We start from the raw sequence: 113871 nt of genomic DNA, 5'->3' as shown, positions 1-113871 counted from the left end.
CTCCTTGAGCTGGTAGGCGACGCTGGACGGGGAGACCAGGCCGACCGCCTCGCCGATCTCGCGCACGCTCGGCGGGTAGCCGTGGCGCTCCACCCAGGTGCGGATGAACTCCAGGATCCGGCGCTGCCGGGCCGTCAGGTCGACCGTGGTGGGATCCGGGAAGCTGCTGACCACCGGCGTGACCGGGCGTACGGCGGGCTGGGCCGCCCGGCTGCGCGCGGTGCGGGGTCGACGGGTCGCCGGCGGACCCGCCCCGTCGATCGGCTGCGGGTTCTTCTGCCGGCTGGCCCGGTCCTCGGTCACGTCCGTCCTCCCTGGTCGGCGCTGGGGTGCCTCGTCGGCTCGTGGTGCGTGCTCAGGTGGTGCTGTCGACCGCTCCGACGCGACACGCCGCATCCGGTCGTTGTTGACCGTATAGGTGAGATCGGCCATTTTCAAACATCTGTACGACGTGTTGTCGGCGTGTCGCGGCAAAATCCTGGATTTCCGAACGCCTGTTCTGATAAATGGTACGTCGCCCTCGTACGGATGTTCTATCGGCGTGTCGCGTGACCGCCGGACGGACCGCCCGTTGGGTGAGTGATGCTGACGACTCGCCGGACACGCCGTTGAACTTGACCGCGCTAGTGGGACGGCATACGGTCAACCCCTAGATGTAGTAGTCACACGGGCGTAAGTCGCCCACAGGTTGGGTTCAACTACCGAACGCACTCCCGTACCCGTCCAGCCGGCGTCAGTCATCGAGGGATGGCTCCGTCGCGGTGACGTGTGCCCGGGAGCCGGTCGGTGTGCCCGCGGTCGATGAAGGAGGAAAGGCGATGCGGTGTCCGTACTGCCGGCACGCCGACTCCCGGGTGGTCGACTCGCGGGAGGCCGACGACGGCCAGCTCATCCGGCGGCGGCGGTCCTGCCCGGAGTGCGGCAAGCGGTTCACCACCGTCGAGGAGGCGGTGCTCGCGGTGGTCAAGCGCAGCGGGGTCACCGAGCCGTTCAGCCGTACGAAGATCATCGGCGGGGTGCGCAAGGCGTGCCAGGGCCGGCCGGTCGACGACGACTCGATCGCGCTGCTGGCGCAGAAGGTCGAGGAGACCGTACGCGCCAAGGGGGCCGCCGAGATCCCCAGCCACGAGGTCGGGCTGGCCATCCTCGGGCCGCTGCGCGACCTGGACGAGGTGGCCTACCTGCGCTTCGCCAGCGTCTACCGGTCCTTCGACTCGCTCGCCGACTTCGAGCGCGAGATCGAGACGCTGCGGGCCGCCGCACGCGCCCGGGAGGGCGCCGGCGCCGAGGCGGCCGAGGTCGCCGGCGCGACCAGTTGAGTTTTTCAGATTTCTGACAGTTGACGAGGCGCGGTGGGTGACCGCGCCGACGAGGGGGGCGAGGGCGTGACGACCAGCAAGTCACGGAACAAGGCCGGGGCGGGGCTGAAGATCGAGCGCGTCTGGACGACCGAGGGGGTGCATCCCTACGACGAGGTCACCTGGGAGCGCCGCGACGTCGTGATGACGAACTGGCGGGACGGCTCGATCAACTTCGAGCAGCGCGGGGTGGAGTTCCCCGAGTCCTGGTCCGTCAACGCGGCCAACATCGTGACCACCAAGTACTTCCGGGGCGCGGTGGGGACCCCGCAGCGGGAGTGGTCGCTCAAGCAGCTCATCGACCGGGTGGTCGACACCTACCGCACCGCCGGTGAGGAGTACGGCTACTTCGCGTCCCCGGCCGACGCCGAGGTGTTCGCGCACGAGCTGACCTGGATGCTGCTGCACCAGGTGTTCAGCTTCAACTCGCCGGTCTGGTTCAACGTCGGCACGCCGTCGCCGCAGCAGGTCAGCGCCTGCTTCATCCTGTCCGTCGACGACTCGATGGACTCCATCCTCGACTGGTACAAGGAGGAGGGGCGGATCTTCCAGGGCGGCTCGGGCGCCGGCGTCAACCTCTCCCGCATCCGCTCCTCGAAGGAGCTGCTCTCCTCCGGCGGCACCGCCTCCGGCCCGGTGAGCTTCATGCGCGGCGCGGACGCCTCGGCCGGCACCATCAAGTCCGGTGGCGCCACCCGGCGGGCGGCCAAGATGGTCATCCTCGACGTCGACCACCCGGACATCGAGGAGTTCGTGGCGACGAAGGCGCGCGAGGAGGACAAGATCCGCGCGCTGCGGGACGCCGGCTTCGACATGGACCTGGGCGGCGCCGACATCGTCAGCGTGCAGTACCAGAACGCCAACAACTCGGTCCGGGTCTCCGACGAGTTCATGACCGCGGTGGAGAACGGCGGCGGTTTCGACCTGCGCGGCCGGCTCGACGGGCAGACCATCGAGACGATCGACGCGAAGAAGCTGTTCCGCACCATCGCTCAGGCGGCCTGGGAGTGCGCCGACCCCGGCCTGCAGTACGACGACACCATCAACGACTGGCACACCTGCCCGGAGACCGGGCGGATCACCGCGTCGAACCCGTGCTCGGAGTACCTGCACCTGGACAACTCCTCGTGCAACCTGGCCTCGCTGAACCTGATGAAGTTCATGCGCGCCGACGGCACCTTCGAGGTGGAGAAGTTCGTCAAGTCGGTCGAGTTCGTCATCACCGCGATGGACATCTCGATCTGCTTCGCCGACTTCCCGACCGAGAAGATCGGTGCGACCACCCGCGCCTACCGGCAGCTCGGCATCGGGTACGCCAACCTCGGCGCGCTGCTGATGGCCTCCGGCCTGCCGTACGACTCGGAGCAGGGGCGGGAGGTCGCCGCGGCGATCACCTCGCTGATGACCGGCACGGCGTACCGCCGCTCGGCCGAGCTGGCCGGCATCGTCGGCGCGTACGACGGCTACGCCCGCAACGCCGAGGCGCACAAGCGGGTCATGCGGAAGCACGCCGCCGCCAACGACGCCATCAAGCCGACCGGCACCGTGGCCACCGCCGTCCAGCGCGAGGCGACGAAGCAGTGGACCCTGGGCAACAAGGTCGGTGACAAGAACGGCTGGCGGAACTCGCAGGCCAGCGTGCTGGCCCCGACCGGCACCATCGGCCTGATGATGGACTGCGACACCACCGGTGTCGAGCCGGACCTGGCCCTGGTCAAGTTCAAGAAGCTGGTCGGCGGCGGCTCGATGCAGATCGTCAACCAGACCGTGCCGCGCGCCCTGCGCAGCCTCGGTTACCCCGAGGAGCAGGTCGAGGCGATCGTCGAGCACATCGCCGACCACGGCCACGTGGTGGACGCCCCCGGCCTGAAGCCGGAGCACTATCCGGTCTTCGACTGCGCCATGGGCGAGCGGTCGATCGCGCCGATGGGTCACGTGCGGATGATGGCGGCCGTCCAGCCGTTCATCTCCGGCGCCATCTCCAAGACGGTGAACATGCCGGAGCAGGCGACCGTCGAGGACGTCGAGAAGATCTACTTCGAGGGCTGGAAGCTCGGCCTGAAGGCGCTGGCGATCTACCGGGACAACTGCAAGGTGGGCCAGCCCCTGTCGGCCGCCAAGAAGAACAAGGCCGCGGAGCCGGCGCCGGCCGCCGAGGTCGAGAAGGTCGTGGAGAAGGTCGTCGAGTACCGGCCGGTGCGCAAGCGGCTGCCGAAGAAGCGGCCGTCGCAGACCATCTCCTTCTCGGTCGGCGGCGCCGAGGGCTACCTCACCGCCTCGTCGTACCCGGACGACGGCCTGGGCGAGGTCTTCCTCAAGATGTCGAAGCAGGGCTCGACCCTGGCCGGCGTGATGGACGCCTTCTCGGTGGCCATCTCCATCGGTCTCCAGTACGGCGTCCCGCTGGAGACGTACGTCAGCAAGTTCACCAACATGCGCTTCGAGCCGGCCGGCATGACCGACGACCCGGACGTGCGGATGGCGGCCTCGGTGATGGACTACATCTTCCGTCGCCTGGCCCTGGACTTCCTGCCGTACGAGCGCCGCGCGGAGCTGGGCATCTTCACCGCCAAGGAGCGGGCCGCCCAGCTCCAGGCCGAGGCGGAGGCGGAGGCGAACGGTGCGGACCTCACCGCGATGGCCGCCTCCGCCCCGGTCGAGACGCCGGCGGAGCCGAAGGCCGCGGTCGCCCAGCCGGCGCAGGAGATGGCCGACGTGGCCGCCGTGAAGCCGGCGCCGTCGGTCGGCTCCAGCACCGAGCTGCTGGAGGCCGTGATCGGCAAGGCCGCCGACGCGCCGCTCTGCTTCACCTGCGGTACGAAGATGCGGCCCGCCGGCAGCTGCTACGTCTGCGAGGGCTGCGGCTCCACCAGCGGCTGCAGCTGACGCTGGTCCGTTCCGTGAGCGCGGCAGGGGATCCCCTGCCGCGCTCGCGGCGTTCATGCCTCCGGTTCGCCGAGGTGGCGGTATCCCCGTGCCCTCGACACCGCCATTTCGGCGAACCGGCGACGGCCCGGCCCGCCGCACGCCGGCACGCTGGCGGGAGGGTGGGGTGTTTCGCCGCCTGTCGAGCTGACGTCAGAAACGACTCAGGCGTCCCCGGTACGGGATCAGCCGACGCGGTACGCAGAGGCTACGAACTTGATGTCGTGAACGACTCAGCCGCCCGTGCCGGTCAGCGTTGCCCTCGACCTTGCGGGCGGGTGAACACGCTTACCTGGACTGTTCAGCAAACCTCGTGAGAAATGCCTGCCAGTGCTGGCGTCCGAAGCGGAGAACCGGTCCTTCCGGATCTTTGCTGTCGCGGATCAGGACGCCCTCGTTCACAGTGGCCATCTCGACGCACGCGCCGCCGTTATTGTCGCTGCGGCTGGACTTACGCCAGACCAGGCGATCCGAGGTCTCCATGACCACCCCCAGGTCTGTCACCGCTTCATGTCGTCCGCCATCCGCTGGATGAGCTTGCGCGACTCTACCGGCCCCAGAGCGGCTGCCCGAAGTCGGTCCCACAGCCGAGTGTAGGCCCGCACCGCGTCCGGCCGGTCAAGATAATCGGCGTCGGTGAACGTCTCGACGTAGATGACGTCGGAGGCTGCGTCGTCGCCGAACCGCAGGATGATGAAGTTGAAGGACGCCGTCTCGTAGGTCTGGGCGTCGAATGGGAAGACCTGGATGGTGACGTTCGGCTGCCTGCCGATCTCAGCAAGGTGCACCAGTTGGCCGCGCATGGTCGCTGCGTCGCCGATGTTTCGTCGCAGCGCCGATTCGCTGAGGATGAAGCTCAAGTCCGGCCCGCCGTCCTGTTGCAGGATCGCTTGCCGTTCCAGGCGGACGGCAACCTGTCGGTCCACGTCCTCGGCGGTGGGCCGGGGATGCGCAGTGGTGTTCATCGCGCGGATGTATGGCTCGATCTGGAGGATGCCGGGGATCACCTCCGGCTGGTACCAACGGATCTCGGACGCATCGCCCTCCAGGTCGAGGTACTGGCGGAACCAGTCGGGCACCGCATTGCGGTACGTGCTCCATCGGCCGCGTTGCCGTCCGGCGCGGGCGAGTTCGCGCAGCGGTTCCGCCTCTTCGCCCCTGACGCCGTACAGATCGAGTAGCAGATTCAGGTCGGTCAGCTTGATCCCCGACTGTCCCAGCTCAAGACGGCTGATCTTGCTAGCTGCGGCATCGATGACGGCGGCGGCTTCGTCCTGGGTCTTGCCGGCGCTCTCGCGGGCGCGCTTGAGAGCGAGCCCGAGTCGCCGTCGCTGGATCGTCGGGTTGACCATCGGCTGATTATGGCCCGGTCGTCCGGTAATGCCGCGACACGCCGCAGTGAGGTTCCCAAAACAGGAGTCCAACTTTTACTCTGATTGGGCTTCCAAAATAGGAGTCCAAATTTGGGGAGGCGGCGTGGGCCGGCGCGTGTCGTACGACGACTACCTGCTGGCGGTCGCGCTGACACTGGCCCGCCGGCACCGTCCGGTGTGGTCGTGGCGGCGCTGGCGGCGGACCTGCCGGTGTGGCGCTGAGCTGCCCTGCCGCGCCCGGCACCGCATCCCGATCCGACGTGGCCACTGGCCGGGGGAGGAGCAGCAGCCGTGACCGAGCACCAGGTCCAGCAGATCCTGTCCGTGCACCTGCCCGGCGTCGACGGCCTCTGCGCCGGCTGCCGGTGGTGGTGGGCGCGGCTGGCTCCGTACCCCTGCTCTCAGGCGGAATGGGCCTCCCGCTGGCATGCTCGCGTCGCCACCCGGCGCTTCCTGGACGGCCTGCCGTGACGACGCACGGCCCGGTCCTGCCGCTGTGGAGTTGCGGCGGATGTGGCGGCCCGTGGCCGTGCGCGACCCGGCGGGCGGAGTTGCGGGCGGAGTTCGAGGGCGCGCCGGTCTCGCTGGCCCTCTACATGGGGTCCTACCTCGTGTGGGCGGCCGAGGACCTGACCTGGGTGCCCGCCGGGCTGCTGCACCACCGGTTCCTGGGGTGGGTCCGGTGAGCGCCGGCAGCACCAGCGCCAGCGCCAGCACCTGGAGGCGATCTCCCGTTGCCGGAAGCCGCGGCGGAGTTCATAGACTGCTGACGTGTCACTGCCGGTCGTCGACGAGTTCGCCAGGGACGTCGGTGCACTCGGCTGGGTCACCGATCTGCTGGTCGCGGGGTCGTTGGCCACCGGCGACCACATCCCCGGCGTCAGCGACCTCGACCTGGTCGCGCTGACCGACGGCCCGGTCGACGCCGCCCGGCAGGCCACCCTCGCCACCCTGCACCGTCGCCTCGACGACGGGGTCGGCTCCGGCGCCAGCCTTGGCTGCGTCTACGTGGACGCCGCGACCGTTCCCGACGTCCAGGTGCGGCATCCGACCTGGACCCACGGGCAGCTCGTCCGGCGCATCCTCTCCGGGGTCACCCGGGCCGAGCTGGTCCGGCACGGGTACGCGATCTTCGGCCGGGCGCCGCGCGACGTCCTGCCACCGATGGACGACGACGACATCCGGGCGGCGGCCCGTGCCGAACTCACCGGCTACTGGGCGTGGGCGGCTCGGCGTCCGTGGCTGTGGCTGGACCCGGCGCTGGCCGATCTGGGGCTCACCTCGATGGCCCGGGGCCGCCACGCGCTCGGCACCGGCGCGCTGCTCACCAAGACCGCAGCCGTCCGGGAGGCCGCCGCCCCCGCCTGGCTGATCGACCAGTTGAGCGCGCGGCGGCGGGGGGAACGGGTCGCCTCGCCCCGGCTACGGACCGCCCTGATCGCATGGCGGGACGCCCGCCGGACCGTGGCCCGCGCGCGACAGCTCAACCCAGGAAACGGAGCGGCTGAACGATGACCACCGCGGACAGGTACGCCCGGTTCGCCACCCGTGAGGCGCGCGGCGTGTCGCCCGCGTACGAGCGCCTGGCGCTGGCGGTGTCCCGCGACGACGAGCTGCTCGCCCTGCTCGACGCGCTGCCGCCGGCCAGGCGGCAGCCGAACCTGCTCTTCGCCGTGGTCCGCCTGCTCGGCGGTCCGGTCGAGGACCCGGCCGCCTTCCACGAGTACACGATGGCGAACTGGCCGGCGATCCGGATGGAGATCCTCACCCGGGCGACCCAGACGAACGAGGCGGGACGGTGCGCCGTACTCCTGCCGGTGCTGGCGTCGCTGCCCCAGCCGCTCGCGCTGCTGGAGGTGGGCGCCTCCGCCGGCCTCTGCCTCTACCCCGACCGGTACGCCTACCGCTACGGGGACCGCCGGCTCGGCACGGGCACGCCGGTCCTCGACTGCGAGATCACCGGTACCGCACCCCCGGATCGCCGGCCCGAGGTGGTGTGGCGGGCCGGCCTCGACCTGAACCCGCTCGACGTGACCGACCCGGCCGACGTCGCGTGGCTGGACGCCCTCATCTGGCCGGAGCACGCGCACCGCCGGGACCGGCTGCGGGCGGCGGTGCGGGTCGCCGCCGCCGACCCGCCGCTGCTGGTCCGGGGCGACCTGGTGGACGACCTGCCGGCGCTGGCCGCCCGGGCACCGGCCGGCGCGACCCTGGTGGTCTTCCACACCTCGGTGCTCTACCTGGTGCCGGAGCCCCGGCGGCACGCGTTCGCCGAGGTCGTCCGCGCACTGCCCGGGTACTGGATCGCGAACGAGGCACCGGACGTGCTGGGCTACGACGACCTGTCGAGCCCGCCGAGCGACGCCCATCACAACGTGCTCGCGCTGGACGGGACGCCGCTGGCCTGGACCAGGGGCCACGGTCAGGCGATCACCTGGTTCGGTCCGACCCCGCCCGGTCGACCGTGACGTCGTCGTTCCGGTGGGCGGGGCCGACGTCCGCGAGGCGGCCGGTGAGGAAGGCCCGTTCGGCGTCGTTGTCCACCAGGGCGAGCGCCTCCCGGTACGCCTGCGCCGCCTCCGCCCGCCGGTCGAGCCGGCGGAGCAGGTCGGCGCGGATCGCCGGTAGGTAGTGGTACCCGGCCAGCCGCGGATCGCCGGCCAGGGCGTCCAGCTCCGCGAGCGCCGCGGCCGGGCCGTCGACCATGGACATCGCCACGGCGCGGTTCAGCGCGACCACCGGGGACGGCCAGCGCTTCAGCAGTTCGTCGTAGAGGCGGACGATCTGCGGCCAGTCGGTCGCGGCGTAGCTGGGCGCGACGGCGTGCAGCGAGGCGATGGCGGCCTGGAGCGCGTACCGGCCGACCCGGCCGGTGCGGAACGCGCCCAGCACCAGGTCGTTGCCCTCGGCGATGGCCGTCCGGTCCCACGCCGAGCGGTCCTGCTGCTCCAGGGTGAGCAGCCGGCCCGAGCCGTCGGTGCGGGTGGCCCGGCGGGCGTCGGTGAGCAGCAGCAGCGCGAGCAGGCCGCGTACCTCCGGTTCGTCGGGCATCAGCGCCAGCAGCATCCGGGTCAGGTGCACGGCCCGGGCCACCAGGTCGGCGCGGACCAGGTCGGCGCCGGTCGGCGCGGTGTGCCCGGTGGTGAAGAGCAGGTGGATCACGGTCAGCACCGCGTCCAGTCGCTCCGGCAGTTCGGCGGCCTCCGGCACCCGGTACGGGATCCGCGCCGCGGCGATCTTCTTCTTGGCCCGGGTGACCCGGGCGGCCATCGTGGTCTCGGACACCAGGAAGGCCCGGGCGATGTCGCCGGTGCTCACCCCGCAGACCAGGCGCAGGGTGAGCGCCACCTGGGCCTCCCGGGCCAGCGCCGGGTGGCAGCAGGTGAACACCAGTCGTAGTCGGTCGTCGGGCACCGCGTCCTCCCCGGGTTCCACCGGCTCCTCGGCCTCCGCCGGCTCCACCAGCAGCGGCATCTTCGACCGGAACACCTTGTCCCGGCGCAGCACGTCGAGGGCCTTCCGCTTCGCGGTGGCGGTCAGCCACGCGCCGGGCTTGTCGGGTACGCCGTCCCGCGCCCACGCCGCCAGCGCGGCCAGGTAGGCGTCCTGCACGCATTCCTCGGCCACGTCGAGGTCACCGGCGACGCGCGCCGTCGCGGCGAGCACGAAGGCCCACTCGCGACGGTGCGCGTCCGCCACGGCGCGTTCCGCCGCGGCCGTACCGGCGTCGCTCACTCGGCCGGGGGCGTGAAGAGCGGCCGGACCTCGACCCCGCCGTCGATGGTGGCCGGGTTCAGCTTGGCGATCTTCAGGGCGACGTCCAGGTCGGGGGCCTCCAGGATGAAGAAGCCGGCCACGACCTCCTTCGCCTCGATGAACGGGCCGTCGGTCACCAGGTCGCCCCGGATCGCCGTGGCCGTCGTGCTGGGCTGCAGCGCGAACCCGGTGACGATCTTCCCGCCCAGCTCCTCGACCTGGGCCGGGTACCGGTCGAGCAGCGCCAGGTAGTCGGGCGTGATCTCCATCGGGTCGGCCGGCGCGGGGGAGTAGATCAGGACTGCGTACTGGGCCATCGGAATCTCCTCTGTTCGGTGTTTCACCGTCTTGCCATCCCGACGGGCGGGGCCGGCCGGATTCGACAACGGTCCCGGAAAATTCTTCCCGAGACCGGATGAAGATCTCGGGACGGCGGCCGGTGGTGTCGACCTGTCATCATGCCGGCATGGCGTGGCCACCGAAGCTGCCGTGGAGAACGAACCCCTTGGCGGCGTTGGTGGTCGGCGTGCTGGTCGGCTGGATCCTGCTCGCCGTCCTGATGAGCGGCGCGTCGCTCGACCGGGCCGACAAGGCGGCCAGCGTGGTCGGCATGCTGGTCGGGCTGGGGGCCCTGGTGGTGACCCTCATGGAGATGGCCCGACGCAGATCGCCGGGGGACGCGGCGGAGCCGGCACACCCGCAGCCGGCGCTGCTCAAGCGACCCAGCGTGCTGGCCGCCGCCGCGACGGTGGGTGTCGGGCTGCTCGTCGTGATCCTGGTCGGGCTGGCCGGAGGCGGCGAACCCGAGGCCGGTGGCCCCACCCCCGGCCCCACCGCCAGTGCCCCGGACAGCCCCACCCCCGGGGCCGTTCCCGAGTCCACCGGCACGGCGTCCGCACTGCTCGAGCGCTGTGCGTCGCCGGCTGTCGCGGGCGCGTCGCCGACCGTCAGCGCCACCACCGAGATGGTCCGCCACGACGGCCTCCTGATCCTGTCCCGGGGCTACTACGCTGACCTCGACTCGCTCTGCCCGGACTGGGACGTGGCCGAGTTGCTCGGCTCGACCGGCGGGGACATCGGCAACGACGGGGAGGGTCTGGTCCGCAACCCCACGGCCGGGGTCCAGATCGCCGCGGTGCAGAAGGACGCTCCCGCCACGTTCGCGATGTGCGCGGCGAACACCGACTACATCAGCGAGACCCTGGCGTACCAGGCCCTTGCTGTCGGGGACCGGTACTGCGTGCTGACGGACGACGGGCGGCGCAGCCTGCTCACCGTGCGACGGAAGCTCCGCGACGGGGACCGGGTCAGCCTCCAGGTGCAGGTCCGTACCTGGGTGGAGAAGCGGGACGTCGAGAAGACGGACTACGTGCCGTGGATCGTCGGCGGGATCATCCTCCTGGTGTTGCTCGGTGGCGGGGCCACGAAGGCCGCCTCGGGCGACGGCACGTCCGCCGACTGACCCGACCGATGGGCCAGCTTCTCCGCACCACCCGTGATGACGGGACCACGCAGAGGTGACGTGCGGCCTAATGTGGACATTCTCCGAGACGACGGGAGATCGCTTATCCGGTTCCTCGCCCGACCGTGCCCAGCGCCCTCGCTCTGCTGCTCCCGCCGGCCTGGGGGCTGGTCGCCGGGTGGTGCACCCCGCGTGGCCCGGGCACCGTCGGCACGGCGCTCGCCTCGATCGGGATCAGCCTCGCCGTCGGGCTCGCGGCCGGCCGGCTGAGCCGCTCCCGGTGGGCGATGCTCGCCGCGCCGGTGCTCTTCGCCGTCGCGGTGGAGCTGGTCCGGCTGCGGCTGCGCGGGCCGACCGTCGACCGGCCGCACCTGACGCCCTTCGGCATGGTGGCCCTGCTCGCCGGGCGCGGGGTGCACGGGCTGTTCTCGCTGCTGCCGCTGCTGGTGGGCGCGGCGTACGGGGCGGGGCTGGCCCGCCGGGCCGCCGGCGTCGCGCCGCGCCGGCCGGTGCCGCGCTGGCTCGGCCGGGGCGTCGTCGGGCTGCTCGCCGCCCTGCTGGCCCTGGTCACCGTCGGCGCGGCGGTGCCGGCCCGGACGGCCGCGATCCCGGGCGGGATCGCCGAGTTCGACACGGTCGCCTCGGCCGGCCGGGACCTCGGGCTGCTGATCCGGGGCACCGACCGGGGTGCGCCGCTGCTGCTGGTGGTGCCGGGTCCGCCCGGCGGCTCGGAGACCGGCTCGGTCCGCCGGCACCTGGCCGGCCTGGAACGGCGCTTCGTGGTGGTCACCTGGGACCGTGCCGCGGGGCCCCGGTCCTGGTCGGGATTCCGGTCCCCGGCGCACTGGACCCTCGCGGACGAGGTGGCCGACCTGCTGGCGGTGGCCCGGCACCTGCGGCAGCGGTTCGGCCGCGAGCGGATCCACCTGCTCGCCCACTCCGGCGGCACCATCCCCGGCCTGCTCGCCGTCCAGCGCCACCCGGAGCTGTTCGCCGCGTACGTGGGGGTCGGGCAGGTGGTGAGCCCGCGCGAGGCCGACCGCAGCGAGTACGCGGACATGCTCGCCTGGGCCCGGCGGACCGGCCGGACCGACCTCGCCGAACGGCTGGCCGTCCAGGGGCCGCCGCCGTACCGGGACATCTGGGCGTACGAGCCGCTGCTGGCCAACGAGCCGGGCGCGTTCGCGTTCGACCGCACCGGCGCGGCCGAGGACGAGACCGGCGTGGTGGGCAACCTGGGGGTGCCGGAATACAGCCTGCTGGAGAAGGCGCACCTGTTCGGCTTCCTCGACGGCTGGGACGTGCTGTATCCCCGGCTTCAGGACCTCGACTTCCGGCGGGACGTGCGGGAGCTGCGGGTGCCGGCGTGGTTCGTGGACGGTGCGCAGGAGGTGCCGGGCCGGCTGCGCCTCTTCGACGAGTGGTACGCGCAGCTCCAGGCCCCGAGCAAGGACCACCTGGTCATCCCGCGCGCCGGGCACCGGTCGCTGTTCGAGCGGCCGGAGCCGTTCGTCGCGTACCTGGACCGGGTGCGGGGCGCGGCGGGGGCGACCGGCGACTAGGGTCGACGTTCATGATCGAACCGGCCTGGCTGACCGAGACCCGCGCCGCCTACGACACCGTGGCGGTGGACTACGCCCGACTGATCCCCGAGGTGCTGGAGGGCCCCCTCGACCGGGGCATGCTGGCCGCCTTCGCCGAGCTGGTCGGGCCCGGCCGGCCGGTGCTGGAGGTGGGCTGCGGCACCGGCCGGATCACCGCGCACCTGCACGGGCTCGGGCTGGACATCGCCGGCGTGGACCTGTCGCCGGGGATGATCGAGGTGGCCCGCCGGTCGTACCCGGAGCTGCGCTTCGAGATCGGGTCGATGACCGACCTGGCGGCGCCGGACGGCGCCCTCGCCGGGCTGGTCGCCTGGTATTCGATCATCCACCTGCCGCCCGCGCTGCTGCCCGGGGTGTTCGCCGGGTTCCACCGGGTGCTCGCGCCCGGCGGCCACCTGCTGGTCGCCGTGAAGGCCGGCGACCAGCGGATCCGGCTGCGGGAGGCGTACGGCCACCGGGTCGAGTACGACGTGTACTGGCTGCCGCCGGAGCAGCTCGCCGTGCAGCTCACCGCCGCCGGGTTCACCGTGCACGCCACGCTGGTCCGGCAAGCGGAGGTCCTCGACCGGGGGCCGCAGGCGTTCCTGCTGGCCACCCGGCCGGCCGACGCGGGGGAGCAGCGGTGAGCGTCGCCCTGTTCACCCTCGGCGGCACCATCGCCATGGCCGGCGCCAGCGGGGGAGTGGTCAGCCGGCTCACCGGCGCCGACCTCACCGCCGCCGTACCCGGGCTCGCCGAGATCCCGCTCGACGTCCGGGACGTCGAGGCGGTGCCCAGCGCCGCCCTGACGTACGGACAGATCCTGGACCTGGTCGACGCGGCAGGCGCGGCGGTGGCCGGCGGGGCGACCGGCGTGGTGGTCACCCAGGGCACCGACACCCTGGAGGAGACCGCCTACCTGGCCGACCTGGTCTGGCCGCACCCGGCGCCGCTGGTGCTCACCGGCGCCATGCGCAACCCCACCCTGGCCGGGCCGGACGGCCCGGCGAACCTGCTCGCCGCCGCCCGGGTCGCCGCCGCGCCGGCCGCGCGTGACCTGGGTGTCCTGGTCGCGTTCAACGACGAGATCCACGCCGCCCGGTTCGTCCGCAAGACCCACAGCACCAGTACGGCCACCTTCGCCTCGCCCAACGCGGGCCCGCTCGGCCACGTGATCGAGGGAGAGGTACGCCTGCTCACCCGGCCGCCCCGACACGCCGCGCTGCCGCCGGTGGACGCCGGCCGGCTGGCCGCCACCCGGGTGGCCCTGCACACCGTCACCCTCGACGACGATCCGGAGCTGCTGTCCCGGCTCGCCGGTGACCGTGACGGACTTGTCGTGGCCGGCTTCGGGGTCGGGCACGTGCCGCCGGCGTTCGCCCCGGTGCTGGAGGCCCTCGCCGCGCGGATGCCGGTGGTGCTGACCTCGCGGACCGGGTCCGGCTCGGTGCTGCGGCACACGTACGGGGCGGTCGGCTCGGAGACCGACCTGCGGCGGCGCGGGGTGATCTGGGGCGGGCTGCTCGACCCGTACAAGGCGAAGGTGCTGCTGCGGCTCCTGCTGGCCGCCGGCGCGGGCCCGACCGAGGTCGCCGAGGCGTTCGCCCGGCACGGCTGAGCCGGGCCTGCCGGGGTGTTAGGAGGGGGCCCCTGCTATGCAGGAGACGTTAATAAGGGGCCCTTCCTTACACTCGCCGGGTGACCGAGCGACCCCTGGCGGACCGGCCGTTGACCGAGCCGCACCCGTCGCGGCTGTCGCCCGACCACCCCGACCGGGCGCGGGTCCTGGCCGCCCACGCCGCCGCGCTGGCCGCCGGGGAGGCCGGGTACCTGGATCCGGCGACCGGTCTCTTCGTGCTCAGCGCCGGCTTCCTGGCCCGCCGCGGCACCTGCTGCGGCCGCGGCTGCCGTCACTGCCCGTACGTGACCGACTGAGCGCCGCAACTCGCCGTGTCCGGGGGCGAGGAGGCCGCGACCTGCCGCAATCCGGGTCGATCCAGGCGGGCCCGGTGGCGGGGGCGGCCCGGGGCTTTCGCGGGGGCGGGGTTGCCCGTACGGTGTCCGACGGACATCCGGCGGGCACCCCGCCGACGACCGCGGAGGTTTCCACGTGCGCGCCCGGATCTGGCTGCTCGCATCGGCCGTACTGCTGACCGCCGGCTGCGCGGCGGAGCGGCCGCCGGTGGCGGTGCCGGCGGCGGAACCGGTGCCGGTGCCGCCGGCCGCGGCCTCCTCGGGCGGGGCGTGCCGGCTGCTCGACTTCGCGGTGATCGCCAAACACACCGGTGGGAAGTTCGACGTGGCCGCCGCGGTGGACAAGGGCGACACGCACACCTGCGTGGTCCGGGCCGAGCAGGCGCTGCTGCCGGAGCTGACCCTCACCGTCACGGACACGTCGATCGACACGTCCGACTTCAGGCTGGACGTCCAGCCCCGGGGAGCCAAGAAGATCAGCAAGCTGGGGAAGATCGCCTACCGGCGTACGGTGCCGAAGAGCGGCAAGGCCGGCCCGGGGGCCGAGGTGGGCTGGCTGGCCAGCGAGGGCCGGCTGGCCACCCTCCGCTGGACCTGCCCGCCGGGCACCGCGACGGCGGCGGCGGACAAGCTGGCCACGAAACTGGTCGACCTGGCGAAGACCGTGGACACCCGCAAGCTCTGACCGGCGGGACCAGCGGAGCGGGACCCGCGGGCCGCGACGACCGGCGGGTCAGTGGGCCGCGACGAACACCCGGGAGGCGACCTCGCGGGGCAGCCGGATCCGGTCGCCGGAGCGGTCGATCGACACGCCGTCGCGCTCCTGCGCCACGGTCACGGTCGCACCCGGGTCGACGCCCGCCGCGTGCAGCTGCCGCAGCACGTCCGCGTCGGTCTGCACGCTCTCGCAGATCCGGCGCACCACGACCTGACCGGAGAGTCCGGGGAAGGCCAGGTTGCGTTCACCCTCCTCCGGGGCGGTCTCGCCCGCGCCGGGCTCGCCCAGCTCCTCCAGCCCCGGGATCGGGTTGCCGTACGGCGAGCGGGTCGGGCGGTTGAGCAGGTCGTAGACCCGCTTCTCCACCGCGTCGCTCATCACGTGCTCCCACCGGCAGGCCTCCTCGTGGGCCTCCTCGTAGGGCATCCCGATCACGTTGACCAGCAGCAGCTCGGCGAGCCGGTGCTTGCGCATGACCGAAACGGCGGTGTTGCGGCCCAGCTGGGTGAGCGACAGGTGGCGGTCGCCCTCGACGGTGAGCAGGCCGTCCCGCTCCATCCGGGCGACGGTCTGGCTGACGGTGGGACCGCTCTGCTTGAGCCGCTCCGCGATCCGGGCGCGCAGCGGCGGCACCCCCTCCTCCTCCAGCTCGAGGATGGTGCGCAGGTACATCTCGGTCGTATCGACCAGGTCATGCTTCACGTCAGCGGCCTCCCGGTGGTCGATGCTACCCCGGACCCCCGACGATCGACGGACGGCGAACCGCGGGGTCGCTGCCAGGATGGTGTTGACTGGACCGCATGTCCGGAACCGATGACCTGCTCGTCGAGCCCGAACGGCTCGCCGCCGAGCTCGACCGCGCCGACCCGCCCACCCTGCTCGACGTCCGCTGGCGGCTGGTCGGGCCACCCGGCCGGGACGACTACGCCGCCGGCCACCTGCCGGGCGCCGTCTTCGTCGACCTGGACACGGAACTGTGCGGCCGCCCCGGCGCCGCCGGCCGGCACCCGCTGCCGGACCCGGGCGCGCTCCAGGCCGCGCTGCGCGCCGCCGGGGTCCGCGCGGGTCACCCCGTCGTGGTGTACGACGGCGGGGACGGCATGTCCGCCGCCCGGGCCTGGTGGACGCTGCGCTGGGCCGGCCACCGGCCGGTCCGGGTGCTGCACGGCGGCTACCCGGCCTGGTGCGCCGCCGGCCTGCCCGTCTCCACCGAGGCCCCCGACCCCGTACCGGGGGACGTCACGGTCGCACCGGGCGCGCTGCCGGTGCTCGACGCCGCCGACGCCGCGCGGCTGGCCGCCGCCGACGCCGGGGTGCTGCTCGACGTGCGGGCCGCGCCCCGCTACCGGGGTGAGACCGAGCCGATCGACCCGGTCGCCGGGCACCTGCCGGGCGCGGTCAACCTGCCCGCCCCCGAGTACGTCGCCGACGGCCGCTTCCCGGCCGCCGAGGCGCTGCGCGAGCGGTTCGCCGCCGCCGGCGTGGCCGAGGGCGCGCCGGTCGGGGCGTACTGCGGCTCCGGGGTGACCGCCGCGCAGGCGGTGCTGGCCCTGCACCTCGCCGGCCGGCCGGACGCCGCCCTCTACGTCGGCTCGTGGAGCAACTGGGTCGCCGACCCGGACCGGCCGGTGGCCACCGGCGGGACACCCGGGCGCTGAACAGGGCGTGCGGTGGGTCCGGGCCGGCGTACGTGCGACGATGGCCCCATGGCCGACGACACGGTGGTGGTGTGGGACGAGGCCCTGCTCGCCTACGACATGGGTGACCATCCCCTCGACCCGGTCCGGGTGGAGCTGACCATGGCGCTCGCCCGCGAACTGGGGGTGCTGGACCGGCCCGGGGTGCGGCTGGTCAAGCCGGAGCCGGCCGACGACGCGCTGCTGACCCGGGTGCACGACCCGCGCTACCTGGACGCGGTGCGGGCCGCGCCCCGGGATCCGCTCTTCGCCGGCTTCGGGCTGGGCACCTCGGACAACCCGGTCTTCGACGGCATGCACGAGTCGAGCGCGCTGATCGCCGGGGCGAGCGTGGCCGCCGCCGAGGCGGTGTGGCGCGGCGAGGCCCGGCGGGCGGTCAACGTGGCCGGCGGCCTGCACCACGCCATGCCGGCCCGGGCCTCCGGCTTCTGCGTCTACAACGACCCGGCGGTGGCCATCGCCCGCCTGCTCGACCTCGGCGCGGAGCGGATCGCGTACGTGGACGTGGACGTGCACCACGGCGACGGCGTGCAGGAGATCTTCTACCGCGACCCGCGGGTGCTCACGGTCAGCCTGCACGAGACCCCGCTGGCGCTCTTTCCCGGCACCGGGTTCCCGGACGAGACCGGCGGGCCGGGCGCCGAGGGGAGCGCGGTCAACATTCCGCTGCCCCCGGGCGTCGGTGACGCCGGCTGGCAGCGCGCCTTCCACGCGATCGTGCCGTCGGTGCTGCGCGCGTTCCGGCCGCAGCTCCTGGTGACCCAGTGCGGGGCGGACGGCCACAAGAGCGATCCGCTCGCCGACCTGCACCTCTCGGTGGACGGGCAGCGGGCCACCTACGTCGCGCTGCGGGCGCTCGCCGACGAGCTGTGCGACGGCCGCTGGGTGGCCACCGGCGGCGGCGGGTACGCGCTGGTCGAGGTGGTGCCGAGGGCGTGGACGCACCTGCTGGCGGTGGCCACCGGGGAGCCGGTCGAGCCGGCGACGCTCACCCCGCCCGGCTGGCGCGAGCTGGCCGCCACCCGTCGGCCGGGCCACGACGTGCCGCTGCGGATGACCGACGACGTGGACCCGACGTACCAGCCGTGGCAGCCGACCGGCGAGCCGACCGCGGTGGACCGGGCCATCGCGGCCACCCGCAAGGCGGTGTTCCCGTTGCTCGGGCTCGATCCGCACGACCCGCGCGACTGAGCCGGCGGTAGGGGAGGACCGACCGGTGACAACCGTCGAGCAACCGGTGGACGTGCTGCTCAGCGACGGCACGACCGTCCAGCTGCGACAGATCCGTCCGGACGACGCTACGGCCATCGTGGCGATGCACTCGCGTTTCTCCGAGCGCACCCGCTATCTGCGCTACTTCTCGCCGTACCCGCGCATCCCGGAGCGGGACCTGCACCGGTTCGTCAACGTCGACCACCGCGACCGGGAGGCGTTCGTGGTGCTGGCCGGCGACCGGATCGTCGCCGTGGGCCGGTACGAGCGGCTCGGCCCCGCCTCGCCGGAGGCCGAGGTGGCCTTCGTGGTGGAGGACGCCTACCAGGGCCGGGGGATCGGCTCGGTGCTGCTGGAGCACCTGGCCGACACGGCCCGCCGGTACGGCATCGTGCACTTCGTCGCCGAGGTGCTCCCGGCCAACGGGGCGATGCTGCGGGTCTTCTCCGACTTCGGTTACCAGATCGCGCGCCAGTACGCCGACGGCGTGGTGCACCTGAGCTTCCCGATCGCCCCCACCGAGGCGACCCTGGAGGTGCAGCGCGGCCGGGAGCACCGCACCGAGGCCCGGTCGATCGCCCGGCTGCTCGCCCCACGCGGCATCGCCGTGTACGGGGCCAGCACCACCGGCCAGGGCGTCGGCGCGGCCCTGCTCGGGCACCTGCGCGACGGCGGCTTCACCGGCACGCTCGTCCCGGTGCACCCGACCGCGGCGACCGTGGCGGGACTGCCCGCGTACCCGTCGGCGGCCGACGCCGGGGCCGAGATCGACCTCGCCGTGGTGGCGGTCGCCCCGGAGGCGGCCACGGACGTGGTCGCCGACGCCGCGAAGGCGGGCGCGCACGGCCTGGTGGTCATCTCCGCCGGGTTCGCCGAGTCTGGCCCGGCCGGGGCGGCCGCCCAGCGCGCCCTGGTCCGGGCCGCCCACCGGGCCGGCATGCGGGTGGTCGGGCCGAACTGCCTCGGCGTCGCCAACACCGATGAGAAGGTACGCCTCAACGCCACCCTCGCCCCGGCGCTGCCCGCCGCCGGCCGGGTCGGCGTGTTCAGCCAGTCCGGGGCGTTCGGGGTGGCCCTGCTCGCCGAGGCGTCGCGGCGCGGCCTGGGCCTGTCCAGCTTCGTCTCCGCCGGCAACCGGGCCGACGTCTCCGGCAACGACCTGCTCCAGTACTGGCAGGACGACCCGGGCACCGACGTCATCACGCTCTACCTGGAGACCTTCGGCAACCCGCGCAAGTTCGCCCGGCTGGCGAGGCGGATCGGCCGGAGCAAGCCCATCGTGGCGCTCGCCTCGCTGGCCCGCCCGCCGGGCGTCGGCGACGGGAGCCCGGCCCTGGACACCTCCGCGGTCAGCGCGCTCTTCGCCCAGTCCGGGGTGATCCGGGTGGACACCGTCGCCGAACTGCTCGACGTCGGCGTGCTGCTGGCGCACCAGCCGTTGCCGGCGGGCCGCCGGGTCGCCGTGGTCGGCAACTCCTCGGCGCTGACCGGGCTGGCCGCCACCGCCTGCGCCGCCCAGGGGCTCACCGTGGCCGACGGCTACCCGCACGACGTCGGACCCCGGGCCGGCGCCGCCGAGTACGCCGCCGCGCTCGCCGCCGCCACCGCCGACGAGCGGGTGGACGCCGTGGTGGCCGTCTTCGCCCCGCCGCTGCCCGGCCAGCTCACCGACCCGGAGGCGGACTTCACCGCCGCGCTGCCCGACGCGCGGGCCACCGGCAAGCCGGTGGTGGCGACCTTCCTCGCCGGCCGGGTGCCCGCCGGGGTGCCGGCGTACCCGAGCGTGGAGGAGGCGGTCCGGGCCCTCGCGCGGGTCGCCAGGTACGCGGACTGGCTGCGCCGCCCGCCCGGGGTGCTGCCCGAGCTGGACGGGGTGGACCGGCTGGCCGGGCACGCGGCGCTGCGCGCCGACGGCGCGGACCCGGCGGCGCTGCTCGGGGCGTACGGGATCGAGGTGGTCGGATCGGCGCACGCGTCCTCGGCGGACGCGGCGATCGCGGCGGCCGAGCGGCTCGGCTGGCCGGTCGCCCTCAAGGCGGCCGCGCCGGGCCTGCGGCACCGGCTCGACCTCGGCGCGGTCCGGCTCGACGTGGCCGACCCCGCGGCGCTGCGCCGCGCGTACGCCGAGATGGCCCCGGTCTTCGGTGCGGACGTCCTGGTCCAGCCGATGGTCGCGCCCGGCGTGGCCTGCGTGGTGGAGCTGGTGGAGGACCCGGCGTTCGGCCCGGTGGTCGGCTTCGGGCTGGGCGGCGTCGCCACCGAGCTGCTCGGCGACCGGGCCTGGCGGGCGGTGCCGCTGACCGACCGGGACGCCGCCGAGCTGGTCGACGAGCCACGCGCGGCGCCGCTGCTGCGCGGCCACCGGGGCGCCGCGCCGGTGGACCTGGCGGCCCTGGTCGACCTGCTGCTGCGGGTCGGGCGGCTGGCCGACGAGCAGCCCCGGGTCCGCTCGCTCACCCTCAACCCGGTGCTGGCCCGCCCGGACGGCATCTCGGTGCTGCACGCCACGGTCCGCACCGGCACGGAGGCGCCCCGCCCCGACACCGGCCCCCGCCGGCTGTAAGGAAGGGCCCCCTGTTAACGCCTGCGGTAGAGAAAGGGCCCCCTTCTAACGCCTCAGGCCCCGGCGAACCGCCGGGGCCTTCGGTGTGCGGGCTTAGCAGGCGTACGCCTCCAGGCGGTTCGCCCGCTCCGGGTCGCGCAGCTTCAGCAGGGTGACCTTCTCGATCTGCCGGATCCGCTCCCGGGACAGGCCGAACTCCCGGCCCACCTCGTCCAGGGTGCGCTGGCGGCCGTCGTCCAGGCCGAACCGCAGCCGGATCACCGCCTGCTCGCGCTGGGAGAGGGTGGCCAGCACGATCCGGACCTCGTTGCGCAGCTCGCCGTTGGCGGCGGCGTCGCCCGGCTCCTCGCGCGGGTCGACCGCGGCGACGAAGTCGCCGAGCGCGCTCTCGCCGTCCTCGCCGACCGCCTGGTCCAGGCTGACCGGCTCCCGGTCGTAGGAGATCAGCTCGATCACCTGGAACTCCGGGATCTCCAGCGCCCGGGCCACCTCGGCGACGGTCGGCTCGCGGCCCAGCGTGACCGACAGCTCCCGGCGGACCCGGACCATCCGGTTGACCTGCTCGACCATGTGCACCGGGATGCGGATCGTGCGGGCCTGGTCGGCCATGGCGCGGGTGATGGCCTGGCGGATCCACCAGGTGGCGTAGGTGGAGAACTTGTAGCCCTTGGTGTAGTCGAACTTCTCGACCGCGCGGATCAGGCCGAGGTTGCCCTCCTGGATCAGGTCGAGGAAGGCCATCCCGCGGCCGGTGTAGCGCTTCGCGATGCTGACCACCAGGCGCAGGTTCGCCTCCAGCAGGTGGTCCTTGGCGGCGCGGCCCTCGACCACGATCAGCTCCAGGTCGGCCCGGAGCTCCGGCGAGACCGGGGTGCAGGCGGAGAGCTTCTCCTCGGCGAAGAGACCGGCCTCGATCCGCTTGCTGAGCTCCACCTCCTGCGCGGCGGTGAGAAGCTTGGTACGGCCGATGCCGTTCAGGTATGCCCGGACCAGGTCGGTGGAGACGCCCCGCTCGTCGGTGGCGTCCAGGTCGGTCAGGGTGTCGATACCGGCCTCGGCGTCGATGGTGGCAGCCGGGCGGGTCTGGTGCTCGATCATCTGCAGGGCCATCTCTGTCTCTCCCCGTGTCCTTCGTGCCGCGTACCGGTTTCCGTGCCGCGTGCCGGCGCGGTGGTGCCGGTGATGAACAACAGCTTGGCGTGCGGGGCGTGAAACGGGAGTGAGGCGATCGGGGAACCGACAGCAATCCCGGCGGAAAGTCGGGTCTCGCTTGCCCGACCCGGTTACCGTGCCAGCGGCCGGCCACCGGGGCGCGGCAGCACAGGCGATCGGAGGACGTGGTGGTCTTCAAGCGGCTCATGCAGGCGATGGGGGTGGGTGGTCCGTCGGTGGAGACGGTGCTGGCCAACCCGAACTGCCGCCCGGGCGGTCACCTGGAGGGCCGGATCCAGGTGCTCGGCGGGGACCACCCGGTGGACGTCTCGTACGTGGCGCTGGGCCTGGTCACCCGGGTCGAGGTGGAGAGCGGCGACTCCGAGTACGACACCACCCAGGAGTTCGGCCGCCGGCAGGTGACCGGCGCGTTCCGGCTGGAGCCGGGGCAGCGGTACGACGTGCCGTTCCGCTTCGACGTGCCCTGGGAGACCCCGCTGACCGACCTGTACGGCCAGCACCTGCACGGGATGACGATGGGGCTGCGGACCGAACTGGAGGTGGCCCGGGCGGTCGACAAGGGTGACCTGGACCCGGTGGCGGTGCACCCGCTGCCCGCCCAGGAGCGGCTGCTGGAGGCGCTGCTGCGGCTGGGCTTCCGGTTCGCCCGGGCGGATGTCGAGCGGGGCCACATCTATGGCGTGCACCAGACGCTGCCGTTCTACCAGGAGATCGAGTTCCACCCGGCGCCGCAGTACGCCCGCGCGATGAACCAGCTGGAGCTCACCTTCGTGACCGACCCGCACCGCATGCAGGTGGTGCTGGAGCTGGACAAGCGCGGCGGCCTCTTCACCGAGGGTCACGATGCCTTCGGCCGGTTCACGGTCGACCACGCCACGGCCGACCGCACCGACTGGGCCGCCCAGCTCGACGGCTGGCTCCGCCAGTCCCTCTCCCGCCGCGGCCTCTTCTTCTGACGGTCGCGAACATCAGGTCGATCATGAGGTTGGCGGCACTCGTGGAGATCCACATCGCCGCCAACCTCATGATCGCGGGGGCGGGCCGGTCAGAGGTCGAGGAGGATGGTGCGGGGGCCGACGTTGATCGACTCGACGAGCATGTGGGCGCGGAAGCGGCCGGTCTCGACCTTCGCGCCGCGGGCGCGCAGCTCCTCGACGACCGCGGTGACCAGGGGCTCGGCCAGCTCGGCGGGGGCCGCCTGGGTCCAGCTCGGGCGGCGGCCCTTGCGGGCGTCGCCGTAGAGGGTGAACTGGCTGACCACCAGGATCGGCGCGCCCGTGTCGGCGGCGCTGCGCTCGTCGTCCAGGATCCGCAGCTCGTGGATCTTGCGGGCCATGGTCGCCGCCACCTGGCCCGTGTCCGCGTGCGTCACGCCGAGCAGCACCAGCAGGCCGTCGGCGATCTCGCCGACCACCTCGCCGTCGACGGTCACGCTCGCCCGGCCGACCGTCTGCACCACCGCCCGCATCAGCCCGCCACCGGCTCGATGATGCCCCGCTCGACCAGGTGCGCCACGATCGGCCCGGCCGCCTCGGCCAGCTCGTCCGGCGTGACGTCGTGCGCCGCGGCGAGCAGGGCGAGCTGGTCGCGCAGCGGCAACCGGCCGTCCGCCCCGCCGACCAGGGCGAGGACGAGCGGATCGATCTCCTCCGACCAGCGCAGCCCGCGCGGCACGGCGAGCACCTGCCGGTCCACCGCCCAGCCCTCGTCGCCCATGGTGGCCTCCTGGCGCAGTTGGAGCCCCTCGGCGGCCCGGTAGCGCGCGGCCAGCAGCCCGTCCGTGTCCCGGTCGCGCAGCCAGTCCTGCCGCCCGAACCACTCGGCGATCCGGTCGCCCATCGGCGGCTCCACCCGCTGCCGCAGGTCCTCGACCCGGACGACCGGCTCGTCGTGTCCGGCGCGGCGCAGCGAGACGATGCCGAAACCGATCGCCTCCACCTTGTGCGCGTCGAACCAGTCCAGCCAGGCCGCCATCCGCTGCGGGTCGGCCGTCTCCCCGACGTCGGTGAGCCAGAGATTGACGTACGCCATCGGATCGGCCACCTCGCGCTGGATGACCCAGGCGTCCAGCCCGGTGCCGGCGAACCAGCCGGTCACCCGCTCGGCCCAGTCCTCGCCGGTGACGTGCACCCAGTTGGCCAGGTACTGCATCATGCCGCCCTCGGTGAGCAGGTGCGGGGCGGCGGCGGCCAGTTCGGCTCCGATCGCGTCGCCGACCCGTCCCGAGTCCCGGTAGACGTGCGTGGTGGTGCCGGGGCCGACCACGAAGGGCGGGTTGCTGACCACCAGGTCGAACCGGCGGCCGGCCACCGGGGCGACCATGTCCCCGCGCAGCAGTTCCCAGTCCTGGCCGTTGAGGGCGGCGGTGGTGGCGGCGAAGCGCAGCGCCCGTTCCGATACGTCGGTGGCGGTCACCCGGTCGGCGTGGGTGGACAGGTGCAGGGCCTGGACGCCGGAGCCGGTGCCCAGGTCCAGGGCGGTCCGCACGGGGCGGCGCACGGTCGCGCCGATCAGCGTCTGGGTGGCCCCGCCGATGCCCAGCACGTGCTCGGCGTGCAGCGGCCGGCCCGGTCGGGCGCTGGCCGGCACGTCGGCGACGACCCACCAGTCGTCCCCGTACGGTTCGAGGTCGACGCCGGCGCGCAGGCCGTCGCCGTGCCGCTCGACGATCCCGCCGGCCAGTGCCTCCTCGACGGTCAGCGGGGCGAGCGCGGCGGCGACCGCCGGCTCCGGTTCGGTCTGGTCGCAGATGAAGACCCGGATCAGCGTCGCGAGGGGGTCGCCGTCCGCGGTCGCGCGCAGCGCGGCGCGGAAGTCGTTGCGGGCGACCCCGCCGGTGGCCTGCGGGCCGAGCCGGTCGGCGATGCCGTTCGAGGTGAAGCGCGCCCGGGTCAGCGCGGTCCGTAGCGCGGCCACGCCGGTGGGGGAGAGCAGCATGTCATGACGGTCCACGTCGCCATCCTGCCTCGCCGGGCCCGCCGCCCGGCCGCCACCCGCGAGATCCATACCGCGGGCCGTATCAACAGGCAACTATCTCTTTCATATCAATCGATGTCTGGCTAGCATTCGCACCAATGTTCGTCGATGGGTGTGCCGGCGGCCACGAGCGCCGGCCTGCCCGGTAGGGAGCCAGACGATGTCTGACGTGTCCGTTCCCCGGCGTCGCGCACTGCGCACGCTCGCCGTCACGGCCGCCGCCGCGGCCCTCGCCGCCGCCGCCTCCACCCCCGCCCTCGCCGCTCCGACCGGCCAGATCCGCTACGCCGGCGCTCCCGACGCCATCAGCGGCAGCTACCTGGTGGTGCTCAAGACCGACACGGTCGGCGCCGCGAACAGCCTCGCCGCCCGCAGCGCGGTGCCGAACCGGGCCGCCGGCCTCGCCGCCCGCTACGGCGGCACGGTCGGCACGGTGTGGAGCGCCGCGCTGACCGGCTACAGCGCGAAGATGAGCCCCGCCCAGGCCCGCCGGCTCGCCGCCGACCCGTCGGTCGCGTACGTCGAGCAGGACCGGGTGGTCACCACCCAGGGCACCCAGACCGGCGCGACCTGGGGCCTGGACCGGATCGACCAGCGCAGCCTGCCGCTGAACAGCACCTACACCTACCCGAACACGGCCAGCAACGTGCGGGCGTACATCATCGACACCGGCATCCGGATCACCCACAGCGACTTCGGCGGCCGGGCGACCTGGGGCACGAACACCGTCGACACCAACAACACCGACTGCAACGGCCACGGCACCCACGTCGCCGGCACGGTCGGCGGCGCGACGTACGGCGTGGCCAAGGGCGTGCGGCTGGTCGCGGTGAAGGTGCTCAACTGCTCCGGCAGCGGCAGCACCGCCGGCGTGGTCAGCGGCGTCAACTGGGTCACCTCCAACGCGGTGAAGCCGGCGGTGGCCAACATGAGCCTCGGCGGCGGTGCCAGCAGCACGCTGGACAACGCGGTGGCCAACTCCATCAGCTCCGGCGTCACGTACGGCATCGCGGCCGGCAACTCCAGCGCCAACGCCTGCAACTACTCGCCGGCCCGGGTCGCCTCGGCGATCACCGTCGGCGCCACCACCAGCAGCGACGCCCGCGCCTCGTACTCGAACTACGGCTCCTGCCTGGACATCTTCGCGCCCGGCTCGTCGATCACGTCGGACTGGAGCACCGGCGACACCGCGACCAACACGATCAGCGGCACGTCGATGGCCACCCCGCACGTGGTCGGCGCGGCCGCCCTGGTGCTCGGTGCCAACCCGTCCTACGCCCCGGCGCAGGTGGCCAGCTACCTGACCAGCAACGCCACCACCGGCAAGGTGACCAGCCCCGGCTCCGGCTCGCCGAACCGGCTGCTCTTCGTCGTCAACTGACCGACCCCGCCGCCCCGGCCCGGTGGACACCACCCCTGTCCGCCGGGCCGGGTCGTGTCCTACGGGGAGTCGGGCACCGTCGACGGTGGCCGACCGGCAGGATGGGGACATGACGCTCTCCCTGCCCATCGACCCGGAGGCCAACGCGCTGCTCGGGCGCAGCCCGCTGGCGCTGCTGCTCGGCATGGTGCTCGACCAGCAGGTGCCGATGGAGAAGGCCTTCTCCTCCCCGTACGTACTGGCCCAGCGGCTCGGCCACGAGCCGGACGCCCGGGAGTTGGCCGGGTACGCCCCGGAGGCCCTCGTCGCCCTCTTCGCCCAGCCGCCCGCCCTGCACCGGTTCCCCAAGGCGATGGCGGCCCGGGCGCAGGAGGTGTGCCAGGTGCTGGTCGACCGGTACGACGGCGACCCGGCCCGGCTCTGGTCCGAGGCGACCGACGGGCCCGACCTGCTGCGCCGGGTCGGTGAGCTGCCCGGCTTCGGCCGGCAGAAGGCGCAGATCTTCGTCGCCCTGCTCGGCAAGCGGTTCGGGGTCACCCCGGAAGGCTGGCGGGAGGCGGCCGGCGGCTACGGCGACCCGGACGCGTACCGCTCGGTGGCCGACGTGACCGACCCCGAGTCGCTGCGCCGGGTCCGCGAGTACAAGCAGCGGATGAAGGCCGAGGCGAAGGCCGCGAAGGGCTGACCCGGGACGCAACTCGTGCGGGCGCCGTCTCGTTGGGTGGCAGGACGGCGGCGGACGGGGACGGCGATGGCGGCGGAACGCGGTGCGGCCCTGCTGCGGAGGCGGAGCAGCTCCGCGCGGACCACCTTCCTGGAGCTCTTCTTCGACCTGGTCTTCGTGTTCGCGCTGACCCGCGTCTCGCAGCGGCTGCTCGACGACCTGCCGGCCACCGGTTGGGCGCTGGTCGGCGCGACCGGCCGTACCCTGCTGCTCTTCCTGGCGCTCTGGCTGATCTGGATGATCACCACCTGGGTGACCAGCCGGTACGAGCCACAGCGCGGGGTGATCCAGCTGGTCGTGATCGGCTCGATGTTCGGCAGCCTGATGTTGGGGGTGGCGCTGCCGAAGGCCCTGGAGGAGCGGGCGGTTCCGTTCGCGGTCGCCTACGTGGCGGTGATGCTGGGCCGGCCGCTGATCGTGGCGGCGGCGCTGGGCGGTCATCCCCGGCGGCTGGTCCCGCTGCGGCTGGCGGCCTGGGCGGCGGTGAGCGCGGTGCCCTGGCTGGCCGGCGCGCTGGGCCCGGATCCGCTGCGGGTGCCACTCTGGGTGCTCGCGCTGACCGTCGACTACGTCGGCCTCTTCACCGGCTGGCCGGTGCCGCGGTTCGGAGCCGCCCCGGCACGGGGGTGGTTGATCACCGGGGAGCACCTGGCGGAGCGCTACCAGCAGATCTTCCTCATCGCGCTTGGCGAGTCGATCCTGGTGATCGGGATCACGTACAGCGGCGAGGACTTCTCGGGCCGGGGTGCGGGGGCGTTCACCGTCTCCTTCGTCACCATCGCGCTGCTCTGGCGGATCTACTTCCACCGCGCCGGCGACCTGCTCGCCGTGGCGTTACGCGTGGCCCGGTCCCCGGGGCGGCTCGGCGCGTCGGCGGCGGTGACGCACCTGTTCATCGTGCTCGGGGTGCTCACCGCGGCGGTCGGCTACGAACTCGTCATCGCGCACCCGTACGGCCGGGGGGAGCTGGGCTGGCTGCTGTTCGTGGTCGGCGGGCCGGCGCTCTTCCTGGCGGCCCGGGCCCGCTTCGAGTACGAGATCTTCGCCCGGGTCTCGGTCTCCCGCGTGCTCGGCGTGCTGCTGCTGGTCCTGCTCGCTCCGTTGCTGGCCCGGGGCGCACCGGTGCTCGCCCTGTCCGGGGTGGCCGGGGTGCTGGCGCTGGTGGCGCTGCTGGACGCGCTGCGCAGCCGGGGCCGACCGGCCGAGCAGCCGGCCTCGCCGTTGGGGCGGGAACGCCGCCCGGGGGACGTGGAGTGACCGCTCAGGCGGCGGTGGGGCGGGACAGCGCGGCGAGGGCCCGGCGCACGTCGGCGAGGGAGACCGTGGCGGACTCGTCCAGGTCGGCCAGGCCGGCCTCGATCCACTGGCGCATCAGCGTGGTCACCCCGATGCCGCGCGCCTCGGCGGCCGCCCGGACCCGTTCGTAGGTCTCCAGCGGCAGGCGTACCGAGCGGCTGACCATCGGCACGTCGGTGTCGGGCGTCGGCAGTTCCGTCGCCGGCGTCTCGTCGATCAGGTCGGCGAGCGCGTCGCCGCCGTCGTGGAACCGCTTGGTCGCCTCGTTACGGTGCATCGTGACCGCCTCCTCGTCGGCGCGATCTCCGCACGGCCTCGTCGTAGCGCTTCGCCTCGACGTCGCTCAGTTCGCGGGCGGAGAGGATGTCCCAGTCGTTGTCGGTGCCGTCGGCCTCGGCCAGCAGCACGGCGAGGCGCCGCCCCCGGTGGTCGGTCGCGTAGACCACCATGACGTCGTCCCCGAGGTGCCGGATGACCCGTCGGGTGCTGTGCAGGGCCTCCCAGACTTCCCCGGGCGTGACGTCGTAGACCCGTAGGTTCGCCAGCGCCTCGTCCGTGAAGCTGAACCGGTTGCCCACGGGCAGAGCGTACCACGCACGTAACACGCTCCGCCTTGTCACGATTTTCGCCGATCAACCGTCCCGGGTGACAGGATGGGGCGTAATCCCCTCGAGGAGGTCCATGGTGAAGCGTCAGGCGTACCAGCCGATCCTGATCACCGACGCCTCACGCAGCCAGGACGACCAGCTCAACAGCCGGCAGAAGCGGTACGTGCTGATGATGGGCATCCGGGTCGCGTGCCTGGTGGTCGGAGCGATCCTGGTCGGCGTGAAGGCCCCGCTGCTGTGGCTCTGGCTGCCGCTCCTCGGCCTCGGGATGGTGCTCATCCCGTGGCTGGCGGTGCTGCTGGCCAACGACCGGCCGCCCAAGGAGGAGCATCGGCTGGCCAACAAGCTGCACCCGCGCCACCGCGACGACACCCCGCCGATGGCGCTCGCCGCCGAGGAGCCCCCGCACAAGGTCATCGACGCGGAGCCCTGACCGGTCCGGGCCGGCCCGACGCCGGGCCCGGACCGGGCCGGCTCAGGAGGCCGGCCGGGCGCCCACCGACGAGACCGCGAGCGCGCCGAGGTCGCCGGCCCGGGACAGCGCCGCCCGCGAGTCCGCGCCGGCGAGCCAGGCGGTGAGCAGGCCGGCCGCGAAGGCGTCGCCCGCCCCGGTGACGTCGACCACCGGCACCCCGCGCGCCGGGGCCGTCTCGACCGTCCCGTTCCGGTCCACCCAGACCGCGCCGGCCGCGCCCCGCTTGACCACCACCCGGCGGGCCGCCGCGGTCAACGCCCGCGCCTGCGCCGCCGGGTCCAGGCCGCCGGCCAGCACCGTCGCCTCGTCCGTGTTGACCAGCAGCAGGTCGACGTCGCGTACCCAGGACAGGAAGGCCGCCGCGCCGACCCGCCGCAGCGGGGCCGCGGAGGCCGCGTCGACGCTGGTGGTCAGCCCGCGCTCGCGCGCCACGGCCAGCGCGCGCTGGCCCGCGCCGCGCGACCCGGCGTCCAGCAGGGTGTACGCGGACAGGTGCAGGTGCCCGGCGTCGGGCGCCGCCGCCAGGGCCCGGTCGACCTGAGCGGCGGTCAGCCGCAGGTTCGCCCCGCGCTGGCTGATCATCGTCCGCTCGCCGCCGTGAGCGAGCACGATCACGGTGCCGGTCGGGTAGCCCTCGTGCCGCTCCACCGCGCAGGTCACCCCGACCCGCTCCAGCTCGGCGACCCGCTCGCGACCCGTCTCGTCGTCGCCGATTGCGGCGACCAGGGTGACCTCCGCGCCCTGGGCGGCGAGCCAGGCCGCCGTGTTGGCCGCCTGGCCGCCGCCGCTGAACCGGATCCCGGCGGCGGTGTCCGAGCCGGTGGCCAGCGGCCCGGACAGCATCGCGACCACGTCGGTGATCACGTCGCCGACCACCACGATCCCGGAACTCATGCCGTCACCTCGCTTCGCTCGGCGCGGGCCCGGGGCACCCCGACGTCGCACCGCTGACGCTCGCTCATGCCGCGGTACGCCGGGTCGCCGCGGCGACCGCGATCCGCGCGGCCAGGTCGGCGTTGCGCAGGATGATCCGGACGTTCACCGCCAGGCTGGCACCCTCGGTGGCCGAGTGGAAGTGGGCCAGCAGGAACGGGGTGACCGCCTTGCCGGTGACCCCGTCCCGGGCCAGCAGGGCCAGCCCGTCGGCCAGGGTGCGGTCGTGCAGCGCCGGGTCGAGCTGTTCGTCGGCCGGCAGCGGGTTGGCCACGATCAGGCCGCCGTGGTGCACGCCCTGCGCCTCGCGGGCCAGCAGAACGTCGGCGACCTGCTCCGGCGACTCCACCGACCAGTCCAGGTCGAACCCGGCGTCGGTCAGGTAGAAGCCGGGGAAGCGGCGGGTGCGGTAGCCGACCACGCTCACCCCGAGGGTCTCCAGCCGTTCCAGGGTGGCGCCCACGTCGAGGATCGACTTGACCCCGGCGCAGACCACCGCGATCGGGGTCCGGGCCAGGGTGACCAGGTCGGCCGACTCGTCGAAGGTCTGCGCCGCCTCCCGGTGCACCCCGCCCAGCCCGCCGGTGGCGAAGACGCCGATCCCGGCCGCCGCGGCCACCGCGCTGGTCGCCGCCACCGTGGTGGCGCCGTCCGCGCCGGTCGCCGCCGCCACCGCGAGATCGCGTACGGAGAGCTTGCTCACCCCGTCGACGGTGGCCAGCCGGGTCAGCTGGGCGTCGTCCAGCCCCACGATCAGCTCGCCGGCGACCATGCCGATGGTGGCCGGGACCGCGCCCGCGTCCCGGACCGCCTGCTCGATCTGCCGCGCGACCAGCAGATTGTCCGGTCGCGGAAGGCCGTGCGAGACGATGGTGCTCTCCAGGGCCACGACGGGACGCCCGTCACGCAGGGCGTCGGCCACCTCGGTGCCGTAACTGATGTGAAAGTTGGTCACTTCCGTTACGGTACGGGCCGCCCACCGGCCGACCTGCGGTGGACCACCCCGGATCGACCTGCCAAACTGTTCAGTTGGAGGTGTAGACGTGAGCACAGAGGTTCTCGAGCGTCCGGAGCTGAAGGACGCCGACACCGGCCCCGAGATGTTCCACTACGTCCGCAAGGAGAAGATCGCCGAGAGTGCCGTCATGGGCACCTTCGTGGTGGCGCTCTGCGGCGAGACGTTCCCGGTGACCAAGGCGGCCAAGCCGGGTTCGCCGGTCTGCCCGAAGTGCAAGGAGATCTACGACTCGTACGCCGAGTGATCCTGGGCGGCCGCGCCGGGCGCCCACGTAGCCTGCGGCGGTGACCACCTCCACCGCCCTGCTCTTCGCCGACCTCACCGGCGTCGCGGTCTTCGCCGCCTCCGGTGCCTCCGCGGCGGTGGCGAAACGGCTCGACCTGTTCGGGGTGATCTTCGTCGGCGTCGTCGCCGCCCTCGGCGGCGGCATCTTCCGGGACCTGGTCATCGACGAGGTCCCCCCACTGGCCTTCGCCGACTGGCGGTACGCGGTGACCGCGGCGGTCACCGCCGCCGCCGTCTTCTGGCTGCACCCCCAGCTCGCCCGGTTGCGCACCACCGTGCTGGTGCTCGACGCGGCCGGCCTCGCCCTGTTCACCGTCACCGGCACGCTCAAGGCGCTCGACGCGCACGTGCCGGCCGTCGGGGCCTGCATGATCGGCATGCTCACCGCGATCGGCGGCGGCCTGGGGCGGGACCTGCTCACCGGCGAGATCCCGGTGGTGCTGCGCCGGGAGATCTACGCCCTGGCCGCGCTCGCCGGGTCGGTCGTGGTGGCCCTGCTCTCGGCGTACGGGCAGGCGAAGGCGGCGCCGTTGACCTGCGCCGCGGTCTTCGTCTTCGCGCTGCGCCTGGTGTCGCTGCGCCGCCGGTGGTCGGCCCCGGTCGCCGCGCTGCGCCCACCGCGCACCGGCACCCGGGGCCCGCAGGGCTGACCCCGCGCCGGGCCGCGCGGATGTGACCAGCGTGGCGTCGAGTGGGGAGAAGTGCCCCCGCTGGTTATGCTGAGTCGGCCTTCGCGGCACCGGATGCGCGAGGGCGTTTTCATGGGCGGCGACACCCGTGGCCCCCGGCTGCGCGGGGCTCGCCGTGTGGAGCGGAGAGGAGCTACCCGTGGCACCGCGGTTGCCGGCGCTCGACACGTTCCCGCCCCTGCGGGCCTGGCAACGCAAGGCGATGGTGGAGTACCTGCGTCGCCGTACCGAGGACTTCACGGCGGTCGCCACGCCCGGCGCCGGTAAGACCACCTTCGCCCTGCGGATCGCCGCCGAGCTGTTGAACGACGGCACCGTCGAGGCGGTCACCGTGGTCGCCCCGACCGAGCACCTGAAGACCCAGTGGGCGGAGTCCGCGGCCCGGGTCGGCATCCAGCTCGACGCCGCGTTCCGCAACGCCGACCTGCACTCGGCCGCCGACTTCCACGGCGCCGTCGTCACGTACGCGCAGGTCGGCATGGCTCCGCAGGTGCACCGGCGGCGCACCATGACCCGGCGGACCCTGGTCATCCTCGACGAGATCCACCACGCCGGCGACTCGCGTACCTGGGGCGACGGCGTGAAGGCGGCCTTCGAGCCGGCGGTGCGCCGGCTGATGCTCACCGGCACGCCGTTCCGCTCCGACGACAACCCGATCCCGTTCGTCAGCTACGAGCGGGGCGGGGACGGGCTGCTCCGCTCCCGCGCCGACTCCGTCTACGGCTACTCCGACGCGCTGCGCGAGGGCGTAGTCCGGCCGGTGCTCTTCCTGGCGTACTCGGGGGAGACCCGGTGGCGCACCAACGCGGGGGAGGAGCTGGCGGCGCGGCTCGGCGAGCCGATGACCCAGGACCTGATCGCGCAGGCCTGGCGTACCGCGCTGGACCCGGCCGGCGACTGGATGCCGCAGGTGCTGCGGGCCGCCGACGCCCGGCTGACCGTGCTGCGCGGCAACGGCATGCCCGACGCCGGCGGCCTGGTGATCGCCAGCGACCAGCAGGTCGCCCGCGCGTACGCGAAGCTGCTCGAGCAGGTGACCGGCGAGAAGGCCGCCGTGGTGCTCTCCGACGACCAGGGCGCCTCCGCGCGGATCGCGACGTTCGCGGCGTCCGAGCAGCGCTGGCTGGTCGCGGTGCGGATGGTGTCCGAGGGCGTCGACATCCCCCGCCTGGCCGTCGGGGTGTACGCGACCAGCGCCAGCACCCCGCTCTACTTCGCCCAGGCCATCGGGCGGTTCGTCCGGGCCCGGCGCCCCGGGGAGACCGCCTCGGTCTTCCTACCCAGCGTGCCGCACCTGCTCGGGCTGGCCAGCGAGATGGAGGCCGAGCGGGACCACGTGCTCGGCAAGCCGAAGGACTCCGACGGCTTCGACGACGACCTGTTGGAGCGCGCCCAGCGGGGCGACCAGGCCAGCGGGGAGCTGGAGAAGCGCTTCGCCGCGCTCTCCGCGACCGCCGAGCTGGATCAGGTGATCTTCGACGGCGCGTCCTTCGGCACCGCCGCCCAGGCCGGCACCCCGGAGGAGGAGGAATACCTGGGGCTGCCCGGGCTGCTCACCGCCGACCAGGTCTCGCTGCTGCTCACCAAGCGGCAGGCCGAGCAACTCGCCGCGCAGAAGCGCCGGGCCGCCCAGCGGGCCGCTGAGCCGGCCGCTGAGCCCTCGGCGGCGGCGCCCCCACCGATGAGTGCCGCCCAGCGCCGGGTGGCCCTGCGGCGGCAGCTGAACGCCCTGGTGGCCGCCCGACACCACCGGACCGGCCAGCCGCACGGCAAGATCCACGCCGAGCTGCGCCGCCTCTGCGGCGGCCCCCCCAGCGCCCAGGCCACCATCGAGCAACTCGAAGAACGCATCGCCACCGTCCAAACCCTCTGACCACCCACCCCCCCACCCACCCACCCACCCACCCCGCCGTCGCCGGTGATCATGAAGTTGGCGGCGATGTCGATCTCGAAAAGTGCCGCTAACTTCATGATCGACAGAGATAGGCGGGTGGGGGAATGCGAAAGCCGGCCGGAGGTCCCCGTGGGGGCCTCCGGCCGGCTTTGTCGCAGTTATCTGGTTACCGGCTCAATTCGCCATCAGATCGGCGCCACGCCAGCTGAACTCCGGGTCCGACGCGTAGCGCACGGTGATCTTCACGAGATCCTCCGCGTACTTGTTCGCGTGGTGCCCACAGAACACCAGCTCGCTCCCACCCGCCAGAGTGATCCGGAGCTTGCCGGCAGCATTGCAGCGGTCGCACCGTTCATCGGCGGCCGGGGGGCTCACCGTCTCGGGCGGCGGCGTGAGGGTCGGGGTCATCGCCTTCCTCCTCTGGTCGTCACCGATGAACACTCTCTTCGGTTGCTCACCTATCGTGCAACACCCTTCTCGGGCACTGCCTTCCCTGTGTGCCCGTCGGGGACGGAGGTCACACCTGGCGTGGAGGACAGTGTGCCGTGCACCAAGGGTGCCACGTCAACGATCACAAACGGGCAACCGTCAGGTCACCGGTGAGTGTTCTACGGCTGGTGATCAAACCGACACGTCTGGTTGACGGGTACGGCTCAGTCCAGGTAGTCGCGAAGCACCTGGGAACGCGAGGGGTGCCGCAACTTGGACATGGTCTTCGACTCGATCTGACGGATGCGCTCCCGGGTCACGCCGTACACCTGGCCGATCTCGTCCAGAGTGCGCGGCTGGCCGTCGGTGAGGCCGAAACGCAGGCGCACCACGCCCGCCTCACGCTCGGACAGCGTCTGGAGGACCTGCTGGAGCTGGTCCTGCAGCAGCGAGAACGACACCGCGTCGACGGCGACGACCGCCTCGGAGTCCTCGATGAAGTCGCCGAGCTGGCTGTCACCCTCGTCGCCGATGGTCTGGTCGAGCGAGATGGGCTCCCGGGCGTACTGCTGGATCTCCAGCACCTTCTCCGGTGTGATGTCCATCTCCTTGGCCAGCTCCTCCGGGGTGGGCTCGCGGCCCAGGTCCTGGAGCAGTTCGCGCTGGATCCGGCCAAGCTTGTTGATCACCTCGACCATGTGCACCGGGATGCGGATGGTGCGGGCCTGGTCGGCCATGGCGCGGGTGATGGCCTGGCGGATCCACCAGGTGGCGTAGGTGGAGAACTTGTAGCCCTTGGTGTAGTCGAACTTCTCGACGGCGCGGATCAGGCCGAGGTTGCCCTCCTGGATGAGGTCGAGGAAGGCCATCCCGCGACCCGTGTAGCGCTTCGCCAGCGACACGACCAGCCGGAGGTTGGCCTCCAGCAGGTGGTTCTTGGCCCGCTCGCCGTCCCGGGAGATCCACAGCAGGTCGCGCTGCATGTCGCGGGTGAGCTTCTCCTCGCCCTCATCGGCGGCGCGCAGCCGCTCGGCGGCGTAGAGGCCGGCCTCGATCCGCTTGGCGAGCTCGACCTCCTGCTCGGCGTTGAGCAGCGGCACCTTGCCGATCTGCTTCAGGTACGCCCGGACGGAGTCGGCGGAGGCGGTCAGCTCGGCGTCCCGGCGCGCCTGCTTGAGCGCCTCGGACTCCTCGTCGTCCCACTCGAAGTCGTTGTCGGTGGCGGAGCTGGCCGCGTCGGCCTCGGCGGCCTGGGTCAGCTCGGCCGGCTCCTCGACCACCACGTCCTCGATCTCGGCGGCGAGTTCCTCGGGGTCGATCTCGCCCTCGGCGCCCTCGCCCTTCGGGGCGTCCTTGCCCGGCTTCGCGGCCGCCGTCTTGGCGGCCACGGTGGCCTTGGTGGCCCGGGTCGCCTTGGTGGCCTTCGCCGGGGCGGCGGCCTTGGCGGCCACCTCGGCGGTGGTGCCGGCGGCCTTGCGGGCCGTCGCCTTCCGCGGGGCGGGGGCCGGGGCCTCCTCGGCGGCCGGCGCCTGCTTCGGCGCGGGCGCGGCGGCCTTCTTGGTGGTCTTGGCCGTGGTGGCCCGGGAGGCCGGGGTGGCGGACCGGGCGGCGGCGACCCGGCGGCGGGTGCTGGCGGAGCCGTCCACCACCACCGTGACCCCCGCCTCGGAGAGCGCACGGAGGATCTTCTTGGCCTGGGCCGGGGTCACCTCGGCGGACTCGACGGTGCGCGCGAGCTGGGCCGACGTGAGCTGGCCGCCGGCGCTCTGCGCGTGGGCGATCAGGGTGTCGGTGAGCGAGCGAACGTCGGCGCCGGTCTGGCGTGGTTCTGTCACGAATGACCTTCCGGAGGCGAAGAGCGAGCACGGCCGGGTCGTCCGGCGCAGCACGGGACGCCGTGCCGGGCGATGTCGTTGAGGGACCCCCGTGTCCCGGGCCGACCGGTCGCTGGCGGTCCGTGGCGCGTGGGGCAGGGTGAATTGTAACGCCGTCTGCGGCGATCATCCTGCGCCGCACGGCGGACGGGCCGTACGGACCACTGATTAGGCACAGTTGTGGACTTTGTAAGGATGATACCCGCGCACGAACCGGCCGGTCCGGATCGTGCCGGAAGGGGACGAACATGATCGCCTCGGCGCCCACGCCGCAGGAACTGCTCACGATCGCCGTCGAGGTGGCGCGGGACGCCGCGGCCACCGCACACCGGATGCGGGCCGAGGGAGTCTCGGTCGCCGCGACCAAGAGCACCGCCACGGACGTGGTCACCGCGGCCGACCGGGCGGTCGAGCGGCAGGTGCTGGGGGCGTTGCGGGCGCGCCGCCCGGGCGACGCGGTGCTGGGCGAGGAGTACGGCGCGGGGAAGACCGGCCCGGCCGCCGAGGACGGGGTGCGCTGGATCGTCGACCCGATCGACGGCACCGTCAACTACCTCTACGGGCTGCCGTATTGCGCGGTTTCCCTGGCGGCGGAGGTGGGCGGCGAGGTCGTCGCCGGCGTGGTGCGCAACGTGGTCACCGGCGAGGAGTGGACCGCCACGGCGGGCGGCGGCGCCTGGCGGGACGGGGAGCGGCTGCGCTGCTCCACCGAGACCGACCTGGGGCAGGCGCTGGTCGCCACCGGGTTCGGCTACGACGCCGGTCGGCGGGCGCACCAGGCCCGGGTGGTCGCCGAGTTGATCCCGCACGTGCGGGACATCCGCCGGATGGGCGCCGCCGCGCTGGATCTCTGCCTGGCCGCCGAGGGTCGGGTGGACGCCTACTACGAGAAGGGGTTGGCCGCCTGGGACCTCGCCGCGGGCGGGCTGGTCGCCCGCGAGGCGGGACTGCTGGTGACCGGGCTGTCCGGCCGGCCGCCCGGCCCGGACCTGGTGATCGCCGCGCCGCCGGCCCTCTTCGAGCCGCTGCACACCCGGCTCGCCGCTCTGGACGCCTCCGGCGGTCCCTGACCCGCCGTCAAGGGCGGGTCCGCGCGGTCCGCCGCCTCCGGCGGTCCCTGACCCGCCGTCCGGGCGGGTCCGCGCGCCGGCGGTCCCTGACCCGCCGTCCGGGGCGGGTCCGCGCGGTCCGCTCACCGCCGGTCGACGCGGCGGCCACCACGTCCAGAGCCCCGCCGATACGCGAAAAGAGTGGCCTCCGCGGCGGAGCGGCCACTCTTTTCGGCAATTCGGATGGATCACGGCTGGCCGGACGGCCGACCACGGGTCATTTGTCCACCGGGGCCGGGCAGGTGCCGGGCGGGGCGACCGGCGAGCCGAGGTCGCCGAGCGACTGGTTGACCTCGGTGGTGGTGGCCAACTGCTGGAAGCTGTTGCCGAGGATCACGTCGACCGTGTCGTCCTTGCGCTTGATGTCGAACTGCGGATCGGCGTTGTCGAGGAAATAGGCCCGCAGCAGATGCGCGGAGCCGACGCCCTTCGGTCCGAAGCGCAGCACGGCGACGTCGTCCACCTGCTTGGGGGCGTTGCCTTCCTTCTTGACCTGGAACTTGCGGTTGCGGAAGTCGTCCGCGACGCTGCCCGCCAGGCCCGCCTCGTCGGTGCCGTTGTAGACGTTGATCTTGACGTCCTTGGGCTCGCGCAGCGTGACGTCGGCCAGCGGCCAACTCTTGGGGCAGCCCTCGGCGGTGCCCGCGTTGCTCTGGGTGTCCCGCACCAGTGCGATGACGACGAAGACCAGGGCGAAGACCGCCAACAGGCCGACGACAACGAGTGCCCGCACTCGCGCAAAACTCATCTGGGCGCTCCCCGGACAGTGATTGGGTGGCGGCGGCCGCCGGCGGTCGGGCCGTCGAGTACGCCGCTGAGGTTAACGGTTGTCCGGCCGTCGCGTGGAAACAGTCCGACATGCCGGCGCGCCACCGGGGGAACGGGTAGTACTACCCCTATCTTCGTGTCGCCTGAGTCACATTGGGAACAACTTCGGGCGCAGGGGCGTACATCTCTGCCACGAGGGCGGTATACATGCCTCGCCCAAAGGGGGGGTAAGGTTCCGCGCTCGCCGGGGGAGTTCCTCTGGCGACTCGGCCCACCGGTCGTTGCGTCGGGTGACCGACACATTTGGTGGCCGGCCAGTGGAACCGAAACAGCGTCGTCCGGCGTTACACCCGGAAGCGACCATATCGATATGGGAGAGTGAAACCGATGGCCACCGACTACGACGCCCCGCGTCGCGACGAGGTCGACCTCGGCGAGGACAGCCTGGAAGAGCTCAAGGCACGGCGGGTCGACTCACAGTCGGGCGCCGTGGACGTCGACGAGGCCGAGGTGGCGGAGAGCTTCGAGCTCCCCGGCGCCGACCTGGCCGACGAAGAGCTCACGGTCAAGGTGCTACCGATGCAGCAGGACGAGTTCCGGTGCGGCCGCTGCTTCCTGGTCCACCACCGCAGCCAGCTCGCCGTCGAGCGGAACGGCGAACTGATCTGCCGCGAGTGCGTCTGACCCCGACTCGTGTCACCGGCGGCGGCCTCCTCGACGGGGCCGCCGCTGTTCGAGCCGCCGTGCGCCGGTGGCGGGAAGCTGCTTGACTCGTACCGGCGGCTGCCACGCCGCCCGGAGCACGGGAGGGCGGAGAGTGAGCGAGCGCAGCGAGCGAACCATCTGGCTCAGTAGCGTGGCGCCTCGCGTCGCCGTGGAGCGGAGCGAGGCGGCGGCGTGAGCGAGCGCAGCGAGCGGGCCGGGGGGCCGAGCGCCGACGAGCCCGGCGTCGACCCCTCGACCGGGAACGGTGACGCGCCGGCCGGCGACGCCGACCAGCTCGGCGCAACCGTCGCCGCCCTCACCGCCGACGACATCGCGCCCGCCCGGCGTCGGCAGCTGCTCACCCGGCTGGTCGGTCAGGCGCGGGCCCGTGGGCTCACCGACCTGTTCAAGCCGAAGGCCGCGGTCCGCTGGATGGCGGACACCGTCGCCGAGGTCGCCCCGCACGTGCCGATCCGGGATCTGGCCACGCTGCGCCGGCACTTCCCCGGCCTGGATGACGACGAGCTGGCCGAGCGCCTGATCCGCAACGCCGCCCGGGCCACCGCCGGGGTCGGCGCGGCCGGTGGCGGGGTCGCCGCGGTGGAATGGGCGGTCACCCCGACGCTGCTCTCCGCGCCGGTGCTGCTGGCCGCCGAGACGGTCGCGGTGGTCGCCATCGAGCTGAAGCTGATCGGCGAGCTGCACGAGATCCACCGGGTCCCGCTGCCCCCCGGCGGCACGCCGCGCGCGGTCGCCCTGGTGCAGTCCTGGGCCAGCCAACGGGGGATCAACCCGATGATGCCCGGGGTCGGGGTGAGCGCGGTACTCGGCACCGCCGCCCGCCGCGAGCTGCGGGACAGCCTGCTGCGCCGGTTCGGCCGGAACCTGACCACGCTGGGCCCGTTCCTGACCGGCGCCGCCGTGGCCGGCTACCTCAACCGCCGGGCCACCCGTACCCTGGCCGACCAGCTCCGCAAGGACCTGCGCCGGCAGGCTCGTGACCTGCCCGGTGGCTCCCGCCCTGCCCTCCCCTGAGCCCGGTTCGCGCCCGCTCCCGGCCCGACGCCAGTAGAGCAGCGTCGCGCCGTCCCGGCCCGATGCCACTAAAGCAGGGAAACAGTGGCCACCGGCCGGCGGATGGGCACTCTTTCCCGGAAACAGCGCGCAACAGCAGCGGCGGGCGGCGGGGCGCCGCCGGCCACGGTGGCGCGGCGAGAGGCACGGTGGCGCGGTGAGAGGGTGCGGCGAGCGGGCTCGGTCAGGCGGCGTCGCGGGCGGCGAGGACGGCGGCGGCCAGCTCCACCGGGTGCCGGGTGCTCACCACCCAGAACGGGGTGGGGTCGGCGGGGTCGTCCAGCACCACCTGCACCGCGCCGCCGACCCAGGGCCGCTGCACCACGAAGGCGAGCGGGTCGGCGCCGACGCCGAGCGCCTCGCGCCGGCCGGCCGCGTCGAGCGGGACCACGTCGGCGACGTACCGGACCGGGAGGCGGGCGTCGTCCACCCGCAGCTCGCCGTCGCGGACCGCGACCCGGATCCGACCCAGCCAGGCCAGTCCGGCCACGGCCGCCGGGATCAGCACCGCGAAGGGCAGCCAGGCACGGACGCCGCTCGCGCCCATCCACAGCTCGGCGGCGAGCAGCCCGGCCAGGGCCAGCCCGGCCGGCCAGGCCCACCAGGGCAGGGTGAGCCGCTCCGCGTACTCCGCGGCGGGGGTCACCCGGGACGTCGGGGCGGACGGGAACGACGACTGGCGCACAGTCCGAGGGTACGGCGCACGGCCGGCCCGCCAACCGGCAGGATGGCAGGGTTACCCCCGCAAGGACCGGACGGAAGAGGAAGACCGTGACAGACGTCGTACCCGTGCCGGTACGGCAGCTCGACCCCGAGCTGCCGCTGCCGGCGTACGCCCATCCCGGCGACGCCGGCGCGGACCTGGTGGCCGCCGCGGACGTGGAGCTGCCGCCCGGCGGGCGGGCCCTGGTGCCCACCGGCGTGGCCATCGCGCTGCCCGAGGGGTACGTCGGGCTGGTGCACCCCCGATCGGGGCTGGCGGCCAGGCTCGGCGTGACGGTGCTCAACGCGCCCGGTACGGTCGACGCCGGCTACCGGGGTGAGATCCTGGTCAACCTGATCAACCATGATCAGGACACCCCGGCGAAGATCAGCCGGGGCGACCGGATCGCGCAGCTCGTCGTCCAGCGGGTCGCGCGGGCCGAGTTCCAGCCGGTGGCGGAACTGCCCGCCTCCCGGCGGGGCGCCGGCGGGCACGGGTCCACCGGCGGGCACGCCGGGCTGGTTCCGGCTCCGGCGGGCGGGCAGACGGAAGAGGTGGCAGGGTGAGTGCGAACAGCGGAGGGTGGGCGCAGTGATCTTCTCTCGTAAGCGGGCCGAGGGCGCGCGGCACGCGCGTGACGAGCGGAACCCCGGGGTCCTCGACGACGAGGAGACTCCGACGCCGCCGGCCCGGGGCCCGTACGACGTCGCCGAGGCGCCGGACGCGCCGCGACTGGACCTGGGCAGCCTCCAGATCCCGGCGGTGCCGGAGGTCGAGGTGCGGGTGCAGGCCGACCCGCAGGGCGTGATCCAGCAGGTCGTGCTGGTGCACGGGCAGAACGCCCTGCAGCTCGGCGTCTTCGCCGCGCCCCGCTCCGAGGGCATCTGGGACGAGGTGCGCGAGGAGATCCGGCAGTCGCTGTTCAACGACGGCGCCGCCGCCCAGGAGGTCGAGGGCGAGTACGGCACCGAGCTGCGCGCCCGGGTGCGTACCCCGGACGGCCTGACCGACCTGCGCTTCGTCGGCATCGACGGGCCGCGCTGGATGGTCCGCGGCGTCTACCAGGGCGAGGCGGCCACGAATCCGGTCGCCGCCGGCCCGCTGGCGGCCTGCCTCGACGGCCTGGTCGTCGACCGGGGCCAGGAGGCCAAGCCGGTCCGGGAGCCGCTGCCGCTGCGGCTGCCCCGCGAGGTGGCGGAGCAGCAGGCGGCCGGGCAGCAGCCCGCGCCGGAGCAGCGCGAGGCCTGAGACGTACCGCGCCGGGCCCGGTGCCCGTCGGCTCCCGCCGGCGGCGCCGGGCCCGCCGCGCGTCGGCCCCCGGACGGGGGTACGCCCGGACGGACGCCGGCTCGGCCGGCGGGGCGTCTCGGCGTACGCTGGCGGGACGGCCCCGGCGCTCCGCCGGGCCGAGTCAGCGCCGGGCGGACCGGGTGGAGAAGGGTGACGCGGAGGTCATGACGACCGACGAGAGCCGGGTGTCGCTCCGGCGGCTCCTGCATCGGCTCACCGCGAGCGAGTCCGAGATCGAGGCGCAGGAGCTGCGCCGGGAGAGCGCCCAGTCCGGCGGCATGCCGGCCCACCAGTGCAGCCGCGGCCAGGTGGTGTCGGTCGCCGGCCGGCTCCGCACGGTGGTCTACACGCCCCGGACGAACCTGCCGACCCTGGAGGCCGACCTCTACGACGGCAACGACGTGGTCACCCTGGTCTGGTTGGGCCGGCGGCACATCGCCGGGATCGAGCCGGGCCGGCACCTGACCGCCCGCGGCCGGGTGGCCGTCCGGGACGACCGCAAGGTGATCTACAACCCGTACTACGAGCTGGAGTCGCCGAAGTGACGACCGGACAGCACACCGATCCGGAGACCGGGCCGGCGGACGACGACCGGCTGCCCAGCATGGCCGAGCAGATGGCCGACCAGCTCGGCGGCTGGCGGGGCCTGGTCGAGTCGAGCATCCCCGTGGTGGTCTTCGTGATCGCCAACGTGCTGGGCGAGCTGCGCCCCGCGGTGATCGCCTCGGTGGCCGTGGCGCTGCTCATCGCAGGCCTGCGGCTGGTCCAGCGGCGGCCGGTCCGGCACGCCGTCAACGGCCTGGTCGGCATCGCCATCGGCGCGGCCATCGCCTGGCGGACCGGCGACGAGCGGGACTTCTACCTCCCCGGCATCCTCTACGGCATCGGCTACGGCCTGGCCCTGCTGCTGTCGGCGGCGATCCGGCAGCCCCTGGTGGGCTGGATCTGGTCGGTGCTGGTGGCCAAGGGCCGCTCGGAATGGCGGGACAATCCCCGGCTGGTCCGCACCTTCACCCAGCTCACCGTGCTCTGGGGCGTGGTGTGGCTGGCCAAGGTGGGCGTGCAGGCCGGTCTCTACCTGGCCCACCAGGACACCGCGCTGGGCGTGGCCCGGCTCGCCCTGGGCTACCCGCCGTACGCGCTGCTGCTGCTGATCACCGTCTGGACGGTGCGCCGGGTCACCCGGGAGACCGCCCCGTCGACGCCGCTGCCGGGCGCCTGAGCGCCGCACCGGCCCAGAGCCGGTGCGGCCGGCCGGGCGACCGGACCTGCGCTCAGGCCCGGTCGCGGGTGCGTTCGACGCTGTCCGGGCCGAGGATCACCCCGCGGACCTCGTCCTCCACCGCCGCCGTGCACACGAAGATCAGCTCGTCGCCGGCCTCGATCGGATCGTCCGGCGTGGGCACCAGCACCCGCTTGCCGCGCAGGATCGCCACCAGGGCGGCGTCCCGGGGGATCGGCACCGCGTGGATCGGCTGGCCCACGTACGGGGCGGTCGGCGGCAGGGTGATCTCGACCAGGTTCGCCTCGCCCTGGCGGAAGGTCATCAGCCGGACCAGGTCGCCGACCGTGACCGCCTCCTCGACCAGGGCGGCCATCACCCGCGGCTTGCTCACCGCCACGTCGACGCCCCACTGCTCGGTGAAGAGCCACTCGTTCTCCGCCCGGTTGACCCGGGCGACCACGCGGGGCACCGCGAACTCGGTCTTGGCCAGCAGGGACACCACCAGGTTGACCTTGTCGTCGCCGGTGGCGGCCACCACCACGTCGCAGCCGGAGAGGTTGGCCTCCTCCAGGCTGGCCAGCTCGCACGCGTCGGCGAGCACCCACTCGGCGGCCGGCACCCGGTCGGGCCGCAGCATCTTGGGCTGCCGCTCGATCAGCATCACCTGGTGCCCGTTGTCGATCAGCTCCTGGGCGATCGACCGGCCCACGTTGCCGGCGCCCGCGATGGCGATCCGCATCGCTCAGTGCCCTCCTTCCGGCGGCGCCGCCGCCACCGAGGTGACCGACCCGATGATGTCGTCGGTCACCAGCATGAAGACCTGGTCGCCCTCCTGCACCACGCTGGAGGCGGTGGGCAGGGTGCCGATCCCGAACCGGATGAGGTACGCCACCCGGGCACCCGCGGCGTCCTCGAGTTGCCGCAGCGACCGGCCGATCCAGTCCTTGTGCACCGGCACCTCGATGATCGACACGGTGCTGGTCGGGTCCCGGAAGATCTCCACGTTGCCCTCGGGGACCAGGTGCCGCAGCATCCGGTCGGCGGTCCACCGGACGGTGGCCACGGTGGGGATGCCGAGGCGCTCGTAGACCTGCGCGCGGCGCTGGTCGTAGATCCGGGCGGCCACCCGGGAGACGCCGAAGGTCTCCCGCGCCAGCCGGGCCGAGATGATGTTGGAGTTGTCGCCGCTGGAGACCGCCGCGAAGGCGTCGGCACGCTCGATGCCGGCCTGGCGCAGCACCTCGCCGTCGAAGCCGGCGCCGGTGACGGTGATGCCGGCGAAGTCCGGGCCGAGACGGCGGAACGCGTCCGCGTCCTGGTCGATCACCGCCACCGAGTGCCCCCGGGACTCCAGGCTGTGCGCCAGGGTCGACCCGACCCGGCCGCAGCCCATGATCACGACATGCACGGTCCGCTCCTCCCACGGTGCCGCCTGCTGGCCCGTCGTCTGCGAGCCTGCCACGTCCCCACCGCCGGCGGGGGATCGACCGTACCGCGCGGGCAGACCCGAGGGTGATCAGGCACCCCCGGCGTCCGGCCCGTGGTGGTCGTACTCTTGGCGGTTGTGGCCCGACCCACCTCGCTGCTGAAGCGACTCCTCCTCGGTCGACCGTTCCGGTCCGACCGTCTCCAGCACACCCTCCTGCCGAAGCGCATCGCGCTGCCGGTCTTCGCCTCCGACGCCCTCTCCAGCGTGGCGTACGCCCCGGACGAGATCCTGCTGACGCTCTCCATCGCGGGCGCGTCGGCGTTCCTCTTGTCCCCGTGGATCGCCCTCGCGGTGGTCGTGGTGATGCTCACGGTGGTGGCGAGCTACCGGCAGAACGTGCACGCCTACCCCTCGGGCGGCGGCGACTACGAGGTGGCCACGGTCAACCTCGGGCCCCGCGCCGGCCTCGCCGTGGCCAGCGCGCTGCTGGTCGACTACGTGCTCACCGTCGCCGTCTCGGTCTCCTCGGGGGTGGCGAACCTCGGCTCGGTGGTGCCCTTCGTGGCCACCCACAAGGTGCTCATCGCGGTCAGCGCGGTGGTGCTGCTCACCGCGATGAACCTGCGCGGCCTGCGCGAGTCGGGCACCGCCTTCGCCGTCCCCACCTACGGCTTCGTGATCGTCATCGGCGGCATGCTGCTCACCGGCGTGGTCCGGATCTTCGTGCTCGGCCACGACCTGCACGCCCCGAGCGCCGGGTTGGAGATCAGGGCCGAGCACAGCGTCACCGGTTTCGCGCTGGTCTTCCTGCTGCTGCGGACCTTCTCCTCCGGCTGTGCCGCGCTCACCGGGGTGGAGGCGATCTCCAACGGCGTACCGGCGTTCAAGACGCCGAAGTCGAAGAACGCGGCGACCACCCTGCTGCTGCTCGGCACCATCGCGGTGAGCATGCTGGTCGGCATCATCCTGCTGGCGCGGCGGACCGGCCTCCAGTTCGTCGAGAGTCCGTCCCAGATCATCTCCGGGCCGCCGGGGTACGTGCAGAAGACCGTCACCGCGCAGCTCGGCGAGACCGTCTTCGGCAACGGCTCGGTGCTGCTCTACGTGGTGGCCGCCATGACGGCGCTGATCCTCTTCCTGGCCGCCAACACCGCCTTCAACGGCTTCCCGGTGCTCGGCTCGATCCTGGCCCAGGACCGTTACCTGCCCCGCCAGCTGCACACCCGGGGCGACCGGCTGGCCTTCTCCAACGGCATCGTCTTCCTCGCCGTCGCCGCCGTGGTGCTGATCGTCGGCTTCCAGGCCGAGGTCACCCGGCTGATCCAGCTCTACATCGTCGGGGTGTTCGTCTCGTTCACCCTGTCGCAGGCCGGCATGATCCGGCACTGGAACCGGCACCTGCGTACCGAGCGGGATCCGGAGGCGCGGCGGCGGATGATCCGCTCGCGGGCGATCAACACGTTCGGCATGGCGATGACCGGGGTGGTGCTGGTCATCGTCCTGATCACCAAGTTCCTGCTCGGCGCGTGGATCGCGATCGCCGCGATGGCGCTGATCTACGTGCTCATGCTGGCCATCCGCCGGCACTACGACCGGGTCGCCGCCGAGCTGGAGCCGACCGAGCAGCGGGCCGTGCTGCCCGCCCGCAACCACGCCATCGTGCTGGTCAGCAAGCTGCACCAGCCGACCCTGCGGGCCGTCGCGTACGCCCGGGCGACCCGGCCGGACACCCTGACCGCGGTCACCGTGAACGTCGACGACAAGGACACCCGGGACCTCCAGGCCGACTGGGAGCGGCGCGAGCTGCCGGTGCCGCTCACCGTGATCGACTCCCCGTACCGGGAGATCACCCGGCCGATCCTCAACTTCGTCGCCTCGGTCCGCCGGGAGTCGCCCCGCGACGTGGTCACCGTCTTCATCCCCGAGTACGTGGTGGGCCGCTGGTGGGAGAACCTGCTGCACAACCAGAGCGCGCTGCGGCTCAAGGGCCGGCTGCTGTTCGAGCCGGGCGTGATGGTGACCAGCGTCCCGTGGCAGCTCGCCTCGACCGCCAGCAAGAACCTGGACCGGCTGGACGCCACGCTCAGCCGGGGACCGGCGCGCGGGCCCCGGGTGGCCCCGCGCAGCACCCTGCCGCCGGCCGTGCCGCCGGTGGTCTCCGCCCCGCCCGGCGAGAGCGGCCCGACCACCGGGGACCGGACGTGACCGCGCCCGCCGACGCCCGGCGCGGGCTGGAGGAGGCGGAGCGGGTCGAGCTGACCGTGGACGCGGTCGCCCCCGGCGGGCACTGCGTGGCCCGGGTGGACGGCCAGGTGGTCTTCGTCCGGCACGCGCTGCCCAGCGAGCGGGTGGTCGCCGAGGTGACCGAGCTGCACCGGGGGTTCGCCCGGGCCGACGCGGTGGAGATCCTCACCGCCTCCCCGGACCGGGTCGAGCCGCCCTGCCCGTACGCGCGGCCGGGCCGCTGCGGCGGCTGCGACCTGCAGCACGTCGCCCCCGAGGCGCAGCTGCGCTGGAAGGCGGCCGTGGTGCGCGAGCAGCTCACCCGGCTCGGCGGATTCACCGACGCCCAGGTGGACGCGCTGGGCGTCCGGGTCGAGGCGCTGCCCGGCGGGTCGCTGGGCTGGCGCTCCCGGGTCCGGTACGCCGTCGACGGCGCCGGCCGGGCAGGCCTGCTCAAGCACCGCTCGCACGAGGTGGTGCCGGTGGACCGCTGCCTGATCGCCCACCCGGCCCTGCAGGAACTGCCGGTGCTCGCCCCCGGTGGGGCGCGCTGGCCGGACGCCGACGCCGTCGAGACGGTCGCCTCATCGGGCGGGGACGTCAGCGTGACCGCGTACGCCGACGGGGTGCCCGCCCCGGTCAGCGGCCCGCAGCGGGTCCGCGAGGTGGCCGCCGGCCGGGACTGGACGCTGCCCGCGTCCGGCTTCTGGCAGGTCCACCCGGCCGCGGCGGACACCCTGGTCGGCGCGGTCCTCGACCTGCTCGACCCGCGGCCCGGCGAGACCGCCTGGGACCTGTACGGCGGCGCGGGACTGTTCGCCGCGGCGCTCGCCGGCCGGGTCGGCGACGCCCGGGTCACCCTGGTCGAGTCGGCGCCCGAGGGCGTGGCGGCGGCCCGGGAGAACCTGTCGGACCTGCCCCGGGTGGAGGTGGTGGCGGCCCGGGTGGAGGCCGCCCTGGCCCGCCGCCGGGTCACCGGCCCGGTCGACCTTGTGGTGCTCGACCCGCCCCGCTCCGGCGCGGGCGCGGCGGTGGTCCGGCAGATCGCCGCCGCCGGTCCGCGGGCGGTGGCGTACGTGGCCTGCGACCCGGCCGCCTTCGCCCGGGACGTGCACACCTTCACCGGGCTGGGCTGGCGGCTGACCGCGCTGCGTGGCTTCGACCTGTTCCCGATGACCCAGCACGTCGAGCTGGTCGGTCTGTTCCTCCCGCCCGTGGCCGGGTGTTAGGAAGGGGCCCTTCCTCTACCGCAGGCGTTAAGAAGGGGCCCTTCCTTGCGAATCGTCGGGCTGATGTCGGGCACCTCGTACGACGGGGTGGACGTGGTGGCGGCCGAGTTCACCCGGGACGGGGAGACGCTGCGGCTGCGCCCGCTCGGGCACCGCGGCCTCGACTACGACGACGCGCTGCGCGCCGCGATCGGGGCGCTGCTGCCCCCGGCGGCCACCACCATCGAGGCGGTCTGCCGGCTCGACAACCGGCTCGGCGAGGTCTTCGCCGAGGCGGCGGCGACCGGCGTCGAGCTGGCCGGCGGCGCGGTCGACGCGGTGGTGTCGCCGGGGCAGACCGTCTTCCACTGGGTCGAGGCGGGCCGGGCCCGGGGCACCCTCCAGCTCGGCGCGCCGGCCCGGGTGGCGGCGCGGGTCGGCGTACCGGTGCTGCACGACCTGCGCTCGGCGGACGTCGCGGCCGGCGGCCAGGGCGCGCCGCTGGTGCCGGCCTTCGACGCGCTGCTGCTCGACCCGGCCACCGCCTCGCGCGCCGCGCGAGGCTCGGGCGGCACCGCCCCGCGTGCCGCACTCAATCTCGGCGGGGTCGCCAACCTCACCGTGGTCGCCCCCGGCGCGCCCGTCCTCGGGTACGACGTGGGGCCGGCCAACGCCCTGCTGGACGCCGCCGCCCGGCGCCTCCTCGGCCGCCCCTGTGACCTCGACGGGGCCCGCGCGGCGGCCGGCCGGGTGCACCCGGGGCTGCTGGCGTCGCTGCTCGCCGAGCCGTACTACGCCGCGCCGCCGCCCAAGTCCACCGGCAAGGAGCTGTTCCACGCCGGCTACCTGGACGACCGGCTGGCCGCCCTGGGCGAGCCGGTGGACGCCGACGATGTGCTCGCCACCCTCACCGAGCTGACCGCCCGGACGGTCGCGGACGCCTGCGACCGGCATGGCGTGACCGAGGTGGTCGCGGCCGGCGGCGGGGTGCGTAATCCCACTCTGCGCGGCCGGCTGGCGGCGCTGGGGGAGGGGCGCTGGCGGCTGCGCACCACCGACGAGCTGGGGGTGCCGGCGCAGGCCAAGGAGGCGTACGCGTTCGCCCTGCTGGGCTGGCTCTCCTGGCACGGGCTGCCGGGGGCGATCCCGTCGGTGACCGGCGCCACCCGGGCGGCCGTGCTGGGCTCCTGGACGCCGGCCGGCCCGGCCCGGGCGGCGGCCCCGCCGGCCCCGCCGCGCCGGCTGGTGATCGACTCCTGATCCGGGTCGGGCTGCGGGCTGTGGGACGGCCGATAGACTCTCTCGTCATGAGTGTTGAAGAGGGCACGGCCAACCACGGCCGGCTGCTGGGCACCGTCCGCGGTCCGCAGGACGTGAAGCGGATGACGGCCGAGCAACTGGACATCCTCGCCGCCGAGATCCGTGACTTCCTGATCGCCAAGGTCTCCCGCACCGGCGGGCACATCGGCCCCAACCTGGGCGTCGTCGAGCTGACCCTGGCGATGCACCGGGTCTTCGACTCGCCGCGCGACCGGCTCCTGTTCGACACCGGCCACCAGGCCTACGTACACAAGATCATCACCGGCCGGCAGGAGGGCTTCGACAAGCTCCGCCAGCGCGGTGGCCTCTCCGGCTACCCCAACCAGGCGGAGAGCGAGCACGACCTGATTGAGAATTCGCACGCCTCCACCGCCCTGTCCTACGCCGACGGGCTGGCCAAGGCGTACGCGCTGCGCGGCGAGAAGCGGGCCGTGGTGGCTGTGGTCGGCGACGGCGCGCTGACCGGCGGCATGTGCTGGGAGGCGCTGAACAACATCGCCACCGCCGGCAACCCCCTCGTCATCGTGGTCAACGACAACGGCCGGTCCTACTCGCCGACCATCGGCGGCCTCGCCGACCACCTGTCGTCGCTGCGGCTCAACCCCGGCTACGAGAAGGTGCTCGACACCGTCAAGGACGCGCTCGGCAACACCCCGTTCGTCGGCAAGCCGATGTACGAGGTGCTGCACGCGGTCAAGAAGGGCATCAAGGACGCGGTCGCCCCGCAGGCCATGTTCGAGGACCTCGGCATCAAGTACGTCGGCCCGGTCGACGGCCACGACGTCGCCGCGGTGGAGTCGGCGCTGCGCGCCGCGAAGAACTTCGGCGGCCCGGTGATAGTGCACGCGGTCACCCGCAAGGGCTACGGCTACCGCCCGGCCGAGGAGGACGAGGCGGACTGCCTGCACGGCCCCGGCGCCTTCGACGTCGAGACCGGTCAGCTGGTCGCCGCGCCGTCGGTGAAGTGGACCCACGTCTTCGCCGACGAGCTGGTCAAGATCGCCGACGAGCGGCCGGACGTGGTCGGCATCACGGCCGCGATGGCCGAGCCCACCGGCATCGCCACCCTGGCCCGCAAGTACCCGGAGCGGGTGTACGACGTGGGCATCGCCGAGCAGCACGCGGCCACCTCGGCGGCCGGCCTCGCGATGGGCGGCCTGCACCCGGTGGTCGCCGTCTACGCCACCTTCCTCAACCGCGCCTTCGACCAGGTCCTGCTGGACGTGGCGATGCACAAGCTGCCGGTCACCTTCGTGCTGGACCGGGCCGGCATCACCGGCCCGGACGGGCCGAGCCACTACGGCATCTGGGACATGTCGGTCTTCGGCGTGGTGCCCGGGCTCCGGATCGCCGCGCCCCGCGACTCCGCCAGCCTCCGCGAGGAGCTGCGCGAGGCGCTGGCCGTGGACGACGGCCCGACCATCCTGCGCTTCCCGACCGGCACGGTCGCCGCCGACCTGCCGGCCGTCCGCCGGGTCGGCGCGGTCGACGTGCTGGCCGAGACGGCGCGTACCGACGTGCTGCTGGTCGCGGTGGGCTCGTTCGCCGGGCTCGGCATGGAGGTCGCCGCCCGGGTCGCCGAGCAGGGCTACGGCGTCACCGTGGTCGACCCGCGCTGGGTCCGCCCGGTCCCGGCCGAGCTGGTCGAGCTGGCCGCCGCGCACCGGCTCGTGGTCACCGTCGAGGACGGGGTCCGGGTCGGCGGCGTGGGCGACGCGCTCGGCCAGGCCATGCGGGACGCCGACGTCCGGGTGCCGCTGAAGGACCTGGGCGTGCCGGCCGACTGGCACCCGCACGGCACCCGCGCCCAGATCCTCGCCGACCTGGGGCTCACCGCGCAGGACGTGGCCCGCGACGTCACCGGCTGGATCTCCGGCCTGGACGCCGCGCCGGTCGACCCGCACCAGGCCGACGAGGCCGCCGCCAAGAACTGACGCTCATCCGGCACGGGCGGCCTCGCACCAGCGGGGCCGCCCGTCCCGTTCGGGTGTGGCGGACACGCGTTTTTCCTCGACGGAGGACCTGCGGTGCATGCATAATGAATGCATGGTTGCCCTGCAAATCCGTGACGTACCGGAAGAGGTTCGGGACGCTCTGGCCGCCCAGGCCAAGGCGCGTGGCCAGTCGCTGCAGGCATATCTACTGGAACTGGTCGAGACGCAGGCCCGACGTTTGCGCAACACCGCACTGCTCGATCGCTTCGCCGGCAGGTCCGACGGCGCGCGCTCCCTCCCCGGAGAGAGTGCCGCCGAGCTTGCAGACGATCGGGAGCGGCGCGGTACCTGGGGAGACGCGGCGTGATCGTCGTTGACGCGTCGGTACTCGCCGACGCCTTGGTCGACGACGGTCCGGTCGGGGATGCGGCGCGGGCCGAGTTGACCAAGGATCCGCACTGGGCCGCGCCTGGTCACCTCCTGGTCGAGGTCATGTCCGTCATCCGGGGCAAGACCCTCGGGGGGAAGCTCCACCTCTCCCGGGCTCAGGAGGCGGTCGAGACGCTGCCGTCGTTGGTCATCGACGAGGTCAACGCCGCGCTGCTGCTCGACCGGATGTGGCAGCTACGCGGCAACGTCACGGCGTACGACGCGGCGTACGTCGCGGCAGCGGAAATGCTGGCCTGTCCGCTCGTGACCGGTGATGGCCGGCTCGCGAAGGTGAACGGTGTCCGCTGCGAGATACGGCTGGTCGGCGCCGCCTGACACCGCGCCCGGCCCAGCCTCGGTTGGAGCCCGTTCCGGCGGTCGGTCGTCGAGCTGCCGGAATGAGCAGGTGCTCGGCCACCAGGTCGGGGAGGTGGCGGGGTCGTGGTCAGGTGGATGCCGCCACCTCGCCGAGCTGGCGACCAACATTGGGTCAGCGCCCACCCACCGACCGGTACCAGGTCTTCTCCGTGCCGGCGAGGCTGAAGGTCTGCTTGCGGTCGGGCTGGGGGACCACCACGAGGCCCGGGCGCTCCACCAGCCGCTGGGTGCCCGGTGGGGCGGCGAACGAGGCGTCCCGGTTGTTCCGCCAGCTCAGCACCGCGACGGGCTGCCCGGGCACCGGCAGGTAGTACGCCTGGAGGGTGGTGGACCGGTCGGCGGGGGAGAGCACCGGGGCCGCGCCGTCGGCCGGGCGGTAGACCACGGCGGTCATCGTGCCGGTGGCACTCTCCCAGGTCAGCTGCTCCAGGTCACCCGGCTCGCCGCCGCCCAGCGTGACCTCGCCCAGCGACCGCACGGCGATCTTCGCCATCGGCCAGGACTCCGGCACGGACCGGGGCGCGTTCCGGTCGCCGATCCGGCGCGGCACGCTGCCGAACGGCCCCTGCGGGCCGGCGAGCTGGCAGGTGTCCAGGCCGGTCAGCGCCCGCTTGCCGGAGCCCGTCTCGTCGCGTACCAGGGGGTAGCGGGGGTCGGCGGTGGCCGTACCCAGGTCGAGGACGCGGTCCGCGGCCCGGCCGCGCGGCAGCGACCGGGTGGCCCGCAGCGTCGCGGTCAGCTCCACCGCCCGGCAGGGCGGCACGGCGACCGGCTCGGTGACGCCGTCGGTGGTGGCCAGCGTCCGCCCGTCCGGGCCGAGCAGCCGCTGCACCCGGGCTGAGGTGAGGTAGCGGCGGCCCTCCGCCGTCCGGACCGGCAGCACGTCGGAGTAGACCAGGTAGCCGGGGTCGGTGTACTCGGCGGCGTGGTCGACCCGCCAGCGGTCCCCGTCGCGGCCGAGTTGCAGCAGCCAGGAGGCGCTCTCGCCGGGCACGTCGGCGGCGACCAGGGCCAGCGGGGCGCCGGCGACCTCGCCGGCGAAGAGGATGCCCGAGGACGGCAGGTGCGCCCGGTCGTCGACCGGTGAGCGCCAGCTCCGGACGGCCGAGGCGATCCCGGCGGTCGCGGCCCCGTCCGCGGCCAGGCCGCCGCGCGCCGGCCAGACGGTGAGCGGCCCGTCCAGGCTGTCGTAGCCGACCCGCAGGTCCGCGGACTGCCGTCCGGCGACCGGCCCGCAGCCGGTCGTGGCCAGCAGCAGGATGAGCAGCGCGGTGGCCGTCGTGCCGCGGTGGCGGACTGAAACCACCTGTACGCCCCCGATCCGGTCGTTTTCGCGAAGCCACATGGTACGAGACGCGCGGCGCTCCGCCCGCAACCGCCTCACCCTTCCGGAAGCGACCACAGAGGACAGCGGTGCGCCTTTCGTGGCCATTTTTCGGCTCCGGTAGACTCCGCCGACTGTGACGCCTGCCGAGCCCCGTGGCGACTCGCCGCCGGACACCGACGCCCCGACGGGCTCCGCCTCCGTCACCACCGTCGCCCCGACCGCCCCCGGGCCGCCCGCCGTCCCGGCGCCCACCACCGCGCCCGAACCGGCCCCGACCGACACCACCGCACTCGGCGGGGCCGACGCCGCCGCACCTGGCAAAACCGACGCCGCACCGGTCAGGTCCGCCGGCCGCCCGGTGGTCCGGCGGCGCCGGCGCTGGACCCTGCGCCGGATCGACCTCGCGGTGCACGCCGTCTTCCTGCTCGCCGCGCTCTGGGTGACCAGCGGGATGTGGGTCGACCCCGCCGGCCGGGTGGCGGCCCTCTACAGCAGCGATCCGGCGCAGGTGCAGTTCTTCCTCGCCCACTCGGTCCGCGTGGTGCTGCACGGCGAGTTCCCGTTCTACACCGACCAGTTCAACTATCCGGACGGGGTCAACCTGATGGCGAACACGGCCATCCTGGCCCTCGGCATCCCGATGGTGCCGGTCACCCTCCTGTTCGGACCGGCGGTCTCCTTCGTCACCCTGGTCACGCTGGGCCTGGCCGGCACGGCCGCGGCCTGGTACCGGGTGCTCTCCCGGCACGTGGTCCGGCTCCGGCTGGCCGCCGCGGTCGGCGCCTGGTTCTGCGGGTTCTCGCCGGCGATGCTCTCGCACGCCAACTGGCACCCCAACATCATCTCCCAGTTCCTACTGCCGTTCATCGTCTGGCGGGTGCTGGTGCTGACCCGCTCCACCCGCCCGGTCCGCGACGGCGCGCTGCTCGCCCTGCTGGTCACCGGGCAGGCGTTCATCAACGAGGAGATCCTGCTCTTCACCGCGCTGGCCTGCGGCGTGTTCCTGCTCGCCGTGCTCGTCCAGCGGCGCGACCTCTGGGCCGCCGCGTGGCGTCCCCTCGGCACCGGACTGGCGGTCTGCGCGGTGCTCGCCGGGGCGCTGCTGGCGTACCCGCTCCAGGTGCAGTTCGCCGGGCCGATGGCGTACCACGGGCTCAGCGACACCGTGCGCGACTACGGCAACGACATCGCCGCGTTCTTCGCGCCCGGCTCGACCACCCTGGGCGGCAACGAGCGGGCCAACGTCAACCTGGCCCCGAACTACTCCGAGGAGAACGCCTTCTTCGGCTGGAGCCTGTCCCTGCTCACCGTCGGCATCGTGGTCTGGTTGCACCGGGAGGTGCTGGTCCGGGCACTCGCCGTGACCGGGGCGCTCTTCGCGGTGCTCTCGCTCGGCGAGCGGGTGTCCTGGTGGGACCGGGACCTGTTCACCGGGCCGTGGGAGCTGCTGGTCCACCTGCCGCTGCTGGACGCGGTGGTGCCCACCCGGTTCGGCCTGATCACCGGCGTGGTCATCGGCGTGCTGTTGGCGTTCGCCGTCGAGCGGGCCGCCGCGCTGCGGGTGCCCGACCGGCGGACCATCCGGATCGTGACCGTCGCCGGCCTGGTGCTCGCGCTGCTGCCGATCGCGCCGATGCCGTTGCAGGTCACCAGCCGTCCGCCGGTACCGAAGTTCATCACCGCCGACCGCTGGCGGCAGTACGTCGGGCCGGATCAGACCCTGGTGTCGGTGCCGGTGCCGAGCATGGGCAACACCGACCCGATGCGCTGGGCGGCCAGCACCGACCTGGCCTTCAAGATCCCCGGTGGCTACTTCCTCGCCCCGCGCAACGGCGTCACCGGCGACCCGGGCCGGTTCGGCGGGCGCCCGAGCGGCATCGGCGACCTGCTGGAGGAGGTCGCGGCCACCGGGCGTACGCCGAAGCTGGACGACCGGCAGCGCCGCCGCTTCCTCGACGAGCTGCGCCACTGGCGGGCCGCCATCGTCGTGCTGCCGCTGAACGAGCCGAACGCCGAGCCGCTGCGCCGGAGCGTCGAGCAGCTGCTCGGCCCGGCCCGGCAGGAGCTGGACGTGTGGTTGTGGGACGTCCGGACACTGACCAGCCAGTCGGCCTGAGCCCGGCCGCCCCGTCGGGCCTCGTGCCGGCGGCCGACGACGGCCCGGGACGGCGCGACCGCCGGCGATGGCCGCGCCCGGTCGACGCGCTGGTCGTCGCCGGCTACCTCGGCCTGGCCGCCGCGCTCACCGCCGGCCAGTGGGGCCGCCCCGACCGGCTGTTCCACCAGGCCGGTGACCAGATCCTCTTCGAATGGATGCTGGCCCACGCGGCCCGGGCGGTGACCGGCGGGGAGAACCTGCTCTACAGCACCGCCCTGAACGCCCCGGACGGGGTCAACCTGATGGCCAACACGTCGGTGCTCGGACTGGGTGTGCCGCTCGCCCCGGTCACCCTGCTCGGCGGCCCCCAGGCGGCCTTCATCGTCGCCGTGGTGGCCTGCCTGGCCGGCACCGCCACCGCCTGGTACGCGCTGCTGGCCCGCCGCCTGGTCCGGTCCCGGCCCGCCGCGGCGGTCGGCGGCCTGTTCTGCGGGTTCGCCCCCGGCATGGTGGCCCAGGCGGGGGCGCACCTGCACATGGCCGCCCAGTTCCTGGTGCCGGTGATCCTCGCGCTGGTGTTCCGGCCGCGCACCGACCGGATCCGGCGGGACGGGGTGCTGCTCGGGCTGGCCGTCGCGTACCAGGTCTTCCTCGGCGAGGAGGTGCTGGTCCTGCTCACCCTCGCCGCCGGGGTGTTCGCCGGGACGTACGCGCTGGCCGACCGGGCCGGGGCGCGCCGACTGGCGCCCGCAGTGGCCCGCCGGCTCGGCGTCGGGGCGCTGGTCGCCGGGGTGCTGCTGGCGTACCCGCTGTGGTTCCAGTTCCACGGCCCGGGCCACTACAGCGGGATGCCGTTCCACACCCGAAGCTTCCGGCTCGACGCGGCCTCGTTCACCGCCGCCGCCCGGCAGAGCGTCGCCGGGGACGGCTACCGGGCGGGGCTGCTGTCGCCGAATCCGACCGAGCAGAATTCCTACTTCGGGCCGTTCCTGCCGCTGCTGGCCGTGCTGGTGGTGGTCCGGCTGGGGCGGCGGCCCCTGGTCCGTGCCCTGGCCGCCTGCGGGGTGCTCTTCGCGCTGCTCTCGCTCGGCACCACGATCGTGGTGAACCGGCACGACACCGGGCTGCCCGGGCCGTACCGGCTGCTCGCCGGGGTGCCGCTGCTCGACCTGGTGGTGCCGGCCCGGTTCGCGCTGGTCTGCGTACCGGTGCTCGGGGTGCTGCTGGCCCTCGCCCTGGACCGGGTCCGTCTGCGCGTCGTCCGGACCTGGGCGCCATGGGCCGGCGCGGTCGCCGCCGCGCTGCTGCCGCTGGCCCCGACGCCGATCCGGACCGTGCCGGCCGCGCCGGTGCCGGCCTTCGTCGCCGGCGGCGACTGGCGGGGGTACGTCCCACCCGGACGGACACTGGTGCCCGTGCCCCCGGTGACCGGGGCCGCGGTGAGCCCGGGCACCCTCTGGTCGGCCCGCACCCTGCTGGCCTTCGACGCGCCCGGCGGCTACTTCATCGGCCCGCGGGGAGTGGACGACCCGACCGCCCGCTGGGGCGCCCCGGACCGCCCCACCTCGGTGCTGCTGCGCCGGGCCGCCGAGACCGGCCAGGTGCCGCCGGTCGGCGAGGTGGAACGCCGCCAGGCGGTCGAGGATCTGCGGCACTGGCGGGCGGCGGTGCTGGTGCAGGCCGCGTCGTCCCCCGGCGACCCGGTCCGGGCCACGGTGGACGCCCTGGTCGGCCCCGGCCGGGACGTGCCCGGCGCACACATCTGGGACGTCCGCCCCCTCCTCGGCTGAACGGCGAGGCGCGGTGGCGTGTGTTAGCAGGGGGCCCCTGCTCTACCGGAGGCGTTAAGAAGGGGCCCTTCCTTACACGCGGTCGTGGACGTTCCAGAGCCAGACGTCGTCGACGCGCTGGGGCGGGCCGAGCAGGGCGGTCATCAGCTCGCGGAGCACGCCCTCGCTCGGGTTCGCCCCGAGCACCACCACGGACGCCTTCCAGAAGCGCAGGTCCTCGAGCGCCTGGCGGCGGTTCTCGTCGGTGATCTCCGGCACCTTGCCGGCGTCCATGGTGGAGTAGATGAGCGTGCTGGTCGGCCGGTTCGGCGCGCCGAAGACGCCCTCGCCGTTCTCGTTCGGGCCGATGAAGTAGCCGGCCGGGATGGGGAACTCCAGCCCGGTCAGCGCGCTCCAGCGCAGCGTGGGCAGGCCGTGCACGTTGCTCGGGATCGGCACCGGCACGAGGGTCCGGCCCGCCGGCACGTACGGCCGCCAGCCGCCGGCGGTGATGAAGTGCGGCGGCGGATCGATCTGCTGGGCCGGCAGCGGGCGGGGCAGGAGCGGCAGCAGGGCGGCCACGATCGCGGCGTACCCGAGACCGCGCAGCCAGCGTCGGCGCGGCCCGGCGGCGGGCGACGGCGCCGGCGGAGCCTCGACGGCGGCACGCGGGGCCGGCACCGGCGGGCGGCCGCCCCCGGCGAGGGCGTTCCAGGCCAGCGCGAGCAGCACGCCGACCGCGCCGGCGACCACCAGGGTCAGCCTGGTCGGCATCATCATCTCGACCAGCGGCAGGTTGTCCGGCACGTACGCCCAGGGGCCGTCGACGGTGGTCTCCACCCCGTCGAAGCGCAGCTTGGGGCCGAGCGCGGCGACGGTGAAGAGGACCACCAGCACGGCGACGATCCGGGCCGGCAGCGAGCGGCGCACCAGCAGCACCAGGGCGACCAGCGCGACCAGCACCAGCGGCCAGCCGAACCAGCTGTTCTGCTCGGTCAGCCCGATGGTCTTCTCCACCGCCTCGTCGCCGGCCACGGTGTCCCGGGCGAAGGTGACGAAGGCCATCAGGTCCTCGCCCCAGCTGTGGAAGATGCCGCCCTGCAGCCCCCGGTAGGACTGCGGCCCGTTGAACTGGTACCAGATCGGGTACGCGGTGAGCAGCAGGGCCACCCCCGCGCCGACGCCGCCGGCGGCCAGGAAGGTGCCCGCCTGACGCCAGGCCGCGCGCGGCCGCTGCACCACGTACGCGAGCACCACGACCAGGCAGGCCAGCGCGGTGAGCAGCAACATCTCCTCGTTGATGAAGATCTGGTAGGACACCAGCAGGCCCAGCGCGATCCCGTTGCGCAGCCGGCGGCCCGGCTCGCCGAGCCGCAGCACCCGGACCACGATCAGCGGGAGCAGGAAGTTGGAGACGAAGTTCGGCTGCCCGTTGGCGTGGTGCACGATGCCGGGGGCGAAGCCGAGGAACGCGCCGCCGACGAAGGCCGCCGCGCGGGACCGGACCAGATGCCGGGAGAGCATCCAGTACGACGTGGCCGCGGTGGCCGACAGCGCCGCGCCGAGGTAGAGCGCGTACATCACCTGCGGGCCGAGGAGCAGGGTGAGCGGCGCCAGCGGCAGGGTCACCCCGAGCAGCGAGGTGTTCGCCATCATGTTCACCCCGTCCGGGGCGTTCTGCCGGGCGGTGAAGAGCGGGTTCTCCAGGTGGCGGACCGAGTAGGCGCCGTGCGCGAAGAGCCACTCGAACCAGCTGTGGTCGGTCGGCAGGTGCGAGGAGACCCGGTGCTGCACATCGCCCCAGTAGTTGAGGCAGACGAGAACACCGAGCACCGCATAGGCTGCGAGCGCCAGCACGTCGGCGCGGGCGGGCCGGCGTCGGGGCCGGTGCGGCGGGTCCACCACGACCGGCTCGGTAGCGACGGGCGAGGAGTTCAGCGAAGGGTCTACCACCGGCACGGCCACGACGGGCCATCGTACAGGCGGCACGCCGTCGACCCGGCCAGCCGGTGGCGCGGTGGGTCCCGCCGTGGGCGGCGGCGCGGAGAGGGGTGGCCGTGACCATCATCGATCTGGGTGAGCTCCGTGACGACGTCACGCCGGATCCGCCGGCCCGGCGGCGGCCGGCCGGCGGCCGCCCGTACCGGTTGCTCGCCGTGCTGGCGGTGGCGTTGCTCACCCTCGCCGCCGCGACGCCCGTGGCCGCGCGGGTCGCGGCCACCGTGCCGGGCGGTCCGGCCGCCGCGGCGTTCGTGGCCGGCGACCGGGTGTACGTGGTGGAGCCGCGTGACCCGGGCCGTGGGGTGGGCCGGCAGCTCGTCGCGTACCGGGTGGACCAGGGCCCGCCGCGGCTGCTCTGGCGGACCCTGCTGCCGGTCGACGGGGCGGCCGTCGCGGTGTGGGAGCAGGATGGGATGGTCCTGCTCGTCGGGCGGACCGCCGCCGACGTCGGGTGGGAGACGGTGGGCGTCGAGGCCGGTACCGGGCGGATCGGGTGGCGGGAGTCCGGCGTGGCCTACCCGGCCGGCGACGGCCTGCTGGTGCAGGCGGTCGACGAGCGCGGTGACCAGCCGCCCCGGCGGGTCGAGGTGACCACCGGTCGGACACTGTGGACGGTCCCGCCACTGTCCGGAGACCTGCTGCTCAGTTTCGGCCCGGCCGGGGTCGATCGGTTGGTGCACCTGCCCGCCTCCGGCGTGACCGAGGTGTACGACGCCGGCACGGGTGCCCGGCTGGTCGCCCGCGACCTGCGCCCCGGCGAGCTGCCCGCCCGGCCGCGGGTCCTGATCGCCGGCGGCCTGCTGCTGGTGGCCCGGGACTCGGCCGGCACCGTCAGCGCCTACGACCTGGACACCCTGGACCGCCGCTGGACCGTCGCCATCCCGCTGGTCGGCTACGCGCAGGACTGCGGCCACCTGCTCTGCCTGAGCCGGCAGACCGGCGGCATGTGGGCGCTCGACCCGGCGACCGGGGCGATCCGGTGGAGCGACGACCGGTTCACGGGCGCGCTGGCAGCGGCCGGCGGCCGGCTGCTGGTCGCCGTGGAGGGCGGGGCCGGCACCACGCTGGCCGTGCTGGAGGAGGGCACCGGCCGGGTGGTCGCCGACCTCGGCGACTGGAGCCTGGTCCCGCAGGACGAGGCCGACGGCCGGGTGCTCGGTGTCCGCCTCGCTGGTGACGGTCGACTACGGGTGGCGCAGCTCGATCCGGCCACCGGCCGTGCCGTGGTCCGCGACGCCGTGGCCGGCCTGCTCAGCAGCTGCCGGGCCGGCGGGGTGCTGCTCGTCTGCCGGCAGGGCGACGGGGGCTTCGGGGTGTGGCGGATCGGATGAGCCGGTTGATCGAGCTGGGGGAGATGCCGCACGGCGACGAGGCCGACCCGCCGGCCGGACCGCGCCGGCCCCCTGCCCCCGCCGTCCGGGTGGTGGCGCTCGGTCTCGTCGCGCTGCTCACCCTGGCCGGCGCGGTGCCGGCGCCGCGCCAGCCACCGGGTGCCCCGGTGCCCGCACCGCCGGGCGCCACTTTCCTGATCGTGGCCGGCCGGCTGGTGGTGGCCGACGGACCGGGCACGGTGGGCGGCTCGGGCCGGGTGGTCACCGGGCACCGGCTGCCCGACGGGCAGCAGCGGTGGCGCTTCCTCCTCCCGGCCGGCGACCACGTGCTCGGCCTGGGCACGCTGGCCGGGCTGCTGCTGGTCACCAGCAGCCCGGCCGGAGCCGGGGACACCGTCACCGTCGTGCTGGACCCGGAGTCCGGGGCGGAGCGCTGGCGGCAGTCCGGCTACCCGGCGCAGACCCAGGCCGGCGGGCTCCTCTTCGAGACGCCCCGGGCCGACGGCTCGGGCACGATCCGGTCGGTCGACCCGGCGACCGGCCGGGCCCGCTGGTCCCTGCCGCTGCCCGGCAACGGGGTGGCGTACCGGGACGGCGACCACGGCGTGACGGAGATCGTGCTGGTCTCCGCCGACGGCCGGGTGGCGGTGTACGACGCGGGGTCCGGCGCGCTGCGCCGCACCGGCCGGGTGCCGCCGGCCATCGACCGGGTGTCGTACCGGTTCACCCAGGTGGTGGCGGACCTGCTGCTGGTCGACGGCGCCGACGACGCCGGCCCGGCGAGTCCGCCGCCGAGCCGCGAGCTGAACCCGGTCACCGCGTACGGGCTGGACCGGTTGGAGCGGCGCTGGACCGTGCCGGTGCCGGCGCGGGTCCCCGCCTGGTTCGCCGACTGCGCGGGCGTGGTGTGCCTGCAGGGCCAGCTGCCCGGGCTGCGCGTGTACGACCCGGTGACCGGCCGGCAGCTCTGGTCGGACGAGCACTGGCTCGGCGCGACGCCGGTCGGTGACCGGCTGCTCGCCGCCGCCCCGGCGGTCGGGCTGGAGGTCGAGCTGGCGGCCCTGGACCCGGTCACCGGCCGCGTCCTCGCCCGGTTCGGCCGGTGGCGGCTGGCCGGCGACCGGTCGGCGTCCCGGCAGCTCGGGCTCCGCCGGCTCCCCGGCGACCGCACGCTCGTCGCGACCCTGGACGTCCCGGCCGGTCAGGTCCGGATCCGGGCGGTGCTGCCCGGCTCCTGGGACGAGTGCGCGGACGCCGGCACGGCGCTGGTCTGCCTGCGGCCGGCCGGCGGGCTGGTGGTGTGGCCGGTGGACCGGTGAGTCACCAGTTGGGTTGCGCGGGCGGCGGGGGCAGCGGGACCGGCTCCGGCCGGATCACGTACGCGACACCCCCGCTGCCGCCCTGCCAGGCCGCCTCGAACGGCCCCCGGGGCACGGTCCGGCGGACCGCCTCGTCGTCCGGCGCGTACGGGTCGTTGAGCACCGGGTCGCCGTCGGCGGTGAAGCCGACCAGCACCATCAGGTGCCCCCGGGTGTCGTAGTCCAGCCCCGGCACCTGGCCCTTCGCGAAGGCCGCCGACACGATCAGCGGGATGCCCGCCGCGACGAACCGCTCCGCCTCGGCCAGGCCGCGCAGCCGGGTGACGAAGGCGTCCACCCCGTGCCGGCCCGCGTACGCGGTGTTGAACGGCCAGTTCCCGGCCCCCGCGTACGCGTGGTCGTAGCAGTGCCGGGCGGCGTGCACCACGACCGGCCGGTGGCCGGGCGGCGCCACCCAGGCGTAGCGGTCGGGGGTGGGGCCGGCGCCCCAGAAGTCCAGCACCATCGAGACGCAGGTGGGGCTGCACCAGGAGTCCCCGCCGCCGCCCCACCGGGTCTCCCCGCCGGCGTGCAGCCGCTGCGAGTACCGGGGCACGTCGAGCACCCGTCCCCGGGCCTGCCCCGCGCTCCCGGGCGGGCCGGCCGGCCCGGCGTCGGCGCTGCCGGCCGGTTCCGGGAGCGTCGCCGTGGCCACCGCGCCGACGGTACGCAGCACCGGGCTCACCGCCTGGCCGGTCCGCCGGTGGAGGGTGACCCGGAGCTGCCAGCCGGTGACCGCCGAGCGCAGCGGGCCGAAGGTGTCCACCTTCGCCCACGCCTCGTCCCGCGTCTGCCCGGGCACCGAGCTGCGGTGGATCGTGGTCTCGTCGGCGGCCCAGTGCCCCAGGTCGTACCAGTCGGTGGTCGGCTTCCCCGCGTCGTGGCCGCGCAGCTCCACCCGCAGCCAGCAGCCCACCGGGGTGTCCCCGGTCCAGGACGGCACCACCTCGGCGACCGGGAAGCCCGCCTCGACCACCGGCGAGGTCCAGGTCGCCAACTCGTAGTCGGCGGTGACCCCCGAGTGCGGATCGGTGTGCGCGATCCGGCCGGCCGGCGCGCCGATGACCAGGCCGCCCGCCCCGGCGGTCACCCCGTCGGCCGTGCCGAGCGCCAGGTCCGCCGGGAACCGGAAGCGCCGGTAGGTGATGTCCCGCCCGGGGTCGACCGCGGTCACGGCGTGCTCCCTCCGCTCGGTGCCCGGCACGGCGGCCGGGCGGATGTCAACGGATGCCGCGAAGCATCGCGTACCTGAAGGATCTTTGCAACGACGGCGAGGGACGCTGGTTTGGTGGCCGGCACTAGGTTGTCGGGAGGTCACGAGGTGGGAGGCCGGGATGCGGGTACTGGTGGTCGAGGACGAGCGGAACCTCGCCGACGCGATCGCGCGCGGGCTGCGCAAGCGCGGCATGGCCGTGGACGTCGCCTACGACGGCGACGCCGGGCACGAGGCGGCCTTCGTCACCCGGTACGACGTGGTGATCCTCGACCGGGACCTGCCCGGGGTGCACGGCGATCGGATCTGCGCCGACCTGGCCGCCTCCGGGGCGCTGACCCGGGTGCTGATGCTGACCGCCAGCGGCACGGTCGCCGACCGGGTCGAGGGCCTCCAGCTCGGCGCCGACGACTACCTGCCCAAGCCGTTCGCCTTCGACGAGCTGGTGGCCCGGGTGCAGGCGCTCGGCAGGCGGGCCACCCCGGCCGCCCCGCCGGTGTTCGAGGTCGCCGACCTGGTGCTCGACCCGGCCCGCCGGGTGGTCACCCGGGGCGGGACACCGGTCGACCTGACCAACAAGGAGTTCGGCGTGCTGGCCGAGCTGCTCAAGGCGCGCGGCGCGGTGGTCTCCAGCGAGGAGCTGCTGGAACGGGTCTGGGACGCGAACACCGACCCGTTCACCACCATCGTCCGGGTCACCGTGATGACGTTGCGCAAGAAGCTGGGCGACCCGCCGCTGATCGAGACGGTGGTCGGGGCCGGCTACCGGATGCTGGCCCAGGTGGCACGGTGAGCGGTCGGCGCTGGCCTCGGCCCACCCTGCGGCTGCGGCTCACCCTGCTCAACGGGGTGCTGCTGGTCGGCGCCGGGGCGATCCTGGTGCTGCTGGCCTGGCTGCTGGTACGCGACGCGTTGCGGCCCACCGACGAGCTGCTGCCCGGCACCACGGTGGTGCTGGCCGACGGCCGCACCCTGGACGCCGGGCAGTGGCAGCGGCAGCTCGTCGACGGCGCCTCCCGGGAGCTGCTGGTCAAGGGCCTGGCGGCGCTGCTGGCGATCAGCGTGGTCGGGGTGGCCGGCGCGTACGCGGTGGCCGGCCGGGCGCTGCGCCCGCTGCACCAGGTCACCGCCACCGCCCGGCGACTCGGCGAGGCCACCCTCGACCAGCGGATCGGCTGGTCCGGTGCGGACGACGAGGTGGCCGAGCTGGCCGAGACCTTCGACGCCATGCTGGACCGGATCGCCGCCGCGTTCGAGGCGCAGAAACGTTTCGTCGCCAACGCCTCGCACGAGCTGCGTACCCCGCTCGCGGTGATGCGGACCGAGATCGACGTGACCCTCAGCGACGACGAGGCGGACATCGGCGAGTACCGCCGGATGGCGACCGTGGTCCGGGAGGCCTCGGAGCGGGCCAACGGCCTGGTCGACGCGCTGCTGGTGCTGGCCCGCAGCGAGGCCCAGACCGGCCGCCGGCTGGCCCGCCGGGCCGAGTGCGACCTCGCGGTGGGCACCGCCAACGCGCTGTCGGCGATGTCCCGGGAGGTGGAGCGGATCGGCCTGCGGGTGCACACCTCGCTGCGCCCGGCGCCAGTGGTCGGCGACCCGGGCCTGCTCGACCGGCTGGCCGGCAACCTGGTGGAGAACGCGGTCCGCTACAACCACCTGCAGGGCCGGCTCTGGGTGCGGACCGGCACCGACGGCCGGCGCTCCTGGCTGGTGGTCGGCAACACCGGCTTCGAGGTCGCCCAGGCCGACGTGCCAGGGCTGTTCGAGCCGTTCCGCCGGGGTGGCCAGGAGCGGACCGGGGCGCGCGGGTCGGGTCTCGGTCTCTCCATCGTCCGCGCGGTCTGCGACGCGCACGGCGGCACGGTGAAGGTGGTCGCCCAGCCGGGCGGCGGCCTGGAGGTGACCGTCACGCTGCCGTCGGCGGACACCCCGGCCGCCACCTGAAGCGGCCGGCCTTGCGCCCGGGGCCGGCCGGCTGACATGATCAGCCGGTCAGCCCGAGCCGCAGGAGGGGGGTGCCGTCGATGTCCACCGTGAACATTCCCGCGCCCCGCACCGGTCGCCGCTGACGTCATCGAGTTCCAGCGGGGCGCACTCCAATCAGGAGGAAAGCACCGTGAGTGCTCAGATCCACTGCGTCACCGTCGAGAGTGACGACCCGTACGCCCTGGCCAGTTGGTGGGCGGGGGTGCTCGACCGGAAGCTGCACGACGACGACCACCCCGGCGACCCGGAGGCGGTCCTGGTCGCGCCCGACGGACACGGCCCCGACCTGCTCTTCGTGCAGGTGGGGGAGCGGCACCGCAAGGGCGCGTTCCACCTCGACGTGCACGCCGCCGAGGGGACCCGGGATGCCGAGGTCGAGCGGCTGCGCGGGCTCGGCGCGACCCTGGTCGCCGACCGGCGGCGGCCGGACGGCACCGGCTGGGTGGTGCTGGCCGACCCCGAGGGGAACGAGTTCTGCGTCTGCCGTAGCCCCGCGGAACGGGCCGCCGCCCCGGCCTGACCCGGATACGCGGACCGGCCCCCGCCGCGCGGCGGGGGCCGGTCTCCGGGCTCGGGGTAGCGGTCAGTCCCGCTTCTCGATCTGGCCCCGCATGGTGACGAACTGCTTCTCCAGCTCGCTCGCCGGCTTGTTGTAGATGAGGAGCATGCCGAGGCTGCCCTTGTCGGCCCAGACGCAGACGCCGACGTCCACGCCCGAGGTCTCGCCGTCGCCGCACTTGGCGTCGCCGCCCAGCGGACCCGGCTCGACCGACTTGAAGTTGGTCACGCCCATGTCCTTGGAGATGCCGTTGGTGGCGTCGTCCAGTTCCTTCTTGGGGTCGGCGATCAGGCCGGACGCGCCAGCGATCATCAGCAGGTCCTGCTTCGCCGGGTCGCCGTAGAAGGCGCCGACCGTGCTGGTCGCCCCGGGCACGTCCCCCTGGATCTGCGACTTCATCTGCTCCGCGGCGGCCACGAGCTTCGGCTCGGTCACCTTGGGCTTGCCGGCCAGGGTCGCCGGGGCCTCCACCCGGGTCTTGGTGGCGTCGACGACCTCGGTCACCTTGTCCTTGGTGGCGAGGTAGACGGCGGTGCCGCCACCGATGCAGAGCAGCACCACGACGCCCAGCACGATCAGCAGGATCTTGCCGGCGCTGGACTTCTTCTTCGGCGGCTGGGCCGGCATGCCGTAGCCGGGCTGGCCGGCCTCGGCGCCGTACGGCTGGCCGGGCTGCTGGGGCGGGTATCCGCCGCCGTACTGCGGCTGCTGCGGCGGCGGGTAACCGCCGGGCTGCTGCGGGGGCGGGGGTAGGAACCGGGCTGAGACATGTTTGTTGGCAGCTCCTGTGAAGACTCTGGACGGGTGATCGTAGCCAGCCCGGCCAACCCCGCGTCGTCCACCATCGGCCGGGGTGACGAAATCGGAACCCGGTCGTGACCCGGCGGCCCGTCGTGCCTCGACTGTCCCCATCAGTTCGATTCCGGCACCGCCGCCGCTGGCCGGAGACGACGATCGCGGTGGCCGGGCCCCGTCGGGTGGGACGGCCGGCCACCGCGATCGCGGGGGAGCGACGATGGCTCAGGCGGGCGGTGTCAGCGCAGGCTGGCCGTCCCGCGCGGCAGGAACCGCCGGCCGGTGACCCGCTCGGCGGTGCCGGTCCGGTCCAGGTACGGCGTGACGCCGCCCAGGTGGAACGGCCAGCCGGCGCCGAGGATCATGCACAGGTCGATGTCCTGCGCCTCGGCGACGACGCCCTCGTCGAGCATGAGCCGGATCTCCTGCGCCAGCGCGTCCAGCGCGTTCTGCCGGACCTGCTCGGCGGTGAGCGGCTGGTCGCCGACCACGAGCAGCTTGGCGACCTCCTCGTTGATCTGGTCGTCGACCACGATCGGCTGGCCGGAGTCGGCGATCCGCTTCAGGTTCTCGCTGACCCCGAACCGGTCCGGGAAGGCGGCGTGCAGGGTGCCGCCCACGTGGTACGCCACGGCCGGGCCGACCAGCTGGAGCAGCGCGAGCGGGCGCATCGGCAGGCCCAGCGGGTCCAGTGCGCTGTTCGCCACGTCCAGCGGGGTGCCGGCGTCGACGGCGGCGAAGACGGTGCCGAGGAAGCGGGTGAGCAGCCGGTTGACCACGAACGCCGGGGCATCCTTGACCAGCACCGACGACTTCTTCAGCTGCTTGCCGACGGCGAACGCGGTGGCCAGGGTGGCGTCGTCGGTCCGCTCGCCCCGGACGATCTCCAGCAGCGGCAGCACCGCGACCGGGTTGAAGAAGTGGAAGCCGACCACCCGCTCCGGGTGCTCCAGGTCCTCCGCCATCGCGGTGACCGACAGCGAGCTGGTGTTGGTGGCGAGCACCGCCTCCGGCTTGACGATCTTCTCCAGCTCGGCCCAGACCTGCTTCTTGACGCCCAGGTCCTCGAAGACCGCCTCGATGACGAAGTCGGCGTCGGCGAAGACGGACTTGTCGACCGAGCCGCTGACCAGGCCGTACAGCTTGGCGGCGGTGCCCTTGTCCATCCGGCCCTTGCTGACCGCCTTCTCGATCTGGGCGTGCACGTAGCCGACGCCCTTGTCCACCCGGGACTGGTCCAGGTCGGTCATGACGACCGGCACCTGGAGGCGGCGGGCGAAGAGCAGGGCGAGCTGGCTGGCCATCAGGCCGGCGCCGACGATGCCGACCTTGGTGACCGGCCGGGCCAGGCCCTTGTCCGGCGCGCCGGCCGGCCGCTTGGCCCGCCGCTGCACCAGGTCGAAGGCGTACAGGCCGCTGCGCAGCTCCTCGGAGAAGATGAGGTCGGCGAGGGCCTCGTCCTCCGCGGCGGTGCCGGTGGCGAAGTCGGCGTCCTTCGCCGTCTCCAGCAGGTCCAGCGCCTTGTACGCGGCCGGGACCGCGCCGTGCAGCCGCTGGTCGAGGGTCTGCCGGGCGAAGTAGAGCACGCCCGCCCACATGTCCTTGTCGACCTCGGGCCGGGTCACGGTGACCTCGCCCCGGACCACGCCGGCCGCCCACTCCAGGGACCGCTCCAGGAAGTCGGCCGGCTCCAGCAGCACGTCCGCGACACCCATCTCGGCCGCCTGCTTCGGCTTGAGCATCTTGTTCTGCATCAGCGGGTTCTGCAGGATCACCTGGGTCGCGGCCGGGATGCCGATCAGGTTCGGCAGCAGCTGGGTGCCGCCCCAGCCGGGGACCAGGCCGAGCGAGACCTCGGGCAGCGCCAGGGCCGCCGCGCCCGCCGACAGCGTCCGGTAGTGGCAGTGCAGGGCCAGCTCCAGGCCGCCGCCCATCGCCGCGCCGTTGACGAAGGCGAAGGTGGGGATCTCGCTGTCCTTGAGCCGGGCGAAGACCCGGTGGCCGAGCCGGCCGATCTCCAGCGCCTGCTCGCGGCTCTCCAGCAGCGGCAGGCCGGTGATGTCCGCGCCGACGCAGAAGATGTACGGCTTGCCGGTGACCGCGATGAACGCCGGGTTCGCCGCGAGGGCAGCGGTGATCGCCTCGTCCAGGCTGGTCAGGCCGCCCGGGCCGAAGGTGTTCGGCTTGGTGTGGTCGAACCCGTTGTCCAGGGTGATCAGGGCGGCGGGACGGTCCAGCCCGGGTACGTTCACCTGGCGCAGCAGCGCCTTGGTGACGACCTCGTTCGGTGCGGCGAGGCTCACTTGTCTCCACCCTTCCAGTGCGGGTTCTCCCAGATCACGGTGCCGCCCATGCCGATGCCGATGCACATGGCGGTGAGGCCGTAGCGGACCTCGGGGTGCTCGGCGAACTGCCGGGCCAGCTGGGTCATCAGCCGGACACCCGAGGAGGCGAGCGGGTGACCGATGGCGATCGCGCCGCCCCACGGGTTGACCCGCGGGTCGTCGTCGGCGATGCCGAAGTGGTCGAGGAAGGCGAGCACCTGCACGGCGAACGCCTCGTTCAGCTCGAACAGGCCGATGTCGTCGATGCTCAGGCCGGCGATCCGCAGCGCCTTCTCGGTCGACGGGATCGGGCCGACGCCCATCACCTCGGGCTCCACGCCCACGAAGCCGTACGACACCAGCCGCATGCCGATCGGCAGGCCCAGTTCGCGGGCGGTGTCCTCGGCGACGACCAGCGCGGCGGTGGCGCCGTCGTTCAGGCCCGCCGCGTTGCCCGCGGTGACCTTGCCGTGCGGGCGGAACGGGGTCTTCAGGGTGGCCAGCTTCTCCATCGAGGTGTCCCGGGGAGCCTCGTCCACGCTGGCCAGGCCCCAGCCGTTCGCCTCGTCCCGGATGGCGACCGGCACCAGGTCGCCCTGGAGCTTGCCGTTGGCGTACGCCTTGGCGGTCTTCTGCTGCGAGGCGAGCGCGAACGCGTCGGTGCGCTCCTTGGTGATGTGCGGGACCCGGTCGTGCAGGTTCTCCGCGGTGGCCCCCATGACCAGGGCGGACGGGTCGACCAGCTTCTCCGCGATGATCCGCGGGTTGGGGTCGACGCCCTCACCCATCGGGTGGCGGCCCATGTGCTCGACGCCGCCGGCGATGGCCACGTCGTACGCGCCCATGGCGATGCCGCTGGCCACCGTGGTGACCGCGGTCATCGCGCCGGCGCACATCCGGTCGATGGCGAAGCCGGGCACGGTCTTGGGCAGGCCGGCCAGTAGGGCCGCGGTGCGGCCGATGGTCAGGCCCTGGTCGCCGATCTGGGTGGTGGCCGCGATGGCGACCTCCTCGACCCGCTCCGGCGGCAGCTGCGGGTTACGCCGCATCAGCTCGCGGATGCAGCGGATCACCAGGTCGTCGGCGCGGGTGTTGGCGTACATGCCACCCGCCTTGCCGAACGGGGTGCGGACGCCGTCGACGAAGACGACATCCCGAACTTCACGGGGCACTTGGAGCCTCCTTTTCGGCCATAGATCCGGCGTCCGCGCCGTCTCCCGGCGCGGCGGCCGGATGAAGGCCGCCGGCACTGGCATTTCCCCGGATGCTACTCGCCAGTAACCAACCCCGTCACCACCCCCCATGTGTCCCACCCCACCCCGCACCCCCCACCCACCGCCGCCCCCACCGCCCGGTTGATCATGAAGTTGGCGGCGATGTCGATCTCCGAAACTGCCGCTAACTTCATGATCGACGCTGGAGGTCGGGGTCAGGACGCTGGGAGGTGGAGGGCTTGGGTGAGGGCGGGGAGGAGGAGGGTGATCTGCCACTCGCGGGCGCCGAAGGTACGCAGCACCTCCGCGACGCTCTCGTCGGTGATCTCCTCGGGGGGCTGCCAGGCGAGGCGACGGATGTAGTCCGGCGCGACCAGGTTCTCCGGCGGGAGGTCGTGCGCGCCGGCCGTGCCGACCACCACCTCCCGGCAGCGGGCCAGCCGGCCCGCGGCCACCGGGTCCCGCTCCGCCCACCGGTGCGGCGGGGGCGGCCCCTCCACCACCGGGGTCACCGGCAGCGCGTCGTCCGGGAGCTGGCGCGCGTCGTCCAGGGCCGCCAGCCAGGTACGCGCCAGCCGGCGCACCGAGCGACCGCCGAAGCCGGGGAGGGTCAGCAGGGTCTTCTCGTCCTTCGGGTCCAGCTCGGCGGCGGCCACGATGGCCGAGTCCGGCAGCACCCGCCCGGGGGCGGCGTCCCGCCGCGCGGCGATCTGGTCCCGCGCGTACCAGAGCGAGCGCACCCGGGCCTGCGCCCGCGCGCCGCGTACCCGGTGGATCCCCGAGGTGCGCCGCCACGGCTCGGCGCGCGTGCGGGGCGGCCGGGCGCCGTTGCGGACCAGCGCGGCGAACTCCTCCGCCGCCCACTCCGACTTGCCCTGCCGGCGCAGCTCCTCGTCGAGGGCGTCGCGCAGGTCGACGAGCATCTCCACGTCCAGCGCCGCGTACGTCAGCCAGGACTCCGGCAACGGCCGGCTGGACCAGTCCGCCGCCGAGTGGTGCTTCTCCAGCGTGTAGCCGAGGAGCTGCTCGGTCAGCGCGGCCAGGCCGACCCGCTCGAAGCCAGCCAGCCGGGCCGCCAGCTCGGTGTCGAAGAGGCGGCGGGGCCGCAACCCCAGCTCGGCGAGGCAGGCCAGATCCTGGCTGGCCGCGTGCAGCACCCACTCGGCCTCGGCGATCGCCGCGTCCAGAGCGGAGAGGTCGGGCAGCGGCAGCGGGTCGATCAGCACGGTGCCGGCGCCGGCCCGGCGCAGCTGCACCAGGTACGCCCGCTGGCTGTAGCGGTATCCGGAGGCGCGCTCGGCGTCCAGGGCCACCGGGCCGGTGCCGGCCGCGAAACGGGTCACGACCTCGTCGAGCTGGGCCGGAGCGGCCACCGGAGCGGGAGTGCCCTCGCGTGGAGCGGTCAGCGGGACGGGCCCGCCGGCGGTCGGTTCGCTCCCCGCGTCCGCCGGCTCCGGGACGGCCGGCGACGGGTGCGGTGAGGCGTCTCCCGTACGGCTTTCGGCGGCCCGACGGCGCAGGGGTGGTTCGTCGGTCACCTGCCAACCCTAGTGCGCCGGGAGATCCGGTGTGCGCAGCCGGTCGGGCGCGTGTCGGCGGGGTGACCGGCAGATGTCGTGGCAGAGTCGGCTTGCGTCGATGTGGCAGGGTCGGACATCGGGGGAGACAAACCCCGTTCGCACCGGTACGGTCCTTCGGGCCGCGTCGGGGCCGGAGGGCTCCCGCGGCGGTGTCACGGCGGGGCGGGTACGGGGGAGGACGAGCGACCATGACGGCGGGTTACGGAGCCGGCGACGGGGTGCCCGGGCAGGGCACGGACGAGACGGCCGACCACGGGCCCGGCGAGCCGTCGCCGGGCGGTCGCCCGGGGCCACTGCCGCCGCGTATCGCGCGCCCGGCCGGCCACGCCCAGGTGCCCGGACAGACCAGTTTTCCCATGGCCGGAAGCGCGTTCCCCGCCCCGGCCGGGGGCCCACCGCCTGCGCCCGAGGGCTTCCCCGTCCCGGCGCCCACCGGCCCGCCGTCTGCGCCCGGAGGCTTCGCGGTCCCGGCGCCCACCGGCCCACCGCCTGCTCCCGACGGCTTCCCCGCGTCGCCGGCCACCGCTGGCCCTTCGGCCGGGCAGCCCGGCGGTCCCGGCCAGCCTGCCGTGCCGGCACCCCGCGCCACCTGGTCGCCCACGCCGAACAGCGGGCAGTGGGGCGGTCCGGGCGGCGCGCCCACCGCACCCCGCGCCCAGGACGGGTGGCCGCCGGCCACCGCCCCCGGCCAGTCCACCGCCACCGTCCCCGGCCAGCCGACCGGCCCCGCCCCCGGCCAGCCGCTTTCCGGGTCGGCGTATCCCGGGCAGTCGGTTTCCGGGTCGGCGTATCCCGGGCAGTCGGTTTCCGGGTCGGCGTATCCCGGGCAGCCGGTTTCCGGTCCGGCCTACCCCGGGCAGTTGACCTCCGCCGTGGCGTACCCCGGGCAGCCCGTCTCCGGGCCGGTGCCCGCGCAGCCCGGGCATCCGGCGGCCCGGCGGCGCCGGCTGCCGGTGTTGGCGCTGGTCCTCGCCGGGCTGCTCGCGGTGGTCGCCGGCGTGCAGGCGTACCAGATCCACCGGCTGGGCGACCGGCTCGCCGCCACCGACCGGCGGCTGACCGAGGTCCAGGGCGCGGCCGGCACCCGGTTCGACGGCCTGGAGCAGCGGGCGGGCGCCCTGGAGAAGCAGGCCGGGGCGGCCTTCAACCCGGAGGCCGTGGCGAGTGCGGTGCTGCCCAGCGTGTTCCGGGTCCGGGCCGGCGACTTCACCGGCACGGCCTTCGCGGTCGGCAAGCCGCCGGCCGGCGGCGGCACCACGCTGCTGACCAACTTCCACGTGGTCGAATCGGTCTACGACGGCGGCGGACGGAAGGTCTTCCTGGAGCGGTCCGACCAGCGCTTCGAGGCGACCATCGTCCGGGTCGACAAGGACAAGGACATCGCCCAGTTGCGCACCAGCGCCCGGTTCAAGGCGCTGGTCGCGGCGAGCACGCCGGTCAAGTCCGGCCAGCAGATCGTGGTGGTCGGCGCCCCGCTCGGCCTGCAGGACACCGTCACCACGGGCGTGGTGAGCGCGTTCCGCAAGGAGGACTCGGGTCCGGTCATCCAGTTCGACGCGCCGATCAACCCCGGCAACTCGGGCGGGCCGGTGATCAACGGGTCCAAGGAGGTCGTCGGCATCGCCACCGCCAAGGCGCGGGACGCCGAGGGCATCGGCCTCGCGGTGCCCATCAAGACCGCCTGCGACACCTTCTCGCTCTGCTGACCGGCGCCGCCGCCGGTCCGCCCCTCGACCGCATCGCACCACCGTCGGCGCGCGGCCCCGACCACGCCCGAGCCGTAGACCCCGGCCCCCTCCGGGGCCACCCCGTGGGGGACCAGCACACCTGGAGGAAGACATGTCCCAGCCACCGACCGGCGCGGGCGGGTACCCGCCCCAGCCGCCGGGCGGCACCGTGTACGGCAGCCCGTACGGGGGCGGCCAGCCGGCACCCCAGCAGTACGGGCCGGCCCAGCCGGAGCCGACCATGCCGCAGCCCACCGTGCCGCAGGCCACGCCGCCGGTTCCCGGCCAGTACCCACCGGCCACCGCTCCATCCCCGGGCCAGTACGCCCCGGGCGCCGCTCCGGCCCCGGGCCAGTACGCGCCGGGCGCCGCCCCGGTCTCCAGCCCCGGCACCGCCCCGGTCTCCGCGCCCGGCTACCCGCAGCCGCTGTCGGCCCCGCCGATGTCCGCCCCGCCGGTGTCCGGCCCCGGGTTCGGCCCCCAGCCGATGTCGGGCCCGCCCGGTCCGGTGCCGCCGTACGGGGCACCGGCGGCGGGCGCCGGCAAGGGGCGCACCACCCTGATCCTCGCCGTCGTCGCCGGCCTGCTCTTCATCCTCGGCGGCGTGATGACGGGCCTCTACGTCAGCACCAACGGCAAGCTGGACAAGGCCGAGAAGCAGGTCAGCCAGCAGAGCGGCACCATCACGGCCAACCAGCAGGAGATCGACAAGCTCAAGGCCGACCTCCAGTCGGTCCAGGACAAGCTGTCCGACACCCAGCAGGACCTGACCGGCACCAAGAACGACCGGGACGAGCAGGCCCGGCAGAAGAAGGTCATCGCCAGCTGCCTGGACAAGCTGACCACCGCCCTGCGGGCGGCGTCGCGCGGCGACAAGGCCGGCTTCGACGCGGCCAGCAAGGGCATGGACAAGGTCTGCGACGAGGCCGACAACTACCTCTGAGCACCGACCCGGCACGGGCCGCCCCGCTTCCCGGGGCGGCCCGTCGGCGTCTTCCCGTCCGGCTGGCGCCCGCCGTCCCCGCGCGGTTTGCCGCAGACTGCTGCCGCAGAGCACCTGGAGACAGCGGTTCCCCGCAAACCGCCCGCGCCGGGCGGGGGCGGGCCGGGCGGGGCCCAGGCCGGGCGGGCCCAGGCCGGGCGGGTAGGGGTCAGGCGGCGCCGGCGGGGCGGCGGGTGGGCAGGGCGGTCACGCCGGGTGGGGGCAGGCCGGCCGTCGAGGCGAGCAGGGTGCACCAGCCGAGCAGGTGCGGTGCCAGGTCGACCCCGAGCGGGGTCCACGAGGCACGGATCTCGATGTCCCCGGCCGCGGGCGGCCCGGCCAGCTCGCCGAACCGGGTGGAGAGGGTCTGGGTGACCGTGCCGCCGATCGCCCGGTACCGGGCGTGCTGCGCGTCCAGCGCGTCGGTCAGCCAGGTCCAGCCCACCCCGGGCAGCAGCGGGTCGCTGGCCAGGTCCACCTCCAGCTCGGCGGTCACGTAGGTGACCAGCCGGAGGGTGCCCTGCCAGGCCTCGTGCCCGGCCGGGTCGTGCAGCAGGATCAGCCGCCCGGTGGCCACCTCGTCGTCGTCCCGTAGGACCGCGGCGGAGAGCGCGAACGCGTACGGGGCCAGCCGCTGCGGCGCGCCGACCTCCTCCAGCACGATCTCGGGCCGGCAGGTCGCCGAGCGCAGCCCCGCGACCGCGCGAGCGAAGGTTTCCGGGAGCGCGATCGGGGGGGCCATGCCGGCAGCCTATGCCGCCGCCCGCCCGCACCGGGTGACGGCGCGCCGGGGCCCGATCACGATCATGTGACAGCGGTGCCGGCTGTCGACCGGGGCCCTTCGTTTCACGTCACAAAAGGTGACGGTGAGTGCGAGCGCCCCTCGGGCGCGTGGCACGATTGCCGCGATGACCACCGACACCACGGGCACTGCCGCCCGAGACGGAGACGCCCGCCGCGGCGGGCCGGCCGACTCGCCCTTCGTCCGCGCCTGCCGGCGCGAGCCGGGCCCGCACACGCCGGTCTGGTTCATGCGCCAGGCCGGCCGGTCGCTGCCGGAATACCGGGAGATCCGGGCCAACGTGCCGATGCTGGAGTCGTGCCGCCGACCCGAGCTGGTCACCGAGATCACCCTCCAGCCGGTGCGCCGGCACGGCGTCGACGCCGCGATCCTGTTCAGCGACATCGTGGTCCCGGTGGCCGCCGCCGGCGTCGACCTGGACATCGTGGCTGGCACCGGCCCGGTGGTCGCCGAGCCGGTGCGTACCGCCGAGGACGTCGAGCGGATCCGCCCGATCAGCCGCGACGACGTGTCCTACGTGGACGAGGCGGTCCGGCAGCTCGTCGCCGAGCTGGGCGCCACCCCGCTGATCGGCTTCGCCGGCGCCCCGTTCACCCTGGCCAGCTACCTGGTCGAGGGCGGGCCGTCGCGCACCCACGCGAAGACCAAGGCGCTGATGTACGGCGACCCGGACCTGTGGCACGCGCTCTGCGGCCGGCTGGCCGAGGTGACGCTCGCCTTCCTGCGGGTGCAGATCGACGCCGGGGTCTCCGCGGTGCAGCTCTTCGACTCGTGGGCGGGGGCGCTCTCCGAGGCCGACTACCGCCGGTACGTGCTGCCGCACTCGGCGCACGTGCTCGCCGGCCTGGCCGACGACCGCTCCGGGTCGCCGCGCGGCGACAGCCGCGCCGAGCCGGAGCGGTCGCCGGGCGTGCCCCGGATCCACTTCGGCGTGGGCACCGCCGAGCTGCTCGGCGCGATGGGCGAGGCCGGCGCCGACGTCGTCGGCGTGGACTGGCGTACCCCGCTGGACGTGGCCACCCGCCGGATCGGCCCGGACAAGGCCGTGCAGGGCAACCTCGACCCCTGCGTGCTGCTCGCCCCCTGGCCGGTGGTGGAGGCCGAGGTGCGCCGGATCCTCGACCAGGGGCGGGCCGCCCCCGGTCACGTGTTCAACCTCGGTCACGGCGTGCTGCCGGAGACCGACCCCGATGTGCTGACCCGGGTGGTCGCGCTGGTGCACGAGCTCAGCGCGCGGCCGGCCGACCCAAGGAGCTGATCATGGCGCGACCGTGGCGGGTAGCGATCGTCGGTGGTGGGATCACCGGGCTGGCCGCCGCCGTCCGGTTGCGCGACCGCGCGCCCGCGGGCACCGAGATCACCGTGTACGAGCAGTCCGGCCGGCTCGGCGGCAAGCTGCTCACCGGCGAGCTGGCCGGTGGCCCGGTCGAGTTCGGCGCCGAGTCGTTCCTGATGCGCGGCCCGAACGGCGCGGAGTCGGCCGCGGTGTCCCTGGTCCGCCGGGTCGGCCTGGCCGAGCGGATCGTGCACCCGACGGTCGGGCAGGCCGCGCTGCTGGTCGACGGCGGGCTGCGCCCGGTCCCCGGCGGCACCCTGGTCGGCGTACCCGGGGATCTGGCGAAGGTGGCGGCGGTGGCGGAGCCGGCCGCGGACGCCGACACCGACGACGGCCGGCCGCTGCTCGGCCCGGACGACGACACCTCGGTCGGCCGGCTGGTCCGGGCCCGCCTCGGCGACCAGGTGGTGGAGCGGCTGGTCGACCCGATGCTCGGCGGCGTCTACGCCGGCCGGGCCGACGACCTCTCCCTGGTCACCACCATGCCGGCGCTGGCCCGCGCGGCCCGGAGCGAGCACACCCTGGTCGGCGCGGTCCGCGCCGCGCAGGCCGCCGCCCCCCGCGCCACCGGCGCGCCCGTCTTCGGCACCCTGGACGGCGGACTGAGCACGCTGGTCGAGGCGGCGGCGCGGACCAGCGGCGCGGCGGTCCGGCGGGACGCCGCGGTCCGCGAACTGCACCGCACCCCGGCGGGCTGGCGGCTCACCGTCGGCCCGACCCGCGAACCCGAGCACGTCGAGGTCGACGCGGTCCTGCTCGCGGTGCCGGCACGCCCGGCGGCCCGGCTGCTCGCCGGTCCGGCGCCGGAGGTGGCCGACACCGTCGGCGGCCTGGACTACGCCAGCGTCGCCCTGATCACCATGGCCCTGCCCGAGCCGGAGCTGCCGGGGCTGTCCGGCTTCCTGGTGCCGGCCACCGAGGGGCTGCTGATCAAGGCGTCCACCTTCTTCACCACCAAGTGGGGGCACCTGCGCCGCCCCGACGGGCTGGCCCTGGTCCGCGCGTCGGTCGGCCGGTACGGCGACGAGACCTCCCTCCAGCTCACCGACGACGACCTGCTCGCCACCGTGCACCGGGAGCTGTCGAAGGCGCTGGGCGCCGCACTGCCCACCCCGGTCGCCGGGCACGTGCAGCGGTGGGGCGGGGCCCTGCCGCAGTACACCCCGGGCCACCTCGCCCGGGTGGCGGCGGTCCGGGCGACCCTGCGTACCGCCCACCCCACGCTGGCCCTGGCCGGGGCCGGCTACGACGGCGTGGGCATCCCGGTCTGCGTCCGCTCCGGCGAGACGGCGGCCGAAGAGATCATCACGGCACTGGGAGGATCGGCAGCATGACCGAGCAGACCAACGCGGCGCGGCTGCGGGAGCTCAACGAGAGCATCCGTTACACCATGTGGTCGGTGTACCGGGCCACCAGCCCGCTCCCGTCGCTGCGCGAGAACGTCGTCGACGAGGTCGAGTCCCTCTTCACGGAGCTGGCCGGCAAGGACGTCACGATCCGGGGCACGTACGACGTCGCCGGGCTGCGCGCCGACGCCGACCTGATGATCTGGTGGCACTCCTCCTCCAGCGACGCGCTGCAGGACGCCTACCTGCGGTTCCGCCGGACCACGCTGGGTCGGGCGCTCACCCCGGTCTGGTCGCAGATGGCGCTGCACCGGCCGGCCGAGTTCAACAAGAGCCACATCCCGGCGTTCCTGGCCGGCGAGGAGGCCCGCAACTACCTCTGCGTCTACCCGTTCGTCCGCTCGTACGAGTGGTACCTGCTGCCGGACGCCGAGCGGCGCGAGATGCTGGCCGAGCACGGGAAGATGGCCCGGGGCTACCCCGACGTGCGGGCCAACACGGTGGCCTCGTTCGCCCTCGGCGACTTCGAGTGGATGCTCGCCTTCGAGGCCGACGAGCTGCACCGGATCGTCGACCTGATGCGGGACCTGCGGGCCGCCCGGGCCCGCCGGCACGTCCGCGAGGAGATCCCCTTCTACACCGGCCGCCGCCGCTCGATCGCCGACATCGTCACCTGCCTGGTCTGAAAGGAAGGGCCCCTTCTTAACGCCTGCGGTAGAGGCGGGGGCCCTGCTTAACACCCACAGTGTCGAGCAGGGCCCCGGGGAATGGACGCGGTGTCAGGCGGTTGTCGTGCAGGACACGATGCCGGGCACCGGGTTCGTCGCGCCGGACGAGCCGGTGAAGCCGAACGAGGTGCTGGCACCGGGCGCGAGCGAGCCGTTGTAGGCGACGTTGCGGGCGGTCACCAGGGTCCCGCTGGTGCTGACCGTGGCGTTCCACGCCGAGGTGACCTGTTGGCCGTTGGCGTAGTTCCAGCTCACCGACCAGCCGCGGATCGGCGAGCCGCCGTTGGTCACCTGCACCTCGGCCTGGAAGCCGCCGCCCCACTGGCCGATGATCTTGTAGGTCGCCGTGCAGGCCCCGGCCGGGTTCGGCGTGGTCGGCGGCGGCGTGGTGGGCGGGGCGGTGGTCGGCGGCGCCGTGGTGGGCGGCGTGGTGGTGGGCGGCGTGGTGGAGCCGCCACCGAAGTCGACGTCGCTGCACAGGTAGTACGACTGGTCCAGGTGGCTGGCCTGCCAGATGGTGTAGACGATGTGCCGACCGCTGCGGCCCGGCGCGCTCGCCGGCACCTGGATCGACACGCCCTGCGTCTCGGGCGTCCACTGGCTGGCCGGGGTGTTGCCGATCTGGCCGACCAGTTCCAGGTCGCTCCAGCGCAGCGGGGTGGTCAGCGCGTCGAAGCCCTGCTTGGTCACGTACACCCGGATGTAGTCCGCGCCGTGGCTGGCCTGGTCGTACAGCTTGATCCGGAAGTTGCTGGTCACCGCCGCGGTCTTCCAGGCGCCGACGGTGTCGAGGGCGTTGTAGCGCCCGGACTGGGTGTGCCCGGCGCTGCACAGCTGGCCGTCCGGGATGGCGGCCTGGTGGTTGCCGGCGACGCCCTCGCGGAACAGGCCGTTCCAGTTCCACATGGCGTTCGGGTCGGCCTGCCAGGCCTGCCAGCACATCGGGTCCTCGGTGGCCATGGCCGGGTTCTGGAAGTCATCGCCCCAGCGCTGCCAGCAGCCGTAGTTGCGGGACGCCGGGTCGACCACCGATCCGTGCGCCGAGGCCGGACCGGCCAGGGTGACGTTGAGCAGCGCCGCGACGAGGGTGCCGACGGCGAGCAGGGCCGCCGCGACCAGGGCGCGGCGGCGGTGCGGGGTGGACATCTGAGCCTCCGGGATGAGGATGTCGGATGACGCCCGGACGGTGCGGGAGTTGCCCCTCCCACTCGCTGGCTCGCGCGACGGCTCCGCCTGGCACGCTGCCACAGGAAAGCGGTATCCGTCAATGTCTCGTCAGGCCGGCGGCCCCGCCGACCGGCGCATCGGCGTGTGCGGGATGCCGTCCTCGACGTATCCGGGGCCGCTGACCGCGAAGCCGTGGCCGGCGTAGAAGCCGACCAGGTGGGTCTGCGCCTCCAGCACGCACGGCCGGTCGCCGACCAGGGCCAGGGCCTCGGTCATCAGCCGGCCGGCCAGGCCGGCGCCGCGGGCCGCCGGCGCGACCACCACCCGGCCGATCCGGGCCACCCCGTCCGGGTCGGCCAGGATCCGCAGGTACGCGAGCACCGCGCCGTCCCGGGTCAGCCACAGGTGCCGGGTGCCGGTCTCGGTGTCCCGGCCGTCCAGCTCGGGGTACGGGCAGGCCTGCTCGACGACGAACACGTCGATGCGCAGCCGGAGCAGGTCGTGGAAGGTGCGGGCGTCCAGCTCGGCGAAGGTGGCGACGTGCGCTTCGATCGGCATCCGGCCAGATTAGGTGGCGGCCCGACGGCCGGCCGGCGCGGCTGGCATCCTGGAACGACGGCGGCTGCCGGCCAGCTCTCGCCGACCGGCCGCCGTCACGCAGGGTGAGGTCGGTTCCCCGGTCGTCTCCCTGAGACGGACATGTCTCTGCGACATGAACATGTCCCAGCGACATGTCGCTCCTCAGCGCGGTGCCGCCCCGGGCGTGACCCGCGGTCCGCCGGGGTGGTCGCCTCCCGTGGCGGCCTCAGGCCGGGCGGGCCCCGACCGCGTCGCGGATCTCGGCCCCCTGGGCGCCGTCGACCGCCCGGGCGCAGTGCGCGCAGCAGAAGAAGCGGCCGGAGACCTCGACGCCATGGCCGACGATCTTCGTCTGGCAGTGCTCGCAGATCGGTGCCATCCGGTTGATGGCGCACTCGAAGGAGTCGAAGGTGTGCGTGTCGCCGCTGACCGTGCGCACCTCGAACGCCATCCAGTAGTCGTTGCCGCAGACCTCACAGGTTGCCATACGAAACCCCCCGAAAACGGACCCGTCATCCCAGGGTCGGGGAGCGGACACCCCGGGGCAACCGAAACCGGCGAACCTGGTCCGGCTCGACGGCGAGTCGCCCCCGGCGTGTCGCGCGTTAGGCCTGGTGACCGCCCTCGAACCCCGGAGGACCCCCGTGATCAAGCGCAACAAGCTCTTCGGCAACCAGACCCGGGTCACCTTCTGCCTGCCCCGGGACACCCCGCCCGGCACGGTGAGCGTGGTCGGTTCCTTCAACGACTGGGAGCCCGGCCGGCACGAGCTGGTGACCCGCCGGGACGGCACCCGGACGGTGACCGTCCGGCTCGCCCCGGGCGAGCACCGGTTCCGCTACCTGGCCACCGGCGGGGTGTGGCTGGACGACGACTGCGCGGACGCGATCGACGAGCAGGGCAGCCGCCTGCACCTCTGACCGGCCGCCGGTCAGCCCTGCTTCGGCTCCAGCCGGACGGAGATCGAGTTCACGCAGTGCCGGGTGTCCTTCGGGGTGAAGCCCTCACCCTCGAAGACGTGCCCCAGGTGGCTGTCGCAGCGGGCGCACCGGATCTCCGTACGCCGCATGCCCAGGGTGTTGTCGGGGATCTCCTTGACCGCACCCGGGATGGCGTCGTCGAAGCTCGGCCAGCCGCAGTGCGAGTCGAACTTGTCCTCGCTGCGGAACAGTTCCGCGCCACAGGCCCGGCAGTGGTAGACGCCGGGGGTCTTGGTGTCGACGTACTCGCCGGTCCACGGTGGCTCCGTACCGGCCTCGCGGAGCACCCGGAACTCCTCGGGGCTCAGCCGGACCCGCCACTCGTCCTCGGTACGGGGCAGTTCGCTCTCGGAAAGACTCACCGGTCAACGGTACGCCGGGCGTCGGGGGCATCGCATAAGGTCGCGCCATGGCTGGCAGCAAAGCCGCGGCCGAGGAGATCGAGGTGGCCGGGCACACCGTGCGGCTCAGCAGCCCCGATCGGGTGATCTTCCCGCAGCGCGGCTTCACCAAGACGGACGTCTTCCACTACTACCTCTCCGTGGGCGACGGGATCACGCGCGCGCTGCGGGACCGGCCCACCACCCTGCAGCGCTTCCCGGAGGGCGTCGAGGGGGAGATGTTCTTCCAGAAGCGGGTGCCGGCCCGGGGCGTACCGCCGTGGGTCCGCACCGCGGAGATCGCCTTCCCGAGCGGCCGCAAGGCGGCCGAGCTCTGTCCGGCCGACCTGGCGCACGTGGCCTGGGCGGCGCAGATGGGCACGGTGGTGTTCCACCCGTGGCCGGTCCGGGCCGCCGACGTCGACCGCCCCGACGAGCTGCGGATCGACCTGGACCCGCAGCCCGGCACCGACTTCACCCACGCGGTGACCGCCGCCGGCGAGCTGCGGGTCATCCTCGACGAGCTGGGCGCGACCGGCTGGCCGAAGACCTCCGGCGGCCGAGGGGTCCACGTCTACCTGCGCATCCACCCCCGCTGGACGTTCGTCGAGGTGCGCCGGGCCACCATCGCGCTGGCCCGGGAGCTGGAACGCCGCCGCCCCGAGCTGGTCACCACGGCCTGGTGGAAGGAGGAGCGCGGCAGCCGGGTCTTCGTCGACTTCAACCAGATGGCCCGGGACCGGACCATCGCGTGCGCGTACTCGTTGCGGGCCAACGCGCGGGCCACCGTCTCCACCCCGGTCGACTGGGACGAGCTGACCCGGGTCGACCCGGACGACTTCGACCTGCGCACCGTGCCGGCCCGGTTGGCCGAGCGCGGCGACCCGCACGCCGGCATCGACGACTCCCCGTGGGACATCAGCCCGCTGCTGGAGTGGGCCGAGCGGGACGCCGCCGCCGGGCAGGGCGACCTGCCGTACCCGCCGGAATACCCGAAGATGCCCGGCGAGCCGAAGCGGGTGCAGCCCTCCAAGGACCGCGACCGCCCGCGCACCTGACGGCGGGCGCCGGCACGGCGTCGGATAACGATCACGTAACGCGTGCGAACCTTTCCCGCCCCCCGGGTGGTCTCCCTGGGGCATCGCCCCGCCCGGGGCAGGGAAGGACCTCGGATGAAGCTGGTGTGGAGGCGGGCCGTCGAGGCGCGCGGGCTGCTGCTCGCCGCCGCGGTCGCGGCCCTGGTGGCGGTCGGGCTGGTCACCGGGCTCTCCGACTACAACCGCCGGGCTGTCGACGCCGGCCAGCGCGCGGTGCTCGACGCCGCCCCGGCCGAGGAGCGCAGCCTCCTGGTCAGCGGCGCCGGCGGTAAGGACGCCGCCGCGTACGCCGACCGGGACCGGGCGGTCCGTGCCCAGTTCGCCGACGGGCTGGACGGCGTGCCGGTCACCGTCGCCGCCGCCCGCTACGGCACCGGGCGGGAGCTGACCGGCGACCTCGGCGCCGCCCGGGTCGGCGACGACCCGATGTTCGCCAACCTCGCCACGCTGACCGACCTGCCCGCGCACGCCGAGCTGACCGCCGGGTCGTGGCCCACCCCCGGGGCGAGCCCGTTGCAGGTCACCCTGCCGGAGAAGGCCGCCGGTCAGCTCCGGCTGCGGGTCGGGGACCGGGTCCCGCTCTACGACCGCAGCGCCGAGCGGGCCGGCGCGGTGGTGCTCGCCGGCACCTGGCGGCCACGGGACCCGGGGGACGCCTACTGGCGGCTCGCCCCGGGCGTGGGGACCAGCCAGGGAACCGGGGCGGTCACCTCGTACGGGCCGTTCGCCCTGGACCCGACCGACTTCGCCGGCACTTTTCCCGGCTCGACCTCGGCGGCCTGGGTGGTCACCCCCGACCTCGCCACCGTCCCGCCGAGCCGGCTCGCCGTGGTCAACGCGGCCCTGGCCACCGTCGCCGAGCGGATCCCCGAGGCGACCGGCCTCGGCTCCTCAGCCACCGCCGTCAGCAACCTGGACCGGCTCGCCGACCGGCTCGGCCGCGCCGACCTGGTCGGCCGGTCCGCCCTGCTCACCCCGCTGCTGCTGATCGTGGTCCTCGGCGGGTACGCCCTGGTGCTGGTCGCCGCGCTGCTCAACGAGGACCGGCGGGCGCAGACCGCGCTGCTGCGCGCCCGCGGCGCGGCGCGGGGCCAGATCGCCGGACTCGCCGTACGGGAGGCGACCCTGGTGGTGGCCCCGGCCCTGCTGCTCGCCCCGGCGCTGTCCGGGCAGGCCGTGCACCGGCTCGGTGCGGACCTCGGGCTGGCCGGCGGCGGCCTGGCCCGGGTCTGGGCGGTGGCGGTCGCCGCCGCTATCGGCTGCCTGCTCGCCATGGTGCTGCCGGCGCTGCGTCGGGCCGGCACCTACGTCGCCGACATGGCGGCCCGGTCCCGCCCCACCCGGGCCGCGGCGGTGCAGCGGGCCAGCGTCGACCTCGCCCTCGTCGCCCTCGCGGTGCTCGCCTGGACGCAGCTGCGCCAGTACTCCTCGCCGCTGGCCGGGGCGGGCGGCCAGCTCGGCATCGACCCACTGCTCGCCGCCGCGCCCACCCTCGGCGTGCTGGCCGGGGCCGTCCTCGCGCTGCGGCTGCTGCCCCCGACGACCCGGTTCGCGGAACGGTTCGTGGACCGGCGTCCATGGACCGCGACCATGTTCGGCATGTGGCAGGCCGGCCGGCGGCCGCACGCCGGCCCGGTGCTGCTGCTCGCCCTCGCCGTCGGCGCCAGCACCCTCGCCTGGTCGCTGGTCGCCTCCTGGGAACGGTCACAGCGGGACCAGGCGCGGCACACCGTCGGCGCCGACCTGCGCCTGACCGAGCGCAACGGCGTCGCCCCCGCCGACCGCGCGGCCCAGTTGGCCGCGGCAGCCGGGGTGGACCGGGCGCTGCCAGCCTGGCGGGACGAGGTCCGGCTCGGCCGGGAGGCCCGGCCGGCCACCGTCGTGAGCCTGGACGCGGCGGCCGCGGGCGGCCTGTTCCGGCTCGACGACGCCGAGGGCGGAGCGTCCACGGCCGCGCTGCTCGACCGGCTGGCCAGGGCGCGGCCCACGGCTGCCGGCGTCCTCCTTCCGGCCGGTGCGCACACCCTCTCCGGCACCGTCCGCACCCCGGTCCGGAAGTCGTTCTCCTCCCCGCAGGTGGCGGTATCCGCGCTGCTCACCGCCGACGGGGGTACCGCCTGGCGGCTGCCGCTGGCGACCGGCGGCGGGGCCGGCCGGCCGGTGTCGTTCTCGGTGCCGCTGCCCGCGACGGGTGGCGGCCCGCTGCGGCTGGCCGGATTCGAGGCCGACGGTGGGGTTGCCCTCGGTGACAGCTACCGGCTGCGGATCGACGGGCTCCGACTCACCGACGCCGCCGGTGCCGCGCTGCCGCTGCCGTTCGAGGGCCCCTGGCGGGTCACCGACAGCGAGGGGCCGAAGGACAGCGCCACGATGACCGGGGGTGTGGTCGACGGCACGCTGAACGTCGCGCTACCGGCCGGACTGCTCGAGTTCGCCCGGCAGCCCGCCGCCCGGTTCGCCGTGGTGCCCGCCGGCGAGGACCCGTGGGTGGCGGCCCTGGTCACACCCGGTGTCGCGGCGGCGTTGAGCCTGCACACCGGCGACACGGTGCCGCTCTCACTGTCCGGGGTGACGCTGCCGGTGAAGGTGGTCGGCCAGGTGAAGGCCGTGCCCAGCACCGCCGGCGACGGCGTGCTGCTGGACCTGCCCGCCGCCACCAACCTCCTGCTGCGCCAGCAGGGCACCGTTCGGACGATGGCCGAATGGTGGCTGCGTACCGACGCCGCCGGGCACACCGCCGCGGCGGCCGCCCTCGCCGACCTGCCCGGCACCACCCTGCTCGACCGGCGCCAGGTCGCGGCGGAAGCCGCCCGGGACCCGTACTGGCGCGGTGCCCGGACCGGCCTGCTCGCCGCCGCCCTCGGCTCGGTGCTGCTCGCCCTCGTCGGCCTGGCCGTCGACGTGTGGGCCACGGCCCGGCACCGGACGATGGAGTTCGCGGTGCTGCACACCCAGGGGGCCACGCCGCGCCTGCTGGCCCGGGCCCTCCTGGCCGAGCAGTCCTTCCTCGCCGGCATCGGGGTCGGCGTCGGCCTGCTGGTCGGCGCGGGGGTCGCGGCCACCATGGTGCCGCTGGTGATCCTCACCCAGGCCGCCGGCCGCCCGGTGCCCGAGGCGGCCTTCATCCTGCCCTGGACACCGGTCGGGGCGACCGCGCTCGGGTTGCTGGCGGTCGCCCTGCTGTTCAGCGCCGTCATAACCACCGGCCTCCGGCAGCGGGTGGCCGCCGTGCAGCTCCGGATCGGGGGAGAACGATGAGCCTCTTCGCGGCTCTGCGGCGGGTCCGGGCGTACGGGGGGCACTTCCTGCTCCTCGCCGTCCTGACCCTGGTCACCGCGCTGCTGATCACCGGCGTGCCGCGGGTGGCCGACCGCCTCACCGGGCAGGGGCTGCGCGAGTACATGGCGAGCCAGCCGGTGGCGCGCCGGGACCTCACGTACGCGGCCCCGGATTCGCCGTTGCGCGGGATCAGCGGCAACGCGGCCACGGTCCGCGCCGGTGAGCTGAACTCCCTTGAGGAGCGGATGCCGCCGGCCGTCCGGGACGCGGTGGGCGAACGCTGGTACACCGCACGTACCGCCTTCGGCCGGCTCAGCGGCGGCGACGTCCGTCCGGAGCAGGGGCTGCTGGACCTCAGCCTGCGGGTCATGGCCGGCATCCAGGACGCGGCCACGCTGGTCGAGGGCCGGTGGCCGCAGGCGGGGGTCACCGCGGACAAGTCGGTGGAGTTCGCGCTCGCCGACACCGTCGCCGGTCCGCTCGGACTGCACGTCGGCAGCCGGTTCCGGATCGCCATCCTGGACCAGAACAACAACCCGCTGGTCACCCGGAAACTTGTCCTGGTCGGGGTGTTCAAGCCGGCCGACCCGCACGACGGGATCTGGGACGAGCTGCCCAGCCTGCTGCGGCTCACCGAACCCGAGGGGGACGGCAAGCCGTACCTGCTGGTCGGGGTGACGACCTCGCCCGGCTTCACGGCGATGGCGTCCGTCGGGTGGCCGGTCGGCTTCTCGTGGCGCTACCGGGTCTCCCCGGAGCGGGTCGACCCCGACCGGTTGACGGCCATGGTGGACGGCCTGGCCGTGATGGACCGGTCCCGCCCGGCGGGGCTGTCCTTCAACCAGGGCGTCGACATCCCGCTGCGGCGCTTCGCCGAGTCGCTCGCCGCCGCCCGTACGCTGCTCGCCGTCATCGCCGCCGGGCTGCTCGCGACCCTGGCCGGCCTGACCCTGCTCGCCGCCCGGCTCGCGGCGCGCCGCCGCCGGGCCGAGTACCGGCTGCTGCGCGCCCGGGGCGGCTCCACCGGCGCGGTGCTGCGCCGCGGCCTCACCGAGTCGGTGCTGGTGCTGCCCCTGGCGGCCGCCGCCGGCTGGCTGCTCGGCGGGCTGCTGCCCGGGGACGAGGCCGACCCGCGCTGGGTGGTGCTCGCCGCGGTGCTGGTCACCCTGCTGCCGCCGGTCACCGCGCTCACCGCCGGCCGGGGTGACGGCGGGCGGGCGGACCTGACCCACGCCCGGGCCACCGCGGTCCGGCTGACCGTCGAGGTGACCGTGCTCGGGGTGGCCGTGCTCGGGGCGTTCCTGCTGCGGCGGCGAGGGCTCACCCTCGACGGCACGGTGGACCCGCTGCTGGTGTCGGTGCCGGTGCTGCTGGCGGTCGCCGCGGCGCTGCTCGCGCTGCGCGCGTACCCGTGGCCGGTGCGGCTGCTCAGCCGGGCCGCCGCCCGGGCCCGGGGCAGCGTGGCGTTCCTCGGCACCGCTCGCGCCGGCCGGGCGTCGACCACCGGCCCGCTGGTCGTGGTGGTGCTCGCCATCGCCACCGCCGCGTTCTGCGGAGTGGTGGCCGCCGGCATCGAGACCGGCCGGGACCGGGCCGCGGCCCGCGCCGTCCCCGGCGACGTCCTGGTGAAGGGCGAACGGTTCGCCCCGGACACCACCGGAGAGCTGGCCGCGCTGCCCGGGGTGCGGGCGGTCGCCCCGCTGCTGGTCGTGCCCGGCGAACGCCCGTACGCCGACGAGGCCGGCCACTTCGGCGGCGTCGGGGAGACCCGGATCCTGCTGGTCGACGGCGCCCGGTTCGCCGAGGTCGCCCGCGCGGCCGGCGTGCCGGTCAGCGTCCCCGACGCGCTGCGCGCCACCGGTGACCCCGGTACGCCGCTGCCGGCGCTGGTCTCCCCGGCGCTCGCCGAGGAGTTCGCCGACGTCGGGCTGGCCGACCGGGACGGCCGCCGGCCCGCCTGGCTGGACGTGCAGGGCAACCGGCTGCCGGTGCGGACGGCCGGCACGGTCGACCAGTTCCCGCTGGTCGACGGGAACGTGTCCCGGTTCGTGGTGCTGCCCTGGCCGGAGCAGCCGGCGGACGCCCCGCACCCGCTCGCCCCCACCGGTTTCGTGCTGGCCGGCGACGGGGTGGACCCAGCCGGTGTGGCCACGGTGGTCGAGAAGGGACAGCGCCGGTACCAGCGGTCGGGCGGTTTCACCGGCGTGGACCGGCCCCGCCAGCCGGAGGTGCTCACCCGCGCGGCGGTCCGCGCCGACCTCGGCGGCAGCGGGGTGAACGGGCTGCTGGTGTTCGGCTTCGCCATCGGCGCGGCCGGCGGCGGTGTGCTGGGCCTGCTGGCGCTCGCGTTCGCGGTGCTCGCCGAGGCGCGCAGCCGGGGACAGGTGCTCTCCCGGCTGCGCACCATGGGCCTGTCCCGCGGCCAGTGGCGGGGGCTGCTGCTGGTCGAGCTGGCCCCGCTGGTGCTGGCCTCGGTGCTCACCGGCGCGGTGGTCGGCGCGCTGCTGCCGGCTCTGCTCACCCCGGTGCTCGGCCTGCCCGCCTTCACCGGCGGGGTGGCGGTGCCGGTGCGTTTCGAACCCGGTCTGGTGGCCGGCGTGCTGGGCCTCGCCGTGCTGGCCCTCGGCTTCGCGGTCGCCGTCGAGGCCCTGAACAACCGCCGGATGCGCCTCGGCGAGGTGCTCCGGCTCGGAGAGGAGAGCTGAGATGACAGGGACCGCCTATGGCCATCCGGGTTCGGCGCGTCTGGCGCCGCGCTCCGACCCCGGACAGCCAGTTTCCGCCGTGCCGGACCTGGCCGCCCTGCAGCAGCGCGCCGCGCAGCGCGCGGCGGAACGGGCCGGCGGCCGGGACCGGTTGCGCGGGCACATCGTCTGCGACGGCCTGGTGCGTATCTTCAAGACCGAAGGGGTGGAGGTGGTCGCCCTCCAGGGCCTCGACCTGGTCATCGACCGGGGCGAACTGGTGGCGATCGTCGGGGCCTCCGGGTCCGGCAAGTCGACCCTGCTCAACATCCTCTCCGGGCTGGACACACCGACCGCCGGCATCGCCCGGGTCGCCGAGTACGACCTGCTGGCCCTGTCGAGCCGGCGGCGGCTCGCCTACCGGCGCCAGGTGGTCGGTTTCGTCTGGCAGCAGACCGGCCGGAACCTGCTGCCGTACCTGACCGCGCTGGAGAACGTGGAGCTGCCGATGAAGCTGGCCGGCGGGCGGTCCCGCCGGGCCCGCCGGGCCCGGGCCCGCGAGCTGCTCGACCTGGTCGGCGTCGGCTACTGCGCGAACCGGAAGCCCGGCCAGATGAGCGGCGGCGAGCAGCAGCGCTGCGCGGTCGCCGTGGCGGTGGCCAACGACCCGGAGGTGCTCTTCGCCGACGAGCCGACCGGCGAGCTGGACGAGGCGACCGGGGCCGAGGTCTTCGCCGCGCTGCGGACCATCAACGCCGAGCTGGGCGTCACCATCGTGGTGGTCACCCACGACCACGCCGTCGCCGGTCAGGTCCGCCGGACCGTCGCCATCCGCGACGGCCGGACCTCCTCGGAGGTACGCCGGACCGCGCGCGTCGCCGCCGACGGGAGCACCGAGCTGGTCTCCGAGGAGTACGCGGTGCTGGACCGCACCGGCCGGATGCAGCTGCCGGCGCCCTTCGTGGACGCCCTGTCGCTGCGCGACCGGGTCCGGCTCAACCTGGAACCCGACCACGTCGAGGTGCGGCCCGGCGACCGGGCGCACGCCGAGGAGAGTGAGCGATGACCGAGCGGTCCGTCATGGCGCCGGTCGCGGTGGCCACCACCGACGAGGTGCTCCGGGTGGAGGGGGTGAGCCGTACCTTCGGCCGGGGCGAGCACGCCGTGCACGCGGTGCGGGACGTCTCCCTCTCCGCCGGTCGGGGCGAGCTGGTCGCCGTCCGGGGCCGCTCCGGCGCCGGCAAGACCACCCTGCTGAACCTGGTCGGCGGGCTGGACCGGCCGGACTCCGGCCGGATCCGGGTGGCCGGGCACGAGGTGACCGCGGCCAGCGAGCGGGAGCTGCTGGCGCTGCGCCGGGGGACCGTGGGCTTCGTCTTCCAGACCTTCGGCCTGGTGCCGATCCTGTCGGCCGCGGAGAACGTCGGGGTGCCGCTGCGGCTGGCCAAGGTGCCGGCCGCGGAGCGGGAGCAGCGGGTCGCCGTGCTGCTGGAACTGGTCGGGCTGGGCGGCCACGCGGCGCAACGGCCGTACGAGCTCTCCGGCGGGCAGCAGCAGCGGGTCGCCGTGGCCCGGGCGCTGGCGAACGAGCCGGACCTGCTCATCGCCGACGAGCCGACCGGCCAGCTGGACTCGGAGACCGGCCGCGCCATCATGGACCTGCTCCGGGCCGTGGTGCACGCGAAGGGGATGACGGCCCTGGTGGCCACCCACGACCCGGCCCTGATCGAGATGGCCGACCGTACCCTCACCCTCCGCGACGGCCGCCTGGTCGACGCCTGACCGTCCCGCCGCCCACCCCGCCGATCATGCGGGTGGGCGGCGGCGGTGGTGGTAGGCGACCGTCAGGGCGAGCAGGAGCGGACCCCAGAGCAGGAGGGGGAGGTAACAGGCCACCAGCAGGGCGAAGCCGGCGGGCGAGAAATCCAGGTCGTTGCCGTCGACGACGACGCCCCACGCCGCGTACCCCCAGATCAGGGTGAGCGCGACGGCGCCGGCGGTGGCGACGGTGACCGCGAACAGCGGCGGCACCCGGCGCGCACCGAGCAGCGGCAGCCATCGGGGGAGCACCTCGCCCCAGGGGCGGACCAGGCCGAAGGCGAGCAGTGCCAGCGCCTCCGACACGAGGCTCAGTGCGACGATGTAGACGCTCTCGCCGACCCCGAGGTGGACCGGCACCCCGTGCGCCGAGGCGCCGATCGGGACCCCGGCGACCAGGGCGATCCGCCATAGACCGGACGGGAGCACGACCAGCGGGATCAGGTGGGCGACGCGTTCCGCCCAGGCGGGGGCGGGCCGGCCGGTGGGCAGGGTGGTGACGGACATGACGTTCCTCCTCGGCTGTCCGTCCAGCCTTCCCCGGCGACCCGGTGCCGCCCTCCCGCCCGCCGGGGAACCGGCTCCCCGGCGTGGGGGAGCGGTCCGTCACAACGCCAGCTTCATCCCCTCGTGACTGGCCACGAAGCCGAGGTGGTGATAGAAGCGGTGCGCGTCGGTGCGGGACTTGTCGGTGGTGAGCTGCACCAGGGCGCAACCCCGCTCGCGGGCGCGGTCGATCGCCCAGGTCATCATCTCCCGGCCCAGCCCCTGCCCGCGCAGGTCCGAACGGACCCGCACCGCCTCGATCAGGGACCGCTCGGCGCCGTGCCGGCCCAGCCCCGGGATGTAGGTGATCTGCATGCAGCCGACCAGCTCGCCGCCGCGATCGGCGACCACCAGGTGGTTGCGCGGGTCGGCGGTGATGTCGGCGAACGCCTTCTCGTACGCCTCGTCCACCGCGGTGAAGTCGCGCGCCTTGCCCAGCACGTCGTCGGCGAGCAGGGCGATGACGGCCGGCAGGTCCGCGCGGACCGCCTCCCGGAAGATCACGTCGGTCATGCCGGCAGCCTGACACAGTGGCCACGGGCGATGTACGGGCGGCGCTTGCCGGCACCGGGCAGCATGTCGCCATGGACGCCCTGCTGCTGCCGTTCCGGTTGATCTACCGGGGCCTGGTGTGGTTCGCCAACTCGCCGCGGACCCTGATCGTGTCGTACCTGCTGATGATCGTGGTGGCGGGCGTCCTCTACAGCCACGCCGAGCACAAGAGCGCCGCCGACTCCGTCTGGTGGGCGGTGGTGACCGCCTCCACGGTCGGCTACGGCGACATCTCGCCGACCACCGTCGCGGGCCGGTTCCTCGCCGCGCTGCTCATCTCCACCATGGTGCTGCTGGTGATCCCGCTCATCACCGCGCACTTCGCCAGCCGGCTCATCGTCGACGACGACGCCTTCGAGCACGACGAGCAGGAGGAGTTGAAGGCCGACGTACGCCGGCTGCGGGCGCTGCTGGAGGAGATGGCGGCCCGGCAGGGCATCGAGGTGCCCGAGCCGGAGCCCCGCCCACCGGCGCACGGGCCGGGCAGCGACGATCCGCTCTGGGAGCGGTCCGCGCGGCGCCGCCGCCGACGGGGGCGGTGAGACCGCCCGGTCAGCGCTCCAGCCAGGTACGCAGCGCCCACCACCAGTGCAGGGTCTCGCGCACCGTCCACCGTGGCCCGTCCTCGATCGCGGGCCCGCCGGCCGGCTGACCGGCCCGCGCACCGTCACCGGGCGGGGCAGCGCAACCCCGCCCGGGGGACGGTGAGCGAGATCAGGTACGCGTCGACCGCGTTCGTCACGCAGGCGGTCTGCGGGTACGCCGTGTGCCCCTCGCCCTCCCAGGTGAGCACCTGCCCGACGCCCAGCATCGAGGCGAGCGCGGCGGTCTGCTCGTACGGCGTTGCCGGGTCGCCGGTGGTGCCGACGACCAGGATCGGTGGCGCGCCCGCCGCCTTGCCGGTCGGGTACGGGTCGCGCCCGCCCGGCCACTGCACGCAGCCGAGCATCCCGACCGCCAGGGCCGGACCGAAGAGCGGGTACTTCGCGCGCCACTGCGACTGGAGCTGGCGAATCTGCGGGATCGACGGCTTCTCCGTCTCGTCGGCGCAGTTCACCGCCATGTTGGCGTCGAACAGGTTCGAGTAGTGCCCGTTCTCCTCCCGGCCCGCGTACGCGTCGGCGAGCTTGAACACTCCGGTCGGGTCGCCGCCCTGCAACGAGTCGATCGCCCGGGCCAGCTCCTGCCAACCCGTCTCGGTGTAGAGGGAGGAGATCACCGCGTAGAAGACCCAGCCGGCGGTGGCCTCCCGGCCGTCCCGGCCGCGTACCGGGGAGACCCGGGCCTTGTCGATGGCGGAGGTGACCGCGCCCCGGGCGTCCGGCGCGATCGGGCACCGGCCGGCGTTCGCGCCGCACCAGCGGGCGAAGTTGTCGAACGCCCGCTCGAAGCCCTTCGCCTGGCTCTCCGACCCGGCGATCAGCTTCTGCTGCGGGTCCACCGCGCCGTCGAGCACCAGCGCCCGGACCCGTTGCGGGTAGAGCTGGGCGTAGGTGGCGCCGAGCAGGGTGCCGTACGAGTAGCCGAGGTAGGTCAGCTTCTCGTCGCCCACCGCCGCGCGGACCGCGTCCATGTCCCGGGCCGCCTGCTCGGTGCCGTAGAGCGGGAGCTGGTCGCCGTACCTGTCGCCGCACCGCCGCCCGATCCGCCCGTTGAGGTCGGCGAAGCCGTCGAACGACGCCTGGCTCTGCGGGTCGGGGTCGTAGCCGAAGCTGGCGTCCAGGTCGGCGTCGGGGATGCACTTCACCGGGCTGGACCGGGCCACCCCGCGCGGGTCGAAGCCGACGATGTCGAACCGGTCGGTCACCGCGGCCGGCAGCCCGCCGAACCCGGAGCCGTACGAGAGGTAGACGGCGGTGTCCACGCCGGAGGCGCCGGGCCCGCCGGGGTTGACCACGAGCGAGCCGATCCGGTCGTGCTGGCGCTCCGACCGGATCCGGATCAGCGCGATCTCGAAGGTCTCGCCGGTGCCCGGCCCGGCGGTCGCGCCGGTCGCCGCGCCGTTGCCCCAGTTCCGGGGTACGGCGATCCGGGCGCACTCGTAGCGCATGCCCTGCGCGCCCCGGCCCACCAGTTCGTCGGGGACCTCCGGGCAGGCCCGCCAGGTCGGGGCGGTGCCCGGCGGAGCGGCCTCGCCCTGGCCCTCGACGCGCGGGGCGATCACCGGCAGGGTGCACCCGGCGGTGAGCAGCACCGCCGCGGCGAACCCGGCCAGGGCCGGTCGGATCCGGCGGATCCGGTCGGAGAAGCGGGTCACGTGGGAGCCTTCCATGATCGTGTCGACGGCCAGGCTACGCCCGGCCGCCCCCACCGCCGGCCGTCGCCGCCGGGTCCCCGCGCAGCACCTGGTCCACGTCGTAGCGGATCGGGCGCTCAAGCTGGTCGTAGGTGCAGGAGCGGGGATCGCGGTCGGGGCGCCAGCGGACGAACTGGGCGGTGTGCCGCAGCCGGTCGCCCTCCATCGCGTCGTAGCCGACCTCGGCCACCAGCTCGGGGCGCAGCGGCTCCCACTCGAGGTTCTTCGTGCCGGTCCACCGGCTCACCCCGCCGGGGATGCGCTGCCCGCGCTCGTGGTCGCCGTGCACCCACGGGTGGTCGCCGCCGGCGTCCCGGTACGGCGCCAACTCGTCCAGCAGCTCCTTGCGCCGGGCCGCGGTGAACGAGGAGCTGACCCCGATGTGGTGCAGCACGCCGGCGTCGTCGTAGAGGCCGAGCAGCAGCGAGCCGACCACCGGGCCGGACTTGTGCCAGCGGAAGCCGGCCACCACCGCGTCGGCGGTGCGGGCGTGCTTGACCTTGAACATGAGCCGCTTGCCCGGCTCGTACGGCAGGTCGGCCGGCTTGACGATGAGGCCGTCCAGCCCGGCGCCCTCGAAGACGTCGAACCAGCGCCGGGCCGTCTCCGGGTCGGTGGTGATCTGGGTGACGTGCACCGGCGGGCGGACCTTGGCCAGCGCCTTCTCCAGCGCGGCCCGCCGCTCCGGGTAGGGCCGGTCGATCAGCGGCTCGTCGTCGAGGGCGAGCAGGTCGAAGGCCACGAAGTCGGCCGGGGTGGTCTCGGCGAGCAGCTTCACCCGCGAGGCGGCCGGGTGGATGCGCTGGGCGAGCAGCTCGAAGTCGAGCCGGGGCTGCCCGCCCGGGCCGTCGCGGCGGATCACGATCAGCTCGCCGTCGACCGCGCACCGCTCGGGGAGCTGGCGGAGCGCCTGCGCGACGACCTCCGGGAAGTAGCGGGTCATCGTCTTGCCGCCCCGGCTGGCCAGCTCGACCTCGTCCCCGTCCCGGAAGATGATGCAGCGGAAGCCGTCCCACTTCGGCTCGTACGTCATGCCGGGCGCGGTGGGCAGCTGGGGCACGCTCTTGGCCAGCATCGGCTCGACCGGCGGGTTGATCGGCAGGTCCACGGCGACCAGTCAATCAGACGCCACCGACGGTCGTGAGGCAGATCACCGGCGGTGCCGGGCGGCGTGTCCCCGCACCGACCCGTTCGTCCCGCCCGCCCGGATAGTGAAACCGCAGCTCAGCGCTACCGTTCGCGGCGTGCCGGAGTGGATCTGCGGGTGTTGCGGACGCTGGCGGGTCAGCGTGCAGCTGGTCCGGGGGCGGTACCGCTACCGGCTGGTGCACCGCTACCGCGCCGAGCACGGCGGCGGCGCCAACGTCATCGGCGAGGTCGGCTCCGTGGCCGAGCTGGAGGAGCTGCTCCGCCGGCACGCCCCGGTCGGCCTGGCCGATCTCCGCGAGGCCGCCTGACCCGCGACGCGGGATCGCCGGGCGCCGATCCCGGGCGTAGCCTGACCCTGGAGTTCAGGGGAGGGAGCGCGGATGCGGTTCGTCGAGTCCGTCGAGATCAACGCCGACGTCGACCGGGTGTGGGCGGTGCAGACCGATGTGGAGCGCTGGCCGGAGTGGACCCCCACGGTGACCGCCGCGCGCCGGCTGGAGCCCGGGCCGTTCACCCTCGGCTCCGCCGCCCGGCTGGAGCAGCCCCGGCTGCGTCCCGCGGTCTGGCGGGTCACCGAGATCGACGCGCCGCACGTCTTCGCCTGGGAGTCCGACAGTCCGGGCGTGCACAGCCGGGGCGAGCACCGGGTGGTAGCGCTGCCCGACGGTCGGGTCCGCGCCGAGCTGGTGATGACGCAGACCGGCCCGCTCGCCTGGCTGATCGGGCTGATCGGCGGCCGGACCATCCGGGGCTACCTGCGGCAGGAGGCCGACGGGCTCAAGCGCCGCTGCGAGCAGGGCTGACCGCCATGCCGCTCGGCCCGCCTGGCCGCGACGGGTGCGGGCCGCGGCTTCCTCACCCTCGGTGCCGCTGACCCCGCGGCAACGCACGTCAGAGGGACATGTCTCTCAGCCATATTCATGTCTCAGCGACATGTCGCTTCCGGGGAATGTGCCGACCAGCGGCGCGGGCGCGGGATTGGTCAACTCGCCCCGCGGCGGGCCGGCCCCACCGCCGGCCGGGACACCCCGACCCGCCGCATCCCGAGTCGATCAGGCCGGCGCGTCCCCGGGCTGGCCCCGGGTCGGGTCGGGGGTCTTCTCCAGCACCGCCAGGCGGTTGCCGTTCTCGTCCGGCCGGTGTGCCACCACCCGGTAGCCGCGCCGGTCGTACAGGCCGAGGTTCGCCGCGCTCTGCGCGCCGGTGAACAGCGCGAACCGGGCCACCCGACCGGCGCAGGCCGCCTCGATCGCCGCGAGCAGGCGCCCGCCGACGCCCCGGCCCTGCAGGTCCGGGGCCACGGCGAGCCGGCCCACGTGGGCGGTGTCGCCGTCGACCCGGGCGCGTACCGAGCCGACGACGCGGGTGCCGAGCCGGGCGGCCAGCACGATGGTCGGGCCGGCGATGGCGGCGCGGACCTCGTCCAGCGTCTCGGTCAGCGGGGGCAGGAACGGGTCCCCGTAGCGCTGCGCCTCCACCAGATAGGCGGCGCGCTGCAGGGTGAGGATCTCGCCGGCGTCCGCGACACCGGCCGGGGCGATGGTCACCTCGTCGGTCACCCGGCAAGCTCACCACAACCCGGCCGCCCGACGTCGGGCGGCCCGCCCGCCCCGGCCGTACGCTGGCGGTGTCCCCGCGCGTGGAGGTGGTCGTGCCCGAGCTGACGTACCCCGAGGTGGGGGCGACCCGCGACGGACGCCTGCCGGCCGGCTACCACCACCTGCGCCACCGGGTCCGGCTGCCGGACGGCTGCTTCCCGGCCGCGGCGGACGCGGTGCTCGGCTGGCGGCTGCACCGCGCGGCGGGCGTGGTGATGCGCACCGCCGCGCCGCGCGCCGACGCCGGCGTGCGGGTCACCCCGGGCCTGGGTGTCGGGCCGCTGCGGATCTGGGGGCCCACCGAGGTGGTCTGGGCGCTGGACGAGCCGGACCGGGCCGGCTTCGGGTACGGCACGTTGCCCGGGCACCCGGAGATCGGCGAGGAGGCGTTCCTGGTGCGCCGCGCGGCCGACGGGGTCTTCTTCGAGGTGACCGCGTTCAGCCGGCCGGCCCGCTGGTACGTCCGCGTCGCCGGGCCGGTCACCCGGGCCGTCGAGGCCGGGTACGCCTGGTGGCTGGGGCGCACCCTGCGCCGGATCTGCGCCGGTCAGTAGGCGGCGAAGGAGCGGATGGTCGCCCGGGGGCCGTACCGGGGCGCCTGGATGCCGGCGGCCTCCAGCAGCAGGCAGACCCGCCCCCGGTGGCCCCGGAACGGTTCCAGCAGGGCCAGCATCCGGGCGTCGTCGCCGCGCGGTTCGCCGGCGAGCGCCCAGGCCACCGTGTTGGGAATGTGGTAGTCGCCGACGCTGACCGCGTCCGGATCGCCGTACGCGACGCGGACCACCTCGGCGGCGGTCCACGGGCCGACGCCGGGGATCGCGGTGAGCCGCCGGGTGGCCTCCGCGGCGTCGGCGCAGCGTTCCAGCCGGTCCGCGACGGCCGCCGCGCGACGCAGCGTGTCGGCCCGGCGCTGCTCCACCCCGAACGGGTGGAAGACCCAGTACGGCGTGGCCGCCACCGCCGCGGGCTCGGGCGGCAGCAGCAGCGGTTGCAGCGGACCGGGCGCCGGCTCGCGGAAGTGCCGGACGGTCGCGGCGTACGCGCGGTACGCCTCCTTGCCGGTGACCTTCTGTTCGAGGACGGCCCGCAGCACCCGGGGGAAGACCAGCCCGGTGGCCGGCATCCGCAGCCCGTGGTGTTCCCGGGCCAGCCGGGCGATGAGCGGATGCGCCGCCGCGAGTTCGGCGAAGCCGGCCAGGTGGTCGCGGAGCCCGGCCACCGCGTCGGCCCGGTCGACGACCCAGTCCGCGCCGGGGCCGTAGCCCTCGGCGATCAGCTCGCCCGCCTCGGGTCGCAGCGCCAGGGTGGCCGGTCCGGCCGGGGTGCGGGTGGCCCACCAGAACGTGCCGGCGGCGATCCGCGCGCACGGGTCGTACGGGCTGAAGGTGAGCCCGCGCACCGACGCGGCCAGCCGGTAGCCGGCCGGCGGGCGCAGCGTACGGCGGGCGGCGGGGGCGGTCACCCCGACACTCTGCCACGTGGGACAGAGCTGCCGCGGCTGCGGCTCCGGGCGGCGCGATCAGACGTCGGGGCCGGGACGATCAGCCGACCTGGTGTCGATGTCTCATCCGAACAGCTGCACTTGCTCAAGGACAACCAAGAATTACCCAACAAATGGTGCACAACGGATCGCCATGTTCTGCAGAGAGTGAACAACGGGTGTTTCTGGGCTGAACCCGCTGCTAATGTCTCGCCTGCCGGCACCCGAAGACATCCAACGGTTGCCGCGGCGAGCGCTTGGCCCGGCGGACCTGGATGCCCCGGCCGGCCACGGGGAGAAGCGGGAAGGGCTGACAGCGATGCGTGCTGACGCAGGGTGTATCCGGATGCCGGCTCGGTTGCTGCCAGCCTCGCCCGACCGGCGCTGAAGCATGGCCCGGAACGCCGCGGCCGTCAGCACTGACGGGCCGCTCGCATGATCGCGCTCAAGGTGTACCGCATGCTTCCGGCGGGGATGCGGCGCCAACTGATCCACCTGCTGCCCGAGCACCGGCGGCTCCGCCTCGTGCGCAACCTCACCCGCCCCACCGGCGGCGACAAGGTTCACCGGCTGGGCTCGCGGGTGACCGTCGACGACGGCGGCGTACGGACCGAGGCCGAGGTGGTCGCCGCGGCGACGCCGCTGGAGATGTGGCATCGCAACCTGACCGCGGTCACCGGCGTCCTGGCGGCGGCCGGGATCGACCACCACTGCCTGCGCAACGACGACTACCTGCGCAGCTCGGTCGCGGTGCTCGACAACCGGCGGGCCGAGGTGCTGCGGCTGGTCCGCTCCGCACCCGCGCTGGCCGGTGCGCACGTCCGGGTCGTCGAGGTGCGGCCCGGAAGGAACCAGCCCGACCTGGGGCCCACCGAGGTCATCCAGGTGTGGTTCCCGGTGACCGACGTCCGGGCCGGGGTGGTCCTGGGCGCCCAGTTCGCCTGCGAGATCGAGTTCTGGACGCGGGTGGACGACGTGGTCCGCGCGCCCCGGCACAACGCGGTGGTCGACGAGGCACCGGCCCGGGCGGAACCGGTCCGGGTCGCCGCCGCGCTGCTCAGCCACTTCGTACCCGAGGCGGACGACCACACGTACCGCACGCGCCGGGACCTGACCGTCCGGGCGCCGGACCGGGTGGGCTTCCCCATCGACGCCGTCTTCACCTGGGTGGACGGCTCGGACCCGGAGTGGCTGCACCGCAAGATGGGCGCGCTGGCCTCGCCCGAGGCACGGCACGCGGTGGCCGCCAACTCCTCGCGCTACCACAACCGGGACGAGCTGCGGTACACGATGCGGTCGCTGCACAACTTCGCGCCCTGGGTCCGCAGGATCTTCCTGGTCACCGACGGCCAGCTGCCGAGCTGGCTGGATCCGACGCATCCGATGGTCACGGTGGTCACGCACGCCGAACTGTTCGCCGACCTCGGCGCGCGGTCGTCGTTCAACTCGCACGCCATCGAGGCCCGGCTGCACCGGATCCCGAGCCTCGCCGAGCACTTCCTCTACTTCAACGACGACGTGTTCCTGGGCCGGCCGCTGCTGCCCACCCACTTCTTCCACGCCAACGGGATCGCCAAGTTCTTTCTCTCCCCGGCGCAGTTCGGCCTCGGTGAGGCGACGCCCGGCGACGCGCCGGTGAAGGCCGCCGGAAAGAACAACCGCCGGCACATCCAGCGGCAGTTCGGCGTCACCATCACCCAGAAGATGAAGCACACCCCGTTCGCGTTGCGGCGCAGCATCATGTACCAGATCGAGCAGGTACTGCAGGCGGATGTGACCGAGACGGCCAGCCACCCGTTCCGCCACTACCGGGACCTGTCCATCCCGTCGTCGCTGTACCAGTACTGGGCCTATCTGACCGCGCAGGCGGTGCCGGGCGACATCGAGTACGAGTACGCCGACCTCGGCCACCCGTCGACCCCGGCCCGCCTCGCCGAGCTGCTGACCCACCGGCACCGCGACGTCTTCTGCCTGAACGACACGGACTCCGACCCGGCGACGTTCGGGGAGCAGGAGCGCATGCTGGCCGACTTCCTGCCGCGCTACTTCCCGTTCCCCGCGCCGTTCGAGCTGCCCGACGACGTGGTCGCCGAGCGCCGGAAGCTCGGCGCGAGCGCCCTCTGGCGGCAGTCGCTCGGGGTGGACCGGCACAGCCGGCAGATCGACGCCCCGACCACACCCACCATTCAGGCGGTGCGGCGGGCGGACGACCAGAGCGCGCCCGCGCTGCGGGTCGGTCCGCGCCTGGACGCGCCCACGCTGCCCTCGATGCGGATCGCCGCCGGCCGGACCCAGGACGAACGGGAGGGCCGTGCGCAGCCGGACCTCCCACCGGCTTAGCGACGGCGGCTCAGCGACGGCGAGGCCCCCGAGCACCGGGATTGACCGGTGCCCGGGGGCCTCGATCCGCTCAGCGGGCCCGGTTGCGGGCGCTGCCCCGCTCGAACTGACTGGCCACCGGGAAGTAGCTCTCCAGGAAGGTCATGACCGTCCGGCCCTGCTCCTCGGCGTCGAGCTTGCCGTGATGGGTGTCGTTCAGGCAGAACGAGTCGTAGCCCCGGGTGGTCAGGATCTGGGTCAGCTGCGGATGCTCCAGCGGCTCACCGGTGTTCACGTAACTCATCCGGATGCTGCCCGGCACGGCGCGCCCGGTGAGGTAGCCGAAGTAGTGGTGCAGCGAGGAGGCGACCGAGACGTCGGAGTGGGCCCGCAGCTGGGACGCGGCGGTGAGCTTCACCTCGTCGGCGAACTGCCGGTCCAGGTCGTGGGCGACGCTGCGGCGCATCGGGTACGGGGCGTGCAGCAGGCCGTGGGTCAGCGTACGACCGTAGGCGTTCCGGATCAGCCGACGGTTGTTCTTCGCCGCGCTGAAGTTGAAGTCGTCCTCCTCCTCGACGTCGAGCATCGGGATCGGCGTCGGGGAGAGGAAGAACTTGCTCAGCCCGGTCGGGTGGAAGAACAGCGTCGGATTGACCGGACGGCCAAGGAAGAAGTCGTCGTTGAAGTAGACGAAGTGTTCGGCGAGGCCGTCGATGTGGTGCAGCTGCGACTCGATGGCGTGCGAGTTGAACGTGGGCAGGGTGCCGCGTCCGTCGAACAGCGCGCGGTGGTCCACGACGGTGATCCGGGGGTGGTCGGTGTCGAGCCAGGCCGGCGTCTGCCCGGCCGTCACCACGTAGATGTTGCGCGCCCACGGCGCGTACATGTCGATGGAGCGCAGCGAGTAGCGCAGCTCGTCGCGATCCCGGAACCGGGCCGAGCCGTCCGCCGCGGCGAGCGGCTCCCGGCCCAGCTCGGCGAGGACCTGGTTCTTGGCGGCGAGCCACCGCGGGTCGTCACCGTCCACCCAGGTGTAGACCACGTCGATCGGGAAGTCCAGGTCGGACACCAGCCGATGGGTGAAGGGCTCGATGGTCGGGTGTTCCCGTCCCCGCACGGTCAGGGTGGCCGGCGTCATGGCGGCCGTCGGGACGCTCGGGCCGAGCAGCGTGGTGCGGGTGGCGACCAGCGCCGAGCCGTCCGGCGACGGGGTCCAGAATTCCACGTCGCAGCCGAGCGCGGGCCCGTACCGCAGGGTCCGCGACGAGGAGACCACCGGCTGGAACAGCCGCAGGCCGGCGGCCTCGGCGGCCCGGCTCTCGGCGGCCAGGCACGCGGCCAGGGTCACCGCCGTGACCTTGGCGCCCGGGGCGAGGGTCTCGGCGTAGCAGGGCGCGGTGGCGAACTCCTCCGCCAGCGCGGCGAGCACCGCCTCGCGGTGCTCCAGGGCGACGACCACCCGGTGCCGGACGCCGTGGTCGCGCGCCACCCAGTAGGGGATGTCCCGCCGCCGGAGGAGATCGGTCACCGCCGCGAAATTGGCGTAGGCGGCATCGGCGGGCGTCAGGTCGTCCCGGACGACGCTCAGGCGACCGCCGGAGCGGACCAGCCCCGGGACGGTCTCCTGGATCCGTCCCTCGATGGCCGCCACGTCCGGCCCGCTGGTCACCTGGGAGGGACGGGGTGCGGCGGGAGCGAAGCCGGATCCGCCGGTGCGTCCGATCCATGCGGCGAGCCGGTCGGCACGCGCCTGCTCGGCGTCGGCGCGCGTGGCGATCAGCTCCTCGTAGAGCTGCTCCCAGCGCTCCGTGATCGGATCGATGCGGTAGTCCTCGGCGGCGCGCAGGGCGCTGGCCCCGAAGTCCTGCCGCAGGCGCTCGTCCGCGATGAGCTTCATCATCGCCTCGGCCAGCCCGTCGATGTCGCCCGAGCTGACCAGGAAACCGTTCTCACCGTGGGTGATGATCTCGGCGGGGCCGGTCTGGATGTCGTACGCCACCGCGGGCACGCCGGCCGCGAACGCCTCCAGCAGCACCAGCGGGAGCGCCTCCCCGTCGCGCGAGGAGAGCAGCGCGATGCTGGTCTTGGACCACTCCTCGACCATCCGGCTGCTCGGGCCGAGCACCTGGACGTTGTCCGTCAGGCCGAGGTCGGCGGCGAGGTTCCGCATCTCCGACAGCAGCGGACCGTCGCCGAAGATCCGCAGCGTCCAGTCCGGGTACGCGTCGGCGACCGTGCGGAACGCGCGGATGGCGTGGTCGATGCGCTTCTCCGGCACCATGCGACCCGCCACGCTGACGATCGGGTTGCGCAGGGTGGACCGGGGGCGGAACCCGTCGGGGATGCTGTTCGGGATGACCTCGATCCGCGGGCAGGACGAGGCGAAGGTGTCGACGAACCAGTCCCGGGTGCGGTCGGTGAGCACCACCAGCGCGTCCAGTCGGGGCGCGAACTGGAACAGCGGCTCGCCCGTCCCGCCCCGCAACTGCGACGGCCGGTGCTCCTGGTGCACCGTCACCACGGACGGCGGCGCCAGCGTGGTGGCCATGGCCATCAGCGCCGGCGAGGAGGAGACGAGCACATCGGTCTCGAGCGACCGCAGCGCCCGGTCGATCTCCAGGTCGGCCAGGCGGCTGCCCTGCTTCTCCCACCGGGCCGGCATCAACCGGCTGGGGCTGCGGTGCAGGGCGGCGTACGCCTCGCCGTCGACGTCCGTCGGCCGGGTCGGTCGCGGCGTCGGGCCGGTCAGGTCGACGAGGTACCGCATCCGTACCCGCTTGTCGGCCTGGAAGAAGCTCTCGTGGCTGGTGCGGTAGACGCTGATGACCTCGACCGTGTGCCGCCGCGCGAGATGGTCGGCCTGGGTGAGGATGGCGCGCTCCGTGCCGCCCATGGCGTCCGCGGTCAACAGGAGGAATGTGATCTTCAACTCGGTGTCCCCGTGAAACGTGTGAAGCGGAGGCAGGCGACCGCCAGGTTGCCCGCCGCGGTGTAGTAGGGGCGGTAACCGACGAACTGGTCGCCGTGCAGGGGCAGGACGGCCCGGCTGACCCGCAGGACCGTACGCGGGTCGGTGAGGTCGTGCAGGAACCGGCCGAGCCGGACCATCCGGGTGGCGGAGGTGCGCACCCAGGCTTCCCAGATGACCTCCTCACCCGGCTGGTCCGGCACCAGTTCGGCGAGGGGTACGACGAACTCGAACTGCTCGCCGGCCGGCTCGACGGGCACGATGACGTCGGTGCCACCGCCGCGCGGCGTGAAGACCACCACCGGCGCGTCCTGCGGCCGTACGCCGACGAACCGGGCCCGGATCCGGGCGTCCACGCGGCCGGTCGCGAGCTTGACCACCTCGGCCCTGGCCCGCGCGCCGGTGACGGTGAGCTGCGCGAGACCGTTGCCGCCGCGGCCCGGCCGGTACAGCCACCCGGACACCGGGTGCGGCGGGTTGGCCACGGTCGGGCCGTCCCGGTCGGCGGCCTCGTCGACCCGCAGGGAGAAGTGGCGCTCGCCTTCGGCGCCGGCGGCCACCGCGAGCCCCACCGACCAGGTGCCCTTGTCCAGCGGAACCTCGTCGGCGTCGGCGCCGAGGCGGGCCACCGCCGCCACGGCGAGCCGGTCGCCCTCCGGGCGGAGCGTCGCCGGGCAGCGGAGCGTCTGGCCCTCGCGCACGAAGAAGAGCTCGGCCCGGTCGGCCGGTTCCACGCCGGCCGGCAGCACCGCGTGCACGTGCAGCGTGCGCCCGTCGAGTACGGCGAAGAAGTCGCAGTCGGCCGGCGGCAGTCCGGCGATCGAGTCGTGGCGTAGCCGGGTTACCCGCTCGACGAGCCGGTCGGTGACCAGACCGGCCCGGCGGCGGGCACCGTACATCGCCTGCAGCAGGCGGGGCTGCGTCAGGCGGTTGCCGGGGCTCATCGGACCCGCTCGGGTTGGTCGGTCACGCTGTCGGTTCCGCCCGCCGGCTGGCCGGGGACCGTGGCGGCCTCCGGGAGGTACGCCGCCGCCCGTGCCGTCGCCGTCATCCGCGCCCGTTCCGCCTCGACCTCGGCCGGGAGCTCGAACGGCGCCCGGAACGGGAAGTACGCCGACAGGAAGTCGGAGAGCATGGCGTGCTGTTCGGCGAGGGGCACCTCACCGGAGTCGGTGTCGTTGAGGCAGAACACGTCGCAGTGCCGCTTGGCCAGCAGGGTGGCGAGCTTCACCGGGGTGGACGGGTCGGCGAGGTCGGCGTACGTGTACCTGATCGACCCGGGCACCGCCTGACCCGACAGGAACGACCAGTAGTGCTGCAGCGAGGAGGGAATCGACAGGTCCCTGGGGTGCCGGAACTGGTGGCCGGCGGTGTCCAGCACCTCGGCCGGCAGCTGCCGCTCGATGTCCTCCAGCACGCTCCGCCGCAGCGGGTACGGGACGTGCCGCATCTTCTGCGTGATGGTGCGCCCGAACCGGTCCTCGATGTGCCGGCGGTTGTTCTTGCCGGCCGCGGTCACCGGTGCGTCGTGGACGGTCGCCGGGCCGACGTCCAGCTGGGCCGGCGACGGGAAGAACTTGGCGATGCCGTTCGCGTGGAAGAACGTCGTCGGGAGCAGCGGGCGCCCGAAGAGCATGTCGTCGTTGACGTAGATGAAGTGCTCGCTGAGGCCCGGGATGAGGTGCAGCCGGGACTCGATGGCGTGCGAGTTGAAGGTCGGCAGCCGGCCGGTGGCACCGAAGATCTCGCGGTGGCGCACCACCCGCACCATCGGGTGTTCGACGTCCAGCCACGGCGGGATCTGGTCGTCGGTCACCAGGTAGATCTGCCGGACCCAGGGTGCGAACGACACCACCGAGCGCAGGGAGTAGCGGAGTTCGTCGCGGCTGGCGTAGCGGGAGGCGTGCGCGCCGACGACGTTGATCTCGGCCGCTCCGTGCTCGCGCAGGGCGGCGTTCTTCCGGGTCTGCCAGTCGCTGTCGTCACCGTCCACCCAGGTGTAGACGACGTCGATGGGGAAGGTGACGTGCTCGTACCCGAGGCCGGCGAACTCGGCGCGGGTGCGGCAGGTGGCGGGCCCGCCGGCCGGCACGAAGCGGCTGAGCCGGGACGCCGGCACCTGCACCGTCTCGCCCGTCTCCGGCAGGGTCGCCGCGACCGGGTTCCCGCGTGGGGCCACGAGCTCCGTCCCCGGCCGGTCCGTCGGCGACACCGTCCGCCAGAACTCGACCTCGCAGGCGAAGGCGCTGCCGAGGACGGTGTGGCCGAACGGGTCGGTGACCGCGTGGAAGACCTGCGCGATCGCGTCGCGGTGCTCGGGGCCGACCTCGCGGCCGTCGGCGCCGATGTACCGCAGGGTCACGTCGTCGCCCGACGCGGCCCGCCGGAGCGCCTGGAGCACCTGCGCCTTGTGCCGGTGCGGCACGGCGATCGCGCTGCGCAGGTCGTCGGCGTGCCGGATGTGGAAGCTGTCGATGCCAGCGTCGTCGAGCACCCGGGTCACCAGGTCGACGTTGCGCTGCCGGACGGCCAGCGGGGTGGCCTCCTCGACGACCCGCGCCTGCACCTGGAGACCGCCGACGTCGCGGACCCGGCGAAGCTCACCGGGCGCGGTCCGGGGCCGGCGCGCGGCGACCCGGGTCAGCCGACGGACGAGCCAGAGCTGCCGCTCGGGCGGCACGAGTTGGATGAGCCGCTGGCGGTACGCCTTCGGCACCACACGGTACGCACGCACCATCAGCGTCGGCCGCCGTTCCGGCGCCCCGCCGCTTCACCCGCGATGCGTACGCACCCGCAGGCCGGACCACCCCGTACCGACCAGAAAAGGCCGGCGACCACCCTGCCTCCCACGCCTTGCCCTCGTTCCGTTCATGTGGACCGATGAAACGGTCGACGTCGTCACCTCGGTGCTACGGACATGCCGCATTCCACGGCCGGCTCGGCCGTGCAGCGGAAAGGTACCAGTGTGGTCGTGACCTGGACACCCGCTCCTCACCCTGGCGTTGCTGTCCGTTCGGACTACATCGGGCAAGCAATCTCATTCCCGATTTGCCCGTTCGTGGCTCGTCGGCCGGGGTCGCCGGCCCCGGGCCGGTCGTGAAGCGAATGTCACGGGGCGGACGAGCAGGCCCGGCCCGCGTCGGTGACCTGGTAGATCCGCACGTGGCCCTCCCGGTGGACCAGGGTCAGCCGCTCGCTGGCGTCGAGCCGCCGCTGCTGGTAGTTCGCATCCCAGCCCTGGTAGTCACGGCCGCCCACCACCAGGTACTCGATGCCGAACCGGCGCACCGTGCAGCCCTGGTTCCTCGGCGCCTTCTTGTTGTTGACCAGCCAGTTGAACGCCCGCCAACGGTCCGTGTAGTTGTTTCGCGCCGCCTTCTCCAGCGGCGGGATGCCGAACAGGGTGGGCGTGCCGTAGTCGGCGTAGGACCAGCTCATGAACTGCCGGTTCCGGTCGTACGCGACCACCTTGCCCGGCGGGGTGTGCTCGGCCAGCCAGGTGAAGGCCCGGGTGTACTCCGGCCCGACCGGCGCCCGCCGCACCATCTCCTTGCGCAGCGGACGCCACGTGTCCGACACCAGGGCGAGCGACGTCAGGCTCAGCACCACGACCGACGCCGCCACCGCGGCGGGTACGGCGGACCCCCGCAACGTACGGGCGCGGGCGACCAGCCGTACCAGCAGCCACTGGATGCCCAGCCCGAGAACGACCGCGCCCGCCACGGTGAGCACCCCGTAGACCGGGAAGATCATCGAACGGGGTCGTTCCGGATCGCCGTACCAGAGGCTGGCCAGGATCCGTGCGGGCGCCGAGCTGGAGGCGACGGTGAAGATCCCGATCAGCGTGAACACGACGCCGGCCAGCAGCCACGGCCGCGCCCAGCGCAGCTGCGGCAGCACCAGCGACAGCGGGGACGCGAGCAGGCAGGCCATGGTGCTCCAGAGACCGATCTGCACGGTCGGCACGCTGAGCTGGAAGCGGTCGTCACCCGGCAGCGGGTAGCCGAGCAGCACGTAGCGCTGCGGATCGGTGACCCAGAACTCGAACGCCTTGCCCCACTGCCCGAGCAGGATCGGCGGGTCACTAATCCGCTCACCGTTGGCCCCCAGGATGACCTCGAGCAGGGGCAGGAGCGGGACGAGGCCGGCGACCGCGGCCGCGCCCAGGCCCGCCGCGCCGCGGCGCCAGGTCAGCGCCCCCGGCACCAGCAGGAGCAGGCCGAACGCGAGCACGCCGACGAAGAGGACGTCGTACGAGTGCATCATCACGATGCCGGCGGAGGCGAGACCGGCCAGCAGTCCGAGCCGTACCGGGTGCGGGCCGCGCAGGGTGAGCGCGATCAGCAGGGCGACCCCACCGGCCAAGCAGGGCGCGGTCTGCTCGTTCACCCGGCCGGTGAGTAGCGAGGCCCACATCGGGCCCAGGAAGACCGGGGCGGTGGCCGCGGCGGCGGCGATCACCGGTCCCCCGCGGAGCACCCGGACCGCGGCGTAGATGCCGGCGACCAGGGCGAGCGGCCCGACGACGGTCGCCCACGCGGTCATCGTGGCGCTCAGCAACCCGCCGGACAGGTGGGTCGCCTGCGCCCAGGCGACGTTCTCCGCCAGGGGATAGAACTCGCAGGAGACGATCGGGTCGGTCGACCCGGAACTGCACACCGAGCTGATCTCGACGCTGTTGGCGTCGAGGATGCGCCGGGCCAGGTAGCCGTGGTTCATCGCGTCCCAGCCGGGAATGGCGACGAGCCGCCCCACCATCGCCCAGCCGTAGGCCACGCTGATCACCGAGGGCACGGCCACGCCGATCAGGTCCGCGCGGCGCGGCAGGACGGGCCGTACCCGGAACCGGGACGTCAGTGAGCGCCGGTCGCCCTCCTCGGCCGCGGGCTCGGCGGCCGGTGCCCGGCGGCCGACCGCCCGCCGGGCCACCAGCCGGGAGAGCAGGACCGCGGTGCCGGCGACGAGCAGCTCCACGACGAGCACCGCCGAGGCGCTGTCCGGCAGCCCGAGCGCGGGCAGCCACGCCATCGCCAGCGCGATCAGGCCGAGGGTCAGCGCGGGAGCGGCCGCCCAGACGGCCCACCGGTAGCGTCCCGGCGGGAGGGCGAAGCCGAGCAGAGCCCCGGGCACGATGGCCACGACCAGGGTGATGAGCGTCGTCAACAGGCGTTCCTTCCCCGTTCCGGCCGCACACAACGCGGTCGCGGCCGGAACAGTACCGGAACCTGTGCGTCCGGGTGGGGCGCAGGCCACCCGCGCGCCCCGGCGGGGAACCCCGCCCTCGTGGCGCGGTGGGACGCCGGTGTGCCGGGCGGTCCCGATCATGCCGGTGGCCGGCCGCGCCCTCCCCGGCTGCGACCGGCCACCGTGTCCCGCTTGGCGTCAGTAGGAGTAGCCGCCGCCGTCCGAGCCGCCCGAGTCGCCGGTGGCCGGCGGGGCGACCGCCTTCGGGGTGCCGGTCGGCACGCAGGTGAGGTTCTTCTTGCCGTTCTGGTCGACGACGAACCAGGTGCCGCCGACGCCCTGGCCCTTCCACTGGCCGGGCTTCTTGTCCCCGATGTAGCGGTAGACCGGCCAGCCGCCGATGGTGAGCTGCCGGGTGCCGTCCTGGCGGGTGACCGTGCCGACCTTCTCGTCCGCGACGCCCTGCAACTGCGCGTTGCCGTCGGTCAGCGCCGGCGGCCAGACCTGGGCGCACTTGTCGACGCAGTTGGACTGCGGCGGGTCGGCCGAGTCCTTGTCGAAGCGGTAGAGGACCCAGCCGTCCTGGTCGGTGACGACGTTGCCCATCCGGGGGACCTTCTTGCCGATCAGCTGGTCGGTGAGCTGCACGTCGGCCGGGGGAGCGCCCTTGTCGGCGCTGGGGGCGTCCGCGGTCGCGGAGGCCTCCGGCTCGGCCGCCGCGGTGGGTTCGGCCGCGGCGACGGCGACCGGCTCGGCCGCGCTCGAGTTCGCCCCGTCGTAGCCCGCGGGCGCGCAGGCCGTTAGTGCGACCATCGCGCTCGCGACGATGACGGTCGTCCGCTTCAGGTGTGCCACGTGCCCTCCTCTGTCTTGGCAGTTCGCCGAGTAGTACGGCTGCCGCGGCTGTCAAGGTTGAAGAGGAAAGGGTGGTCCATTTCACAGTGGACTCGTTGAACCGTTCCGGCCGCCGCCGCGTGGGGGGACACGTCGGGGCGTCCGCGTCCGGACATGCCGGAACGGCGCCGGGCGGTGTCGCTGCCCGGCGCCGGGGTTCCCGCGGATCAGAGGTCGGCCACCGTCACCAGCGGGGTGGCGATGCCGTTCGCGTCGACCGACTGCACCTGGATCTTCGCGATGTCGTCGCGGGCGGCGGCGGTGGACGCGGTCAGCTCCAAGGGCAGCTGGTTGGTGCTCGTCCCGTACCCGCCGCCCGGGACCGACCAGGTGGAGACCACCTCGCTGGTGTTGTTCTTCCGGACCACCAGCAGCCGGCAGGTACGCGGGCCGGGCAGCTTGGTGAGCCGCACGTTGATCTCGGTGCCGTACTCCTTGCCGACCAGGAACATGGTGGTGTTCACGCCGGTGCCCGGATCGGTGGCGTCGTGCTGCTCGCCCTCGACCCCGGCGGGGTCACCGATCCCCGGCCCTGACGACTTCGGCTCCGGCGCGGGCGCCGTGGTGGGCACGGTCGGCGCCGGGTCGGCCTGCTGGAACTGCCGGTCGTCGTGGAACACCGTGGCGAAGCCGACCCCGCTCAGCGCGCCGAAGGCCACCACGGCCGCCGCGGTGGCGAAGACCTGCCGCAGCCGGGTCCGCCGCCGGTCCCGGCGGACCGCCATCAACGTCCGGTCCAGCAGCGCGGGATCCGTGTGGGTCTGCTCCAGCGCCATCATCGTCTCGCCGTCGATGCCGGAGAGCAGCCCCACCACCGGGACCATCGTCTCCAGCTCCGCGGCGCACGCCCAGCAGGTCGCGAGGTGCTCCTCGAACCGCTCCGCGTCCTGCGTGTCCAGCACGCCGAGCGCGTACGCGGCCACGTCCATGTGATCTGCCCGGCTCATTCCGTCACCCCCCTTTCCTGCAGAGCCGTGCGCAGCGCGCGCAGCGCGTAGTAGACCCGCGACTTCGCGGTGCCGAGCGGAAGGCCCAGCTCCTCGGCCGCCTCGGGCACGGTACGCCCCCGGAAGTACGTGGCCACCAGGATCTCCCGGTGGGACTGGCTCAGCGTACGCAGCGCGTCGGCCACGGTCATGGTGCGCAGCACCCGGTCCGTGCTGTCCGCCTCGGCGAACGCGGTCAGGTCCCGGTCGTACGTCTCCGCCGGGCGGGCCTGCTCGCTGCGGTGCTCGTCGATGGCGATGCGCCGGGCCACCGTGACCAGCCACGGCCGCAACGAGCCCTGGCCCTGGGTGCCCAGCCGGTGCGCGTTGCGCCAGGCCCGCAGCAGCGTCTCCTGCACGATGTCCTCGGCGCGCTGCCGGTCACCGCCGGTCAGCCGCATCACGAACATCAGCAGCGGCCCCGCGTGCTCCGCGTAGAGCAGCCGGATCAGCTGGTCGGAGTGACTGGCCTCGGTGGACGCCGCGTGGCGCCCGGGCGCCGGTCGCGGCGTCACCGGGTCATTCTGGCGATCCCCGGGCCGGGCGTCGACCCCACGGCCCGACCTGGACGCGCGCGACTGGGGCTGCGCCCGGGCGAACATCCACTCGGGCCTCGCCACCTCGCCGTGCCAGCCGGCCGCCACCGCATGCATGCAGACCTCCGGGTGTCCAATGACATCAGCCGGCCCCCCACGGGCGTGGCCGCCCGGTGATACGGAGCGATCCGCCGAGCGGATCAACGCCGCACGGAAAAAATTCCGGGCGGCGGCGGGGTCGAGTCGGTGGCGTCGGCGTCGTGGACCACCGGGGCGCCCCCGGCGAACCGGTCCAACTCGTCACCAGCCAGCACCCGGCCGGGGAACCAGTCCCCGGCGGCGCGCCGGGTCAACTCCGGCACCGGCGGCTCGACCCGGGACGCGACCAGCACCAGGTTGCCGTAGCGCCGGCCGCGCAGCACCGCCGCGTCGCCGACCAGGCAGGCCCGGGGCAGCACCGTACGCACCGTGGCGACCTGGGCGCGGGCGTGTCGCAGCGGCGGACCGTCGGCGACGTTGGCCAGGTAGGACCCGCCGGGCCGGAGCACCCGGGCCACCTCCGCCGCGTATTCCACGGAGGTCAGGTGGGCCGGGGTGCGGGCGCCGGCGAACACGTCGGCCACCACCACGTCGTAGCTGGCGTCCCGGCTGGACGTCAGGGTGGCCCGGGCGTCCGCCACCCGGACCCGCAGCCGCGGGTCGCTCGGCCAGGGCAGCGCCCGGCGCACGAGTTCCACCAGCGCGCCGTCCACCTCGGACACCCGCTGGGTGGAGCCGGGGCGGGTCGCCGCCACGTACCGGGGCAGGGTCAGCGCGCCGCCGCCCAGGTGCAGCACCCGCAGCGGGGCACCGGGCGGGGCGACCAGGTCGAGCGCGGCGGCCAGCCGGCGGACGTACTCGAACTCCAGGTGCGTCGGATCGGTGAGGTCCACGTGCGACTGCGGGGCGCCGTCGAGCAGCAGCGTCCAGGAGCCCGCCCGGTCCGGGTCCGGCACCAGCTCGGCCCGCCCGGTGTCGACCTGCTCGACCACCCGGTCGGCGTCGCGCCGGCGGCCCATCAGCCGCGGCCCGCCCGGGCCGCGCCGGTCAGCACCCGGTGCAGCAGGCGGGCGTCGCCGAGCAGCCCGCGCAGCCGGCGTTCCAGGCCGGCGATCGGGATCAGGTTCTGCGGCGCGCGCGGGTCCTTGTACGGGCTGGAGGCGAACCGGGGGAGGGTGACCAGGGACAGGTCCGCCAGCCCGATCGCCTCGGCCTCGGTCAGCTCGGCCGAGCACTCCATCCGGACGATGCCCGCCCAGGGCGCCCCGCCGCTCACCGGCAGCCGCAGGTACCACGAGTAGCCGCCCCACGCGGTGCCCAGCCGGAACACCGGGCAGCGCTGGCCGGGCGCGAGCCCGGTGACCACCGCCGTGAGCCGGGCGTCGAGGTACTGGCTGTGCTGGGTCTTGATGTAGCCGAGGGTGCGGGGCAGGTTGCGGCGGCTGCGTAGCGGCCCGTCCACCACCAGCAGGTCGCCGTCGGTGCGTACCGCGTCGGAGACGGCCACCTCCAGCGCGGTCAGCGGCCCCTGCACCGCGGCCGGCAGCTTGCTCAGCTCACCGCTGCCGCCGACCCGGTGCACCGGGTAGCGGATCGCGCCGGCCACCACGTCCTGCGCGGACGGGCTGGCGGTGAAGAGGCCCCGGCCCACCCTCGCGCCGGCCAGTTCCGCCGCGCCGCGGTCCAGGTCGCAGCGGACCACCCCGGCCGCGTACGAGGCGGCGATGCCCGGGTACGAGCCACCGTCGTCCTCGGCCGTCCAGACGCTGGCGTCGATCCGGCGTACCCCGTCGACCAGCAGCACCACGTCCGGGGCGGCCAGGTCCGACCGGGGCCCGACGGCCCGCCAGTCGGCGGCCGGCAGCTCGACGTCGGCGTCGACCTGGGCGCTGCTCGGCGCCGCCGGCCCGCCCCCGCCGGCCGCCTCGAACGACGCCCCGTACGCCGGGTCCCACGCGTCGACGTAGAACCGGGTCACGTCGTACCCCTCACAGGCCGGTCCGTTCCACCCGGGCGGTACGGGCGTCCTTGCGGACCTCGAACCGGAGCGGGATCCGCTCGGCGAGCGCCGGCACGTGGGTGACCACGCCGACCATCCGGTCGCCCCGGGCGGCCAGATTTTCCAGGGTGGCCGCGACGGTGTCCAGGGTGGCCGCGTCGAGGGTGCCGAAACCCTCGTCCAGGACGATCGACTCCAGGCTGGCCGCCGTGGTGGACATCCCGGCGAGCTGCTCGGACAGCGCGAGGGCCAGCGCCAGTGACGCCTGGAACGTCTCCCCGCCCGAGAGCGTGCGGACGCCCCGACGCAGCCCGGCGTCGTGGTGGTCGACGACGAAGAACTCGCCCTTGTCGTGCACCAGGTCGTACTGGCCGTTGGAGAGCTCGCGCAGGATCCGCGATGCGCCGTCGACCAGCAGGTCCAACGCCTCGGCCAGCAGCCAGCGCTCGAAGTTGTTGGCCCGCAGGTGCCCCGCGAGGGCCCGGGCGACCCGGGCCTCGCGCTCGTGCCCGGCCCGCTGCTCGTGCAGCTCGGCGGCCTGCTCCCGGCGTTCCTCCAGCCGGCGCAGCTCCGCCTCGGCGCGCTCCACGGCCACCGCCGCGTCCCGCAGCGGGTCGTCGGCGGCGTCCAGCCCGGCGGCGGTGAAGAGCCCGGCGATCCGCTCCGCGACCTCGCCGGCCGCGGCCTC

Annotated in this window: 107 protein-coding genes (1 of these 107 only partly in view); 60 read left to right on the top strand and 47 right to left on the bottom strand. The window is 74.1% G+C overall.

All coding sequences use genetic code 11. The features are described 5' to 3' along the window. Positions 1-303, bottom strand: the 5' portion of a protein-coding gene (gene lexA / locus EFE23_RS01395) for a transcriptional repressor LexA (RefSeq protein WP_123239014.1). Its footprint begins 480 nt before the window's first position; 303 of the gene's 783 nt are visible here — the first part of the coding sequence; it begins with the start codon at positions 301-303; the stop codon falls past the left edge of the window. Positions 304-818: 515 nt separating this feature from the next. Between lexA and nrdR the strand changes: the two genes are divergently transcribed. Continuing rightward, a complete protein-coding gene (gene nrdR / locus EFE23_RS01390) occupies positions 819-1319 on the top strand; it encodes a transcriptional regulator NrdR (RefSeq protein ID WP_123239013.1) in 501 nt (166 codons plus the stop codon). A 33-nt stretch (positions 1320-1352) separates the two neighbouring features. Further along, the gene (locus EFE23_RS01385; protein WP_123239012.1) at positions 1353-4244 is read left to right on the top strand and encodes a vitamin B12-dependent ribonucleotide reductase; all 2892 of its coding nucleotides are present in this window, start codon (positions 1353-1355) and stop codon (positions 4242-4244) included. Between the two features lie 327 nt (positions 4245-4571). Here the strand turns inward: EFE23_RS01385 and EFE23_RS01380 are convergent, their stop codons facing one another. Next, complete coding sequence (locus EFE23_RS01380; protein WP_123239056.1) at positions 4572-4766, bottom strand: DUF397 domain-containing protein; 195 nt, start codon at positions 4764-4766, stop codon at positions 4572-4574. A gap of 17 nt (positions 4767-4783) precedes the next feature. After that, on the bottom strand, positions 4784-5635 hold the full coding sequence (locus EFE23_RS01375; protein WP_123239011.1) for a DUF5753 domain-containing protein: 852 nt from the start codon (positions 5633-5635) through the stop codon (positions 4784-4786). Positions 5636-5759: 124 nt separating this feature from the next. Between EFE23_RS01375 and EFE23_RS01370 the strand changes: the two genes are divergently transcribed. The 5 genes from EFE23_RS01370 to EFE23_RS01350 all read left to right on the top strand — a co-directional run bounded on the left by EFE23_RS01370 (position 5760) and on the right by EFE23_RS01350 (position 8124). Next, positions 5760-5951 (top strand): hypothetical protein, encoded by a 192-nt coding sequence (locus EFE23_RS01370; RefSeq protein WP_123239010.1) that lies wholly within the window; start codon positions 5760-5762, stop codon positions 5949-5951. After that, the gene (locus EFE23_RS01365) at positions 5948-6127 is read left to right on the top strand and encodes a hypothetical protein (protein ID WP_123239009.1); all 180 of its coding nucleotides are present in this window, start codon (positions 5948-5950) and stop codon (positions 6125-6127) included. Before EFE23_RS01370 ends, EFE23_RS01365 begins: the two co-directional genes overlap by 4 nt. Beyond that, entirely contained in the window at positions 6124-6342 is a 219-nt protein-coding gene (locus EFE23_RS01360) for a hypothetical protein (RefSeq protein WP_123239008.1), read from the top strand. The genes EFE23_RS01365 and EFE23_RS01360 overlap by 4 nt, the downstream gene beginning before the upstream one ends. 91 nt (positions 6343-6433) lie before the next feature. Next, the gene (locus tag EFE23_RS01355; RefSeq protein WP_123239055.1) at positions 6434-7171 is read left to right on the top strand and encodes a nucleotidyltransferase domain-containing protein; all 738 of its coding nucleotides are present in this window, start codon (positions 6434-6436) and stop codon (positions 7169-7171) included. Next, positions 7168-8124 carry a DUF2332 domain-containing protein gene (locus tag EFE23_RS01350; RefSeq protein ID WP_123239007.1) on the top strand — a complete coding sequence of 319 codons (957 nt, stop codon included), beginning with the start codon at positions 7168-7170 and terminating at the stop codon, positions 8122-8124. Before EFE23_RS01355 ends, EFE23_RS01350 begins: the two co-directional genes overlap by 4 nt. On the opposite strand, the gene EFE23_RS01345 is transcribed toward EFE23_RS01350, so the two are convergent. Then, on the bottom strand, positions 8087-9355 hold the full coding sequence (locus EFE23_RS01345; protein WP_373683950.1) for an RNA polymerase sigma factor: 1269 nt from the start codon (positions 9353-9355) through the stop codon (positions 8087-8089). The two genes, EFE23_RS01350 and EFE23_RS01345, sit on opposite strands and share 38 nt — an antisense overlap. A 32-nt stretch (positions 9356-9387) precedes the next feature. Beyond that, positions 9388-9729, bottom strand: a complete 342-nt coding sequence (locus EFE23_RS01340) for a YciI family protein (RefSeq protein WP_123239005.1) — start codon at positions 9727-9729, stop codon at positions 9388-9390. A 149-nt stretch (positions 9730-9878) separates the two neighbouring features. On the opposite strand from EFE23_RS01340, the gene EFE23_RS01335 reads away from it, so the two are divergent. The 6 genes from EFE23_RS01335 to EFE23_RS01310 all read left to right on the top strand — a co-directional run bounded on the left by EFE23_RS01335 (position 9879) and on the right by EFE23_RS01310 (position 15116). After that, entirely contained in the window at positions 9879-10874 is a 996-nt protein-coding gene (locus EFE23_RS01335) for a hypothetical protein (protein WP_148058397.1), read from the top strand. Positions 10875-10999: 125 nt separating this feature from the next. Beyond that, positions 11000-12436, top strand: a complete 1437-nt coding sequence (locus EFE23_RS01330; RefSeq protein WP_123239003.1) for an alpha/beta hydrolase — start codon at positions 11000-11002, stop codon at positions 12434-12436. Between the two features lie 11 nt (positions 12437-12447). Further along, positions 12448-13104, top strand: a complete 657-nt coding sequence (locus EFE23_RS01325; RefSeq protein ID WP_123239002.1) for a class I SAM-dependent DNA methyltransferase — start codon at positions 12448-12450, stop codon at positions 13102-13104. Then, the gene (locus tag EFE23_RS01320) at positions 13101-14075 is read left to right on the top strand and encodes an asparaginase (RefSeq protein WP_123239001.1); all 975 of its coding nucleotides are present in this window, start codon (positions 13101-13103) and stop codon (positions 14073-14075) included. Before EFE23_RS01325 ends, EFE23_RS01320 begins: the two co-directional genes overlap by 4 nt. Before the next feature lie 80 nt (positions 14076-14155). Further along, the gene (locus EFE23_RS01315) at positions 14156-14392 is read left to right on the top strand and encodes a DUF5522 domain-containing protein (protein ID WP_233600812.1); all 237 of its coding nucleotides are present in this window, start codon (positions 14156-14158) and stop codon (positions 14390-14392) included. Between the two features lie 175 nt (positions 14393-14567). After that, on the top strand, positions 14568-15116 hold the full coding sequence (locus EFE23_RS01310) for a hypothetical protein (RefSeq protein ID WP_123239000.1): 549 nt from the start codon (positions 14568-14570) through the stop codon (positions 15114-15116). Positions 15117-15164: 48 nt separating this feature from the next. On the opposite strand, the gene EFE23_RS01305 is transcribed toward EFE23_RS01310, so the two are convergent. Next, complete coding sequence (locus EFE23_RS01305) at positions 15165-15851, bottom strand: iron-dependent transcriptional repressor DtxR (protein ID WP_123238999.1); 687 nt, start codon at positions 15849-15851, stop codon at positions 15165-15167. 98 nt (positions 15852-15949) lie between these two features. Between EFE23_RS01305 and EFE23_RS01300 the strand changes: the two genes are divergently transcribed. The 3 genes from EFE23_RS01300 to EFE23_RS01290 are packed head-to-tail and all read left to right on the top strand — an operon-like array spanning position 15950 to position 20621. After that, a complete protein-coding gene (locus EFE23_RS01300; protein WP_123238998.1) occupies positions 15950-16807 on the top strand; it encodes a sulfurtransferase in 858 nt (285 codons plus the stop codon). A gap of 48 nt (positions 16808-16855) precedes the next feature. Beyond that, the gene (locus tag EFE23_RS01295; RefSeq protein WP_123238997.1) at positions 16856-18037 is read left to right on the top strand and encodes an acetoin utilization protein AcuC; all 1182 of its coding nucleotides are present in this window, start codon (positions 16856-16858) and stop codon (positions 18035-18037) included. 25 nt (positions 18038-18062) lie between these two features. Then, positions 18063-20621 carry a bifunctional acetate--CoA ligase family protein/GNAT family N-acetyltransferase gene (locus tag EFE23_RS01290; protein ID WP_123238996.1) on the top strand — a complete coding sequence of 853 codons (2559 nt, stop codon included), beginning with the start codon at positions 18063-18065 and terminating at the stop codon, positions 20619-20621. Positions 20622-20714: 93 nt separating this feature from the next. Here EFE23_RS01290 and sigB read toward each other — a convergent pair whose 3' ends face one another. Further along, positions 20715-21731 carry an RNA polymerase sigma factor SigB gene (gene sigB, locus EFE23_RS01285; RefSeq protein WP_373683949.1) on the bottom strand — a complete coding sequence of 339 codons (1017 nt, stop codon included), beginning with the start codon at positions 21729-21731 and terminating at the stop codon, positions 20715-20717. Between the two features lie 230 nt (positions 21732-21961). Here sigB and EFE23_RS01280 point away from each other — a divergent pair, with 230 nt between their 5' ends. Then, positions 21962-22750: a sporulation protein gene (locus EFE23_RS01280; RefSeq protein WP_123239052.1), complete on the top strand. Its 789-nt coding sequence runs from the start codon at positions 21962-21964 to the stop codon at positions 22748-22750. A gap of 89 nt (positions 22751-22839) precedes the next feature. On the opposite strand, the gene dtd is transcribed toward EFE23_RS01280, so the two are convergent. Both dtd and EFE23_RS01270 read right to left on the bottom strand, forming a co-directional pair. Next, positions 22840-23262, bottom strand: coding sequence for a D-aminoacyl-tRNA deacylase (dtd, locus tag EFE23_RS01275; RefSeq protein ID WP_123238995.1), 423 nt, complete (start codon positions 23260-23262; stop codon positions 22840-22842). Continuing rightward, positions 23262-24746 carry a DUF7782 domain-containing protein gene (locus EFE23_RS01270; protein ID WP_199736881.1) on the bottom strand — a complete coding sequence of 495 codons (1485 nt, stop codon included), beginning with the start codon at positions 24744-24746 and terminating at the stop codon, positions 23262-23264. The genes dtd and EFE23_RS01270 overlap by 1 nt, the downstream gene beginning before the upstream one ends. A 184-nt stretch (positions 24747-24930) precedes the next feature. On the opposite strand from EFE23_RS01270, the gene EFE23_RS01265 reads away from it, so the two are divergent. From EFE23_RS01265 to EFE23_RS01255, 3 genes are all read left to right on the top strand, one after another. After that, complete coding sequence (locus EFE23_RS01265) at positions 24931-26151, top strand: S8 family peptidase (protein ID WP_123238993.1); 1221 nt, start codon at positions 24931-24933, stop codon at positions 26149-26151. Positions 26152-26260: 109 nt separating this feature from the next. Next, on the top strand, positions 26261-26836 hold the full coding sequence (locus tag EFE23_RS01260; protein ID WP_123238992.1) for an HhH-GPD-type base excision DNA repair protein: 576 nt from the start codon (positions 26261-26263) through the stop codon (positions 26834-26836). Positions 26837-26902: 66 nt separating this feature from the next. Further along, complete coding sequence (locus EFE23_RS01255; protein WP_123238991.1) at positions 26903-28132, top strand: low temperature requirement protein A; 1230 nt, start codon at positions 26903-26905, stop codon at positions 28130-28132. Between the two features lie 4 nt (positions 28133-28136). On the opposite strand, the gene EFE23_RS01250 is transcribed toward EFE23_RS01255, so the two are convergent. Together EFE23_RS01250 and EFE23_RS01245 are read right to left on the bottom strand one after the other, a co-directional pair. After that, positions 28137-28448 (bottom strand): hypothetical protein, encoded by a 312-nt coding sequence (locus EFE23_RS01250; protein WP_123238990.1) that lies wholly within the window; start codon positions 28446-28448, stop codon positions 28137-28139. Further along, positions 28438-28749 carry a hypothetical protein gene (locus EFE23_RS01245; protein ID WP_231934773.1) on the bottom strand — a complete coding sequence of 104 codons (312 nt, stop codon included), beginning with the start codon at positions 28747-28749 and terminating at the stop codon, positions 28438-28440. Before EFE23_RS01245 ends, EFE23_RS01250 begins: the two co-directional genes overlap by 11 nt. A 103-nt stretch (positions 28750-28852) precedes the next feature. On the opposite strand from EFE23_RS01245, the gene EFE23_RS01240 reads away from it, so the two are divergent. Beyond that, positions 28853-29212 (top strand): DUF3099 domain-containing protein, encoded by a 360-nt coding sequence (locus EFE23_RS01240; RefSeq protein WP_199736880.1) that lies wholly within the window; start codon positions 28853-28855, stop codon positions 29210-29212. A gap of 42 nt (positions 29213-29254) precedes the next feature. Here EFE23_RS01240 and EFE23_RS01235 read toward each other — a convergent pair whose 3' ends face one another. Both EFE23_RS01235 and EFE23_RS01230 read right to left on the bottom strand, forming a co-directional pair. Then, positions 29255-30148, bottom strand: a complete 894-nt coding sequence (locus tag EFE23_RS01235) for a carbohydrate kinase family protein (protein WP_123238988.1) — start codon at positions 30146-30148, stop codon at positions 29255-29257. A 64-nt stretch (positions 30149-30212) separates the two neighbouring features. Then, entirely contained in the window at positions 30213-31142 is a 930-nt protein-coding gene (locus EFE23_RS01230) for a pseudouridine-5'-phosphate glycosidase (RefSeq protein WP_123238987.1), read from the bottom strand. 88 nt (positions 31143-31230) lie between these two features. On the opposite strand from EFE23_RS01230, the gene EFE23_RS01225 reads away from it, so the two are divergent. The 3 genes from EFE23_RS01225 to EFE23_RS01215 all read left to right on the top strand — a co-directional run bounded on the left by EFE23_RS01225 (position 31231) and on the right by EFE23_RS01215 (position 34052). Then, positions 31231-31449, top strand: a complete 219-nt coding sequence (locus EFE23_RS01225) for a DUF3039 domain-containing protein (protein ID WP_030502976.1) — start codon at positions 31231-31233, stop codon at positions 31447-31449. Between the two features lie 40 nt (positions 31450-31489). Then, positions 31490-32140 carry a trimeric intracellular cation channel family protein gene (locus EFE23_RS01220; RefSeq protein ID WP_123238986.1) on the top strand — a complete coding sequence of 217 codons (651 nt, stop codon included), beginning with the start codon at positions 31490-31492 and terminating at the stop codon, positions 32138-32140. Between the two features lie 178 nt (positions 32141-32318). Beyond that, a complete protein-coding gene (locus EFE23_RS01215; RefSeq protein ID WP_123238985.1) occupies positions 32319-34052 on the top strand; it encodes a DEAD/DEAH box helicase in 1734 nt (577 codons plus the stop codon). Positions 34053-34247: 195 nt separating this feature from the next. Here EFE23_RS01215 and EFE23_RS01210 read toward each other — a convergent pair whose 3' ends face one another. Then, the gene (locus EFE23_RS01210; protein WP_013284786.1) at positions 34248-34481 is read right to left on the bottom strand and encodes a DUF7455 domain-containing protein; all 234 of its coding nucleotides are present in this window, start codon (positions 34479-34481) and stop codon (positions 34248-34250) included. Between the two features lie 245 nt (positions 34482-34726). After that, complete coding sequence (locus EFE23_RS01205; RefSeq protein ID WP_123238984.1) at positions 34727-36337, bottom strand: RNA polymerase sigma factor; 1611 nt, start codon at positions 36335-36337, stop codon at positions 34727-34729. A gap of 287 nt (positions 36338-36624) precedes the next feature. On the opposite strand from EFE23_RS01205, the gene EFE23_RS01200 reads away from it, so the two are divergent. Continuing rightward, the gene (locus EFE23_RS01200) at positions 36625-37446 is read left to right on the top strand and encodes an inositol monophosphatase family protein (protein ID WP_123238983.1); all 822 of its coding nucleotides are present in this window, start codon (positions 36625-36627) and stop codon (positions 37444-37446) included. 256 nt (positions 37447-37702) lie between these two features. On the opposite strand, the gene EFE23_RS01195 is transcribed toward EFE23_RS01200, so the two are convergent. Then, a complete protein-coding gene (locus tag EFE23_RS01195; RefSeq protein WP_199736883.1) occupies positions 37703-38218 on the bottom strand; it encodes a LytR C-terminal domain-containing protein in 516 nt (171 codons plus the stop codon). A 422-nt stretch (positions 38219-38640) separates the two neighbouring features. Between EFE23_RS01195 and EFE23_RS01190 the strand changes: the two genes are divergently transcribed. Together EFE23_RS01190 and EFE23_RS01185 are read left to right on the top strand one after the other, a co-directional pair. Continuing rightward, on the top strand, positions 38641-38937 hold the full coding sequence (locus EFE23_RS01190; protein ID WP_046565779.1) for a DUF4193 domain-containing protein: 297 nt from the start codon (positions 38641-38643) through the stop codon (positions 38935-38937). Between the two features lie 213 nt (positions 38938-39150). Then, on the top strand, positions 39151-39993 hold the full coding sequence (locus EFE23_RS01185) for a hypothetical protein (protein WP_123238981.1): 843 nt from the start codon (positions 39151-39153) through the stop codon (positions 39991-39993). 223 nt (positions 39994-40216) lie between these two features. Here EFE23_RS01185 and EFE23_RS01180 read toward each other — a convergent pair whose 3' ends face one another. After that, positions 40217-40717 carry a DUF3093 domain-containing protein gene (locus EFE23_RS01180; RefSeq protein ID WP_123238980.1) on the bottom strand — a complete coding sequence of 167 codons (501 nt, stop codon included), beginning with the start codon at positions 40715-40717 and terminating at the stop codon, positions 40217-40219. Between the two features lie 86 nt (positions 40718-40803). On the opposite strand from EFE23_RS01180, the gene dut reads away from it, so the two are divergent. The 4 genes from dut (at position 40804) to EFE23_RS01160 (ending at position 43247) form a co-directional block, all read left to right on the top strand. After that, positions 40804-41301, top strand: a complete 498-nt coding sequence (gene dut, locus EFE23_RS01175) for a dUTP diphosphatase (RefSeq protein WP_123238979.1) — start codon at positions 40804-40806, stop codon at positions 41299-41301. 25 nt (positions 41302-41326) lie between these two features. After that, the gene (locus EFE23_RS01170; RefSeq protein WP_123238978.1) at positions 41327-41983 is read left to right on the top strand and encodes a DUF3710 domain-containing protein; all 657 of its coding nucleotides are present in this window, start codon (positions 41327-41329) and stop codon (positions 41981-41983) included. A gap of 206 nt (positions 41984-42189) precedes the next feature. Next, positions 42190-42570: an OB-fold nucleic acid binding domain-containing protein gene (locus EFE23_RS01165; RefSeq protein WP_123239050.1), complete on the top strand. Its 381-nt coding sequence runs from the start codon at positions 42190-42192 to the stop codon at positions 42568-42570. Next, the gene (locus EFE23_RS01160; protein WP_123238977.1) at positions 42567-43247 is read left to right on the top strand and encodes a DUF3159 domain-containing protein; all 681 of its coding nucleotides are present in this window, start codon (positions 42567-42569) and stop codon (positions 43245-43247) included. The genes EFE23_RS01165 and EFE23_RS01160 overlap by 4 nt, the downstream gene beginning before the upstream one ends. 52 nt (positions 43248-43299) lie before the next feature. Here EFE23_RS01160 and EFE23_RS01155 read toward each other — a convergent pair whose 3' ends face one another. Beyond that, positions 43300-43989: a potassium channel family protein gene (locus tag EFE23_RS01155; RefSeq protein WP_123238976.1), complete on the bottom strand. Its 690-nt coding sequence runs from the start codon at positions 43987-43989 to the stop codon at positions 43300-43302. A gap of 3 nt (positions 43990-43992) precedes the next feature. Next, positions 43993-44658 (bottom strand): potassium channel family protein, encoded by a 666-nt coding sequence (locus tag EFE23_RS01150; RefSeq protein WP_123238975.1) that lies wholly within the window; start codon positions 44656-44658, stop codon positions 43993-43995. 156 nt (positions 44659-44814) lie between these two features. Here EFE23_RS01150 and EFE23_RS01145 point away from each other — a divergent pair, with 156 nt between their 5' ends. The 6 genes from EFE23_RS01145 (at position 44815) to EFE23_RS01120 (ending at position 52129) form a co-directional block, all read left to right on the top strand. Beyond that, a complete protein-coding gene (locus EFE23_RS01145) occupies positions 44815-46884 on the top strand; it encodes an APC family permease (protein ID WP_123238974.1) in 2070 nt (689 codons plus the stop codon). Next, entirely contained in the window at positions 46881-48131 is a 1251-nt protein-coding gene (locus tag EFE23_RS01140) for a class I SAM-dependent RNA methyltransferase (protein WP_123238973.1), read from the top strand. Before EFE23_RS01145 ends, EFE23_RS01140 begins: the two co-directional genes overlap by 4 nt. A 45-nt stretch (positions 48132-48176) precedes the next feature. After that, positions 48177-49370, top strand: coding sequence for an anhydro-N-acetylmuramic acid kinase (locus EFE23_RS01135; protein ID WP_123238972.1), 1194 nt, complete (start codon positions 48177-48179; stop codon positions 49368-49370). Between the two features lie 47 nt (positions 49371-49417). Next, positions 49418-51364, top strand: a complete 1947-nt coding sequence (gene dxs, locus EFE23_RS01130) for a 1-deoxy-D-xylulose-5-phosphate synthase (RefSeq protein WP_123238971.1) — start codon at positions 49418-49420, stop codon at positions 51362-51364. A 112-nt stretch (positions 51365-51476) separates the two neighbouring features. Continuing rightward, a complete protein-coding gene (locus EFE23_RS01125) occupies positions 51477-51731 on the top strand; it encodes a FitA-like ribbon-helix-helix domain-containing protein (RefSeq protein ID WP_123238970.1) in 255 nt (84 codons plus the stop codon). Beyond that, the gene (locus EFE23_RS01120) at positions 51713-52129 is read left to right on the top strand and encodes a type II toxin-antitoxin system VapC family toxin (RefSeq protein ID WP_123238969.1); all 417 of its coding nucleotides are present in this window, start codon (positions 51713-51715) and stop codon (positions 52127-52129) included. Before EFE23_RS01125 ends, EFE23_RS01120 begins: the two co-directional genes overlap by 19 nt. A 154-nt stretch (positions 52130-52283) precedes the next feature. On the opposite strand, the gene EFE23_RS01115 is transcribed toward EFE23_RS01120, so the two are convergent. Beyond that, complete coding sequence (locus EFE23_RS01115; RefSeq protein WP_123239049.1) at positions 52284-53477, bottom strand: hypothetical protein; 1194 nt, start codon at positions 53475-53477, stop codon at positions 52284-52286. 379 nt (positions 53478-53856) lie between these two features. Between EFE23_RS01115 and EFE23_RS01110 the strand changes: the two genes are divergently transcribed. Both EFE23_RS01110 and EFE23_RS01105 read left to right on the top strand, forming a co-directional pair. Then, positions 53857-55614, top strand: coding sequence for a DUF6311 domain-containing protein (locus EFE23_RS01110; RefSeq protein WP_233600817.1), 1758 nt, complete (start codon positions 53857-53859; stop codon positions 55612-55614). Continuing rightward, positions 55572-57386 (top strand): DUF6311 domain-containing protein, encoded by a 1815-nt coding sequence (locus tag EFE23_RS01105; RefSeq protein WP_123238967.1) that lies wholly within the window; start codon positions 55572-55574, stop codon positions 57384-57386. The genes EFE23_RS01110 and EFE23_RS01105 overlap by 43 nt, the downstream gene beginning before the upstream one ends. Positions 57387-57458: 72 nt before the next feature. On the opposite strand, the gene EFE23_RS01100 is transcribed toward EFE23_RS01105, so the two are convergent. Next, complete coding sequence (locus EFE23_RS01100) at positions 57459-59303, bottom strand: DUF6311 domain-containing protein (protein ID WP_204334562.1); 1845 nt, start codon at positions 59301-59303, stop codon at positions 57459-57461. 119 nt (positions 59304-59422) lie between these two features. Here EFE23_RS01100 and EFE23_RS01095 point away from each other — a divergent pair, with 119 nt between their 5' ends. Beyond that, the gene (locus EFE23_RS01095; RefSeq protein ID WP_123239048.1) at positions 59423-60697 is read left to right on the top strand and encodes an outer membrane protein assembly factor BamB family protein; all 1275 of its coding nucleotides are present in this window, start codon (positions 59423-59425) and stop codon (positions 60695-60697) included. Next, complete coding sequence (locus tag EFE23_RS01090) at positions 60694-62016, top strand: outer membrane protein assembly factor BamB family protein (RefSeq protein ID WP_123238965.1); 1323 nt, start codon at positions 60694-60696, stop codon at positions 62014-62016. Before EFE23_RS01095 ends, EFE23_RS01090 begins: the two co-directional genes overlap by 4 nt. A gap of 1 nt (position 62017) precedes the next feature. Here EFE23_RS01090 and EFE23_RS01085 read toward each other — a convergent pair whose 3' ends face one another. Further along, positions 62018-63229 (bottom strand): C39 family peptidase, encoded by a 1212-nt coding sequence (locus tag EFE23_RS01085; protein WP_233600808.1) that lies wholly within the window; start codon positions 63227-63229, stop codon positions 62018-62020. Between the two features lie 160 nt (positions 63230-63389). Here EFE23_RS01085 and EFE23_RS01080 point away from each other — a divergent pair, with 160 nt between their 5' ends. The 3 genes from EFE23_RS01080 (at position 63390) to EFE23_RS01070 (ending at position 65780) form a co-directional block, all read left to right on the top strand. Beyond that, positions 63390-64061, top strand: coding sequence for a response regulator transcription factor (locus EFE23_RS01080; RefSeq protein WP_123238964.1), 672 nt, complete (start codon positions 63390-63392; stop codon positions 64059-64061). Then, a complete protein-coding gene (locus EFE23_RS01075; protein ID WP_123238963.1) occupies positions 64058-65218 on the top strand; it encodes a sensor histidine kinase in 1161 nt (386 codons plus the stop codon). The genes EFE23_RS01080 and EFE23_RS01075 overlap by 4 nt, the downstream gene beginning before the upstream one ends. A 172-nt stretch (positions 65219-65390) precedes the next feature. Then, the gene (locus EFE23_RS01070; protein WP_123238962.1) at positions 65391-65780 is read left to right on the top strand and encodes a VOC family protein; all 390 of its coding nucleotides are present in this window, start codon (positions 65391-65393) and stop codon (positions 65778-65780) included. Between the two features lie 63 nt (positions 65781-65843). Here EFE23_RS01070 and EFE23_RS01065 read toward each other — a convergent pair whose 3' ends face one another. The 4 genes from EFE23_RS01065 to EFE23_RS01050 all read right to left on the bottom strand — a co-directional run bounded on the left by EFE23_RS01065 (position 65844) and on the right by EFE23_RS01050 (position 71690). Further along, the gene (locus EFE23_RS01065; RefSeq protein WP_233600807.1) at positions 65844-66446 is read right to left on the bottom strand and encodes a hypothetical protein; all 603 of its coding nucleotides are present in this window, start codon (positions 66444-66446) and stop codon (positions 65844-65846) included. Positions 66447-66853: 407 nt separating this feature from the next. Beyond that, positions 66854-68917, bottom strand: coding sequence for a 3-hydroxyacyl-CoA dehydrogenase NAD-binding domain-containing protein (locus tag EFE23_RS01060; protein ID WP_123238961.1), 2064 nt, complete (start codon positions 68915-68917; stop codon positions 66854-66856). Next, complete coding sequence (locus EFE23_RS01055; RefSeq protein WP_123238960.1) at positions 68914-70110, bottom strand: thiolase family protein; 1197 nt, start codon at positions 70108-70110, stop codon at positions 68914-68916. Before EFE23_RS01055 ends, EFE23_RS01060 begins: the two co-directional genes overlap by 4 nt. A 257-nt stretch (positions 70111-70367) precedes the next feature. Next, the gene (locus EFE23_RS01050) at positions 70368-71690 is read right to left on the bottom strand and encodes a ribonuclease D (RefSeq protein ID WP_123238959.1); all 1323 of its coding nucleotides are present in this window, start codon (positions 71688-71690) and stop codon (positions 70368-70370) included. A 230-nt stretch (positions 71691-71920) separates the two neighbouring features. On the opposite strand from EFE23_RS01050, the gene EFE23_RS01045 reads away from it, so the two are divergent. Both EFE23_RS01045 and EFE23_RS01040 read left to right on the top strand, forming a co-directional pair. Further along, positions 71921-73438: a trypsin-like peptidase domain-containing protein gene (locus tag EFE23_RS01045; protein ID WP_123238958.1), complete on the top strand. Its 1518-nt coding sequence runs from the start codon at positions 71921-71923 to the stop codon at positions 73436-73438. 133 nt (positions 73439-73571) lie between these two features. Next, on the top strand, positions 73572-74402 hold the full coding sequence (locus EFE23_RS01040) for a hypothetical protein (RefSeq protein ID WP_123238957.1): 831 nt from the start codon (positions 73572-73574) through the stop codon (positions 74400-74402). A 208-nt stretch (positions 74403-74610) separates the two neighbouring features. Here EFE23_RS01040 and EFE23_RS01035 read toward each other — a convergent pair whose 3' ends face one another. Continuing rightward, entirely contained in the window at positions 74611-75183 is a 573-nt protein-coding gene (locus tag EFE23_RS01035; RefSeq protein WP_123238956.1) for a DUF3000 domain-containing protein, read from the bottom strand. A gap of 166 nt (positions 75184-75349) precedes the next feature. Here EFE23_RS01035 and hemE point away from each other — a divergent pair, with 166 nt between their 5' ends. Genes hemE through hemQ form a run of 3 tightly spaced genes read left to right on the top strand, consistent with a single transcriptional unit; the run spans position 75350 to position 78611 of the window. Beyond that, complete coding sequence (gene hemE, locus EFE23_RS01030) at positions 75350-76501, top strand: uroporphyrinogen decarboxylase (RefSeq protein WP_123238955.1); 1152 nt, start codon at positions 75350-75352, stop codon at positions 76499-76501. Between the two features lie 2 nt (positions 76502-76503). Beyond that, on the top strand, positions 76504-77913 hold the full coding sequence (gene hemG, locus EFE23_RS01025) for a protoporphyrinogen oxidase (RefSeq protein ID WP_123238954.1): 1410 nt from the start codon (positions 76504-76506) through the stop codon (positions 77911-77913). Further along, positions 77910-78611: a hydrogen peroxide-dependent heme synthase gene (gene hemQ, locus EFE23_RS01020; protein ID WP_123238953.1), complete on the top strand. Its 702-nt coding sequence runs from the start codon at positions 77910-77912 to the stop codon at positions 78609-78611. The genes hemG and hemQ overlap by 4 nt, the downstream gene beginning before the upstream one ends. A gap of 93 nt (positions 78612-78704) precedes the next feature. Here the strand turns inward: hemQ and EFE23_RS01015 are convergent, their stop codons facing one another. From EFE23_RS01015 to EFE23_RS01005, 3 genes are all read right to left on the bottom strand, one after another. Further along, positions 78705-79799 (bottom strand): lytic polysaccharide monooxygenase auxiliary activity family 9 protein, encoded by a 1095-nt coding sequence (locus EFE23_RS01015; RefSeq protein ID WP_123238952.1) that lies wholly within the window; start codon positions 79797-79799, stop codon positions 78705-78707. Between the two features lie 129 nt (positions 79800-79928). Further along, positions 79929-80378: a GNAT family N-acetyltransferase gene (locus EFE23_RS01010; protein ID WP_123238951.1), complete on the bottom strand. Its 450-nt coding sequence runs from the start codon at positions 80376-80378 to the stop codon at positions 79929-79931. Between the two features lie 247 nt (positions 80379-80625). Further along, positions 80626-80886, bottom strand: a complete 261-nt coding sequence (locus EFE23_RS01005; protein ID WP_123238950.1) for a metallothionein — start codon at positions 80884-80886, stop codon at positions 80626-80628. Positions 80887-81043: 157 nt separating this feature from the next. Between EFE23_RS01005 and EFE23_RS01000 the strand changes: the two genes are divergently transcribed. Further along, complete coding sequence (locus EFE23_RS01000) at positions 81044-81319, top strand: isoamylase early set domain-containing protein (protein ID WP_123238949.1); 276 nt, start codon at positions 81044-81046, stop codon at positions 81317-81319. A gap of 11 nt (positions 81320-81330) precedes the next feature. On the opposite strand, the gene msrB is transcribed toward EFE23_RS01000, so the two are convergent. Further along, complete coding sequence (gene msrB, locus EFE23_RS00995) at positions 81331-81741, bottom strand: peptide-methionine (R)-S-oxide reductase MsrB (RefSeq protein ID WP_123238948.1); 411 nt, start codon at positions 81739-81741, stop codon at positions 81331-81333. 47 nt (positions 81742-81788) lie between these two features. On the opposite strand from msrB, the gene ligD reads away from it, so the two are divergent. The 5 genes from ligD to EFE23_RS00970 all read left to right on the top strand — a co-directional run bounded on the left by ligD (position 81789) and on the right by EFE23_RS00970 (position 90601). Further along, positions 81789-82817 (top strand): non-homologous end-joining DNA ligase, encoded by a 1029-nt coding sequence (gene ligD / locus EFE23_RS00990; protein ID WP_123238947.1) that lies wholly within the window; start codon positions 81789-81791, stop codon positions 82815-82817. A 114-nt stretch (positions 82818-82931) separates the two neighbouring features. Continuing rightward, positions 82932-86114, top strand: a complete 3183-nt coding sequence (locus EFE23_RS00985) for an ABC transporter permease (RefSeq protein ID WP_123238946.1) — start codon at positions 82932-82934, stop codon at positions 86112-86114. Then, positions 86111-88840, top strand: a complete 2730-nt coding sequence (locus EFE23_RS00980; RefSeq protein ID WP_123238945.1) for an FtsX-like permease family protein — start codon at positions 86111-86113, stop codon at positions 88838-88840. The genes EFE23_RS00985 and EFE23_RS00980 overlap by 4 nt, the downstream gene beginning before the upstream one ends. Before the next feature lies 1 nt (position 88841). After that, positions 88842-89885: an ABC transporter ATP-binding protein gene (locus EFE23_RS00975; protein ID WP_123238944.1), complete on the top strand. Its 1044-nt coding sequence runs from the start codon at positions 88842-88844 to the stop codon at positions 89883-89885. Further along, positions 89882-90601, top strand: a complete 720-nt coding sequence (locus EFE23_RS00970) for an ABC transporter ATP-binding protein (protein WP_123238943.1) — start codon at positions 89882-89884, stop codon at positions 90599-90601. The genes EFE23_RS00975 and EFE23_RS00970 overlap by 4 nt, the downstream gene beginning before the upstream one ends. Before the next feature lie 24 nt (positions 90602-90625). Here the strand turns inward: EFE23_RS00970 and EFE23_RS00965 are convergent, their stop codons facing one another. Both EFE23_RS00965 and EFE23_RS00960 read right to left on the bottom strand, forming a co-directional pair. Further along, positions 90626-91144 (bottom strand): hypothetical protein, encoded by a 519-nt coding sequence (locus EFE23_RS00965; protein ID WP_123238942.1) that lies wholly within the window; start codon positions 91142-91144, stop codon positions 90626-90628. Between the two features lie 99 nt (positions 91145-91243). Next, the gene (locus EFE23_RS00960) at positions 91244-91696 is read right to left on the bottom strand and encodes a GNAT family N-acetyltransferase (protein ID WP_123238941.1); all 453 of its coding nucleotides are present in this window, start codon (positions 91694-91696) and stop codon (positions 91244-91246) included. Positions 91697-91713: 17 nt separating this feature from the next. Here EFE23_RS00960 and EFE23_RS00955 point away from each other — a divergent pair, with 17 nt between their 5' ends. Next, positions 91714-92277: a potassium channel family protein gene (locus tag EFE23_RS00955; protein WP_233600806.1), complete on the top strand. Its 564-nt coding sequence runs from the start codon at positions 91714-91716 to the stop codon at positions 92275-92277. A 125-nt stretch (positions 92278-92402) separates the two neighbouring features. Here the strand turns inward: EFE23_RS00955 and EFE23_RS00950 are convergent, their stop codons facing one another. Beyond that, a complete protein-coding gene (locus EFE23_RS00950; RefSeq protein ID WP_123239046.1) occupies positions 92403-94007 on the bottom strand; it encodes an alpha/beta hydrolase in 1605 nt (534 codons plus the stop codon). Between the two features lie 19 nt (positions 94008-94026). Further along, a complete protein-coding gene (locus EFE23_RS00945) occupies positions 94027-95139 on the bottom strand; it encodes an ATP-dependent DNA ligase (protein WP_123238939.1) in 1113 nt (370 codons plus the stop codon). 136 nt (positions 95140-95275) lie between these two features. Between EFE23_RS00945 and EFE23_RS00940 the strand changes: the two genes are divergently transcribed. Beyond that, positions 95276-95488: a hypothetical protein gene (locus tag EFE23_RS00940; protein WP_123238938.1), complete on the top strand. Its 213-nt coding sequence runs from the start codon at positions 95276-95278 to the stop codon at positions 95486-95488. Positions 95489-95560: 72 nt separating this feature from the next. After that, positions 95561-95983, top strand: coding sequence for an SRPBCC family protein (locus EFE23_RS00935; RefSeq protein ID WP_123238937.1), 423 nt, complete (start codon positions 95561-95563; stop codon positions 95981-95983). Between the two features lie 249 nt (positions 95984-96232). Here EFE23_RS00935 and EFE23_RS00930 read toward each other — a convergent pair whose 3' ends face one another. Then, positions 96233-96739 carry a GNAT family N-acetyltransferase gene (locus tag EFE23_RS00930; RefSeq protein WP_123238936.1) on the bottom strand — a complete coding sequence of 169 codons (507 nt, stop codon included), beginning with the start codon at positions 96737-96739 and terminating at the stop codon, positions 96233-96235. Between the two features lie 68 nt (positions 96740-96807). Here EFE23_RS00930 and EFE23_RS00925 point away from each other — a divergent pair, with 68 nt between their 5' ends. Then, on the top strand, positions 96808-97332 hold the full coding sequence (locus tag EFE23_RS00925) for a DUF1990 domain-containing protein (RefSeq protein WP_233600804.1): 525 nt from the start codon (positions 96808-96810) through the stop codon (positions 97330-97332). Here EFE23_RS00925 and EFE23_RS00920 read toward each other — a convergent pair. Then, the gene (locus tag EFE23_RS00920) at positions 97326-98240 is read right to left on the bottom strand and encodes a DNA-3-methyladenine glycosylase family protein (protein ID WP_123238935.1); all 915 of its coding nucleotides are present in this window, start codon (positions 98238-98240) and stop codon (positions 97326-97328) included. The genes EFE23_RS00925 and EFE23_RS00920 overlap by 7 nt on opposite strands. Positions 98241-98717: 477 nt before the next feature. On the opposite strand from EFE23_RS00920, the gene EFE23_RS00915 reads away from it, so the two are divergent. Next, on the top strand, positions 98718-100598 hold the full coding sequence (locus tag EFE23_RS00915; RefSeq protein WP_158675819.1) for a stealth family protein: 1881 nt from the start codon (positions 98718-98720) through the stop codon (positions 100596-100598). Positions 100599-100668: 70 nt separating this feature from the next. Here EFE23_RS00915 and EFE23_RS00910 read toward each other — a convergent pair whose 3' ends face one another. From EFE23_RS00910 to EFE23_RS00865, 10 genes are all read right to left on the bottom strand, one after another. Then, the gene (locus EFE23_RS00910; RefSeq protein ID WP_233600803.1) at positions 100669-103485 is read right to left on the bottom strand and encodes a stealth family protein; all 2817 of its coding nucleotides are present in this window, start codon (positions 103483-103485) and stop codon (positions 100669-100671) included. 17 nt (positions 103486-103502) lie between these two features. Next, positions 103503-104489, bottom strand: a complete 987-nt coding sequence (locus tag EFE23_RS00905; RefSeq protein WP_123238932.1) for a hypothetical protein — start codon at positions 104487-104489, stop codon at positions 103503-103505. Further along, entirely contained in the window at positions 104486-106282 is a 1797-nt protein-coding gene (locus tag EFE23_RS00900; RefSeq protein WP_123238931.1) for a stealth family protein, read from the bottom strand. The genes EFE23_RS00905 and EFE23_RS00900 overlap by 4 nt, the downstream gene beginning before the upstream one ends. A 371-nt stretch (positions 106283-106653) precedes the next feature. Further along, a complete protein-coding gene (locus tag EFE23_RS00895; RefSeq protein ID WP_123238930.1) occupies positions 106654-108708 on the bottom strand; it encodes a DUF6541 family protein in 2055 nt (684 codons plus the stop codon). A gap of 219 nt (positions 108709-108927) precedes the next feature. Next, positions 108928-109584 carry a hypothetical protein gene (locus EFE23_RS00890; RefSeq protein ID WP_123238929.1) on the bottom strand — a complete coding sequence of 219 codons (657 nt, stop codon included), beginning with the start codon at positions 109582-109584 and terminating at the stop codon, positions 108928-108930. A gap of 206 nt (positions 109585-109790) precedes the next feature. Beyond that, complete coding sequence (locus EFE23_RS00885) at positions 109791-110570, bottom strand: anti-sigma factor family protein (protein WP_123238928.1); 780 nt, start codon at positions 110568-110570, stop codon at positions 109791-109793. Continuing rightward, the gene (locus EFE23_RS00880; RefSeq protein ID WP_123238927.1) at positions 110567-111262 is read right to left on the bottom strand and encodes a sigma-70 family RNA polymerase sigma factor; all 696 of its coding nucleotides are present in this window, start codon (positions 111260-111262) and stop codon (positions 110567-110569) included. The genes EFE23_RS00885 and EFE23_RS00880 overlap by 4 nt, the downstream gene beginning before the upstream one ends. An 83-nt stretch (positions 111263-111345) precedes the next feature. Next, positions 111346-112203 (bottom strand): spermidine synthase, encoded by an 858-nt coding sequence (locus EFE23_RS00875; RefSeq protein WP_123238926.1) that lies wholly within the window; start codon positions 112201-112203, stop codon positions 111346-111348. Further along, a complete protein-coding gene (locus tag EFE23_RS00870; RefSeq protein WP_123238925.1) occupies positions 112203-113162 on the bottom strand; it encodes a hypothetical protein in 960 nt (319 codons plus the stop codon). The genes EFE23_RS00875 and EFE23_RS00870 overlap by 1 nt, the downstream gene beginning before the upstream one ends. Before the next feature lie 10 nt (positions 113163-113172). Beyond that, the coding region (locus EFE23_RS00865) for an SbcC/MukB-like Walker B domain-containing protein (protein WP_305034340.1) at positions 113173-113871 on the bottom strand (699 nt) is incomplete at its 5' end.

Source organism: Micromonospora solifontis (assembly GCF_003725545.1).
GTDB lineage: Bacteria > Actinomycetota > Actinomycetes > Mycobacteriales > Micromonosporaceae > Micromonospora > Micromonospora solifontis.
The sequence above is the reverse complement of the archived record's forward strand: the minus strand, read 5'-3'. Positions and strand labels throughout refer to the sequence as shown.

Excerpts from the sequence above, each read along its gene's own strand:
- hemQ (WP_123238953.1), top strand. The coding sequence starts at position 77,910 with ATGACCGAGCAGACCAACGCGGCGCGGCTGCGGGAGCTCAACGAGAGC.
- sigB (WP_373683949.1), bottom strand. The coding sequence starts at position 21,731 with ATGGCCCTGCAGATGATCGAGCACCAGACCCGCCCGGCTGCCACCATC.
- ligD (WP_123238947.1), top strand. The coding sequence starts at position 81,789 with ATGGCTGGCAGCAAAGCCGCGGCCGAGGAGATCGAGGTGGCCGGGCAC.
- nrdR (WP_123239013.1), top strand. The coding sequence starts at position 819 with ATGCGGTGTCCGTACTGCCGGCACGCCGACTCCCGGGTGGTCGACTCG.
- EFE23_RS01340 (WP_123239005.1), bottom strand. The coding sequence starts at position 9,729 with ATGGCCCAGTACGCAGTCCTGATCTACTCCCCCGCGCCGGCCGACCCG.
- EFE23_RS00965 (WP_123238942.1), bottom strand. The coding sequence starts at position 91,144 with ATGTCCGTCACCACCCTGCCCACCGGCCGGCCCGCCCCCGCCTGGGCG.
- EFE23_RS00950 (WP_123239046.1), bottom strand. The coding sequence starts at position 94,007 with ATGGAAGGCTCCCACGTGACCCGCTTCTCCGACCGGATCCGCCGGATC.
- EFE23_RS01125 (WP_123238970.1), top strand. The coding sequence starts at position 51,477 with ATGGTTGCCCTGCAAATCCGTGACGTACCGGAAGAGGTTCGGGACGCT.
- EFE23_RS01200 (WP_123238983.1), top strand. The coding sequence starts at position 36,625 with ATGATCGCCTCGGCGCCCACGCCGCAGGAACTGCTCACGATCGCCGTC.
- hemE (WP_123238955.1), top strand. The coding sequence starts at position 75,350 with ATGACCACCGACACCACGGGCACTGCCGCCCGAGACGGAGACGCCCGC.
- EFE23_RS01350 (WP_123239007.1), top strand. The coding sequence starts at position 7,168 with ATGACCACCGCGGACAGGTACGCCCGGTTCGCCACCCGTGAGGCGCGC.
- EFE23_RS00985 (WP_123238946.1), top strand. The coding sequence starts at position 82,932 with ATGAAGCTGGTGTGGAGGCGGGCCGTCGAGGCGCGCGGGCTGCTGCTC.
- EFE23_RS00905 (WP_123238932.1), bottom strand. The coding sequence starts at position 104,489 with ATGAGCCCCGGCAACCGCCTGACGCAGCCCCGCCTGCTGCAGGCGATG.
- EFE23_RS01010 (WP_123238951.1), bottom strand. The coding sequence starts at position 80,378 with ATGCCGATCGAAGCGCACGTCGCCACCTTCGCCGAGCTGGACGCCCGC.
- EFE23_RS01005 (WP_123238950.1), bottom strand. The coding sequence starts at position 80,886 with ATGGCAACCTGTGAGGTCTGCGGCAACGACTACTGGATGGCGTTCGAG.
- EFE23_RS00960 (WP_123238941.1), bottom strand. The coding sequence starts at position 91,696 with ATGACCGACGTGATCTTCCGGGAGGCGGTCCGCGCGGACCTGCCGGCC.
- dtd (WP_123238995.1), bottom strand. The coding sequence starts at position 23,262 with ATGCGGGCGGTGGTGCAGACGGTCGGCCGGGCGAGCGTGACCGTCGAC.
- EFE23_RS01190 (WP_046565779.1), top strand. The coding sequence starts at position 38,641 with ATGGCCACCGACTACGACGCCCCGCGTCGCGACGAGGTCGACCTCGGC.
- EFE23_RS01240 (WP_199736880.1), top strand. The coding sequence starts at position 28,853 with ATGGTGAAGCGTCAGGCGTACCAGCCGATCCTGATCACCGACGCCTCA.
- EFE23_RS01235 (WP_123238988.1), bottom strand. The coding sequence starts at position 30,148 with ATGAGTTCCGGGATCGTGGTGGTCGGCGACGTGATCACCGACGTGGTC.
- EFE23_RS01065 (WP_233600807.1), bottom strand. The coding sequence starts at position 66,446 with ATGCCGGCCCAGCCGCCGAAGAAGAAGTCCAGCGCCGGCAAGATCCTG.
- EFE23_RS01375 (WP_123239011.1), bottom strand. The coding sequence starts at position 5,635 with ATGGTCAACCCGACGATCCAGCGACGGCGACTCGGGCTCGCTCTCAAG.
- EFE23_RS00915 (WP_158675819.1), top strand. The coding sequence starts at position 98,718 with ATGCTTCCGGCGGGGATGCGGCGCCAACTGATCCACCTGCTGCCCGAG.
- dxs (WP_123238971.1), top strand. The coding sequence starts at position 49,418 with ATGAGTGTTGAAGAGGGCACGGCCAACCACGGCCGGCTGCTGGGCACC.
- EFE23_RS00900 (WP_123238931.1), bottom strand. The coding sequence starts at position 106,282 with ATGGTGCGTGCGTACCGTGTGGTGCCGAAGGCGTACCGCCAGCGGCTC.
- EFE23_RS01260 (WP_123238992.1), top strand. The coding sequence starts at position 26,261 with ATGACGCTCTCCCTGCCCATCGACCCGGAGGCCAACGCGCTGCTCGGG.
- EFE23_RS00970 (WP_123238943.1), top strand. The coding sequence starts at position 89,882 with ATGACCGAGCGGTCCGTCATGGCGCCGGTCGCGGTGGCCACCACCGAC.
- EFE23_RS00880 (WP_123238927.1), bottom strand. The coding sequence starts at position 111,262 with ATGCATGCGGTGGCGGCCGGCTGGCACGGCGAGGTGGCGAGGCCCGAG.
- EFE23_RS01250 (WP_123238990.1), bottom strand. The coding sequence starts at position 28,448 with ATGCACCGTAACGAGGCGACCAAGCGGTTCCACGACGGCGGCGACGCG.
- EFE23_RS01380 (WP_123239056.1), bottom strand. The coding sequence starts at position 4,766 with ATGGAGACCTCGGATCGCCTGGTCTGGCGTAAGTCCAGCCGCAGCGAC.
- EFE23_RS01155 (WP_123238976.1), bottom strand. The coding sequence starts at position 43,989 with ATGCGGATCGCCATCGCGGGCGCCGGCAACGTGGGCCGGTCGATCGCC.
- EFE23_RS01295 (WP_123238997.1), top strand. The coding sequence starts at position 16,856 with ATGGCCGACGACACGGTGGTGGTGTGGGACGAGGCCCTGCTCGCCTAC.
- EFE23_RS01210 (WP_013284786.1), bottom strand. The coding sequence starts at position 34,481 with ATGACCCCGACCCTCACGCCGCCGCCCGAGACGGTGAGCCCCCCGGCC.
- EFE23_RS00885 (WP_123238928.1), bottom strand. The coding sequence starts at position 110,570 with ATGAGCCGGGCAGATCACATGGACGTGGCCGCGTACGCGCTCGGCGTG.
- EFE23_RS00975 (WP_123238944.1), top strand. The coding sequence starts at position 88,842 with ATGACAGGGACCGCCTATGGCCATCCGGGTTCGGCGCGTCTGGCGCCG.
- EFE23_RS01080 (WP_123238964.1), top strand. The coding sequence starts at position 63,390 with ATGCGGGTACTGGTGGTCGAGGACGAGCGGAACCTCGCCGACGCGATC.
- EFE23_RS00935 (WP_123238937.1), top strand. The coding sequence starts at position 95,561 with ATGCGGTTCGTCGAGTCCGTCGAGATCAACGCCGACGTCGACCGGGTG.
- EFE23_RS01325 (WP_123239002.1), top strand. The coding sequence starts at position 12,448 with ATGATCGAACCGGCCTGGCTGACCGAGACCCGCGCCGCCTACGACACC.
- EFE23_RS00980 (WP_123238945.1), top strand. The coding sequence starts at position 86,111 with ATGAGCCTCTTCGCGGCTCTGCGGCGGGTCCGGGCGTACGGGGGGCAC.
- EFE23_RS01335 (WP_148058397.1), top strand. The coding sequence starts at position 9,879 with ATGGCGTGGCCACCGAAGCTGCCGTGGAGAACGAACCCCTTGGCGGCG.
- EFE23_RS01265 (WP_123238993.1), top strand. The coding sequence starts at position 24,931 with ATGTCTGACGTGTCCGTTCCCCGGCGTCGCGCACTGCGCACGCTCGCC.
- EFE23_RS01035 (WP_123238956.1), bottom strand. The coding sequence starts at position 75,183 with ATGGCCCCCCCGATCGCGCTCCCGGAAACCTTCGCTCGCGCGGTCGCG.
- EFE23_RS01255 (WP_123238991.1), top strand. The coding sequence starts at position 26,903 with ATGGCGGCGGAACGCGGTGCGGCCCTGCTGCGGAGGCGGAGCAGCTCC.
- EFE23_RS01300 (WP_123238998.1), top strand. The coding sequence starts at position 15,950 with ATGTCCGGAACCGATGACCTGCTCGTCGAGCCCGAACGGCTCGCCGCC.
- EFE23_RS01015 (WP_123238952.1), bottom strand. The coding sequence starts at position 79,799 with ATGTCCACCCCGCACCGCCGCCGCGCCCTGGTCGCGGCGGCCCTGCTC.
- hemG (WP_123238954.1), top strand. The coding sequence starts at position 76,504 with ATGGCGCGACCGTGGCGGGTAGCGATCGTCGGTGGTGGGATCACCGGG.
- EFE23_RS01165 (WP_123239050.1), top strand. The coding sequence starts at position 42,190 with ATGACGACCGACGAGAGCCGGGTGTCGCTCCGGCGGCTCCTGCATCGG.
- EFE23_RS01045 (WP_123238958.1), top strand. The coding sequence starts at position 71,921 with ATGACGGCGGGTTACGGAGCCGGCGACGGGGTGCCCGGGCAGGGCACG.
- EFE23_RS00875 (WP_123238926.1), bottom strand. The coding sequence starts at position 112,203 with ATGGGCCGCCGGCGCGACGCCGACCGGGTGGTCGAGCAGGTCGACACC.
- EFE23_RS01040 (WP_123238957.1), top strand. The coding sequence starts at position 73,572 with ATGTCCCAGCCACCGACCGGCGCGGGCGGGTACCCGCCCCAGCCGCCG.
- EFE23_RS01090 (WP_123238965.1), top strand. The coding sequence starts at position 60,694 with ATGAGCCGGTTGATCGAGCTGGGGGAGATGCCGCACGGCGACGAGGCC.